This window comes from Kitasatospora sp. NPDC048407 (genome assembly GCF_043200475.1).
GTDB lineage: Bacteria > Actinomycetota > Actinomycetes > Streptomycetales > Streptomycetaceae > Kitasatospora.
Genome location: NZ_JBICXW010000010.1, coordinates 111,429 through 219,720, shown reverse-complemented (window position 1 = coordinate 219,720; position 108,292 = coordinate 111,429). Strand labels below are relative to the sequence as shown.

Sequence of the window (108,292 nt, the reverse complement as noted above, 5' to 3'; positions counted from 1 at the left end):
GCAGCTGGACCTGGCAGGAGCGCTCCATGGTGATGAACCACCAGGCGGCGGCGTCCACGGTGCTGCCGACGGTGAGCAGGCCGTGGTTGCGCAGGATGACGGCCTTGTGCGGGCCGAGCGCGGTGGCGATCCGCTCGCCCTCCTCCAGGTCGGTGACCAGGCCGGTGTAGTCGTCGAACAGGGCGTGGTCCTGGTAGAAGGCGCACACGTCCTGGGTGATCGGCTCCAGTCGGCGGCCGAGCGCGGACAGCGCCCGCCCGTGGGTGGAGTGGCTGTGCGCGGCGGCGACCACGTCCGGCCGGGCCCGGTGGATGGTCGAGTGGATGACGAACGCGGCCTGGTTGACCGGGTAGCGGCCCTCCACCACGGTGCCGTGGTGGTCGACCAGCACCAGGTCGCTGACCTTGACGTGCTTGAAGGACATGCCGAACGGGTTGACCCAGAAGTGGTCGGTGAGTTCCGGGTCGCGGGCGGTGATGTGCCCGGCGACGCCCTCCTCGAACCCGAGCTTGCCGAAGATCCGCAGGGCGGCGGCGAGGCGTTCCTTGCGGTGGCGGCGCTCCTCCTCGACGGTGTCGAAGGTCGGCGGCAGCCGGAAGATCAGGTCGCCGGGCAGGCGGTCGAGCAGGGATTCGGTGTCGGACATGGCGGGTGACCTCTCCGTGGGGTGCGGGGCGGGCACAGCTCACCAGGGCCGGGCGGTCCGGGCATAGGCTTGCGGCGCCCAACGTGGACGGCACCGGTTGTCCGCCGGGGCCAACCACAGACGGGGGGACGGGCAAGCGCAGGAGGGGGGACGGCCGGTGGAGGCGTTCGTGCGGCTGGTGGCCGGGCGCACCGAGGACCCGGAGGTGCTCGCGGCGGCGGTGCGCGCCGCGCGCGCCGCGTCCGAACTGGTCGCCGCGCTGCCGGAGCGCGAGGTGCGCCGGCACACCCGGGCCCTGCTGGACGGGGTGCGCTCGGCGTTGCAGGGAGACGGCGAGCCGGGGGTGCAGGCGCTCGCGGCGGCTGCCCTGCTGGGTTCGGACCGGGCGCGGCAGGGGGTGCCGGTGGCGGCGCTGCTGGACGGTTTCCAGGCGGGGCGCTCGCACCTGGTGGAGGCGGTGATCGCGGAGGGCCGCCGGTGCGCCGTCCCGGCGGACGAGCTGTTGGACGGCGTGACCCGGATCGATCACATCACCATCACGCTGGCTCGCCGGATGGTGCAGGAACACCGGGTGGCGGAGCTGGCGGCGGCCCGCACCGCCCGCGAGGCGCACGCCCTGACGCTGCGTCAACTCCTGCACGGGGAACCGGTGGAGGCGCTCGGTGCGCCGCTTTCGCCGACCAGCCGGTACCGGTGCGTGGTGACGGCGGTGAGCGATCCGGCGCTGGCGGGGCCGCTCGAGCAGGCCCTCGTCGCGGCCGGTCCCGGCCTGTGCGGTTTTGTGGACGGCCGGCTGGCGGCGCTGACCGGACCCATGCCTGTCCTGCCGTTCGACGGCCCGACCACCGTCGTCACGCCGCCTGCCGAACCGTCCGGTCTGGCCCCCCTGTACGCGATGGCCCGGCGCGCCCTGCGGGCCGCCGAGTCGGCCGGCCTGACCGGCCTTCACCGGCTGACCGACCTCGCCCTGCTCACCGCCACGCCCGCCGACGGCGAGCTCGGCGCCCTGCTGGCGGGCGACCTGCTGGGAGCCCTTGACCGGGCCGATCCCTTCCACCGGGAACTCGCCGTCACCGCTCTGGCCCAGCTGACCCACGGTGGCCGCACCGACCGGACGGCCGCAGAGCTGCACGTGCACCCCAACACGGTGAAGTACCGGCTGCGGCGGCTGCGCGAGCTGACCGGCGCCGACCCGCTGACCGGCGGCGTCGAGCACACCGCGCACTGGTGGTGGGCGCTGCGGAGCTGGCTGGCCTGACTGCGGGGTGCCGTCCAGGGCCCGCCCGCAGGACGCGGCGGGCCCGGAGCGGTCTGGTCACTTACCGGTTGATGCAGACGTTCCCGAACGCGGCGTTGCCGAGGCCGATGACGTCGATCGAGTTGCCGCAGACGTTGAGGTCGAGGTCGATCGGCACCTGGATCAGGTTGCCGGAGAGGACGCCCGGCGAGCCGATGGCGGCGCCTTCTGCCTCGGCATCGGCGGCGGCGGAACCGGCCCCGCCGAGCAGACAGGCCGCGGCCAGGCCGGAGGCGACGAGGGACGCACGAATACGCATGATTTCTCCAGGTGTGATGATCCGATAATCGGGCCTCGATCACACCTGTTCGGACCGCCCCAACGCCCACATTGCACAGATCGTGGGCGTGTCCATGGCCACCCGTACGGCCCCCGTCAGGCAGCCTGCGAGGGACAGTTGTACGGGGAGCCGGCCGGACTTCGCCGGTCCGGCCAGCCGGTCCCCGTCAGCTCCGCAGGAACTCGCGGTTGAGCCGGGCGATTCCGGTCAGCGGGATGCCCTTGGGGCAGGCGGTGGCGCACTCGCCGGTGTTGGTGCAGCCGCCGAAGCCCTCGTCGTCCATCGCGCCCACCATGTTCCGTACCCGCGAGGCGCGTTCGGGCGCGCCCTGCGGGAGGACGTTGAGGTGGACCACCTTGGCGGCGGTGAACAGCATCGCCGAGCCGTTGGGGCAGGCGGCGACGCAGGCCCCGCAGCCGATGCACTCGGCGTGCTCGAAGGCGAGGTCGGCGGCTTCCTTGGGGACGGCGGTGGCGTGCGCCTCGGGGGCGGCGCCGGTGGGTGCGGTGATGTAGCCGCCGGAGCCGATGATCCGGTCGAGGGCGGAGCGGTCCACCACCAGGTCGCGCACCACGGGGAAGGCGCCGGCCCGCCAGGGTTCGACGTCGATGGTGTCGCCGTCGTTGAAGTGCCGCATGTGCAGCTGGCAGGTGGTGGTGCGTTCGGGTCCGTGGGCCTGGCCGTTGATGACCATGCCGCAGGCGCCGCAGATGCCTTCGCGGCAGTCGTGGTCGAAGGCCACGGGGCGCTCGCCGCGCAGGATGAGTTCCTCGTTGAGGGTGTCCAGCATCTCCAGGAAGGACATGTCCTCGCTGATGCCGGAGACCTGGTAGATCGTCATCTCGCCCGGGGTGTCCGGGCCCTGCTGGCGCCAGATGCGCAGGGTGAGGTTCACGCGTAGCTCCGCTGGGTGGGGTGGACGTGCTCGAAGGCGAGCTCTTCCTTGTGCAGGACGGGCGCTCCGCCGGTGCCGGCGAACTCCCAGGCGGCGGCGTAGCTGAACTCCTCGTCCCGGCGGGCGGCTTCGCCCTCGGGGGTGGCGGATTCGGTGCGGAAGTGGCCGCCGCAGGACTCGCTGCGGTGCAGCGCGTCGAGGCACATCAGTTCGGCGAGTTCGAAGTAGTCGACCAGCCGATTGGCCTTCTCCAGCGCCTGGTTGAGCTCGGCGCCGGTGCCCGGGACCTTGATCCGCCGCCAGAACTCCTCGCGCAGTTCGGGGATCCGGGCCAGCGCGTGCCGCAGGCCGGCCTCGTCGCGGGCCATTCCGCAGTTGTCCCAGAGCAGTTCGCCGAGTTCGCGGTGGAAGGAGTCGGGGGTGCGGTCGCCGTCCACGGACAGGATCAGGTTGAGCCGGTCCGCCACCTCGGCCTCCACCTCGGCGAGTTCGGGGTGGTCTCCGGGGACGGGGTCGAGCGGGGTGCGGCCCAGGTAGTCGTTGAGGGTGGGCGGCAGCACGAAGTAGCCGTCGGCGAGGCCCTGCATCAGGGCGCTCGCGCCGAGCCGGTTGGCGCCGTGGTCGGAGAAGTTGGCCTCGCCGATCGCGAACAGGCCGGGGACGGTGGTCTGCAGGTCGTAGTCCACCCACAGGCCGCCCATCGTGTAGTGGATCGCCGGGTAGATCCGCATCGGCACGGTGTACGGGTCCTCGGCGGTGATCCGCTGGTACATCTCGAACAGGTTGCCGTACTTGGCCTCGACGGCGGCCCGGCCCAGCCGGGCGATGGCGTCGGCGAAGTCCAGGTACACCCCCTGCCCGCCGGGGCCGACGCCGCGGCCCTCGTCGCAGACCACCTTGGCGGCCCGGGAGGCGATGTCGCGGGGCACCAGGTTGCCGAACGCCGGGTAGATCCGCTCCAGGTAGTAGTCCCGCTCGTCCTCGGGAATCTGCCCGGGCGGCCGGGTGTCGCCCTTCGCCTTCGGCACCCAGATCCGGCCGTCGTTGCGCAGCGACTCGCTCATCAGCGTCAGCTTGGACTGGTGGTCGCCGGAGCGCGGGATGCAGGTCGGGTGGATCTGCGTGAAGCACGGGTTGGCGAAGTACGCGCCGCGCCGGTGCGCGCGCCAAATGGCCGTCGCGTTCGAGTTCTTGGCGTTCGTCGACAGGTAGAACACGTTGCCGTAGCCGCCGGTGGCGAGCACCACGGCATCCGCCAGGTAGGAACGGATCTCGCCGGTCACCAGGTCCCGTGCGACGATGCCGCGGGCCCGGCCGTCGATCACGATCAGGTCGAGCATCTCGGTGCGCGCGTGCAACTCGACGTTCCCGGCCGCGATTTGCCGTGACAGCGCCTGGTAGGCGCCGAGCAGCAGCTGCTGGCCGGTCTGGCCGCGGGCGTAGAAGGTGCGGGAGACCTGGACGCCGCCGAACGAGCGGGTGTCGAGCAGGCCGCCGTACTCGCGGGCGAACGGCACGCCCTGTGCCACGCACTGGTCGATGATCTCCACCGAGACCTGGGCGAGGCGGTGCACGTTGGACTCGCGGGCGCGGAAGTCGCCGCCCTTGACGGTGTCGTAGAACAGCCGGCGGATCGAGTCGCCGTCGTTGCGGTAGTTCTTCGCGGCGTTGATGCCGCCCTGCGCGGCGATCGAGTGAGCGCGCCGCGGGGAGTCCTGGAAGCAGAACTGCACGACGTGGTAGCCCTGTTCGGCCAGTGTCGCACCGGCCGCGCCGCCGGCCAGGCCGGTGCCGACCACGATCACGGTGTGCTTGCGGCGGTTCGCCGGGTTGACCAACTTGGCCTCGAACCGCCGCTGGTCCCAGCGCTGTTCGATCGGCCCGGCCGGGGCCCGGGTGTCTGCGACGGGCGCGCCGACGGTGTAGTCGAGGTAGCTCATCGGGGCCTTCCCGGAAGACGTGTCGTGGGCGGTCTGCCCGTTGTCGTGGGCGCTCGCCGGACCGGTCCCGCCGGCGTCGTGGGCGGTCTGCCCGTTGTCGCGGGCGCTCGCCGGGCCGGTCCCGCCGGCGTCGTGGGCGGTCTGCCCGTTGTCGCGGGCGTTCATCGGACCAGTCCGGTCATCACGGCGACCGGCACCGACGCGAAGCCGACGGTCAGCAGCAGCGCCAGCGCGTTCGCGGCGAACTTCAGCACCCGGTCGCGGCGCGGGTTGTTGACGCCGAGGGTCTGCGCGGCGCTCCAGAACCCGTGCCGGACGTGCAGCCCGAGCGCGAGCACCGCCAGCAGGTAGATCCCGCCGCCGTACCAGGTCGAGAACGAGGCCACGATGTTCTGGTACGGGCGGCCCTCCTCGGCGGCCGGGTTCACCGTCAGCGTGGTCAGGTCGAGGATGTGCCAGACGATGAACAGGCCGAGGATCACCCCGCCCCAGCGCATCGTCCGGGTCGCGTAGCTGGCCCGCCGCCGCCGGTGCACGTACTGCTGCGGGCGGGCCCGCAGGTCGCGGCGGGAGAGCTGGTAGGCGGCCACCCCGTGCGCGACCACGGCCGCCAGCAGGACGGCGCGGGCCAGCCAGAGGAACCAGCCGAAGTGCAGCAGCGGCTGGCCGATGGTGCGCAGCCAGTGCGCGTAGCCGTTGAGGTCGTCCGGGCCGAAGAACACCTTGAGGTTGCCCAGCATGTGGGCCACCAGGTAGGCGAGCATCAGCAGCCCGCTGACGGCCATCACCGCCTTCTTGCCGACGGAGCTGCGCCACAGTGCCGCCGCGGCGGACGGATGCCGACCGGGAGTGGGGGTCCGGTTCACCCGGTTTGTCCGGGTAGCAGAAGCCATGGGCATGACGGTAGGCCCGGTGCGCAGGTGCTGTCCAAGACATGAAAGCGCTGCCCACGATAGGAGATGCCTATGATGGCTGCTGTGCAGTTGCAACAGCTCGCCTACTTCGTCGCCGTCGCCGACGCCCGGCACTTCACCCGGGCCGCCGAACTGACGCACGTCTCACAGCCGTCACTCTCGCAACAAATCCGTTCACTGGAACGCGAGTTGGGAGCGGAGCTGTTCCACCGCTCGCGCTCCGGCACCTCGCTGACCGATGCCGGGCAGGCACTGTTGCCGCTCGCCCGGCGCATCCTGGCCGACGCGGAGAGTGCCCGGCGGGCCGTCGCCGAGACGGTGCAGCTGCGCCGGGGCCGGGTCCGGTTCGGGGCGCCGCCCTCGCTCTGCGCCAGCCTGGTGCCCGAGGTGCTGCGCGCCTACCGGGCGCTGCACCCCGGGGTGGACCTGCGGCTGACCGAGGGCGGCTCGCGCGACCTGGTCCGCGACCTGGAGGCCGGCGAACTCGACCTCGCCCTGATCATCGCCGCGCCGTCCGCCGCGCCCCCCGGCCTCTCCGTCACGCCGCTGCTGCACGAGGACCTGGTGCTGGTCTCCGCCGAGCCGCTCCCCCGCCGCCGGGCCCGGATCACCGACCTGCGCGGCCAGGGCCTGGTGATGTTCCGGGAGGGCTACGACGTCCGCGAGACCACCCTCGCCGCGTGCCGGGCCGCCGGCTTCGAACCTTCCTACGCCGTCGAGGGCGGCGAGATGGACGCCGTGCTGGCCGCCGTCCGGGCCGGTCTCGGGCCCGCCGTCGTCCCCGGCATGGTCGCCGCCCGCTCCGGCCTGTGCTCCGCCCCCTTCGCCCCGCCCGGCCTGGGCCGCACCATCGCCCTCGCGCACGGCCGCGACCTCCCCCTGACCCGCGCCGCCACCGCCTTCCGCGGCACCCTGCTCGCCTACCTGGTCGACGCCGACCGCGCCGGCTCCCTCCCCCCGGGCACCCGCCTGCTACCGCCGGACTGACCGCGGCCTACCCTTGTGCTCCGCGTGTTCGTTCGACGAGAGGCGGTCCGGGTGTCCGGCAGCGTGGTGGCGGTCAGCAGCAACGGCGAATACTCCTTCAGCAAGCCCAACCGGGCGGGCATCCGCCTGCTCGAGGGCCTCGGCGTCGAGGGCGACGTGCACTCCGGCGTCACCGTCAAGCACCGCTCCCGGGTCGCCCAGGACCCGACGGTGCCGAACCTCCGCCAGGTCCATCTGATCCACGCCGAGCTGTTCGACGAGCTGGCCGAGGCCGGATTCACCGTCGCCCCGGGCGAGTTGGGCGAGAACGTCACCACTCGCGGCATCGACCTGCTCGGCCTCCCGGTCGGCACCCTGCTGCACCTCGGCCCGGAGGCGGTGGTCGAGGTCACCGGCCTGCGCAACCCGTGCGCGCAGATCGACAACTTCCAGCACGGCCTGCTCAAGCAGGTGGTGTTCCGCGACGAGAACGGCGGCACCGTCCGCAAGGCGGGCATCATGGGCATCGTCCGCACCGGCGGCCCGATCCACCCCGGCGACACCATCACCGTCACCCTCCCGGACGGCCCGCACCGCCCGCTCGAACGGGTCTGACGGCCCGGCATGAACGTTCCCGAACTGCTGGAATCCGCCGGCCTGTTGGTCCCCGAGGGGATCGCCACCGAGAACGACCTCACGATCAACGACGTCTGGGAGTACCTCGCCCACGACGAGTGGGAGATCGCCCTCGACCTGCTCGAGGACCTCGGCGACGCCCACCCGCTGCCGCTCGCCTTCTGGGAGACCCTCGGCACGGCCGCCGAGCAGATGCAACTGAAGACCAGCGCGGCCTGGTGCCACTGGCGCCACTACGAAACCCGCCACGGCATCATCCGGGTCGACCTCACCCTCCTCCCCGCCACCGAGAGCCGACGCCAGACCCCCTTCTCCGGAGCCGGCGCCCTCCGCCCCATGTGGAACATCGGAAACCGCACCCCCACCGGCGACCCGACCCTCGACATCGCCCGCCTCTGGGTCGAACACACCCCCACCCTCGGCCCCGGCGAACGCTCCTCCGCACGCCTCGCCCCGCTCACCCCCACACAGTGGCGACACCTTCAGCCCGGCGCGACGATCACCATGCACGAAGACCGCGCCATCGCCGGAACGGCCGCCGTCCTGGAAGTGCTGCCGCCGACCGCATAGCTCCCGTCAGAACCGGCTGGTGTCGAGCTCCAGATCGAACGGCGCGGGCAGCCGAACGGCGCTACCGAAGGGGTGCGGGCCGTCGATTTCCTGGTAGCCCAGACGTCCGGGGGCGGAGAAGACGGTGCACTCGCGCTGTTGACGGTCCACCAGCAGGTAGATCGGGGCGCCGTACTGGCCGCAGCGGCGGCGTTTGGTGGTGCGGTCGGTCTCGCCGTTCGACGGCGAGGTGACCTCGACCACCAGCAGGGTCTGATCGGGCAGCAGGGCACCCTCGGTCTTCGCGGCGAGCTCGGCCGGGACCACCGCCAGGTCGGGGATGAACCAGTTCTCGCTGCCCGGCAGGTCGAGGTTGCCCGACCCGGAGACCAGGCCGAGCTCCTCCAGACGCGGGGTGAGCTGCCGACGAACCACCTCGGCGGCGTTCTCGTGCGCCCAGGACGGCGACATGGGCGTGATGACTCCCTCGATGATCTCGGCGCGATCACCCGCGACGTGCTGAACGGCGTACTTCAGAGCCCTCTCGGGGTCACTGACGCGGTAGTCCCGGGGGACATGGGCTGCCGTGCTCATGGCGCACCTCCTCTGTTCCCGCCCGATTCTCCTCCGAAAGCCACGCCCGCGCGTCGAACCAGCAGGCCGTTCACCGTTTCGGGTTCGCGGCCTCGGGCGGTCTCTTGTCAGTCGTCGATCCGGACCAGCGCGAGGGTGATGTTGTCCGGGCCGCCGGCCCGGATCGCGGCGCGCCAGAGTTCGACGACGGCGTGCTGGTCGTCCTCGTCCGCGTCGCCGTCGGTGATCAGGGCCATCCACTCCTCCGGCGGGACGGGGTCGCTGAGGCCGTCGGTGCAGAGCAGGTAGCGGGCGCCGGGGCGGACGGGCAGGCGGGTGACGTGCGGGGCGAGGGCGTCGCGCGGGGTGGCGCCGCCGAGGACGCTGGTGACCAGGTGGGTGGTGCGCTGGCCTTCGGCGAGCGGCGGGCTGTCGTCGGTGGTGAGCAACTCCGGTTCGGTGTCGGTGAGTTCGTAGACCCGGCTGTCGCCGACGTTGAACACGAACACGGACTCGGCGGTCAGTGCCAGCCCGGCCACGGTGGTGCTCATCCCGGTCAGCGCGGGGTCGGCGTCGGCCGCGTCGTGGAGGGTCTCGTGGCCGGCCTGCAGCGCGTCCCGGACGGCCTGCTCGTCGGTCAATCCCCCGCCGGTGGAGGCGAGTTGCCCGGCGATCAGCGAGGAGGCCAGGTCACCGCCCGGGTGGCCGCCCAGTCCGTCGGCGACCGCGACCGTCAGAGCGGTGGCGCCGAGCGGGAAGTAGAAGGTCTGCGGGCTGTCGGTGGCCGTCGCGCAGAGCGTCCACGGCCCGACCGCCACACTGTCCTCGTTGTGCTGACGCACCACTCCCGTGTGGCTGAGCACGCTCACCGCGATGATCGGCACGACCATCCACCTCTCTCCGAACTCTCCCGCTCGCGCGATCCGTTGCGCGGCCGTGACGTCAAGCCAAGCACACCCGGACGGGCGCCTTCCGCCGAGGGGCCCGGGCGCAACTCCGGCCGGCCCGCGCGGACTCCGTTCCCCGGGCATTCCCTTCGTCAAGAGAATCCGGTGGAATGCCCCCGCTCTCGCCTGGTGCGGGAATTGCGGGCGTCAAGACTCCTTGCCCCTTGACCGGTTCCCGGGGTAGCTTGGCGCGACCGTCAACTTCCTTTTCCGGAAGCTTTACTGGCCGCACTCCCGGTGGGTTCCCCTACGAAGTGACGGCCCTCTCCTTGCCATTCCCTTGCCTTTTGTCGGTGCCATTTCGCAAGGGTGAGCAGCGGCCTTACTGAACTTGAATTCGTGATGCCGGTCAGCCGTCCGTGATCAGTCCTGTGCCGGCCAGACAGCCGTCGACCAAATCCGAGCGGTACTGGATCTGCTTGAGCCCCCGCTTGACGGCCCGGGTGATCTGGCCAAGGTCGGCTGCGGCGAGATTGCCGATTCCGCGCTTGACCAGCGACCAGATACCCTCCTGCGGATTCAAGTCCGTTGAGTAGCTCGGCAGTTGGAAGACGGTGAGCCACTCTGAGCTTTACTCTGTCGGGGATCTTGGTCGCTACGTCGTCAGCCGACGGCTCGCCATGAACGCGGACGCTGGATTTCCTGCTGGTCGAGGTGGCCCTGAAAGGCGGTCGGTGGGCGAGGGGGCGCGCTCTGGCCTGGAGGCTGCCGGCTGAGGCGCGATGTTGACGGCAATTGCGGTGAGTATGTGCTGCAAGTGCGTCTTGGCCTGCCTGCGTAGCGGCAGCGGCGCATGCCGTGGCCGTAGGCGAACTCGCAGATGGTGCCCTCGATGCCGGACCGCACCGCGTAACGCCTGTGCCAGGCCGGGTTCTGCTGGTCGGGCGGTTGCGCATCTGGAGCTCGTTGCCCAGGCGCACCGGCCAGCCGTAGCGGCGGCCCCAGTCCTCCTCGACCACGCCGTTCAGTGCATGGCCGGCGGTGCGGGCGAGTTCCTCCGGGGCCGCGCGCACCGCTTCGGTGACCAACTCCAGGCGTGTCAGGTCGCGTGCGGCGGCCAAGACGTGGGTGGATTCGGTGCGCTGGATCGTGCGCTCGCGGACCAAGCCCGCGTCCTTCAGGCGGGCCAGGGCGAGGTCGAGAAGGCGGTCAGCCCGGTTGTCCTCCGGCAACCGGTCACAGAAGTCGGTAAGCACGCTGCGGTGGAAGCCGGAGTCGTCGAGGTCGAAGCCGAGCGCGTACTTGAAATGGATCCGGCAGCGCACGGCCTCGGCGGCATCGCGGTCGGAAAACCCGAGCAGGAACTGCAGCACGCTCGCCGTGGCCAGCTGGGCGGGCGAGAGCCCGGGACGCCCGTCACGCGGGTATCAGTCCGCGAAGTCCTCGTCGCTCCACGTCCGATGCCCAGGTCGCGCGGTTGGAGCGGGAGTTGGAGCGTGGGCCGCTGGCTCACGGCTGGGCGGACCAGCGGTGGACTCTGGCACGGGTGAAGACGTTGATCGTCCGGCTGTTCCACGTTTCCTACACCGTGGAGGGCACCTGGGTCTTCCTGAAGCGGCACGGCTGGTCCTGGCAGCAGCCGGCCCGCCGGGCGAGCGAGGGCGACGACGCGGCGGTGGAGTTGTGGAAGAAGGAGACGTGGCCGCTGGTAGGAGCACCGCGGCGGCCCGCGACGCCTGGATCGTCTTCAAGGACGAAGCCGGGCAGTCGATGACGCCGCCGCGCGCCAGGACCTGGGGGCAGACTCGGCTGCACCCCCGTCGTGCGGGTGCGTGGCCGGGGCTCGGGCCGGGTGTCCATGGCCGGGCTGAGCTGCTACAAGCCCGGGAAAAGGTCCCGGATGTTCTACTCCGTCCGCGGGTACCGGGGCTGCAGGGGAGAGCCGAAGGGCATCGGCTGGCGCGACCTGCGCGACCTGCTGGTCGGGGCGCACATCCAGCTCGGCAGCCCGATCGTGCCCGTGTGGGACAACCTCCGTGCCCACCTGATGCCGCCGATGCAGGAGTTCGTCCGGGCGAGCAAGGACTGGCTGACCGTCTTCCAACTCCCGTCGTACGCACCGGACCTCAACCCGCAGGAGGGCATCTGGTCGCTGGCCAAGCGCACCATCGCCAACCTCGCCGCCGCCGACCTCGACCAACTCGCCCGCACCGTCAAGCGCAGCATGAAGCAGATCCAGTACCGCCCGTACCTTATCGACGGATGCCTCGCCGCCACCGGCCTGATCATGGACGGCTGACCACCCTCCAGACCGACATCACAAATTCAAGTTCAGTAGCTCACATGGAACAAGCGACCAATCAGGGTCTTGATCCGCGCCAACGTCCACCGCTGGTCCGCCCAGCCATGGACAGCGGGCCGCGTTCCAACTCCCGCTCAAGCCTGGCGATCTGCGCGCCACCGAGCCCCGGGCGACCCGGCGACCCCTTCGGCTGGACGCCGGCTTCTCCGCGCTCGCGCCAGGCCCTGCGCCACCGCTCGACCGACCGCTCGCTCACCCGCAACGCTACAGCGATCTCCCCGTTCTTCTCCCCGCCCTCGAAGCGTTCCACAGCCTGCAGCCGGATCCGCTCCCGCGCGACCCTCTCTGCGTCGGTCAGCCCGCCGCCCTGCGCGTACCTCACGAACCCAGGACTACTGGAGCCCACCGACCGCTGTCAGCCGAACGACTCCGACATCACTCAATCAAGTTCGGTAGCCCCGCCCGCAGTCGCCCTCGGAATCCCCCGGGTTCTTGATCCACAGCTAGGCGTCCACCCCGGGCCGGCCGGAATGGAGTGGTTGGCCGCTCGCCGAGCGCGCACCCGGGCGGGTTGCACCAGGCGTCGCCGCCCAGCGCCCTGTTGCCGCTGCAACTGGTGTCGATCGCGAAGTGCTTCCCGTCCAGGGCCGCGGAGAGCCTGGCACCGTACGCCGCGTTCCGCTCGGTGTCGTAGAAGTTGGCGACGTTCAGGGCGAAGCCGCCCATCGCCACTATGCCCGACCTGCACAGGGCGGCGGCCAGCTCCTGCGGGTCCTGCACCCAGCCCGGGTTGCCCGTGTCCAGGTAGACCCGGGCGTTCGGGTTCTTCCTCAACTCCTGGACGGCGAAGGCCAGCAGACCATACCGCTCGGCGGCCAGGTCGCCCTTGATCCCGCAGTCGTCCAGGGTGTGGACGACTGCGTCCGGCTCCAGCACCACCCAGGCCTTGCGGTCGCCGAGGGCCTGCGCAACGCCGGTGATCCAAGATCGGTAGGCGGCGGCGTCGGGGCGCCACCGCCCGAGAACTGACCGCACGAGCGGTGCGGGATGTCGTAGGCGACGAACGTGGCCCTCCAGCCCTCCTTGGCGGCCCGCCGACTCACCTGCTCGGCGATCTCCCGGGCGCGCTGCTCGCCGAGCCACTGCGAGGAGAGCTGAGCGGCGATCCGCAGCGGCGTCTCGGCCTCCACCGTCGGCCCTGGCCGCGCAGCGCGGTCACCTGCCGGGCGGCGTTGGTCTGGTCGGAGACGTGGAAGTCCTATCCGGGGAACTGGGCAAACCCCCGGCCTGGCCCGCACACGCGCTGTCACCCGTACCGGCCCCGACCACGCCCGCCTCGACCGTGTCCGTCACGACATACCATGTCTGAAATACGAAGAGTCATACACCGCATACGGATTGCTGACTGTTTGTCAGGTCGAGCATCAACGAACCGCGAGTTGAAGGCCTCAGGGGTGTGGGATTCCTCTCATCTGACGCTCGTTTAACTGTATTCACATAAGGCTAGTTTGATCGTGCTGGCCACCAGCACGCGTGGCAATTGAGAGGAAAGGGGGAGCCATGAAGTCCATGAGCAAGGCCACCAAGGTGTTGATCACGGGCGCTGTGACGGTGGCATCCGTCATCGGTCTTTCCGGAACCGCTTCGGCGAGTTCCTTGTCTCGCGGCGATTCCCTCGACATCGGGGGCTGGATCGCGGGCACCACCGGCACCAGTACCTGGTACGAGCTGATCCTGCAGTCGGATGGCAACCTCGTCGAGTACCGCTGGGAAGGCGATCCGACTGGCGGTTCCCAGAGCCGCACGGCGTGTTGGGCGACAAACACAATGGGGTCCGGCGCCCACCATGCGACGTATCAGCAGGACGGCAACTTCGTCCTCTACACCCAAGGCGGCTATGCGGTGTGGTCGTCCGACACTGCGGGCAAGCCGGGGTCGAGCGTCTCCATCAATTCGCACGGTGGCTTGTACGTCGGCTACACGATGAAGTTCATAGGGTGCTGATCAAGCTCCCGGGCTGAACAAGAAATCGGTGCCGTCCCGCAGCTTGCGGGACGGCACCGGCTTTTCAGGAGCGAGCAGCCGGGGCGGTGCAACGGTGCCCACCAGGTCGGCAGCCCCCTACGAGCAGGACTCCGGGACGACTACTGAACTTGACTTCGTGATGTCGGTCAGCCGTCCATGATCAGCCCTGTGCCGGCCAGGCAGCCGTCGATCAACTCCGAGCGGTACTGGATCTGCTTGAGCCCCCGCCTGACGGCCCGGGTGATCTGGCAGAGGCCGGCTGCGGCAAGATTGCCGATCCCGCGCTTGACCAGCGACCAGATACCCTCCTGCGGGTTCAGGTCCGGTGAATAGCCCGGAAGTTGGAAGACCGTGAGCCAGTCGGCGTGGTCGTGGTCGGCGATGAACTGGCGCATCGGTTCGACCAGATGCATGCGCAGGTTGTCCCACACGGGCACGATCGGGCCGCCGAGCTGGATGTGTGCCCCGACCAGCAGGTCGCGCAGGTCGCGCAGGTCGCGCAGGTCGCGCCAGCCGATGCCCTTCGGCTCTCCCCTGCAGCCCCGGTACCCGCGGACGGAGTAGAACATCCGGGACCTCTTCCCGGGCTTGTAGCAGCTCAGCCCGGCCATGGACACCCGGCCCGAGCCCCGGCCACGCACCGGACCACCGGCGTGCTGCCTTTGCAGCCCCAGCTTCTCGCGCGCGGCGGCGTCATCGACTGGCCGGCTTCGTCCTCGAAGACGATCCAGCCGTTGCACGCCGCCGCGGTGCTCCTACCAGCGGCCACGTCTCCTTCTTCCATACCTCGACCGCCGCGTCGTCGCGCTCGATCGCCCGTCTGGCGGGCTGCTGACACGACCAGCCGTACCGCTTCAACAGCCGCCACGCGCCCTCCACCGTGTAGCTCACATGGAACAAGCGACCAATCAGGGTCTTGATCCGCGCCAGCGTCCACCGCTGGTCCGCCCAGCCATGGACAGCGGGCCGCGTTCCAACTCCCGCTCAAGCCTGGCGATCTGCGCGCCACCGAGCCCCGGGCGACCCGGCGACCCCTTCGGCTGGACGCCGGCTTCTCCGCGCTCGCGCCAGGCCCTGCGCCACCGCTCGACCGACCGCTCGCTCACCCGCAACGCTACAGCGATCTCCCCGTTCTTCTCCCCGCCCTCGAAGCGTTCCACAGCCTGCAGCCCGATCCGCTCCCGCGCGACCCTCTCTGCGTCGGTCAGCCCGCCGCCCTGCGCGTACCTCACGAACCCAGGACTACTGGAGCCCACCGACCGCTGTCAGCCGAACGACTCCGACATCACTCAATCAAGTTCGGTAGCGTCCTGCCGCCGAGCCGAATCCGGCCGCGACACCACACCCCTACGGTGTCGCCGGTCGTCCCCAACCGACCCCGGCCCGGCGGGAGGAATTGCGATGAACCGCAAGACCGCTCTGGCGGCAGCTGTTGCAGCAGCCCTCACCCTGGGCGCCGCCGCGATGCCACTTCGCAGAGCGTCGCGCAGGCCAGCCCCACCACACAGCCCGGTGCCGGCTTCCAGGCGATGAGCACGGCGGGCCGGCTCGCGGCCATGGACCAGGCCGGCAAGGAGGCCCCGGCCGTGGCGAAGGCGCTGGGCCTCGGACCGAACGAGCGCCTGCTGTCAAGGACGTGCTGATCGACAACGACGGTGCCCGGCACGTGCGTTACGACCGCACCTACCGCGGCCTGCCCGTGGTCGGCGGCGACCTCATGGTGCACCGCGCCGCGAACGGCAAGATCACGTCCACCACCTGGGCGCACGAGGGTGCGCTGAAGGTCGCGGGTGTGACGCCAAAGCTCTCCACGCAGGACGCGTCGAAGGCCGCCGAGCGCAGCGCCAAGCACGTCAAGCAGGCCCGCACCAGCAACCTGGACAGCAGCCAGCTGGTGGTCTGGGCGGTGGGCAAGGTCCCGGTGCTCGCCTACCGCAGCACCGTCACCGGCGCGGGCGCAGCCGGCGCGAACACCCGCGAGGCGGTCCTCGTCGACGCGGCCAGTGGCGCCGTCCTCGACCAGTAGGAGCGATACATCGTTTCGAATGCGTGGGCCGCCGTCTCGCTCGGCACCGCCCTGCCCGACCCGGGCGGCAGCGCCTCCAGCCCGAGCCCGTCCCCGACCGGCACCCCCGGCGGGGGCAACGCCCTGGTCAACGGCGGATTCGAGCAGGGCACCACGGGCTGGACGCAGAGCGCCAACGACATCACCAACTCCAACCAGCAGACCCCGCACGGCGGTTCCTGGTACGCCTGGATGATGGGCTACGGCTCCGCCGCCACCGAGACCCTCTCGCAGAGCAACATCGCGGTGCCCGCCGGAACACCCAAGCTGACCTTCTGGCTGAAGGTGACCACCCAGGAGACCGGCACCACGCCGTACGACACCCTGAAGGTCAACGTCAACGGCACCACCGTCGCCACCTACTCCAACGCCAACGCCAGCGCCGGCTACGTCCAGAAGACCGTCAACCTGAGCGCCTACGCCGGGCAGACCGTCAGCCTGCAGTTCGCCGGCCAGGAGGACGCCTCGCTGGCGACCACCTTCCTGGTCGACGACGTGAAGATCGGCTGACCGGCCGCCGGTGATCGGGAGGGTGCCGTGCGGGACGGCACCCTCCCGGTTGTTCCCCCCCTCAGCCCTGCTCGCCTCCGCTGCCGCTCCTTGACCAGCCGCGCCGCTCGCCCTCGTCGATCAGCCGCCGCCCCGCCGCCCACAGCGCCGACGACGCGTCACCGATCACCGCCTTGCGGGCACGTACATCGTCCGCCGTCACCCCAGGGGTGCGCCAAGTACCGCCGTGCGCCATCCAGTTGAGCAGCAACGGCTGCAACCGGTCCATCGCCTTCGCGAACCGGGCCTCCGGGGTACGGCGTTCCTCGAACTCGTCCCACAACTCCCGCATCCACCGGGCCTGATCCTTCGGCAACAGCCCGAACAACTCGTCCGCAGCCGCGGACTCTCGCTCCGCCTGATCAACGCCCGCCTCCGTGTCGTACAGCGGCGTGTCCCCGGCGTGGATCTCCACCAGGTCGTGCAGCAGGACGAGTTGGACGGTGCGGCCCACGTGGATCGGCTCGTCCGCGTACTCGGCGAGGAGGGTCACCATCATCGCCAGGTGCCAGGAGTGCTCGGCGTCGTTCTCGCGGCGCTCGGCCGCCACCAACGGCGACTGCCGCAGAATGGTCTTGAGCCGGTCGATCTCGACCAGGAAGGTCAGTTGGGCACGCAGACGCGCGTCGATGCCGTCGGGGAAGGGCGTGCGGTCCACCAGCAGGGGGTGCGGAGCGTCACTCATGAGGCCCATCGTGCCACGGCGTGCCATTTGACGCTCAATCAGTTTGCTGGATTCCCGATGGGATCCGGTCGCCTTGCGCCGACACGCGGCGGTGCCCGGCGGGAACCCCGACCGCCGGGCACCGCTCCGCAGTTCTGGCCGTTCTAATAGGAGGCACCCGCTCCGTTGAACCCGCCGGAGACGCCGCTGTCGTCGGCCCAGATCATGAAGTCGGTGTGCTGAACGCCGTAGGGGGACACGACGGAAGTCGTGGCGGCCTCGCCGGCACCGCTCTGGTTCGCGGCGAACTGGCCCTGGTCGAAGTTTGCGCTCAGGTCTTCCTGGGCGGACGCGAGGCCGGCGCAGCCGACGACGAGCGGGGCGGCGAGGGCACTGACGGCCAGAACACGCTTGAGAGCACGCATGAAGATCTCCTCCGAGAAGACGGTCGATGGCGGGGCTCGGTGGTGGCCCCGCCGACTCCAGAACGCCACGGGATCCGGAGGCCCGCAAAAGGGTGCTGCCTCCGTGTGGTCCCGACGATCCGTCAGCCGCCCTTGCGCCAGCACGGGAGGGGCCCCTCGCAGGTTCACCCCTGAGTGGTCGCCGGGGCGGCACAGGCGCCCGGGGCCGGGTCGCCTGTCGAACAAGTGGTCGACCCGCCCGGCGGCGATGCCCGCTGCCCCGACACACGAAGGTGCCCGGCGGGTGGGATTCCCGCCGGGCACCTGAATGTGATTCTTCCGGTCAGCCCTTAGAAGTGGGCACCGGACTCGGTGTGCGAGCCTTCGACGCCCTCGTCGCCGGCGAAGACACAAGCCTCACCGTGCTCGACGCTGCCCGGCTCGACCTCGGAGAACACCTTGGACTCGCCGGCGACCTCCTCGTTGGCGACGAACTGGCTCTTCGAGAAGTGGGCTTCGGGGCCCTCGTGGCCTTCGTGGGCGGAGGCCAGTCCGGCGCAGCCGATCACCAGGGGGGCGGCGAGGGCACCGATGGCCAGAACACGCTTGATAGCACGCATGAGAATCTCCTCCGAGTAGTTGTTTCGGCGGCGGGGCGCGGTGGTGGCCCTGCCGAGATCCAGACAGCCACGGGATCCGGAGGCCCGCAAAGGGAACATGCGTCCGTCTGGTCCTGACGCAGCGTCAGCAACCCTTGCGCGGTCGAGGGAGTAGCGGTCCGAAGGTTCACCCCTGGGTGGTCGCCCGGGAAGCGCACGCAGCTCCGGATCGACCGTTTCCAGCTTCTGTGACGATCCGTCAGAGCGCGCCCCGCGCAGCGACGGGCGGGGCGACGCTCCCCGGCAAGCGCCCGCGTCGAACATGCGGTCGGTCGTGGGCATTGGGCTGTCCCGATCCCGATGTCCGGACTGAAGGCCGAACCCGAGCCGTTCTGCCCAGCCTCGGCGAGCTCTGGCTGCCCGACTTCCGGACGGGAGAGATCTCGACCACGTTGCCCTCACCGACCGGCTGCACGGCGCCCGGTTCTACGCGGGACGCCCTCGCCACCATCGTCCGGCTCGGCGGCATCATCGTCGACGGCTGGCCAACACCCCGCCTACTCCTGGCACTTCGCCAACTCCGCCCGCCCCCGCACCCCGTACTGCCGGAACAGCCGGGTCAGGTTCGCCTCGACCGCCTTCACCGACAGGTGCAGCGTCGCCGCGATCTCCCGGTTGGTCGCCCCGGTGCGGATCAGCCCAAGGATCTGCTGCTGGGTCGGCGTCGGGTCGGCCTCCAGCGCGTCGAGCGAAGCCAGCACCGTCTCGACGTGCCGCAGCCACGGCAGGCACCCGGCGGCGGTGTACAGCGCCTGGGCGTCCTGGAGGGCGGTGCGGGCGGCGGCGCGGCGGCGGGCGCGGCGTTCCAGAACTCCCAAAGCCAAGTGGGCGCGGGCGAGTTCGAGGGGGTAGGGGTGGGCGGCGGGGAGGAGGGCGCGGAGGGTGTCGGCGGCGTGGCGGGGGTCGGTGAGGGCGGTGAGGTGGGCTTCGGCGCGGTGCAGGCCGAGGAGGACGACGTCGCGGCCGAGGCGGGTGGCGCGGTCGCGGGCGTCGGCGAGGGTGTCGGCGGCGTCGGCGGGGCGGCCGGAGAGAGCAAGTGATTCGGCGAGGTCGGCGTCCACCAGGAACAGGCTGGGGTCGGTGAACTGCATACGGCGGAGCAGGAGTTGGCAGCGGGTGAGGTGGTGGACGGCCATCGGGAGGTGGCCGAGCAGGAAGGATGCCCGGCCGCGCAGTCCGTGGGCGTAGGCGAGCCATTCGTGGTCGTGGTCGTCCTCGGCGGCGCGGATGGCGGAGTCGAGGAGGTGGGCGGCGCGTTCGGCGGTGCCGCCGTTGAGTTCGGCGGCGCCGCCGAGGACGCGGGCGGGGCCGGGGGTGGGTTCGATGCGTTCGCGCAGGTCGTGGGCGGCGCGGCCGGCGGCGTAGGCCTCGGTGCAGCGTCCGGCGCGCTCGAGGACGGAGGCGGCGATGTAGAGGACGTTGGCGAGGTCCTCGGTGCGCCCGGCGGCTTCGGTCTCGGTGCGCAGGGTCTCGACCTCGGCGAGGGCGCGGTGGGTGTCGCCGCTGCGCAGGGCGGCGACGGCGAGGCCTTCGCGGCAGACGACGGCGGCGGCGGTGGGGGGTCGGCCGGCGGCGAGGCGGCAGCCGCGTTCGAGCAGGGCGAGGCCGTGGACGGGGTCGGTGAGCAGGGTGATGGGGCCGCGCAAGGCGAGGAGTTCGACGAGCAGGTCGGGGTTGTCGGCGTGGTCGGCGTGCTTCTCGGCGGTCTCGAGTTCGGCGAATCCTTCTGCCCGGTCGCCGCGGTGCAGGGCGCGGACGGCGCGTTCCTGGTGGACGGCGGCGGTGAGGGCGGGGTGGCCGCCGGTGTCGTCGGCGGCGGCGGTGAGCAGGGCTTCGGCGCCGGGGTGGTCGGGTCCGAGCAGGCGGGCGAGCAGGAGTCGGGCGTGCACGCGCAGGTCGGCGGCGGGGGCGGTGAGCAGGGCTTCGGCGCTGGCGCGGGCGAGGTCGGGCAGTCCGGCGGCGGCGGCGTTGCGGGCGGCGGCGAGCAGGCGGCGTCCGGCGGTGTCGGGGTCGGGGGTGTGGTGGGCGGCGTGGCGGAGGAGTTCGGCGGCGGTGCCGGGGGCGCCGCGGGTGAGGGCGGTATCGGCGGCGCGGGTGAGCCGGGAGGCGAGCTGCGGGTCGGGGTGTTCGGCGGCGAGGGCCTGGTGGCGGACCTGTTCGACGGGGTCGGCGGTGAGGGCGGCGAGCAGGCGGTGAGCGTCGCGCAGGGCGGCGGGGGTGGCGTCGGCGAGGACCACTTCGGCGATCAGGGGGTGGCTGAACTGGGGTGTGCCGGACGGGATTTGGCGGACGATGCCGTGGCGGTGGGCGGCGGCGAGGGGTTCGGTGACGGTGGCGGGCAGGCCGGTGCCGGTGCGGGCGGCGGCGAGCACGGTGAGGGCGGCGCGGGCGGTGTCGGGGAGTTCGGTGAGGCGGGCGGAGACCAGGGCGCGCAGCCGGTGCGGGACGTCGAGCGGGCGGGCGGGGTCGGCGGCGAGTGCGGCGTCGCTGCCGCCGGCGGCCAGTGAGCGGCCCAACTCCAGGGCGTAGTAGGGGTTTCCGCCGCTGACGGCGTGCACCCGGCCGAGCGTGAGGCCGCTGAGGCGCAGGCCGAGCCGTTCGCGCAGCAGGGCGCCGGTGCCGCGTTCGCCGAGCGGGCCGACGGGGAGGTCGAGGGCGGTGGGCGGGCAGAGGGCGCCCATGGTGGGGGCGGCGTCGGCGTGTTCGGTGCGTTCGGTGACGGCGAACCGGACCCGGCGGTCGGTGAGGCGGCGGGCAACGAAGGCGATGACCTGGCGGCTGGCTTCGTCGAGCCACTGGGTGTCGTCGAGCAGGACGAGCACGGGGCCGCGTTCGGCGAGCCGTCGCAGGGTCTCCAGGACGGCGACGCGGACGGCCAACGGGTCGGTGGCGGCGCCGGGTTGGGGGGCGCGGTGCAGCAGCGCGCATTCGAGGGCCTGGCGCAGGTGGCTGGGGAGGAGTTCCTCTGCGAGCGCGGGGAGGGTCTCGCCGAGCAGGTCGATCAGGGCGAGGTGCGGCAGTTCGGCCTCGGCGGCGGTGGGGCTGCTGCGCAGGACCGACTCCCCTGCCGCGTCGGCCTGTTGGGCGAGTGCGTCGAGCAGTGCGGTCTTGCCGATGCCCGCCGGGCCGTGGAGCAGGACGCCGCCGGTGGCGGCGAGGGTGGCACGGATGTCGGCGAGCAGTTGCGCACGGTCGACGAGTGCGGGCCTGGCCGGACCTGCCGTGGTGTTGGCTGGTCCGGCCGGGCCGGGGAGAAAGCCGGTCATGGCGGTCAGTGTGCCGCCTTCGCCGGGCTTGCGCGAGGGTGTCACATGAACACGACACTGTCGCGACTCAGCGTTAAGTCCCCTTTAAGACTGCCCGATCGGGGGCGGATCGGGGGCCGACCGGGCAGTGGGCAGGTGGCCTGGTCAGCCGATGCTGACGTCGTCGAGCAGGAAGGTGGTCGCCAGGTAGGCGTCCTCCTGGCCGGCGAACTGAAGGTTGACGGTCTGGCCGCGGTAGGCGCTCAGGTCAATGGTCTTCTGCACGTATCCAGCGCTGGCGTTGGCGTTGGAGTAGGTGGCCAGGGTGGCGCCGTTGACGTTGACCTTCAGGGTGTCGTACGGCGTGGTGCCGGTCTCCGCGGTGGTGACCTTCAGCCAGAAGGTGAGCCTGGGGCTGCCGGTGGCGGGCACCGCGATGTTGCTCTGCGAGAGGGTCTCGCTGTTGGCGGAGCCGTAGCCCATCATCCAGGCGTACCAGGAACCGCCGTGCGGGGTCTGCTGGTTGGAGTTGGTGATGTCGTTGGCGCTCTGCGTCCAGCCGGTGGCCCCCTGTTCGAAGTCGCCGTTGGTGAGGGCGTTTCCGGGGTTCGGGTTGCCGGTGGGCGAGCCGGACGGGGACGGGCTCGGGCTGCCGGTGGAGCCGCCCGGGTCGGGCAGGGCGGTGCCGAGCGAGACGGCGGCCCAGGCCTTCGAAACGATGTACCGCTCCTGCGAGTTGGCGCCGTACAGGTCGGCGGCGGCCTGCAGGGTGGCGGTGCGGGCCGAGGAGTAGTTGGTGGTGGAGGTCATGTAGGTGGTCAGGGCGCGGTACCAGATGGCCGCCGCCTTGTCCTTGCCGATGCCGCTGAAGTTGTCGCCGTTGCACGGGGTGCCGTTGTGCGACAGGCCGCCGATGGTCTTGGCGCCGGTGCCCTCGGCGGTCAGGTAGAAGAAGTGGTTGGCGATGCCGGAGGAGTAAGGCCTGCCAGTCCGCGTGCATCGGCTACGGCGGCATCACCAATACCAAGTGGGTGTCCAAGACCGAGGTCTATGTCAACTGGAACGACAGCCGCTACACGTCCGTCCACGTCACCCCGACGCCCGCCGCGTTCAAGAAGGTCCTGGGTGGCGACGACGCCGCGAGCGACGTGAACGCGGACTGGCGGCAGGTGTGGTCCAACACCCGGATGGTCCCGGGCGCCACCCAGACCGCGCAGAACTCGACGTACCAACAGCTGCTGTGCCACGCGGAGTTCTCGTACCCCGACACCAGTGGCGGCCACCTCGGCGGTCCGACCTGGGACTTGGAGACCTGGCGCCCCGTCCTCACCGGGAACAGCGACGCCGTCCTCAAGAAGATGCTCGCCTCCAAGTGCAACTGGGACACCGACGGCTGACTATGCGGGCGGCTCGGCGGCCGGGGGCTGCTGGGCCGTCAGGAACTCCTCGCGGATCTCCTTCTCCCCGAACGGCCACGCCCGTTCGAGCTTCGCCCAGACCAGGTACGCGGCGCCGCCGAGCGCGACCCAGGCGATCGACCATTCGATCGGGTGGATACCGGGGTTGGCCCGGTCCGCCCAGCCGTAGATGACCAGCCAGCCGATCGCGGCAACGACCGAGGGCACCGGGTAGAGCCACATCCGGTAGGGGCGGGCGAGGGTCGGCTGGCGGCGGCGCAGCACGGTGACGGCGGCGATCTGGGCGAGTGCCTGGACGATCACCATGACGGTGGTGAGCAGGGTGATCAGGACCGTCAGCGGCGGGTGGGCGGCGGAGTTGCCGAGGTGCCGGGCGATCAGGAAGCCGGCGGCGGTGACGGCGCCCATGGTGAGCAGGCCGAGCACGGGGAAGCCGTGCCGGGGGTGGAGCCGGCCGAAGGCGCGGAAGAACATGCCGTCGCGGGCGGCGTCGTAGGGCACCCGGGAGCCGCCGAGTAGTCCGGCGTACACGGAGGCGAAGGCGGTGATCAGGATCAGTCCGGTGACGGTGTCGGCGGCGGCCTTGCCCCAGGTGTGCTCAAGTACGGCTGCGGCGACGGACTTTGAGGCGACGTTGTCCGGGTCGAGCATGTCCTGCCAGTGGACGACGCCGAGCACGCCGATCTGCATCAGCAGGTAGATGGTCATGATGGCGAGGATCGAGAGGATGATCGCCCGGGGCATGGTGCGGCCGGGGTTCTTGATCTCGGCGCCGAGGTAGGAGGCGGTGTTGTAGCCGAGGTAGTCATAGACGCCGATGGTCAGGCCGGCGGCGAAGCCGATCCAGAACTGTCCGTGGGTCAACTCGACGGCGTGGGCGGGCCATTCGAAGGCCATCGAGGGGTGGAAGTCGGTGAACGAGGCGAGGATCACCGCGCCCACCGAGACGATCATCACGCCCCACAGCGCGACGGTCAGCCGCCCGATGTTCTCGACCTTGCGCCACAGCAGCAGCACCACCAGCGCCAGCACGGCGACGCCGACCACGTCGCCCTGCATGGTCGTCATGCTCGGCCACAGGTAGGTGAGGTACTGCACCAGGCCCTGCACGCCGGTCGACATGATGAGCGGGATGAACAGCATCGCCGTCCACACGAACAGGAACGGCATCAGCCGTCCGGTGCGGTACTGGAACGCCTCCCGCAGGTAGACGTAGGTACCGCCGGCGCCGGGCAGCGAGGCCCCGAGTTCGGCCCAGACCAGGCCGTCGACCAGGGCGAGCAGCGCGCCGGCGATCCACCCGATGACTGCCTGCGGGCCGCCGAACGCGGCGACCATCAGCGGGATGGTGACGAACGGGCCGATCCCGCACATCTGGCTCATGTTGATCGCGGTGGCCTGGAACAGGCCGATTCTCCGGCTGAAACCTGCGGACACTGGACGCTCCGGGGGTGCGGGCGAGTGAAGTGTCCGCCTCAAGTTAAGGACGTTGACCATACCCGTCAATAGTCCGCACAGGAACGCGGAACCGATTCGCCCATGGCACCGCTCCGCCCGCGGCGCCTACGACCGCTCGCGTCGCTTGAGCTTCGCCCAGATCCGCTCCAGCGCCTCGATGTCCCGGTCGTCGAGCCGGTCGTCGAAGGACTCGGCGAGCGCGGCGCGGCGGGTGGCGTCGGCCTCGGCGAAGGTGTCGCGGCCGGCCGCGGTGAGCGCGATCCGGACGGAGCGGGCGTCGGTCGGCGACGGGAGGCGCTCGACCAGGCCGCGTGCCACCAGAGCGTCGGTGACGCGGGAGACCTGGCTGCGGCTCAGCAGGGTCTTCTCCCCCAGGTCGGAGGCGGCGACCGGCCCGTCCTGGCCGTCCAGCCAGAGCATCACCTCGAACCAGGACAGCGGCAGGTCGTGCGCGCGCCGCAGGGCCCGGTCGGCCTGCGCGGTGAGGGTCACGCCGGCCCAGACGAGGCCGTAGAAGGCGTGGTCGCGGGCGGTGAGTTCCCCCAGGCTGAGGTCGGAGCGCTTCATTCCCCCACCGTACCAATTTGCGTGTGCGCGCACACACTCCTATGGTGTGTGCACACACACGCACTATGGAGGCCCCTCGTGAACGAGACCCGCACTGTTCTGATCACCGGCACCTCGTCCGGCATCGGCCTGGCCGCCGCCGTCGCCACCGCCTCGGCGGGCTTCCAGGTGGTCGCCACCATGCGCGACCCCGCGAAGGCCGGTCCGCTGCGCGAGGCGGCCGAGGCGGCGGGGGTGGCCGGGCGGGTGCAGGTGAAGACGCTGGACGTCACCGACCCGGCCTCGGTCGCCGACTGCGTGGCGGAGGTGGTGGCCGAGCACGGGCGGCTGGACGCGCTGGTCAACAACGCGGGTGCCGGGGTGGTCGGCACCGTCGAGCAGAGCGGCACCGAGCCGTTCCGCCGGGCGATGGAGGTGAACTTCTTCGGCGTGGTGGAGACGACCCGGGCGGCCATGCCGCACCTGCGGGCCTCCGGCGGCCGGGTGGTCACCGTGACCAGTGTCGGCGGTGTGGTCGGGCAGCCGTTCAACGAGGCGTACTGCGCGGCGAAGTTCGCCGCCGAAGGCTTCCTGGAGTCGCTCGCCCCGGTCGCGGCGAGTGCGGGCGTCAGCGTGACCGTCGTCGAACCGGGCGCGGTGGCCAGCGAGTTCGTCGCGAGCCAGCAGCTCGACATTCCCGCCATGCTGGCCGAGGCCGGCCCGTACGCCCCTGCCCTGGAGGCATACATCGAGCGCACCCTGGCCTCGTTCGGCAACGCACAGAGCCCCGCCGACGCGGCCGCCCCGATCGTCGCGGCGCTCACCGCCGAGCGGCCGCCGTTCCGGATCCAGACCTCCGATTCGGCCCGCGGCTTCGTCGGCACCAAGCTGTCCGACCTGGACGGCGCGGCCGTTCAGGAGTTGACCGAAGGCTGGGTCGGGAAGACGTCGTTCCGTTTCTGAGATAACGTCAGGGCCCGTCCGGATCCGGACGTCCCGAGCCGGTGGGTGGAACCTTCGGACGTGCGACGGCTGTTGGTCCGGCCGACCGTCGCCCCGCTCCCCCGGGCGGGGCGGTAGCCGACAGGAAACGGAGCCCGACCCATGCAGAGCGGCGCGAACCGCACCAGATCCGGTAGAGGGCCGCGGCCCGTCCAGGTGGCGCTGGCCGTGGGGGTGGCCGCGGCAGTGACCGCGGGCATCGCCGTGGTCGGCCCCGAGGGCGAAGCCGCCACCGGCCGGCGTCACGGCGCGGCCTCGGCCCCGCCGTCGACCGCCGGATCCATATCGAACTCCCCTTCCCCGGCGGCGAGTTCGTCGACCTCCCGGTCCGCGACCGCGCTCCCGTCCGCACCCGGCTCTTCCCCGTCCACCGCCCTCCCGAGCGCGACCGGCACCGCCACCGCCACCTCCCAGGCGGCGCCGAAGCCGTCGCCGACCGCGGCAGCGACCACCGCGCCCGCCACCACCCGGCCGGACCTCACCGACCCGAAGTGGAAGGAGTACGCGCAGGAGTTGGTCTCCAGCGCCGAGAACTCCACCCTCGACTGGCGCTCCCAGTACCCGTACATCGAGGACATCGGCGACGGCAACGGCTACACCGCCGGAATCATCGGCTTCTGCTCCGGCACCGGCGACCTGGCGGACGTGATCACCCGCTACACCGCCCTCAAGCCGGGCAACATCCTCGCCAAGTACCTGCCGGCGCTGGCGCTGCTCGACGGCAGCCCCTCGCACCAGGGCCTCGACCCGACCTTCGTCGGTGACTGGCAGCGCGCCGCGCAGGACCCGGCGCTCCAGCAGGCCCAGAACGAGGAACGCGACCGGCAGTACTTCACTCCCGCGGTGAGTCAGGCCAAGACGGACGGGCTGCACGCGCTCGGCCAATTCGCCTACTACGACGCGCTGGTGGTGCACGGCCCGCAGGGCTTCGCCGCGATCCGCGCCACCGCCCAGACCAAGGCCAAGGCGCCCGCAAAGGGCGGCGACGAGACCGCCTACCTGGACGCCTTCCTGGACGCCCGCAAGGCCTACATGCTGGCCGGCAACCCGAACCGCAACACGTCCAGGATCGACACCGAGCAGCGGGTCTTCCTGCGCGCCGGCAACCTCGACCTCCAGCCCCCGCTGAACTGGCAGGTGTACGGCGACAGTTACACCATCCCGGCCTGACAGCTCCACCATCCCGGCCTGACAGCCCCACCGCTCCGCCGGCACCCCGGGACGTCACCCCGGGGTGCCTGGCACCACCAGCCGGTCCAGGTCGGGCGCGGCGCCGGACGGGTTGGCGAAGGTGACGCTGTTGCTGCCCGCCGCCAGCGCGAGCGCCACCGTGACGGTGCCGGGCGCGGTGAAGGCCCCGGTCGGTGCGAAGCTCACGCTCTGCACCGGGCCGCCGTTGACGGAGAGTTCGGCGGTCCGGGCGCCGGCCGACCCGTTGGTGTAGGCGATCTGCACCCGGTACGTCCCGGCGGTGGCGACGGTGATGCCGTTGACGGTCAGCGCGCCCGTCCCGGCGGTGACGGTGCCCAGGTAGCCGACCCGGTTCGCGCCGGAGCAGTCCGCGCAGGCGATCACGGCGGCCCGTCCGGTGCGGGTGTTGGCGGTGGCCTCGGCCTCGTAACTGCCGGAGCTGCCAGGGGTGGTGGGCGCGTTCACGGCCTGCTGGAGGGCGGCGCCGATGATCGCGGAACCGGTCATGTCGATGGCGGGCTCGGAGGTCTGCCAGGAGCGCACGTCGTCCACGTACCGGCTGCTGTGGCCGGTGAACGCGTTGAACGAGTCGGCGCCGCCGGGCGGGCAGGCCTTCATGCCGTCCTGGTAGCTGCCGAGTCCGCCGCTGAAGATGCTGGACGCGTTGGGCCCGTTGACCACCGCGCCGATCGGGATGGCGCCCGTCCCGTCGGTGGAGCCGTTGAGGTTGGCGACCTGGTGCTGGATGCAGTGCGGGAAGGTGGTGCCTTCGCCGACCATGAAGCTGGCGCCCCACGGGTTCGCGCCGAACAGCCAATTGCGTTGCTGAGTGGCGTAGTTGTCGAAGGAGGTGTCGCCGCTGGCCTGCTTGTAGAGCGCCTCGGTGGCGAGCAGGCCGAAGCTGTGCGAGTCGGCGTCGAAGTCGGTGTAGACCCCGCCCGCGTGGAAGATGTCGGCGGCGGCGCGGTCGGCGCCGGTCTTGGTCTGCCGCTTCAGGTCGGCGACCAGATCGGCGGAACTTACGGCCAGCCCGCCGGGGTTGCCCGCGCCTGCGATGGCCCGGATCAGGTCGGCGTGGGCGAGCGCGCTGGTGTCGTACAGGTTGAAGGTGTCACCCTTGTCATTGGCCAGGTAGCCCTTGGCCCAGTTGGCGGCGGCGGTCAGATAAGGCGTGTCGCTCTGACCCAACTGCTGGGCGGCGAGGGCGAGTTCGGCGCCACCGAACTCCATGTCGTCGCGCCAGGTGGACTCCGGGTAGTAGTCGTTCGGCGCGGCGGTGGTGAGCGGGTTCGGCGGGGCGGAGGTGTTCGCCAGCGCGTACAGCGAGGTCGCGGCCTGGTAGTACGCCTGCGCCTGGGTCGGGTTGGTGGCCGCGTTCACCTGGGCGGCCAGCGCGAACGCGGCGGAGACCCGCCCGGCCAGGTTCGGACTGACCTGCCCGCCGGGCGTGTTGGCCCGGAACACCGGCCGGTGCGCGGCGGCGTAACGGTCGGCGGACGCACTGTCGGAGTCGTCCCTCTCGGGCAGCCGCCACAGGTCGTGGTCGCCGACGAAGCTGCCGCTCGCATTGCCGGACCCGATACCGACCTGCAGGTACAGCGTCTTGCTCGACTGGTCCCACATCCGGTTCAGCCACGCCGCACCGAACTGCGCCTCCGCACCGAGTGAGGCAGGCGCGCCGCTGCCGAGTGCGCGCTGGGCGGCGAGCAGGACGGCGTCCGCGTAGGCCGTGGTGTGGGTGAACTTCAGATAGTCACCGGCGTCGAACCACCCACCGCTGACGTTCACCGGCCCCGCGATCTTCGACAGGTCGCTGTTGGTGATGACGTCGGAACCACCGCTCTGGAACGACGGGACGGCGTAGACGTTCGCGCTCGCGTCGTTCAGGTGAGCCGGCTTCCGGCCGAGCGGGCCAGCGACGGTGTCGGCGCCGTCGCGCTGGGTCTGGAAGAAGGTGACACCGTCCGCGACGAACTTGCCGTACAGCGCGGCCGGGTCGGCGACCTTGAAGTTCGGCGAGGTGGCGCTGACACCGCCGGCGACCACCACGCGGTAAGTACCGGGCGCGGTGAGGCCGGTGAGGGTGATCGGGTAGACGGCCGGATACGCGGTGTTCCACGAACCGAGACTGGTCGTGCCGACAGTGCCGGTCCTGACGGTGGCGCCGGACGCATCGACCACGCTGTAACTCGCGGACGAGACCGCGGCGCTGGTCATCAGATACGCCTGCTTCGCCTCGCCGGGCAGGAACCCCGCCTGGTCGATCCGCACCAATCCGGTGGTGGCGGCCTGCGCGGGGCCGGCGGCGAGGGCGAGCGGGGTGGCAGTGAGCGCGGCGGCGAGAAGGCCGCCGAGGGCGGCGCGTCGGGCTGGTCTCCTGGGCGTGACCATCAGCAGCTCCCAACAGTTAGGAAGTATTCCTTACCGTCCCAGGAAGCTAGAGCGCTGGCCGGACGCGGTCAAGACTCGACGCCGAGCCGACGCCCCGTCAATCCGTCGTCGGAGCGGTCAGGTCGAACGTGAAACTGAACCGATCGCCGCGACACAGCGCACGAACCAGCTCCAGCGGCCGGCCGGCGTCGTCGCGGCTGCGGCGGTGGAGCAGCAGCATCGGGAGAGCCGGCGGGGTGCCGAGACGGCGCTCCTCTGCGGTCTCGACCACCCCGAGCGCGACTTGATCGGCCGAACGTGGTGTTCGACAACGGCGCCCCGCAGCTGGTCAGGTCCTACCGGGCCGACCTGAACACCGTCGAGCACCTGGCCGTCACCGTTCCGGCGGGCGCGTCCACGGCGCGCTTCCAGTTCCGCTGCACCGGCTCCAACTCGGCGTTCTGGATGGTCGACCAGGTCGTCTTCAACTGACCGGGCCTATCGCGTCTTGACCACCACGCCGACCGCGAACGCGATCTGATCGTCGGTCAGGTCGGCGCGGGCGGTCAGGCGCAGCCGGGGCACGCCGTCGGGGACGGACGGGGGGCGGAAGCAGCCGACCGCGAGTCCTTCGTCGCGGCAGGCTGCGGCCCAGCGCACGGCGTGCTCCGGGTCGTCGGCCCGCACCGACACCACCGCGCCGTCGGGTGCGGTGGCGTCGAGGCCGAACTCGGCCAGGCGGGTGGAGAGTTCGCGGGCCACCCGGAGGGCGTCGTCGGCCCGGCCAGGTTCGGCGCGCAACAGGCGCAGCGCGCCGAGGGCGGCGCCGACCGCGGCCGGGTTGAGGCCGGTGTCGAAGATGAAGGTGCGGGCGGCGGAGATCAGGTGCCGGATCACCCGTTCGGGGCCGAGCACCACGCCGCCCTGGGAGGCGAGCGACTTGGAGAGCGTCGCGGTGGCGACCACATCGGGCTGGCCGGCGATGCCGAAGGCCGCTCCCGCGCCCGCGCCGCCGGGGCCGAGCACGCCGAGGCCGTGGGCGTCGTCGAGGACGAGTGCGGCGCCGAACTCGCGGGCGGCTTCCAGGTGTTGGTCGAGCGGGGCGGCGTTGCCGTCGACCGAGAACACCGAGTCGGTGACCACCAGGGCGCGCCGCTGGGTGCGGACGGCGAGCGCTTCGCGGACGGACTGCGGGTCGCAGTGCCGGGCCCGGGCGACCTGGCCCTTGGCGAGGCGGCAGCCGTCGATCAGCGAGGCGTGGTTGTGGGCGTCGGAGACGATCAGGGTGTCCGGGCCGGCGAGTGCGGTGAGCACGGCCAGGTTGGCGGTGTAGCCGGAGGAGAACACCAGGGCCGCCTCGTAGCCGCAGAACTCGGCGAGTTCCCGCTCGAGTTCGGTGTGCGCCGCGGTGGTGCCGGTGACCAGGCGGGATCCGGTCGACCCGCCGCCCCAGCGCAACGCGGCCTCGACGGCCGCGCCCGTGACCGCCGGGTGCCTGGTCAGCCCGAGGTAGTCGTTGGACGCGAGGTCGAGCACCTCGTCCTCGGCGGGACGGCTGCGCAGCCGCCTGGTCAGCCCGGCGGCCTCCCGTTCGGCGGCCGCCGCGTCCACCCAGTCGAACACCGTCTCCGGGCGCACGCCCCGCGTCCCCGTCCTGACCTGCGACTCTTCCATGCCCGGCACTCTGTCACCCTCCCCCGCCCGGGGGCAACGGCCGCCACCCCGATGTGCGCCTTCGCACACGCCGGGGTGGCGGCCACTGCCCGACGGCGAGTCAGTTGCGGTAGCGGAACAGGATCCGCCCTCGGGTCAGGTCGTACGGGCTGACCTCGACCAGCACGCGGTCGAACGGGAGGATCTTGATGTAGTTCTTGCGGATCTTTCCGCTGATGTGGGCGAGCACCTGGTGGCCGTTCTGGAGTTCCACCTTGAAGGTGGCGTTGCGCAGGCACTCCAGTACGGTGCCCTCGATTTCCAGGCCTTTGGCGATACGCGGCAAGACAGCTCGTTTCTCGAGTCGGTGAAGCGAAATGTGGTGGGTGGTGCCGGTGTCAGTGCGGGCGGCGCACCAGTTCGGCGAGGTGGCCCGTGCGCCGGGCACCGAAGTGCTCGAACAGGGTGGTGGCGGCGGTGTTGGCCTGGTCGATCTCCGTCCACGCGGATTCGATGCCGGCCTCGTCGAGCGCGGCCAGCGCGTGCCCGAGCAGGGCCCGCCCCGCCCCGCGCCGCCGGTACTCGGCACGCACGGCGAGCAGCCCGATCCGGGCCCGCCTGCCCCGCGACACCACCCGGATCAGCCCCGCGTACTGCCCGCTCACCAGGGCGACGGCGTACAGCGAAGGATCCACCAACGTGTCCCCCGCCGGGCCGGACCTGAGCTCGACGGGCATCGTGTGCCAGCCGACTTCAGCCTCGACCTGTGCCCGCACCTCACGGTCGAGCTCACGCAGCAGCCCTTCGTCGGCCGTACCGGCAGGAAGAATCGTCACGCCCTCCGGGACCTGACCGCCACCGTCCGTGCGGGTGGGCAACAGGTACTCCCACTCACGCCGCCCGACGGCGAACCCGGCCCGCTCCCAACGGGACGCCAGTTCGGCGTCCTCGCCGCCGACCAGCGTGTGCAGCACAGCGCCCGACAGCTCGCCCAGCATCGCCTCGGCGAGCGGGTCGAACGCCTCGTCCTGCCACACGTCGATACTGACGAAGAGTCGGCCGTCGGGCCGCTCGGAGACATCACCGTGGCCGACGATCCGCTCGTCCGCCACCGCCTGCCACTGGGCCTCGTCGACCCGGGAAATCATCACAGTGTTCATGGCTGTCGCCCTTCGAAAGTGCCTGCATACCAAGGCGCTCCCGACAGCAGCTCAATCAGCCGCACACCGTGAGGAAAAGGGGGAGCACCCACCTTGGTCCAGCTCTCATGGGTGTTCACCTCCTCGCGTCCTGTCACGGTGATCCGTACGTTAGCAACCGCCCTTCGCCCCCGCCAAGCGATTTAATTTCCCCCGCGCTGTCCTGTCTCACGTGAGGTTGCCGCTGCCTCACCGGACCTTGGTGGCTCCGGACTTGGTCCCGGTCGTTGTTGCCGGTGAGGGGCCAGCCGGCGATGCTGAACCGGCCCGGCTGAGCGATCGGTCGCCTTCGAACGTCCGCACGGTGATCGATAGGGTGCGCAGTGACGTACCGCCGCCACCGGCGCGGAGCGGGACCAGGGGCCGCGCCGATCGGGGACGCGATCAACAGCGACACCAACATTGACGCGGTGACCCACCAGTTCGACGGCGAAAAGCCGGCGCCCGCCTACCGGGTGCCGAAGACCCGGATCGAGGAGGCGTTCGGCTGATGGCACGGCGGGGTCCCAAGGCGGAGCAGGCGTACCGCGAACACCTGGTGGGCTGGATGCGGCTGCCGGAGGCGCACCTGGAGCCGGGAGAGCGGCTGTTCGGGGTCTGCGACCTCGGGCTCGACCCGTACGTCCGGCGGGAGCTTCCCCGGCGGTACCGGGTCGAGAAGCCGCCGGTGCCCGGCCGCGAGCCGGCCCGGCCCGGCAAGGGGCGGGGCTGTCTGACCGTCCTCCTGCTGCCGTTCCAGCTGCTCAACGTGGCGGGTTGGGTCGAGGAGCTCGGCGAGGCGCTGTTCGAGAAGAGCTTCAAGGGGCTCCGCCGGGCGCTTCACGGCAGGCCGCTCGTGGGCGGATGGGGTTCGCTGGCCGGTCGGTTCGTGATCGCGGTCCGCACCGGGCCGCTGCGCCACCGTGCCTTTCGGCACAACCGGGCGCTGCTGGCGGTCACCGAGCGGCGGGTGCTGCTGGTGGACCACGACAACGGTGAGCTGATGGGTGCCTTCGGCCGCGCGGAGCTGCACCGCACCGGCGTCCGCCGCTCCCGCCAGCCCGAGCGGGTGGACCTGGTCTTCGCGGACGGTTCGCTGCTCGCCGTGGTCGCCGACTCCCCGGCCGACGCGGATTCCCTGTCCGCACTGGTCCGGGGGTAGGGAAGTGAGATGCGGAATCAGCCGCCCGCGAGTACCGACAGGATCTTGCGGGCGGTTCGGACGGTGGGAAGCGGGTGACGGGTCGGCAGCCCCAGGAGCGTCCGCTCGGCGAGGACGCGCCGCTCCGTCCCGGTCAGTACCCACAGCCCGTCCTGCTGGGCGTCCACAGCGGCGTCGGTCCGGTCCTCGGCCGCAGCCGGCCGCGCAGCGAAGCATGGTCCGCCGGGCGGTGACGGCCGCGCAGCGGATTGACGTCCGGATCGAACCGCCACTAGCGTGGTTGCAGTTGGATCGGTGAGGCGACCGTCGCGAGGGGATCATCACGGTGAGCATCAGCAGCAGGAGCGCGGTGGCGATCCACGCACTCACCATGCTGGGGCGCTGGGACCACTCGCTGACATCCGCGGAGATCGCGGAGAGCCTGGCCAGCAATCCGGTTCTGGTGCGGCGGATCCTCGGCAGCCTGCGGGACGCCGGCCTGGTCTCGTCCACCGAGGGGCGCAACGGCGGCTGGTCGCTCGCCCGGCCCGCCCGCGAGATCACGCTCTACGACGCCTACACGGCGGTGGAGGCGGGGCCGATCCTGTCGCGGCACCCGCACCCGCCGAGCGCCGAGTGCGAGGTGGGGCGGAACATGCAGAAGCTGCTCGAGGCGGAGTTCCAGGACGCGGAGCGGGCCATGAAGGAACGGCTCGGGCGGACGACGATCGCCCACCTCGTCCGGCAAGTGCTGGCCAGTGAGCGCGAGCTCGCGCAACGCGTCACCAGCTGATCGATGGCGGAGGCAGTGCCTCCGCCGCTTTTTTGCCCAAACTGTAACTATCATGGTGGCGGTAAGTCGCCCGAAGGGCCTCGAATGACTTCCACGTCGACAACGACCGGCCGGACCGGCTCGGGGATGGGCTTACTCGCCGTCCTGATGCCGGCGATCCTCGTCACGGTCACGGCCAGCGACATGGTCAACCTGATGCTTCCGACGATCGGGGCCGAGTTCGGCGCCTCCGAGGCGGAACTCGCCTGGGTCGTCACCGGCTTCCTGCTGATGTTCTCCGTCGGGATCCCCCTGTACGGCCGCATCTCGGACCGGGTGAGCCTGCGCCGGCTCTTCGCGTTCGCACTCCTCAGCTACGCCCTCGGGAGCCTGATCTGCGCGCTCTCCCCGAACCTGGCCGTGCTCGTGGCCGGGCGGATCGTGACGGGCGTCGGCGCGGCCGCGATCCCCGTGCTGTCGGTCATCGCCGTCACGACGCTGCTGCCGCCGGAGCGGCGCGGTGCCGGGATCGGCGTCGTCTCGGCCGGTGCGGGCGTCGGCACCGCCGCCGGGCCGGCGCTGGGCGGCGGCATCGGGGAGGCGCTCGGCTGGCCCGCACTGTTCTGGATCACGCTCGTGGTCTCGCTGCTGCTGGTCCCGGCCCTGCGGGTACTCCCGGACGAGGCTCCGCAGGGCTCGGGCCGACTCGACCTCCCGGACGGCGCCCTGCTCGGCCTCGGGGCCGGTCTCGTCCTGTTCGGCATGACCCGGGCGCAGGTCTCCGGCTTCACCGACCCGCTGTCCTGGGGCAGCCTGCTGGTCGCCGTCGCGGCGCTCGTGGTCTTCGGGGTGCGCACCGTCCGGGTCGATCAGCCGTTCGTTCCGCCGTCGCTGTTCACCGACCGCGTCTACCGGACCGGCATCCTCGTCGCGTTCCTGGCGATGGCCGTCAACCTCGGCGGTCTGGTGTTCGTCCCGCTGCTGCTCGTGGAGGTCAACGAACTCACCCCGGGCAAGGGCGCGTTGGTCATGATCCCGGCCGGCGTCGTGACCGCGCTCCTCTCGCCGTGGATCGGACGCCTCGCCGGCCGCGTCGATGCGCGGGTCCTGGTGCTCCTCGGGCTCGGCCTCATCGGCCTGTTCTCGCTGTTCCTCTCGTCCTTCGCCGGCGGCTCCTCGGTGGTCTTCGCCGGTGCCGGGATCCTCGGGCTGAGCATCGGCTTCATGTTCGTGATGACCAGCATCATCGGCGCCGCGGCGAGCGAACTGCCCCCCGAGCAGGTCGGTGCCGGCCTCGGGATCCTCCAGGGGGCCCAGTTCCTCGGGGCCGGTACCGGCCCGGCCGTGTTCGGTGTGCTGGTGTCCGCGAGGCAGCAGAGCGGCAGCGACGCCATCAACCCCCTCTTCTCCGGCCACCACGGCTCGGCCTACTCCGACGCCTTCCTGGCCATGGCCGTGGTCGTCGTCCTCACGCTCGTCCTCGCGTCCCGGATGCGTCCCGCACCGGCGGTGGAGGGCGAGGCGGCTCCGGCGGCCTCGTCGGCGCAGGAACTGAACAACGTCCAGTAGGAACGCGACTCGTCCCGTCCAGGGCGGGATCTCTTCTGCTGCGCAGAATCTCACGACCCAGTGTTCCGAGGAGGATCACGTGAAGACCGTTGTTGTCACGGGGGGCACTTCCGGTATCGGGCAGGCGCTCGCCAACACCTGTCTCGGCCGGGGCGACCAGGTGGTCGTCATCGCTCCGGACCCGGTGAAGGGGAAGAAGTACCTCGACGCGGCGCAGAAGTCGGGCGCGGCCGACCGCGCCTTCTTCATCGAGGCCGACCTCAGCCTCGTCAGCGCGAACCGGCGCGTGATCGCGGAGATCGAGGACCGGTTCGAGGCGGTGGACGTACTCGTGCTGTGCGCGCGGTACTTCCGCAGCCGTCGGCTGGTCACCTCCGAGGGCATCGAGCACAACTTCGCGCTCTACTACCTCAGCCGGTACCTGCTCGGGTACGGCCTCGCCGACCTGATGAACAAGGCCGAGACGCCGGTCGTGATGAACATCGCCGGTCCCGGCGTGGGGGCGCCGGGCATCCACTGGAACGACCTCGGGCTCGAACGGGGCTACGACGGCTGGTCGGCCATGTTCCAGGGCGGCCGGCTCAACGACCTCCTCGGTGTCTCGTTCGCCGAGGACGGGAGCGCGCGTCGCGCCCGGTACGTGCTGCTGTTCCCCGGTGGGACGCGCACCGGTTTCGCGGGCGAGTTCGACGCCGTCACCGCGGCGCACATCGACCGGATGAAGCGGGCCGCGCAGCCGGTCGAGTTCACCGTCCCGCCGATCCTCGAGATCGTCGACTCCCCGCCTCGGGAGCCGCTGAGCGCCTTCGCGGAGGGCACGCCCCTCAGCCTGCTGCGCCCTGCGTTCGACAAGGGCGCCGCGGCGCGGCTCGACAGCATCACCAGGGAACTCCTGCGCGAGAAGGCGGGCGCCTCATGACGAACGGCCCGCAGCCGGTGCCCGCTCCGCGCTGAATCGCCGCCCGCCCCCGCGACGGCTGGAACGAACTCCCGAAATCCTCCACAACATCCGCCACCGGCCGGCCGCAGGTGCTGTCGGGGGCGCGTGGCAGGCTTGGCGGGTCCGCGAAGCGGGGAAGGTCCGGGGCGAACGGGAGGGGGCCGGAGATGCAGCGTCAGATCAGGTCGGCAGCGGTGTGGTGGCTGTGGATGCCAGTGACCGCCGGGCTGGTGTGGGTGGTGAAGCATGCGGTGTTCGGCGGGTTCGGGCAGCAGGACCAGAGCTATGCGCTGTGGCTGAAGCGGCAGTTCTTCCCGCACGGCGGGCTGGTCGATGCCGCGCCGCTGTTCTGGTTCTGGATCGCGGTGGGGTTGTGCGGCACGGTCTGGGCGGTGGTCTACATCGTGGACGAGTCCGGGGTGCCCTTCGGCGGTTGGCGGTCGGTGCTCTCCGTCTCGGTGGTGCTGCTGGCGCTGGTCGGTTCGCTGGTGCGGGCCGGCACGGGCGTGTGGGACAACGACAAGGACGCGGGCCGGTTCTACGCGGCGGCGACGATTCTCGACGTGCCGGCCGGCGGCTCCACGCCGCCCCGTTCGGTGCTGCCGGTGACGGAGCACTCCCGGCCCGGTGACGGCAGCCGGTGCGATCTGGTGGGTACGGCGGACGTGCCGGCCTGTGTGAAGACCGCGTCGATGCCGGCCTTCGACTTCGAGGCGCGCACCGCCTCGTACGCGGCGGCGACCAAGGCGCTCACGGACAGCGCCGGTCTCTCCTCGGGCGTCCACCTGATGAACCACAGCCTGCACTACCTGCCCGGCGCAGCCAGTGGCGGCGCGTGGACGGCGGTGCTGGACGGTTCGGGCGAACAGCCGATGGAGGGCGTCGCGGTCTGGGACGGCAAGTCCAACTCGGTGGTCAGCTGCGCGTTCCGCGGCGACCACGCGTTCAACCGGGCATTCGGCGGGACGGGCGCGGTCAGCCTGCGCAACCTGCTCGCCGAGAGGTTCCCGGGCCTGGTCTACAGCGACCAGGACATCTGGGGCTACTGCGACGGCCCCGACCCGCGTACCGCCCAGCCGGTGGTGGTCATCTCGGTGGCCCGGGAGACCGGTTGGAAGCAGCGCACCGTCCTGGCCCCGGCCGGGGTGCTGGTGCTGCGCGGGTCGTCGAACGGGAAGCCCGACGTGACGTACCGGGCGCAGGTCGAACCGGGCGAGCTGCCGGGGGCGGTGTACCCGGCGTCGGTGGTGCGCTCGCAGATCCACGAGGTGCAGTGGCTGGGCGGCCGCGGCGCGAAGGACGACCAGGGCTTCGGTTTCGCGCACACCTCGGCGGGCACCAACGCCACCAACCCCGGTGAGTTCCTGCTCCGTTCGAAGGCGGACGGCCACCTGTACTACGTGACGCCACTGGTCCCCCGCGAGAGCTCCTCCCAGCTGGTGGTGGCGTTCGCCGTCCTCCAGGCGGACCGGGCCGGCGGCGGCCTCAACGACCTGCACGTGTACGTCCGCAGCGACGACGCCCCCGCCGTGAACCTGGACGTGCTGGCCAGCCGGATGGTCTCCTACATGGCGCAGCAGACCTCGATCACCATCAGCGCCGGCCAGGGCGGCGCACTCCAGGAGATCATCCCGTTCGGCCGGGACATGTGGCGCGGCTTCGTGGACTTCAGCGGCCAGACCCAGGACTACATCGACCTCTCCGGCGACGCCACCGTCACCCCCAACCTGGTCTCCCTCACCGGCCAGATCCCGGCCCCGGGCGGCCAACCCCAACCCCAGCCTCAACCCCAGCCCCAACCCTCGGGCCAACCCAACGCCAACTGCGCCGGCGACCCGAGCCAGCTGACCAACACCCAACTCGCCGCCTGTATCGCCGAGTTGTCGAAGGCCCTGCAGGGCCGGGTGAAGGACTGACGGAACTCCCGCCGCGGGCCGGTCATCGTCCCGGCCCGCGGTCGGTGGAGAGGCGAGTGCAGTGAACCCGCTACTCCGGGAGTCCGGCGGCGCCGTCGCCGAGCGCATCGTGCCCACGGCGCTGAGGGTCCCTGCCACCCTCGCCAGGTTCGGGCGTCGGTGCGAGCTCTGGCAGTTCGACACCGACGCCACCGTCGAGGACGTCCGGCTGATCATCTGCATGGGCGCGGTCCGGCTCGCCCTCGGCTCCTCAGCGGCCACCGACTCCGACGACGCGGCCGAATCCCGGCCGCCGACATCGCCCGGTCCGTCAGCACCCGACCCGCCCACGAACTCCTCACCGCTCGCCCCCGCCATCTCCCGCCCCGTGACCGGCAGTCGGCCGATCGCCTCATCGCCCTCAGACTCCACGAGCGGCCCGGCGGCCATCCGCTGGGAGCGCCTCTCCGTACTGGTCAGGGACTTCACCGCCACCTACGACCAGACCCACCGGCCGTAAAACCGCCGGTCGGGCGGATACGGTGAGCGCGATCGAGGAGAGAGGGCGCACGATGACGGTGCCGAGCATCGAGACGGCCAGGATCTGGCAACGCCCGCTGCGGAACGTCGAGCCGGGGCTGACGGACCGCGAACTGGACGCCGTGGAGGCCCGGTTCGGGTTCCGGTTCGCGCCCGACCACCGGGTGTTCCTGGCGGCGGGCCTGCCGACCGGACCGCACTGGCCGGACTGGCGGCACGGCGATCCGGAGGAACTGCGCGAGCAACTCGCCTGGCCGGTCGAGGGCACGCTGTTCGACGTCCGTAGCAACGGGTTCTGGTATCCGCGCTGGGGTCCGCGGCCGGAGGACGCGTCGGAGCGGGAGCGGGTCGCCCGGGCCGCGCTGGCGTCCGTGCCGCAACTGGTGCCGCTGCATGGCCACCGCTACCTGCCTCCGGCGCCGTTCGGGCCGGGGCACCCGGTGCTGTCGGTGTACCAGACCGACATCATCGAGTACGGCCACGACCTGGCCGACTGGCTGCGCGTCGAGTTCACGAACATGCCCGGCAACCGCAAGACGCGCCCCGTCTTCACCGTCCCGTTCTGGTCGTACTTCGTGGTGGGCGATCCGGAGAGCACCGTCACCACCCCGCACGATCCGACGGCCACCACCGCGGCCGAGGCGGTGGAGTACCTGCGGATGCTGGCGCTGGAACGGCTGGTGGGCCGCCAGGTGTACGACGATCAGCTGATCACAGCGGGCCTGGTGGCGGACGCACTCGGCGTCGACGCGCCCTCACCGCCGCGCCTCGCCCGGCTCCCGGAGAGGGAACACGACCAGGCGGTACCTCTCTTCGAACAGGTGCTGGCCGAACTGCGGTTCTCCGACTCCCTCCCCGCCGACGACACCGACCTGCCGTACGAGCGCGCCCGCTGGGAACTGGTCCGCTGGTGGCTGCGCCTGATCGTGGACGGCGGCCTGCGCGCCTCGACCGGCATCAGCGTGATCACCCACGGCGGCTGGGCACCACTCGCCTACCCGGAATCGCTCCGCCCACTGATCGACCTCGGCCCGGAACGCCTCTCCCCGGACACCCTCAGCCGCACCGACCTGGCCCGCGCGGCCGTCACCGAGGCCCGCCGCCTACTGGCCGGCCCCTGGCCGCCACCGCCCTACTCGCCGTCCGAGCCCGCCGAGCCGTCCGAGCCCGCCGCGCCCTGCTCGTAGGCGGTCATGGTGCGGACGAACAGCGCGCGTTCGGCGGGCGTGAGCGGGGCGAACGCGGCCTGCCAGGCGGCGGCGCCGTTGGCGAGCCAGCGCTCGATCGCGGTGCGCGTCGCGGGGTCGCAGCTGAGCGAGACGATGGTGCGGCGGCGGTCCGAGGGGTCGGGGCAGCGCTCCAGGACGCCCTGACGGGTGAGGTCGCCGACCATCAAACTCACCGTGGTGGGCGCGACTTCGAGCCGCGCGGCCAGCGTCCCGACCGGCATCGGGCCGTCGTACACCAGGTACGAGAGCAGCGACAGGTGCCGGGGCGCGAGCTGGAAGCCGGCCAGCGCGTCGGGAACGGCGATCCGCTTGACCCGCGCCGCCACCCGGGGCATCAGCAGCAGCATGGCCCGCACGGCATCCGGCGCGGTCAGGCCGGCGTCGGCCAGACCGTCATCCGGCGCGGCCAGGCCGTCATCCGGCGCGGTGAGGCCGCCGTCCCGCTCCTGCTCGGACTCCGCGCGGGCCATCCAACCTCCAAGCGCTGTCCGATTCCTGGCCGCCGGCCCTCACCGTACCGGACGGGCCGGTCAGCGCGGCGGGTGCGGGGCGGACGGCGGCCGCAGGTGGGTCTCCTCGTACGCGAAGTGGGCTTCCAGGCCGTCGGTGAGCCGGTCGAGTTCGGCGCGCAGCTCGGCGACCTCGACGCCGGGGGCCGCCAGCCGCTCCTCGAAGCGGGTGAGCGCTTCGGCGACGGTGCGGTGTTCGACGCGCAGCCGGGCGAGGGCCGGGATCAGCTGGGGGTACTGCTGCTCGAAGGCGGTGAAGGCGCCCTCCTCGCGGGTGTGGTGCATGCCGAGGCCGTAGCAGAACTTCAGGCAGTGCTCGCGCAGTTGGGCGGCGAGGTCGGGTCCGGGCACGGGGCCGGCGCCGTCCAGGCGGGTGCGCAGCTCGGCGAGCTGGCGGCGCAGGTCCTCGTGGTGGAGCCGGAGTTGCTCGATCACCCGGCCGGCGAGTGCGGGGTCGGCGGAGAGGTCGAGCGGGTGCAGCGCGAGGACCGGGATGGTGCGGTCGGTGCGCTCCTCGAAGGTGGCGAACGACGGTACGCGGCGGGCCTGTTCGGCGTACTGGTGGTCGCGTTCGGCGGGGCCGAGTTCGACGGGGCGGACCGAGAGGGTGGTCACCCCGCCCTCGCCGTCGGGGAGTTCGACGATGCCGCCGCCCGCGGCGATCAGGTTGCGGTACCACTGGGGGTGCGCGGCGTCGCCCCCGTTGGAGCCGAACACCAGGTAGCGGCCGCCGTCCTGGTGGTAGACGAGCGGTGTGGTGCGGGGCTGGCCGGTGCGTCGTCCGGCGGTGGTGAGGAGCAGGATCGCGGGGAAGTCCTCGACGTGTCCGCCCTGCGCCCGGAATTTCCTGATGACCCGCTGGTTGAAGCTCTCGTCCATGGCTGTCCCCCACTCCCGGATTATGTTTGCAAGCAAAGATAACCTAGGCAGACCGCCGCCACCCGGTCAACACCCCACACCGGCCCCGCACTTGAGGTCACGTCAGAAGTCGTAGACCGTCACGGCCGTCCCGCGCGCGGTGAGCCGCGCGGTCACCAGCGGCTCGACGCGCTCCCAGCGCCCGCCCGCCAGCCCGCACCCGATCCGCGGCATGTGGACGGAGGCGCCGAGGCGGCGGGCATGGGCGCCGAGCGTGTCGAGGGCGGTGTCGATGGCCTCGTAGCGGACGGGGACGCCGGTGGAGCGGCCGGTCCTGATGCCGCGCTGGCCGACCATGTTCGCCACCCACAGGTACGACTCGACCTGCACCAACTGCACCGCACCGAGCCCGAAGTCGTTCCCCGCTCGCTCCCGGTGCCACCGCCGGTACGCGGCCTCCGGTTCGGGCCACCGCCGCGACAGCGCGAGCACGAATCCCTTGCCCCACCCACCGAGGTCGTTGCAGACGTGCGCGATGATCCGCACGCCCTTGCCCTGCGGCGCGGTGGCGTCGCCGCGCAGATAACTGATCGTCTGTTCCATCCGGGCAGCATCCCAGCCCGCACCGACACCGCCCGCAGGTCAGTGCGCGTGCGCGGGGCCCGCCTCCGTCAGTGCGCGTGCTCGACGCCCGTGTAGCTGCGCGGCACGGTGCTCTCGGTGCCGGGGGCGACGGTGACGAACTGGCCCATTATTCCGGCGTCCTCGTGGCGCAGGACGTGGCAGTGGTACATGTACGGCTCGACGGGGTCGCTGAACGGGCCGAACTGGACGGCCAGGCGGACGGTGGTGTGGGCGGGGGTGAAGACGGTGTCCTTGTGGCCGCCGGTGGGGGTGCCTTGGGCGTTCAGGACCTGGAAGGCGACTTCGTGGATGTGGAAGTTGTGGGAGGTGCCGGTGCTGTTCTCGACCTCCCAGATCTCGACGGCTCCGGAGGGGACGACCTCGTCGATCCGTTGCATGTCCATGGGGCGGCCGTTGATGCTGTCGCGTCCGCTGAGGGTGAAGTGACGGACTCTCGTGCCGGCGGGCGGGACGATGGGGGCGGGCGCGGGGAGGGTGGCGGGGAGGTCGGGTGCGGGGCGCAGTTGCTCGGCGGCGACGAAGCGGATCAGGTCGAGGTCGCCCATGGCGATGTCGAGGCCGGTGTCGAGGGTGCGCAGCACGACGTTGTCGCCGGGGCTGAACCGGACCACGATCTCGGCGCGTTCGCCGGGGGTGAGGGCGAGCGTGCCGGTCTCGAGGGGTGCGGGCAGCAGGCCGCCGTCGGTGGCGATCTGGTGGAACCGGCGGCGGTCGGCGAACGCCAGTTGGTACATGCGGGCGTTGGAGGCGTTGAGCAGCCGCAGCCGGACGCGGGCGGTGGTGACGTCGAAGCGCGGGTTGTAGGTGCCGTTGACCAGGATGCGGTCGCCCAGGATGCCGAACGGGCCTTTGAGCGGGTCGCCGTCGATGCCGCCGTGGTCGTCGAGGTTCTTGTCCTGGAGGATCAGCGGGATGTCGTCGGTGCCGTAGGCGGTGGGCAGTTCGGCGTCGTGGTCGTCGTCGATCAGGAACATTCCGGCCAGGCCGCGGTAGACGTGCTTGGCGGTGGCTCCGTGCGGGTGGGGGTGGTACCAGGTGGTGGCGGCGGGCTGGTCGATGGTCCAGGTGGGGGTCCAGCGGTGGCCGGCGGCGATCAGTTGGTGCGGTCCGCCATCCATCCGGGCGGGCAGCCGCATGCCGTGCCAGTGGACGGTGCTGGCTTCGGGGAGAGCGTTGCGGACGGTCATCGCGATCCGGTCGCCGCGGCCGGCCCGCAGGGTGGGGCCGAGGTAGGCGCCGTTGAAGCCCCAGGTGGTGGTGGGTTTGCCGGGCAGCAGTTCGAACTGCCCGGCAGCCATGATCAGTTCGAAGCGGCGGACGCCGTCGAGATCCGCCGGGGGGTGCAGCAGCGGCGGGATCCGCAGCGGGGTGGACAGGTCGAGCGGCGGGGGCGCGAGGTGGTGCTCGGCGTCCGGTCCGCAGCCGGCGGCCAGGCCGGCCGTGCCGGTGGCGCCGGAGAGTGCGGCGAGGGCGAGGAAGGTGCGTCGGTTCAACGGGTCAGCGCCGGGATGACGTGCTCGCCGTAGGCGTCGATGGTGGCTTCGCGGGCGTCGTGCATCGCGTAGATCGCGAACTGGTCGGCGCCCGCCTCGCGCAGGACGCGCAGTTTCTCGATGTGCGCCTCGACTGGGCCGAGCAGGCAGAACCGGTCGACGATGCCGTCGGGGACGAAGTCGGTGGAGGGGTTTCCGGCGCGGCCGTGGTGGCTGTAGTCGTAGCCGTGCCGGTCCTTGATGTAGGCGGTGAGTTCCTCGGGGACGAGGTCGGAGTGTTCGCCGTAGCGGGCGACCAGGTCGGCGACGTGGTTGCCGACCATGCCGCCGAACCAGCGGCACTGTTCGCGGGCGTGGTCGAGGTCGTCGCCGACGTAGGCGGGCGCGGCAACGCAGACGGTGATCGAGGCGGGGTCGCGGCCGGCCTGTTCGGCGGCGTGGCGGACGGCTTTGACCATCCATTCGGTGAGGTAGGGGTCGGCGAGTTGGAGGATGAAGCCGTCCGCCTTCTGTCCGGTCAGGGCGAGCGCTTTGGGTCCGTAGGCGGCCATCCACACGGGCAGGCGGCCGTCCTTGATCCAGGGGATCCGGATCGGGGTGCCGTCGACGACCGCCTCGCGGCCCTCGGCGAGGTCGCGGATGGCGTCGATGGCCTGGCCGAGCCGGGCCAGCGTGTTGGGGCGGCGGCCGGCCACCCGCATCGCGGAGTCGCCGCGGCCGATGCCGCAGACGGTGCGGTTGCCGTACATGTCGTTGAGGGTGGCGAAGGTGGAGGCGGTGACCTCCCAGCTGCGGGTGCCGGGGTTGGTGACCATCGGGCCGACGTGCAGCCGTTCGGTGTGTTCGAGGATCCGGCTGTGGATCACGAACGGCTCCTGCCACAGCACGGCGGAGTCGAACGTCCAGCCGTAGCGGAAGCCGCGCTGTTCGGCGCGGCGCATCAGTTCGACGACCTTGGAGGCCGGCGGGTCGGTCTGCAGGACGAGTCCGAAATCCACTGCGGGAGTCTCCGCTCTCAGAGGTACTGGCAGGTGGAACGGGGCAGGAAGGCGCCGTGTCCGGGGCGGCCGAGGTAGTGGCCGCGGTCGAGGACGACCTCGCCGCGGGACAGCACGGTCTCCACCCGGCCGGTGACGGTGCGGCCCTCGTACGCCGAGTAGTCGACGTTCATGTGGTGGGTGGCGGCGGACAGGGTGTGAGTGGCATGCGGGTCGTAGATCACCACGTCGGCGTCGGCGCCGGGGGCGATGGTGCCCTTGCGCGGGTACAGGCCGAACATCCGGGCGGGCGCGGCGCAGGCGATGTCGATCCACCGGCGGCGCGTCAGGTGGCCGTCCACCACGGCCTGGTGCAGCAGGTCCATCCGGTTCTCCACGCCGGGCAGGCCGTTGGGGATCTTCGAGAAGTCGCCGCGGCCGAGTTCCTTCTGCCCCTTGAAGCAGAACGGGCAGTGGTCGGTGGAGACCACCTGGAGGTCGTCGGTGCGCAGCCCGCGCCAGAGCGCCGCCTGGTGGTCCTTGGGCCGCAGCGGCGTGGAGCACACGTACTTGGCGCCCTCGAAGTCCGGTTCGGCGAGGTTGTCGGTGGACAGGAACAGGTACTGCGGGCAGGTCTCGCCGAACACCGGCAGGCCGAGGTCGCGGGCGGCGGCGAGTTCGGCGAGCGCCTCGCGGGCGGAGACGTGCACCACGTACAGCGGCGAGCCGGCGACGCGGGCGAGTTGGATGGCGCGGTGGGTGGCCTCGGCCTCCAGCAGCGCCTTGCGGACCTCGCCGTGGTAGCGGGGGTCCCTCTCGCCGCGGGCGAGCGCCTGCTCGACCAGCACGTCGATGGCGGGGCCGTTCTCGGCGTGCATCATGATCAGCGCGCCGGTCTCGGACGCCTGCTGCATGGCGCGCAGGATCTGGCCGTCGTCGGAGTAGAAGACGCCCGGGTAGGCCATGAACAGCTTGAACGAGGTGACGCCCTCGCCGATCAGTCCGGGCATCTCGCGCAGCGTCGACTCGTTGACGTCCGACATGATCATGTGCAGGCCGTAGTCGATGGCGCAGCGCCCGTCGGCCTTGGCGTGCCAGGCGTCGAGTCCGGCGCGCAGCGAGGCGCCCTTGGACTGCACGGCGAAGTCGACGATGGTGGTGGTGCCGCCCCAGGCGGCTGCCCGGGTGCCGGTCTCGAAGGTGTCGGAGGCGTTCGTCCCGCCGAACGGCAGCTCCATGTGCGTGTGGACGTCCACGCCGCCCGGGATCACGTACTTGCCGCCGGCGTCGAACACCCGGTCCGCGGCCCACTGGTGGCGGCCGGGCAGGCCCAGTGCGACGACGGTGCCGTTCTCGATCAGCACGTCGGCGGGCATCTCCTCGGCGGCCGTGACGACCAGTCCGCCGGTGATCAGGGTCCGGGTCACGGCGCTCACGCCCCGGTCAGCGGGCCGTAGGCGTCCGGCCGGCGGTCCCGGTAGAACGCCCACTGTTGGCGCACCTGGTCGATCTGGTCGAGGTCGAGGTCCCGGACGACGAGTTCCTCGCGCTTGTCGGAGGCGACCTCGCCGACGAACTGGCCGCGCGGGTCGACGAAGTAGCTGCTGCCGTAGAAGTCGTTGTCGCCGTACTCCTCGACGCCGACCCGGTTGATCGCCGCCACGAAGTACTCGTTCGCGACGGCGGCGGCGGGCTGTTCCAGCTGCCACAGGTAGGCGGACAGGCCGCGGCTGGTCGCCGACGGGTTGTAGACGATCTCCGCGCCCGCGAGCCCGAGTGCCCGCCAGCCCTCCGGGAAGTGCCGGTCGTAACAGATGTTCACGCCGACCTTTCCGACCGCCGTGTCGAACACCGGCCAGCCGAGATTTCCGGGCTTGAAGTAGTACTTCTCCCAGAATCCGTGCACCTGCGGAATGTGGTGCTTGCGGTACTTGCCGAGATAGCTGCCGTCGGCGTCGATCACGGCGGCGGTGTTGTAGTAGAACCCGGCCTGCTCGATCTCGTAGACGGGGACCACCATCACCATCCCCAGCTCCCGCGCGAGCGCGCACATCCGCTGCACGGTCGGCCCGTCCGGGACGGCCTCGGCCCACCCGTAGTGCTCGGGTTCCTGCACCTGGCAGAAGTACGGCGCGTTGAACACCTCCTGGAACCCGATGATCCCCGCCCCCTGCGCGGCGGCCTCCCGGGCGGCGGCCTCGTGCGCCGCGATCATCGATTCCTTGTCGCCCGTCCACGCGGTCTGGAACAGGGCAGCCCTGACGACACGACTCATAGTCGTACTCCTCGCTCGAAGGCCCGGCGGAAGAGGCACCGTAGATCGTCGAGACTAGGAGGTGCACGGGAAATGCCGGTGTGCCACGCGGAAGACGACGGAAAGTCAACATAGGGACGATTTACGGATAGTCCGTTTTGCGGTGCCGAAATCATCCCGCCGTCCACCGCCAACTCGCCGCCCCGGCACCGCTTCACCCGTCCCACGCGCTCTCCCCCAGCCGCGAATGCCACCAGCCCAGACCCGCCCCCAACCGCTCCCCCGCGAACGGATCAGGGAGCGTCCGACGGCGGAACTCCGCATCCAACGGGCGTACCAGTCGGCCGAGTTCAGCGCGGGAGCGACCCGGCAGGAAGAGCAGGACCTCGCCCAGCACGTCCCGCGAGTGCCGGACGTCGTCGCCGACCCCGCCGGACACCACCTCGCGTTCGACGTGGACCCGGCCACCTTCGACGGCGTCCTCGCCCGCCTGCGCGCCGCCGGCACCCCGTACGGCAGCGACCCGTCGGCGCCCGGCAACGGCCGCATCGACCACCCGCTGTGCGCCCGGGGCCTCTACTTCACGGACGCCGCGGGCAACCTGTTCGAGGTGATGTCCCCCGCGTGAACCCGTCTCAGGCACCCAGGGCAGCCACGGCCCGGGCGGTGGCGGTGCCGATGGCGCGGTTGATCGCGGCGTCGTCCGAGCCGGGCAGCGAGCGGGTGAAGACGGCGGCGGCGTACTGGCGGCCGTCGGGGAAGGAGACCACGCCGATCTCGTTGCGGGGAATGCCCAGCAGGCTGCCGCTCTTCGCCGCGACCCGCACCGGCGGCCGGAACCCACCGGCGATCCGGTGCCGGGTCAACTGCTGCCCCATCACCTCCCGCACCCGCGCGCACGCGGCGGCCGGGCCCGCCCGGTCCGTCCAGATCAGGCGCAGCAGGGCCGCCATGTCGCGCGGGGTGGTCCGGGTCCCCCGCGACGGGTCCATCGCACGGACGCCCGGCAGCTCCGCGTCGGCCCGGGCCACTTCCTCCGCCGGGGCGCCGGCCGCCCAGGTCTGGAGGTCCGCCCAGTCGGCGCGGCCGAGATCCTCGCCGATGGTGTCGAGCATGGTCCGCAGGTCGGCCGTGACGAACGTGCCCGTCAGCCCGAGGCGCGCCGCCGTCGCGTTCACCGCGTCGACGCCGACGCGGCGCAGCAGCGCGTCGGTTGCCGGGTTGTCGCTGATGGTGAGCATCAGGACAACCATGTCCCGCAAGGAGAGCACCGCGTCGTCCGCGAACAGCGAGCTCCCGACCGGCCCCGGTGTCCGCTCGGCGGCAGTCAGCGTCACCCGCTCACGCGGGTCCAACCGGCCGTCGGCGAACGCGGTCTCCGCCTCCAGCGCGATCTGCACCTTGAACACCGAGGCCGGGACCACCGGTTGATCCGCGTTCAGCGCGATCTCGCCGTCGCCCACCACCGGCCGGACGCACAACGCGCCCTCGCAGCCTGCCTGTTCGAATATCTCGCGGATGTCGTGTGTCATGCCCCCGATACTGCCAGTGCCGCGGCGCGCAGCGAACGCGTGGCGACCCCCGGCTCCTCACACCATCGGATTTCCGCCGCCGGCCCGGACGGTGTGGACGGCGAGCACCGGGTTGAGGGGCTCGACGAGTTCCGCCGTCGCGACGGCCACCAGGTGCGCCGGGGCGTCGCCGTCCCGCAGGGCGCGCACGTACTGGAGGGCCTCGGTGGGCGTCAGGACCGGGAGTCTCCGGCGCAGCGCCCGCACGGCAGGCAAATTCCCTTGCCCGGTGTCGAGTTCGCGGATCTCGTCGTGCAGATCGTCCACCGCGGTGCGCACCGGGAGCCCGCGGATCCGGGCGCGGTAGTCGGCCTCCCAGTCGCCGGTCATGGCGGAGACGGCGCCGACCGAGTGCAGTCCTCCGTCGAGCCGGTCGACGAGGTACAGACCGCAACCGACCGGCATGTGCGCCAGGTCCCCGGTGCGGGCGAACTCCTCGGAGGTGTACCCGACGATCCAGACCAGCTCGTGCTCGGCCGCGCCCGTCACCACCATCCGCTGCCGCCACGCGACCGGTTGGCGCCGGTACTCGCTCTCCAGCTGCTCCTCGACGACCCGTATCGCGGTCTCTGGTTCGATCATGCCCCCAGCATCCCGCCCGGCCCGGCCGTCAGGCCACGGCGGGCAGCAGGCGGTTCAGGGCGTGACGGGTGCGGGTGGCGGCGAGCGGGTCGCGGAGGAGCTGGAGGGACTGGTTGAGCGCCAGGTAGATCCCCGTCAGCTCGTGGACGATCTGCTCGGGGTCGGTGTCGGCGGGCAGCTCCCCGGCCTCGATCGCCAGCCGGACCTCGCCAGCCAGGCGCCGGCGCCACACCAGCAGCAGCCGGGCGACGTTCTTGCGGACGGGCCCGTCATGCGCGTCGAACTCGACGGCGGCGGTGGTGAACAGGCACCCGCCGGGGAAGACCTCGCGGGCATGCTCCAGGTACGAGATCCAGCTCTCGCACACAGCGCGCAGCCGCCGCAGCCCGGGTTCGGCGTCCACGGCCGGCTCCCAGACCAGCGTGGTGAAGAGCGCGGAGGCCCGTTCCAGGGTGGCGAGCTGGAGGGTCTCCTTGGTGCCGAAGTGCCCCAGCACGCCGGCCTTGCTGAGCCCGAGATCGGTGGCCAGCCGCCCGATGGTGAGCCCTTCGAGGCCGTCCACCGACGCCAGCGCCACACTCCGGTCGACAATCCGGTCCCGGGTCCGACGCGCCTCGGCCACGGTACTGCGCGGGCTCATCGTTCCCCTCTCGGTCGCGCGGTGCGGTCCCGAAATCCTACGTGGTGCCGGCCTGGTGCGGTGAACCCGGCTGCCGGGTGGAGCGGCAGGTCAGGGGGCGGGCGGTGGCGAGTGACCCGGGTGGCTGCTTCTGAGTGAACGGCCACCGCGTCCGTACGCGCCCGGGACGGGGCGGGGGGAGGATTCGGGCGTCGTGCGCCGGTCCGACGGCGCGGCCGAACGTACGGAGAGGCACCCATGTCCATCGAAGAGAACAAAAGTCTGGTCCGCCGGTTCTACCGGGAGATCGATGCGGGCAACCTGGAGGCCATGGACGAGCTGGTCTCCGCGGACTACGTGGACCACTCACCGCCGCCGTTCCCCGGGCTCGCGCCCGGACGCGAGGGCCTGAAGCAGGCGTTCCGCCTGTTCTGGGAGGCCACCCCCGGGGTGCACGAGATCGAGGACCAGATCGCGGAGGGCGACAAGGTCGTGACCCGGCTGACGGGCCGCGGCACCTGCGTGGGCGACCTGCCGGGCATCCCGGCGACCGGGCGGCCGATCACCATGACGGCGACGGTGGTTCACCGCATCGAGAACGGGAAGCTCACCGAGAAGTGGTCGGACAAGGACATCCTCGGCTTCCTCCAGCAGCTCGACGTGATCCCGCCACTCGACGGGCCACCTGAGTAGGCCGGGCGGGCACTCAGTCCCGATCGGCGTCGAACAGCGGGTCGAACGGATCGCCGTCCGGACCGACGACGAGGCTCGCCGCGGCCACCGGCCCCCGGGAGAGTTCGGCGAGCCGGGCGAGGGCCGTCGCCTCGGAGGGCAGCGCGGCCGGGTCGAGGCCGAGGGCCCGGGCAGCGCGGTCCCGGCGGGCGCCGAGGTCGGGGATGTCCGCCCGGTAGTCGTCGGCAGCGCCCCCGAGCCCGTCGAGCGAACCTCCGCGCACCTCTCCCCACCACGGCACGGCGAGGCACAGGCGCACCAGTTCGGGCAGCCCGACGGCGAGCAACCCGGCCTGGCCGTCGAGGCTCACGTACACCACCGGACGCTCCTCGCCGCCCTCACCGACGAAGCAGTACGCGTCCCCGCTGGCCGCCCGCGCGAACTGCTCCAGCCGGGCCCCGGACGCGAGCCGTACCCCGTCCTCCAGCTCGTGGTCGTCAGGGCTCGTCGCGTCGAGGTCCGCGACGGCGGCGAAGAACGCGACGGCGTCCTCGTCGCCTGCCAGCAGCGGCAGCAGCAACTCCGACGAGAGCGGTGCGCGCAGCTCGGCGTGGAGGCGCGTCGAGGTGTCGACGGGCAGGCCCAGGCCGGCGTGGCGGAGCTCGTTCGAGAAGCCTGCGATCAGGTCGAGGTCGCGCAGCTGCCGCCGCAGTTCGGCGGACATCGCCTCGTCCGGGTCGGCATCGAAGAGTTCGACCGTCTCGGACAGCTGCTCCAGGTGCTGTTCGACGGCCTCCAGCGCCCGGCCGCTGTTCCAGCTCGCGTACTTCCGGCAGCCGAACAGGTAGGCGTGCGCGGCGTACAGCGCGGCCGCCGCGGCAGACTCGTCGGCGTCGTCCGGGCCGTGCTGGCCCTCGTTGTGGCAGTACTCGCTGAGCATGTACTCGGCGACGCCGCGGTTGACCGCCGCGAAAGCCGTCGAGTCGCCGAGCACGCCCTCCCACACGGCGTCCAGTAGCGGCCGCAGGCTCAGCGTGAACGGCGCCCGCTCACCCTCGGGCAGAGCCTCGTGCCGACGCATCAGCCGCTCCGCGACGCCCGCCGCGAAGACCTGCCGCTCCTCGGACGACACCGACCTCAGCCGCTCCGCCACCACCGCGTCGAGTTCCTGCCATGTGTCCATTCGAGCCGCCCACGAGTCCGCCACACCGACGCACCCCGCGCCGACCGCGACGATCATGCCCTCCCCCACCGACAACTCGCGGCTACGGAGGCGTCGAGCACGTGCCGAAGGATCGCCACGACGCCGAAGCAGAGCCGGAGCGCACCGGACGGCGCCTCGCCGAGGGCGGAGCAGAAACCCGGGGAGGCCAGCGGCCACGCCCGGTGGTGCGGCGTTCCGCCCCGCCGGAGCAGGGTCCGGCTTCCTCCGCCGTCCGGGACCGTTTCCGGGCCTGTGGTCGGCTACTGGATGTCGCCGTTGAGGTAGCCGATCAGGAGCCCCCAGCAGCATCAGGACGACAGGTGAGGCGCCGCGCAGCGCGTCCGCCCCGCCACGTCCCACCGGCCGTCCGGATCTCGCGGTGGATCCCTGGGCAGCGAAGGGGGCTGTGACCACCAGCGGGGACCACCATCAGCGCCGGCGGGACGCCACGTAGCGGGCCTCCCGCCGGTCGGCTGTCCGGCGGATCCGTGACGCGCGGCGTTTAGCTTCCGATCGGTCGGTTGCTATATTCCAGGCCGTTGCCTCCGGCGCGCGGCCGGTGGCCGTTGTTGCGGAAGGGAACTGCCATGCCCGGAGTCCGTATCGCCGGTCTCGGCCACCACCAGCCCAGCAGGGTGCTGACCAATGACGAGTTGGCGGCCATGGTGGACACCAATGACGAGTGGATCCGGCGCCGGACGGGTATCGCCACCCGCCGGATCGCGGGGCCGGACGAGTCGGTGACGGACCTCGCCGCGACCGCCGCCGCGAAGGCGCTGGCGGCGTCGGGGCTGGAGCCGGCGGAGATCGGGCAGATCACGGTGGCGACGTGCAGCGCGATGGACCGCTGCCCGTCGATCGCGGCGCAGGTCGCGGCCCGGCTGGGCATCCCGTCCGCCGTCGCGTTCGACGTGAACAACGGCTGCGCGGGCTTCTGCACCTCGCTCTCGCTGGCCGACCACTCGCTGCGCGCGGGCGCCGCCCGCCACGCGCTGGTGATCGGCGCGGAGAAGATGTCGGACGTCACCGACTGGACGGACCGCCGCAGTTGCATCCTGCTCGGCGACGGCGCGGGCGCGGCGGTGCTGTCGGCGACCGACGGCCCGGGGACCGGTGTCGGGCCGGTGGTGTGGGGGTCGGATCCGTCGCGGGCGAGCGCGGTGCGGCTGCTGGACGCCTGGCAGCCGCGGTTCGAGCAGGACGGGCAGGCGGTGTTCCGCTGGGCGACCACCGAGCTGCCCGCGCTGGCCGAGCAGGCGTGCCGGGCAGCCGGGTTGAGCCCGGCGGAGCTGGACGGGGTGGTGACGCACCAGGCGAACCTGCGGATCATCGAGTCGCTGGTGCAGAAGCTGGGCCTGTCCGAGAACGCGGTGATCGCCCGGGACGTGGTGGACTCCGGCAACACCTCGGCGGCGTCCGTCCCACTGGCGCTGGCGAAGCTGGTGGAGCGCGGCGAACTGCGCTCCGGCGCCCGGGTGTTGCTGTTCGCGTTCGGCGGCGGGCTGTCCTGGGCCGGTCAGGTCGTCACCTGCCCCTGACTCGTTGACCGGAGTCGGTGCAGGTGATGGTCAGGCGGATCGAAGCCGGCGGCGGCGGGGAGTCCTGGTAGGGGGCGATCCACGCGCCGACGCCGGTGGCTCCGACGGCCGTGGTGTGCACGCGTTGGTCGGGCCCGAGCGGGGTGCCGTCGCCGTTCGTCACGTGCACGTCCGAGGGGTTGACGCCCTCGGGGCAGATCGCGACGACTCCGCTCGGGGCGCCGGTCGCGGCCACCGTCTCGGTGAACGCCGCGGCCGGTCCTGCCGCCATCGCCAGGGCCGCAACAGCCAAGGCGGCACCGGCCAGGCCGGCAACTCGCTTGCGCATGGGGGTCCTTTCGTCGGGTCGCCCCCGACGGTTCCGGGGGCGGGCCGCCCGATCATCCCGTAACGCACGGCGACAAGCCAGGCACGGACCGGAATCGCCGGGGCGCGTCGGCGGCAGCACGGGCGGACCGTGCGGGCCCGAGCTTTGCTCATGGTCATGTCGGACGGGCAAGATAGCGGAGTGACCCTCCTGGACCTGATGCCGAAACCCGCCACGCCCGACTCGCTGTTCGAGACCTTCGCCGAGTGGGCGTCGGAGCGCGGCATCACCCTCTACCCCGCCCAGGAGGAGGCGCTGATCGAGCTGGTCTCCGGGAACAACGTGATCCTGGCGACGCCGACCGGCTCCGGAAAGTCCCTGGTCGCGGCGGGCGCGCACTTCGCCGCGCTGGCCGAGGGGAAGCGGACGTTCTACACCGCGCCGATCAAGGCGCTGGTGTCGGAGAAGTTCTTCGACCTGTGCAAGATCTTCGGTACCGAGCAGGTCGGCATGATGACCGGCGACGCCTCGGTCAACCCCACCGCGCCGATCATCTGCTGCACCGCCGAGGTGCTGGCGCAGATCGCGCTGCACGACGGCCCGCGCGCCGACATCGGCCAGGTCGTGATGGACGAGTTCCACTTCTACGCCGAGCCGGACCGCGGCTGGGCCTGGCAGATCCCGCTGCTCGAACTCCCGCAGGCGCAGTTCCTGCTGATGTCGGCGACGCTCGGCGACGTCCGCCGCTTCGAGGAGGACCTGACCCGCCGCACCGGCCGCCCGACGGTCGCGGTGCGTTCGGCGGAGCGCCCGGTGCCGCTGTTCTACGAGTACCGGCGGACGTCTCTCCACGACACGCTGGAGGAGCTGCTGAACACCGGTCAGGCGCCGGTGTACGTCGTCCACTTCACGCAGAAGGAGGCGGTGGAGCGGGCGCAGTCGCTGATGAGCATCAACATGTGCTCGAAGCAGGAGAAGGACGCGATCGCCGAGCTGATCGGAAACTTCCGTTTCACCACCAAGTTCGGTCGGAACCTGTCGCGTTATGTCCGGCACGGGATCGGTGTGCATCACGCCGGCATGCTGCCGAAGTACCGGCGCCTGGTGGAGCGGCTCGCGCAGGCCGGTCTGCTGAAGGTGATCTGCGGCACCGACACGCTCGGCGTCGGCGTCAACGTGCCGATCCGCACGGTGCTGTTCACCGCGCTGTCCAAGTACGACGGGCAGCGGGTGCGGATCCTGCGGGCCCGCGAGTTCCACCAGATCGCCGGACGCGCGGGCCGGGCCGGCTTCGACACCGTCGGCCAGGTGGTCGCGCAGGCGCCCGAGCACGTGGTGGAGAACGACCGGGCGCTGGCGAAGGCCGGCGACGACCCGAAGAAGCGCAAGAAGGTCGTTCGCAAGAAGGCCCCGGACGGGTTCGTCTCGTGGACCGAGGAGACCTTCGAGCGCCTGATCGGCGCCGACCCGGAGCCGCTGGTCTCCCGGTTCAAGGTCAGCCACGCGATGCTGCTGTCCGTCATCGGCCGCCCGGGCAACGCGTTCGAGGCGATGCGCAAGCTGCTCACCGACAACCACGAGGACCGCCCGGCGCAGCGCCGCCACATCCGCACCGCGATCGCCATCTACCGTTCGCTGCTGCAGGGCGGCGTGGTGGAGCAGCTCGACCAGCCGGACTCCGAGGGCCGCAGGGTGCGCCTGACCCTGGACCTGCAGGAGAACTTCGCGCTGAACCAGCCGCTGTCCACCTTCGCGCTGGCCGCGTTCGAACTGCTCGACCCGGAGTCGCCGTCCTACGCGCTCGACGTGGTCTCGGTCGTCGAAGCCACCCTGGACGACCCGCGGCAGATCCTCGCCTCGCAGCAGAACAAGGCGCGTGGGGAGGCCGTGGCGGAGATGAAGCGCGACGGCATCGAGTACGAGGAGCGGATGAACCGGCTCGAGGAGATCACGTACCCGAAGCCGCTGGAGGAGCAGCTCGGCCACGCCTACGACGTGTACCGCCGGGCGCACCCGTGGATCGGCGACCACCCGTTGCAGCCGAAGTCCGTGGTCCGCGACCTGTACGAGCGCGCCATGACGTTCACCGACTACGTGGGCTTCTACGAGCTGGCGCGCACCGAGGGCATCGTGCTGCGCTACCTGGCGGGCGCGTTCAAGGCGCTGGAGCAGACCGTCCCGGACGACATCAAGACGGACGACCTGAAGGACGTCATCGCCTGGCTGGGCGAGCTGGTCCGCCAGGTCGACTCCTCGCTGCTGGACGAGTGGGAGGCGCTGGCCAACCCGACCGAGCCGGAGGCGGGCGAGGTCCGCCTCGACGACAAGCCGGCGCCGGTCACCGCGAACTCCCGCGCCTTCCGGGTGCTGGTCCGCAACGAGCTGTTCCGCCGGGTCGAGCTGTGCGCGCTGGAGCACTACGACTCCCTCGCCGAACTCGACGGCGAGGACGGCTGGGACGCCGACCGCTGGGCGGACGCGATGGACGGGTACTGGGAGGAGTACGACGACCTCTTCACCGGCCCGAACGCGCGCGGCCCGAAGATGCTGCTGATCGAGGAGGTCGAGGACGAGGGCCTGTGGCGGGTCCGCCAGATCTTCGACGACCCCAACGGCGACCACGACTGGGGCATCTCCGCCGAGGTCGACCTGTACGGCTCCGACGAGGAAGGCCGCGCAGTCGTCAAGATCACGGCGGTGGGCGCGCACTGACGCCCCGGCGGCCCCCCGCACACTCAGCCCGCGGGGGGCCGCTGCCAGTTCGGCTCGATGGTGAAGTTGCCCTCGGTGGCGACGTTCACTGTTCCTGCACGCTAGCGACGACCACCGACAATCCTCGGGCCCGGCTGGGCCAGCCGCTCCGTGATCGCTCGGGCGCACTCGGTGGGCCGGGTGCGGGTGGTGTCCACCTCCAGGTCGTAGTGGACGCCTTGGTGCACCCTTTCCGCCTGGTCCTCGGCCATGCCTGTCGTCCGATCGGGCCGGGCCCGCTCGCGCAAGGCCGCCTCGGCCGGGTCGCAGCGAACTCCGACCCAGAGTACGTCCAGGCCCAACAGGGCCTCGCGCCAGCGCTGTTGGGACTCCGATCCGGAGAGGAACACGTCGTCGACGATCACGCCCGCCCCCGCCCGCACGGTGGCGGCCACACCGGCCATCCAGGCGGCCTCCAGCCGCCGGAAGGTGTCCCCGACGGTGACGGTGCCGTCCCCGCCGAGCTCGATCCCGGCGTCCCCGGCCAGCAGTTCCGGGGGCATCGCCTCGATCAGCCCGTCGATCCCGAACGTCAGCCAGGGCTCCGGCAGTTGGGCCTGCAACGCGCGCGCGAGGCTGCTCTTTCCGCTGCTGGAACCGCCGTTGAGCACGATCACCCGAATGGTCATCGGACCACGGTACCCGCCTCGGGTGCCCACTCCTGACCGGAGAGCGGGGTCCGCAGCTCCGCCAGGTACTGGAGGTGGTGGTCAACGGCTTCCACCGCCCGGCCGCCGGCCCGAACGGCGAAGTCGTGGCAGCCGAACAGGTAGGCGTGCGCGGCGAACAGTATCGCCGCCGCGGCGGGCTCCGTTCCTCCACCAACGCCGACAGCTTCTGCCACGGGTCCATTCGAGCCACCTCCGGGTCGTGATGCCCGCGTGCCCACGCCGGCAACGACCATGATCCCAAGCGCCGGTGACAGCCGCCCTCACCACTGATGGGCGTCGAAATCCACTGGCACGGGCGCCAGTTGGCCGACGTGGGCGACCAGGGCGCGCAGTTGCTCGGCCATCTGTTCGGCGGGCAGGTGGTTGCGGTCTCCGTGGCCCGGGAGGATCCACTCGAACCGGAGGTGGGGTGCGACGCGGGCCAGTGAGGCGGCCTGTTCCTCGATGGAGTACCAGGTGACGTGTTCGGCGACGGCCAACGCCCCGGCGGCGCGCGACCAGTAGAGGCTGTCGCCGCTGAAGCAGTACCGGTCGTCGGCGAGGAACAGCACGCTGCCCTCGGTGTGGCCCGGCAGGGGGTGAGCGACGACGCCCTCGGCGATCTCGACCGGATCGGTGCCGCGCAGCACCCGGTCGGCGTCCGGCGAGGAGTCCAAGTCGCCCTCGTGGATCCAGAGTCGAGCACCGAAGCGGTCCGCGTAGACGCGGCCGTGCGCGGCGTGGTCGCGGTGGGTCAGGAGGACGTCGGTCACCCGCCCGTGCTTCTCGTAGCGGGTGGCGAGCGACTCCGACCAGCGCGGCGTGTCGATCATCATCACGGTGCCGTCCGGCCGCCGCAGCAGGTAGGAGTTGGCGGCGGCCGTGCGCCGCGAATTGTGGCCGCAGAGCAGGACGTTGGCGTCGATGGCGAGCGGGAACGGGTCCGCCGCCGGGTCCGGCGGGCCCGAGTGCCGGCGGATCGAACGGGTGTGGCAGGCGAACGCGGCGGCATTCACGGCCGCCAACTCCGTTGCGTCGCGTGGCTGTCGCACCAGTTCGGAGCCCCGGCCCACCTGCACGATCAGGCCCGGCGCGAGCTGCCGCGCCACGTCGCACCCGGTGCATCGGTCGTCCACGTACCAGTCTTCGCCCATGGCTGTCCTCCGGAGAGTCGATTTCCGTCAACGGGCCGGTGCGGCCCGGCACTTCAAGAGGTATCCCGAGCGGGGCGAAAAGTGGAAGAGGCGTAGATCTTGTGATTCGGCGAGAGTGACGCTCTGACTACGGACGGCTCGCAATCCGGCCGGACGCCTCAGTAGAGGAACGGCGGCGCGGGGAGCGCGAGAGCGTTGCGCACCAGCAGGTCCGCGCCCAGGGATCGACCCATCAGCCAGGCCGGCAGGGCATGTTGCGGCCCGCCGACCACCGGCTGACGCGGCCCGGAGGTGCCGTACGTGGCGCCGGTGTCGGTGGCGTGCAGTCGCATCGCGGGTGCGTGCTCGCGTGCGGCGAAGGAGGCCACCACCCGGCCGAGCATCGCCTCGACGAACTCGGCCGGCCAGTGGGCCGGCGTGTAGCCCGCGTCCAAGTCGGCGGGTAGCCCGCGTCCAAGTCGGCGTGGTGGACCAGCACTTCGCGCAGCCGGGCATCGGCGGCGCGCAACGCGGGGCGCGCCTGGCCGCGAGTCCAGCGGACGGTCCGGTGCCACACCTCGGGCGGCATCCACCGGCACTCGGCCTCGAATGCGACGGCGCTGCCCCGGAGGTCGGCCGGCAGCTCGGCCGCGCCGCGACCCGCGCCCGCCTCGATCTGCTCGTCCCGGGCGGCCAGGCTCGGGTACTCCGCCGCTTCCATCCCCGTCCGTGCCCAGCCGAGCAACCGCCGGCCACCGTCGGCGTTGCGCGCCAGTTGGGTCAGCACGTGCCCGCGCGACCAGCCCGGCAGCAGCGGCGGCGCGCGGACGTCGGCGTCGGTGAACCCGGACGCCGTCCGAAGCGGTTGGCCGGTCGCGGCGGCGAGCTGCTCCAGCACCGCCGCCGGGTCGAAGTCGGTGGAGTCGGTCGTCCCCCGGACATGCCCGGCACACCCCTCCCCCGCATCGGACCCGGACCAGCACCGTCGCCGGTCAGCGCACCGCAGTCGGCCTCAGCGCGGGGCCAGGCCGTCCACCACCAGGTCCACCAGGGAGGACAGGAACTCGGCGGTGACGGGCTCCCCGAGCAGCAGGTGGCGCGCGAACAGCGGGCTCATCAGCGCCTCGACCGCCGCCCGGGCATCGACGTCCGGCCGGATCTCGCCGCGTTCGGCGGCCCGGCGCAGCAGGATCTCGGCGCGTTGCAGCCGCTCGGCCCAGTAGGCGTCGCGGCCGCTGCGGGTCTCGGCGGTGGCCGGGGCGATGCTCAGGTGGAGCAGCGCGGGGCCTTCGGGGGTGTCGAGGAAAGCGCCGAGGGCGGTGAGGAGTTGGCGCAGGTCCTCGCGGAGGCTGCCGGTGTCGGGCAGTGGCAGGGCGTGGTCGGTGTAGTCGGCGAGTGCCTCGCGGAGCAGGTGTTCGCGGGTGCCCCAGTTGCGGTAGACGGACGTCTCGTGCACGCCGGCGGCCGCCGCGACGGCCGAGACGCTGGCGGCGTCGAGTCCGCCCTCGGCGAGCAGGCGCACGGTGGCGTCGAGCACGGCCCGTCGCATGGCGGCGCCGCGCCGGCGCAGTGGGGTGGCGGACCTCCCCTCGGGCAGTGCGTCGCCGGTCGAGTCCGGCCCCGCAGGCCCGCCCGGCTTCTTCGTGGATCCCGTCCGCTTCTCCTTCGACACGCTCGAAGCCTAACGCAGGCCTCCTTGCATTGCGGTGTGTCGCGTCGTAGCCTCAGCAATGCAAGTCGCCTTGCGATACACCCCGGCAGGGCGCTGCGGCAACGAGGCCGCCGACGAGTTCGCCGTCGGCCGGAGAGGATCGACCATGGCCCGGATGCGTGCCGTCCGTCTGCACCTGCCCACCCGCAAGCTGAGCGTCGAGGAGGTGGAGCGTCCCGTCCCCGGCGCCGGCCAGGTGCTGATCAAGGTCGAGGCGGCCGGCGTCTGCCTGTCCGACGTGCACCTGATCGAGGGCTCGCTCACCCCGCTGTACCTGCCGGGCGAGAGCGTCACCCTCGGGCACGAAGTCGCGGGCACCGTCGCCGAGTTGGGCCCGGACGCGGGCGCCTGGCAGGTCGGCGACCGGGTCGTGCTGCAGGCCGGCGAGAAGCGCGACGGCATCACCTGGACGCGCGGTGTGGACTACGACGGCGGCTGGGCCGAGTACGCGCTCGCCCGCAAGGACACGCTGATCCGGCTGCCCGAGTCGATCCCGTTCGAACAGGGATCGATCATTCCGGACGCGGTCTCCACCCCGTGGGGCGCCATCACCACGACCGGCCAGATCCGCCCGGCCGAGCCGGTCGGCGTGTGGGGTGTCGGCGGTCTCGGCGCGCACGGCGTGCAGCTGCTGCGGGCGATCGGCGCGAACCCGGTCATCGCGGTGGACCCGTCCCCCGCCGCCCGCGAGCGGGCCCTCGCCTTCGGCGCGGACCTGGTCCTCGACTCGGCCGACCCGGAGCTCGCCGCAAAGATCGGCGCCGCGACCGGCGGGGCCGGCCTGGCCGCCGCGTTCGACTTCGCCGGCGTCCCCGCCGTGCGCGAGCAGGCGCTGACGGTACTCGGCGCGCACGGGCGCCTGGTGCTCGTCGGCCTCACCGACCAGCCGCTGACGGTCGCCAACAGCGTCCGGTTCTCCTACCTCCAGCAGCAGATCCGCGGCCACTACGGCTCGGAGGAGGACGCCGTCCCGCAGCTGATCGCGCTCGCCGCCGGCGGCCGGCTGGACTTCTCCCGCTCGGTCAGCGAGGTGCTCCCGCTGGAGCAGGCCGCGGAGGCCGTCGAGCGCCTGCACACCAAGCAGGGCAACCCGATCCGCCTGATCCTCAAGCCCTGACGTCCAGCCAGTTGGCCCGGCCCGTCCCCTCATCTCCCGGGGCGGGCCGGGCTGTTTGCGTTCGAGCGCACTCCAACTCCTACGGTGTCCGTCGTTCCCCCGACACCGACCGACCGCTGGAGACCGCTCATGACCCCCACCGCCGCGCACCCCGAAGCCACCACCCGCCAGCAGCGTTTCGAGCACGGCCTCGACGTCCTCGGCCGGATCGACGGCGAGGCGGGCGAGAACGTGCTCGCCGCCCTGTCCGACGTCTCGCCCGAGCTCGCCCACCAGGTCGCCGCCTGGGGCTTCGGCGAGATCTACTCCCGCCCCGAACTCGCCCCGCGCGATCGCCAGTTGGTCACCCTCGGCATGCTCACCGCGCTCGGCGGCTGCGAGCCGCAGCTCCGGGTGCACGTCAACGCGGCGCTCAACGTCGGCCTGACGCCGCAGGAAATCGTCGAGGCGCTGCTGCACTCCGCCGTGTACTGCGGCTTCCCGCGCGCCCTGAACGCCACTTTCGCCGCCAAGCAGGTCTTCGCCGAACGCGGCCTGCTGCCCGTCGTCCCCGCGTGACCGTCCATGCGTACGCGTACGCCCGCTCGGCGCACGGGAATTGCGGCGGCTCCGTCGGGAAGCGAGGTTGGGCCCGGGGCACTTCGGCCCCGCTCACCCCAATCCCAAGGAGTCACCCGTGCGACGTCTCGCAACCGTGCTCGGCACCCTCGCCACCGCGGGCACCATCGCCCTCACTCTGCCCGGCGCGGCCCTGGCGGCCAATGGAACGCTCGTCATCGCTCCCAACCAGACCATCAGTAATCCGAGCGGCTGCTACAACGCGCAGATCTTCCCGCTCATCCTGCGCAACGACACCGACGAGTACGCCCTCGTCTACGACGGCCCGAACTGCACCGGCCAGGTGATCGCGGTCGTTCCTCCGGGCGGCAGCACGACCCAGGAGTTCGGCGCCAGCGTGTTCATCAAGTAGCGACGGCCCGGCCCACTCCCGGCAAGCGGGGTGCCCAGCTGCCCTCCAGGCAGAAACGCAGCTGACAACCGCCGCTGCCTTCGAGACCATCGGGCCGTGACCACAGAACCGCACCTGCTGTCCCTCCGCCTCGTCGTGCCGCCGCTCGGAGACCGGGTGGCCACAGCGGTGGAGTGCCGGCCGATCGTCGACGGACGGGACGTCCTGGCCGAGGTGTTCGACGAGGGACCGGCCGTCGATCCCCGCGATCTGCTGGGCCCGGAAACGCCGCTGCTCGCAACCGACACCCCTCGCGAGGTGCGGCTCGCCGAGGCCGGCTGCACCGAGGCCTGCTGCGGCGCGATCTACGTCACTGTCCGGCGCGACGGGCCGCACGTGGTCTGGGACGGCTGGCGCAACCCGGTCGATGCCGAGGGCGTCGACCTCCCGGAATTCCGGTTCGACGCCGCCCAGTACGCGGCCGAGCTCCGCCGGGCCGGGGCGGATCACTCCTGGGAATGGCCGGCCCGAACAGTCGCCAGGCTGCTGGCGGAACGACTCCGGGAGCGCACCGAGTGGCTGACCGCCTGGGAGTGCGAGCTGCAGGACGTCTCCGCCTGGCCTTGGGAACCCGACCGGATCAACGTGCTGTTCTTTCACCCCGGCCGCGCCGCGATCAGCGAGGACCGCCCCTGGCTTCAGTTCAAGCTCACCGTCCTGATCTCGGCCGACCGCCCCGCCGACCAGGCGGAAGCCCTTGAGGCGCACCTCACGGCCGAGGATCCTCGCGAGGTCGCCGGGGTCTGCGGAGGTTCGAAGAAGTTCGCCGATCAACTCGGCTACCCCTGGCCCGGACCTCGACGGCGCCCTCGCGGGTCCGTGTGACGGTAGCCCCTCGAGGTCCGCCGCCCCATGAACACCTCTCGCGGACAGCATCGGAAGGCTGCCATGAATCTCAGGATCACGCTCAACCGCGTCAAGTGCGTCAACACCGAGAACCAGAGCGGAGCCGACGATTTCTACGTGGTGGGAGCCACCGTCGCCGGAGGAAAGACCCAGCCGGCTCTGGTCTCCCCCATGCAGATCAAGGACGGGCAGGAGCTTCCGTTCCCCGCCGACCAGCGCGTGGTCTTCAACGGCCCTGTCACGGACACCGATACGCTGCACCTCGGGCTTGCCGCATACAACCAGGACTCGAAACGCGACTGGCAGCGGCGCGGGGACGCGGCCGCCAGAATCACCGCCGCGGCGGGGGCGCTACCCGTCCCGACCGGCGAGCTGCTCGTGTCGACCGCGGGCACGGCGGCGAATGCGGTCCTCGGCGGACTCGACCCGGACGACAAGCTGGGGCAACTCGCCCTGGACGTGCCGATCAAGGACCTGAAGCCGGGTACCGACAAGAAGTGGACGTGCAGCTCGAAGCCGGGCGCGGCCAACTCCTGGCAGTACGAGGTGTATTACACGGTCGAGAAGGCGTGAGGGTCCGCCCGCCGGGTCCGCGGACGGCACCCGGCGGCTTCCCCTTCCCTGCTTGCGCGGGCCGGAATTCCGTTCGCAGCGGAACGGGCCCGTGTTGAATACTCGCGGCATGACACTGCACGAGGACGAGATCCCGACCGACGAATCCGTGGTCCGCAGCCTGCTGGCCGAGCAGCGGCCAGAGTGGGCCGAGCTGCCGATCCTCGCGGCGGGGTCGGGCACCGACAACCGGATGTTCCGGCTCGGGGACGAGTTGCTGGTGCGGCTGCCCCGGACGCCTGGGACGGCCGGCGCGGTGCGCAAGGAGCAGGTGTGGTTGCCGCGGCTGGCAGCGGAGTTGGCGTGCGGGGTACCGGAGCCGGTGCACGAGGGGGTGCCGGGGGGCGGGTTCCCGTTGCCGTGGTCGGTGTACCGGTGGATCGAGGGCACCGAACCCGGTCCGGATTCGGTGCCCAACTGGGCCGCGTTCGGGGCGGAGTTGGCGGCGGCGGTCCGCAGTCTGCACGCCGTCCCGCTGCCGGACGAGAGCGAGTGGGGCGGCCTGCACTGGTACCGGGGTGGGGAGTTGACGGCCATCGCCGACGCGATCGACGAGTACTTCGCCCAGGCCCGCGCCCTCTCCGGCCTCGACCTGGACCTCGACCGGCTCCAGGCGATCTGGCACCAGGCGCTCACCCTGCCCGCCCCGTCCGGCCCCCGGGTGTGGCTGCACGGCGACCTGAAGCCGTCCAACCTGCTGGCCCGGGACGGCCGGCTGCACGCGATCATCGACTTCGGCTGCCTGTCGATCGGGTTCCCGGACGCCGAACACGCCCCGCTGTGGGACTTCCCGGCGGCCGCCCGCCACGCCTACCGGGCGGCGCTGGACCTCAACGAGCAGACCTGGCAACGGGCTTGTGGCTGGGCAGTGGCCGCGGCAATCAGCGGGGTGCCGTACTACTGGACGAGCAACCCGGCCTTCGTCGCCGAGTGCGTCGCCCGCCTGCGCGCCGTCCTGGACGACCCGGCCGGGCTCTGACCGCCCCGCCGCCGGTCAGCGCTCCGGCACCACCGCATGGGCCAGCACGGAGAGTTCGAACGGGCGCAGCGCGTCGGTCCGCGATTCCCACACCTGGGCGTCCACGGTGTCGCACTGCCGCAGGTGGGCGAGCGGAAGCAGGCCGTGGGCGCCCAGCAGGGCGTCCATCTCCTCGACGGTGAGGAACGTTCGCCACGGCTCGCCGCCCTCGGCGGCCGCGGCCTGCACCTGCTCGGCGTAGGTCTGCCCGGCCGGGTCGCGGTGTTCGGCGGGCAGCAGGTATTCGGCGATCAGTTCGGTGCCCGGCGCGAACTCACCGATAGTGGAGAGCACTTGGCCGATCGCCTCGACGCTGAGATACATGGTGACACCCAGCCAGCTCACCACGGCCGGCCGCTGCGGGTCGAAGCCGGCGGCCGTCAGCGCGGCGGTCAGGGCGCAGGCGCCGCCCTGTTCGAGGTCGAGCGGGACGAAGGACACCGCCGGCGGGACGGTGATCCCGGCGGCGGTCAGGCGGTTCCGCTTCCAGCTCTGGGTGCGAAAGTGGTCCACCTCGAACACCCGGATGCCGCAGGCGAGTTCACTGCGGCAGGCGAAGGAGTCCAGGCCGGCGCCGAGCAGGACGTACTGGTCGATGCCGCGCCGGGCCACGGCCTCGGCAAGGCGGCCCTCGGCGCAGCGGCTGCGGGTGACGGCGATGGTGCGGGCGCCGGCCAGGATCGGGTGGGTGCCGAACTGGCGGTGGTAGCCGATCAGTTGCTCGGCGCTGTCGCCGAGGAGGGTGACCGCGAGGGTGTCGGCGAAGATCGGCGGCTGCTGGTCGACGAGCAGGTGGGCGGCTCGGGCGGCGGCCGACATCAGGGCGGTCCGGCTGGGCTGGTGGGTGTTCGACTGTGCATGGCTTTCCATGCCCAGAAACACTAATACCACTTTCTGACAGCATATCATATTCAACAATTTTTCGATAGTGCCATTCAGTGTGCTTTCCGCAACAATTCCCGTGCGGGGCGCCAGTCTTGCGTGATAGGCAGGTGCAATGGATTTCACTCCCGCCTTTCCGGCGCTGCTGAACCAGATCGACGAACACTCCGCGATGCTCCGCCACACCATCGCCACCGCGCCCGACCCGCACGCCACCGTCCCCAGCTGCCCGGACTGGCAGCTACCCGACCTGCTCGCGCACCTCACCGTCGTCCAACGCTTCTGGACGGCCGCCGTCACCACCGGCCCCGGCTTCGTCCCGATCAGGATCAAGCCGGACACCGACCTCTCCCCCGAACAGGCGCTGGCCGGCTCGGCAGAGGCAACTTCCGCCCTCCTCAAGGCACTTCGCGAAGCAGGGCCGCAACGGCCCTGCTGGACGTGGTGGCAGGAAGCCGACGCCCCGCAGGACACCGGGGCGGCCGCCCGGCACCAGGTGCAGGAGGCCGCCGTGCACGCCTACGACGCCCAACTCGCCGTCGGCACACCGCAACCGGTCGCACCGGCCGTGGCCGTCGACGGCATCGACGAGTTCCTCGCCCTCTCCTGGGGCACCGCCACCGGCTGGCAACACGGCCCGGCCCGCATCCGCCTGCGCACCGACGAGGGCCCGAGCTGGCTGGCGGAAATCACCGCGTCCGGCCCGAAGCGCCTCGCCCCGGACGAGGACCCCGTCGCCCTCGAACTCATCGCACCCGCCAGCGAATTGCTACTCACTCTGCACCGCCGCCACCCACCCACGGCGGTCCGCGTCACCGGCGACGACCCGACCCTCCTCCCCCACCTGCTCATCTGGCCCCGCCTGGGCTGAGTCCGCAACGAGGCCCCAACGAGGCCGCGACGAAGCCGCGCCGGACGGAGCGACACCGTTCGCTCCCTCCGATCAAGGAATCGTCCTTAGTGCTCTGGCTGAAAACGTTTACCGGGTTCGGCCGTAGGCTGGCACGATCGGTTCGTGAATCTTTCTGAGGGCCTGGCGGGCTGGACCGATTGGGATGGTGCTGCCTTCGTGGCGGGCCGCTCGTTGGGCATCTTTGACGAGTCCGTGACGTTCGCACAGGTCAAGTCGGTGTTCTGGACTGACAACCCATTGGGTGATGCGTTGCACGAGGTGCTTCTTCAACTGGTTGCAGCGGGGGTGCTGAGGCGACGGGAGGAACCGGACGAGCAGTTCCGATGGTCAGGCCGCAGTTTGTAGGGGTCTGCCGCCCCAGTGGATGCCTTTCTCGCTGCGGATGCGGGCGCGCTCCTTGCGTTGTGCGGCCAGGACATCGGGGTGCCGGGCGTTGGCGTTGTGCCAGCGCAGGTAGGCATGCAGCGCGCGGGTCTGGACCGTGTGGTTCGGATGGTTCGAGTTCGCCAGGGTGAACTGCCGCAGCGGTCCGAAGTGCGCCTCGATCGGATTGGCCCAGGACGCGTTGGTCGGAGTGAAGCACAGGTGGACGTTGTTGTTCTTCGCCCAGCGCAGGATCCTCTTGCCGTTGTGGGCGGAGAGGTTGTCCAGGATCACGTAGACCGGTGCGCCGTCCGGGCGGGCGGCTCGGATCGACCTGAGCGCGGCCAGGGTGTTCGCCGTGCCCTTGCGGCGATGGTTGATGCCCCACAGGGTGTCGTCGCCGACCGAGTAGCAACCGTGGAAGTAGGTGACGCCTTGGGTGCGCGTGTAGGTGGCAGGCAACCGGTCGGGGCGGCCTTGCTCGGCCCAGCCGCTGCCGGCGGTGGGGCGGATGCCGAGCGGCCCGAACTCGTCGAACGCGAACGTGCGGTCGGGAAAACGTTCCAGGACGTGCTCGATCCGGTCGAGTTTCGCGTCGTGGTCGGGGTCGGTGGACTCCTTCCAGGTCTTGGTGCGCTGGAAGGTGACGTCCCGTCGGGCCAGCAGGCATCGCAGGGCCTCGCGGCCGATCCTGATGACCCGGCTGTGGACCTTGCGCTGGTAGGCGAGCAGTTTGCGAATCGACCAGCGGGTGAAGGGCTGCCCGAGTTTCGTCGGGCGGGTGATGGCCGTCTGGACGACGAAGTCCTCGTCGTCAGTACTGAGAAGGCGGGGACGGCCTCCCGCCCACCGAGGGTCCAGGCAGGCCAGGCCGATCTCGTTGAACCGGTGGATCACGTCCCGCACCGTGTCCTCGTCGGCCTGGACCAGCTGGGCGATGACCGGCACTCGGTTGCCGCCGGCGGAGGCCAGCAGCATCATCGCCCGCCGGTAGCGCACCGTGTTCGTGCTGCCTCGGCGCACGATTCGCTGCAGCTGCTGCCCCTCCTGATCTGTCAGCCTGCGAACCCTGACCGGCTCCGCCACCATGCCTCCCCATACCGAATCGGACGTCGGTCCACATCCAACCGGTTCAGGCGTCGCCACCACCAACCCGGCGAACCTATGCGGTCACAGCACTAGTGGAGCAGGCAGCGTCGCACCGGCCCGGGCCGGTGCGACGCCGTTGTCGTCGTCCCCGCGCCGGAAAGAGTTACGGGCCGACCGGGATGGGCTTGGCCCCGATGCGGGCGCACGCCTGCTCCGGGCTCAGGCCATCAGCGGGGTAGATGACCGGCCCGCCGGGGGCATGCGGGTCACGGTGGTAGCCGCCGTCGGGGTCCGTGACGTCGGCACCTGGGTGGAAGCATGCGGTGAAGGACGTCGGCACGGGCTCGGAGGGACCCCACATCTGCGTCCACTGCCGGGCGCAGGATGCACCCGGATTCCGGGAATCGAAGCCCTTCGTGGTTGACACCTCGGCGAGGTCCGCGTCCGGGGAGAGCGTCCGCGCGCACATCGCGGTTCGCCCCGGCTCACTCCACGGCAGCCCGCCTGCGGCAGCCATGGCGCCACCGCCTGCCACCATGGCCAGTAGCGCGCCGCCGACCACCACCGTCCGCGACGGCCGCCTCCGCTCGGCCGGGGCCTGTGCCTGGCTCAGCACCGAATCGAGGACCTGCTGCCCCTGAGGTGATTGCGCCCAGCCCTCGGCGTCCTGCGGGCGTAGCTGCTGGATGGTGTTCAGCACCGGGTCGTTCCTCACGCGGGTACCTCCGAGTTGATGGTGGTGAGAGACGCTTGCTGTTCCAGAGCCGTGCGGAACCGCTTTCTGGCGCGGTGGAGGCGGAGCGTGTAGGCCGCCCTGCTGCAGCCCAGCGCCGTGGCGGCCTGCTGCGCGGTCAGGTCGTACCAGCCGGCGAGTAGCAGGACTTCTCGGTCGGTCTCGGTCAGGAGCATCAGCACCCGGAACACGTGTTCGCGGTCCGCGACGCGGTCCTCGAAGGCCGTCGAAGGAGCGTCGTTCAGCACCGCTTGTATGCGTTCCGCGAGCGCCTGGCGCCGCAGGTCCGAGCGCACCCGGTTGGCCAGCAGCCGGCGTGCCGCCGCAAGCAGCCACGGCAGCGCATCGTCCGGCACCGACTTCTGCTTGCGCCAGGCCAGCAGGAACGTCTCCGACACGATCTCCTGCGCGGTATCACGATCCGTGCGGTGCACCAGGTAGCCCATCACCCGGTCGGCATGGGCCCCGTACAGTGCCTCCAGCCACCGATGCCGCTCCCGCGGATCCTCTTGACCTGGCATGTGCGCCCTTCCTCTGAAACAGCTGTCACCAGGAAATGTCCGGCACAGCGCCAACCATTACAGCGGCGGTGTCGGTGACGATCGTCTCCGGGCGCCGCCCGCCGTCGCGGTCGTAGAGGACGTCCAGCACGTACAGCGAGTCGCGCGGGTGCTGGCCACCACCTTCCCACCCAGCCCGGCGGCCTGGTCGTTGATCATGTTGAGCCAGGTCGCGCCGCCCCGGCGGGTCGTCAGGTGCACCCGCACCGGCCCGCGCCGCAGCCGGTCCGGCTCCGAGACCCGCGCTCCGGCCGGCACCGCCGACAGCTCGTCCAGCATTGGCCGCCGGCCCGGTGTCAGCATGCCGCGCAGGGTCTCCCACAGTCGCTGGTTCTCCTGTAGAGGGTGTCCTGTTCGGCTACCAGTCGCCCCGAGCGCACTACCGCCGTCGTCGCGGTCGGCCGCTCTCCCGGGGGTCGTCCGCGGCGTCGGCAGCTCCGTGCGCGGTCTGCGCGGCGGTCAGGACGAGGAAGCTGCCGATCACGGCGAACGCCGCCGGGACGCCGGTGAAGATCCGGATCTCGGCTCCGCGTCGCCGCGCGTACTCGTTCGCGTCGATCCGGACCGGCACCAACTTCTGTCCGTGCGAGCCGGGTTCACGCTTCGTCCAGTAGTGGCCGGACTCGTCGTTGCGGACCTCCGCCGCGTCACCGGCGGTGGCCAGCCCGATGGCGATCAGGCAGACCGCGATGGCGTAGCAGAGCCGCACGCCGCGCGGCAGCAGCCACAGGTACCTGAGGAGGCCGAAGCCGCTGCCCCGGCGCAGGAACCGCACCGACCAGGAACGCACCAGCGCCGTGCCGAAGACCAGCACGATCGCGCCGAGCGTCGGGGCCCACAGCCACGCCGGGGCCGCCCAGCGCAGCGGGGGCGCGGTGGCGGCCAGGCAGAGGAGTTCGACGGCGCAGAGGACCCACGCCGCGACGAAGTGCACCCGGTGACTGCCCCGCAGAACGTCCACGCCCCACCCCCGTTCACCCGAACCGCCCGCGCAGCCTATCCCCGGCGCCCACCCGCCCGGCACCCCTTCCGGGGCCGGACAGGCCCTAGACTGCCCCACATGTCATGCCGCATCAGCGAGTTGATCCTGGACTGCGCCGACCCCGAACTGCTCGCCGCGTTCTGGTGCGAGGTGCTCGGCTACGTCGAACTGGGCCGCGAGCCCGACGGCGGCATCGAGATCGGGCCGCCCGGCACCGGCTTCGGCGGCCCGCAGCCCACCCTGATCCTCAGCCCCACCACCGACCCGCGCCCGGCCAGGCTGCCCCTGCACCTCGACGTCAGCCCCACCGACCGTGACCAGGACGCCGAACTCGCCCGCCTGCTCGCCCTCGGCGCCAAACCCGCCGACGTCGGCCAGACCGGCGAGGAGAGCTGGCACGTCCTCGCCGACCCCGAGGGCAACGTCTTCTGCCTCCTGCGCGCCCGCGTCCCTGCGGTCTGAACGCGCTACGCCAGGCTGCTGTGCGGGGCCCAACCCGTGGCAGCGGCCCAGGAGTTGGCGACGGCTATGACGAGGTCGACGACCGGGTCCTTGACGTCGGAGTAGGTGTCGATGTCACCGACCGCGCCCGCCAGCACGGTCTTGAACTGTGCATAGGCGGGCACCGCCTCGGGGTGCGCGCGGAACCAGTCGCGGAAGAGCAGCGCCAGGCGCTCGTTGGGAGAGCCGAACAGCCGGACGTGCAGGTTGCAGTCGGCGCCGGCCTGTCCACGGCGCAGCCACAGCCGCTTGGCCCACCGGCCGGGGTCGTCGTCCAGCCCGGCCGGGACGTGGTCGCGCTGGTACGGGGAGCACCGGAATCCCATCGCGGCCAAGGGCCCGTCAAAGGCGCGTTCGGCTTCGGCGAGATCGGTGACGCTGATCTGGAGGTCGAAGACCGGCTTCGCGGCCATGCCGGGGATCGCGGTGCTGCCGATGTGCTCGACGTGCAGGGGCAGCGGCGCGAGTTCCGCGCGCAACTCGGCGGCGAGGGCAAGTCCTTGCGCCTGCCAGGCTGGGTCGTAGGGGGAAACCACGATGGGCTGAAGGTCGGCCATTCGCCCCACTCTAGTTCGTGCGGCCCGGATCGCCCGTGGGCCCGGGGATGTAAGGGATGCCCCTACCCCGGAGGCACCCGGGTACGTCTCGCGGGCGAGGGCCGCCTCGTCCCGTGGAGCGATGACCGGCCCACGCCGTGACGGCAGCGTGGGGCCATGACGGAGAACACGAAACTGACGGATCGTCAGTCTCGCGCGAAAATGCGCCGGTTGGCCTCGGGGGCGCTCGCCCTCGGGCTGGCGGCCGGGCTGTTGACCGCGCTCACGCCCGCCTCGGCACAAGCCGCCGCCGACACCGAACTGACGGCAGGCCAGGGGGCCGGCTGGACCGCCAAGATCCGGCGGACCGAGTACGGCGTCCCGCACGTGCTCGCGCAGGACTTCGGCGGCCTCGGGTACGGCTACGGCTACGCCTTCGCGCAGGACAACCTCTGCGAACTCGCCGACCAGGTGGTCACGTTGCGCGGCGAGCGCTCGCGCTGGTTCGGGGCCGACGGCCGGTCCTCGGACCGGACCGGCAACCTGGACAGCGACACCTACCAGCGGGGCCTGCTACAGGCCGGGACGGTGCGGCGGCTGATGGCCGAACCCGCGCCGCTCGGCCCGACCGGTGAGGCGCGGCAGCTGGTCGACGGGTACGTCGCGGGGTACAACCGCTACCTGCACGACACCGGCGTCGACCACCTTCCGGACCCGTCCTGCCGGGGGAAGGGCTGGGTCGGGCCGATCACCGCCGAGGACATCTGGAGCGTCCTCTACAACGTCAACACCATGTCGGGCGTGGCCAAGACCCAGTTCGCCGAGGCCGTCCCGGGCGCCGGAGCCACCGCCGCCCAAGCCGCCACCACCACCGCACCCGCCGCACCCGCCGCACCCGCCGGAGCCACCGCCGCCCAAGCCCCCACCGTTGCGCCCTGGTCGCACAGCGCGGACGACACCCCCGACACCGGCAGCAACGCCTGGGCGATCGGACGGGACGCCGACCGCGACGGCCACGGTCTGCTGCTGGCCAACCCGCACCTCCAGTGGACCGGCCCGGAGCGGTTCTACCAGGCGCAGTTGACCATCCCCGGCGTCGTGGACGTCGCCGGCGCCGGCCTGTACGGCCTCCCGTTCATCCAGATCGGCCACACCAAGGGCCTCGCCTGGACGCACACCACCAGCTACGCCGACCACGCGACCCTGTACCGCCTGTCGCTGGTGCCGGGCGACCCGACCGCGTACCTGGTGGACGGCAAGGCCGAGCGGATGACCACGGAGACCGTAAAGGTCACCGTCCGGGCCTCCGACGGGACGCTCTCCACCGTCGACCGCAGCCTCTACCGGTCCCGGCAGGGCTACGTGCTGGCCGACGGCTGGACCGGCGAGCAGGCCTACACCCTGCGCGACTCCAACGCCGGCAACCTCCGCTCGCTCAACGAGTGGCTGGCGGTGAGCCGTTCGCAGAACCTCGACCAGCTTAGGCAGGCCCAGCGCACCTACCAGGGCAACCCGTGGGCGTACACCACGGCCGTGGACTCCACCGGCACCGCCTACTTCACCGACTCCTCCGCCGTCCCGCACCTGCCCGACGCGCAGCTGACGCGCTGCCTGGTGCCCGGCCCCTGGTCCACCGGTGTGCTGGACGGTTCGACCACCGCCTGCGACCCGGGCAGCGACCCGGACGCACTGGTGCCCGGCATCTTCGGCCCGGCCAACCACCCCGCGCTGACCCGCACCGACTACGTGGCCAACTCCAACAACGGGCCCTACCTGACCAACGCGGACGCGCCGATGGCCGGCCTGCCCACCGTCTACAACGCCGCTCAACGGATCGCCACGCGGCCGCAGTTGGGCCTGCGGATGATCGCCGAGCGGCGGGCCGGCACCGACGGCCTCGGCGCGCCCGGCTTCACCCTCGACACGCTCCGGGCCACCATGTTCGGCAACCGCGTGCAGAGCGCCGAGCTGGACCGCGACGACGCCGTCGCCCTGTGCCGCGCCCACCCGGCGCTCACGGCGTCCGACGGCACCCCGGTCGACGTGCGCGCCGCGTGCGACGTGCTCGCCGCCTGGGACACCCGGGCCGACGCCGACAGCCGCGGCACCGTCCTGTGGCAGGCGTACCGCGACGCGCTGGCGGGCACCCGCACCATGGCCTGGCAGACCGTCCCGTACGACCCGGCCCGGCCGCTGACCACCCCGCGCGGGATCGCCGCCGACAACGCCGACGCGCAGCGCGCGTTCGCCGACGCCGTCCGCCGCCTGGCGGCGGCCGGGCTGCCGGTGGACGCCCCGATCGGCGCCGTCCAGCGCTGGGCCGGCATCCCGCTGCACGGCTGCGCCGGTCAGCTCGGCTGCTTCAACGTGCTGACCGCCCAGCCGAGTTCGGGCGCGGGCGGCGGCACCTACCCGGCGGCCGGTGCGGGCGTTCCGCACGGCTCCAGCTTCCTGATGGCCACCGAGCTGACCCAGCAGGGCCCGCGCACCCGGACGCTGCTCGCCTACGGGCAGTCGGCCGACCCGACCTCCCCGCACTTCACCGACCAGACCCGCCGCTACGCCGCCAAGCAGTGGGTGACCGAGCGCTTCACCGAGGCCGAGATCCGTTCCGCCCCCGGCCTCACCGTCACCACCTTGCACCGCTGACCGCACCGGCCCCGGGCCGTCGCCGTTCCCCGAACGGCGGCGGCCCGTGCGTGTTCGGCGGCCGGTCCGGCCTATGATCTGCGGCCACTGGACGTCTCCTCAGGGCGTCCTGCGTCGCCGAATTGGGGTGTGCCGTGGCCGGGTTGGTGCTGTCGCGTCGGGATCTGGACTTCCTGCTGTTCGAGTGGCTGGGTGCGGAGGCGTTGACCGGGCGGGAGCGGTTCGCCGAGCACGACCGGGAGACGTTCGAGGCGGTGCTGGACCTCGCGGAGGATCTCGCGGCACGGCACTTCGCCCCGCACAACCGCCGCAACGATCTGGAGGAGCCCCGGTTCGACGGGGAGCGGGTGGTGCTGCATCCGGAGGTGAAGCCGGCGCTGGAGGCGTTCGTCGCCTCGGGGTTGATGTCGGCGGCGATGGACCACGACCTGGGCGGTCAGCAGTTGCCGACGCTGGTGACGAACGCCTGCATGGCGTGGTTCCAGGCGGCGAACGTGGGGACGGCGGCGTACCCGTTCCTCACCGTTGCGAACGCCAATCTGCTGGCGGTGTACGGGACTTCGGAGCAGCGCGAGCGGCTGGTGCGGCCGCTCGCGGCGGGGCGGTTCTTCGGGACGATGTGCCTCTCGGAGCCGCAGGCGGGCTCCTCGCTGGCGGATGTCCGGACCAGGGCCGAGCCCCAACCGGACGGCAGCTACCGGCTGTTCGGCACCAAGATGTGGATCTCCGGCGGCGACCACGAGTTGAGCGAGAACATCGTGCACCTGGTGCTGGCCCGGACCCCGGGCGCGCCGGCGGGCGTGAAGGGTCTGTCGCTGTTCGCGGTGCCCAAGTACCTGGTGGAGGCGGACGGTTCGCTCGGCGAGCGGAACGACGTGGTGCTCGCGGGGCTGAACCACAAGATGGGGTACCGGGGCACCGTCAACACGGTGCTGAACTTCGGCGAGGGCCGCCACCTTCCGGGCCAAGCGCCGGGTGCGGTGGGCGAGTTGGTGGGTGAGCCGCACCGCGGGCTGGCGTGCATGTTCCACATGATGAACGAGGCGCGGACGGGCGTCGGACTCGGCGCGGCGGCCCTCGGCTGCACCGGCTACCTGCACGCACTCGAGTACGCCCGTACCCGCCCGCAGGGCCGCCCGCTGACGGCCCGCGACCCGTCCGCACCGCAGCTGCCGATCATCGGGCACCCGGACGTCCGGCGCCTGCTGCTCACCCAGAAGGCTTATGTGGAAGGGGCGTTGGCGCTAAGCCTGTACTGCAGCCGGTTGATCGACGAGCAGCGCACGGCGCCGGACCCGGCCGCGCGGGCGGCGGCGGGGCGCCTGCTGGAGGTGCTGACGCCGGTGGCGAAGAGCTGGCCCGCGCAGTGGTGCCTGGCGGCGAACGACCTGGCGATCCAGGTGCACGGCGGGTACGGCTACACCCGGGACTACCCCGTGGAGCAGTTCTACCGGGACAACCGCCTGAACGCGATCCACGAGGGCACGCACGGCATCCAGGCCCTCGACCTGCTGGGCCGAAAGGTCGTCCTGGACGGCGGCGCGGGCCTGACCGCGCTGCTCGGCGCGTTCGCCGCCACCACGGCACGGGCTGCTGAACTCGGCGGCGAGGCAGCCGAGTTCGCGTCCGCGCTGGACGCCGCCGCCGCACGGATCCGGCACACCACCGGCGCGTTGTGGTCGGCGGGAGACCCGGACGTCGCGCTGCCGAACGCCTCGGTGTACCTGGAGGCGGTCGGACACGTGGTGCTGGCCTGGATCTGGCTGGAGCAGTACCTCGCCCTGGGCACCGCCGACACCCCCTTCCACCACGGCAAGCGACAGGCCGCCCGCTACTACCTCCGCGTCGAACTCCCGCGCACCGGACCGCAGTTCGACCTGCTGGACGCGCTGGACCGGACGGCCGCCGACACGCCGCCGGAGTGGTTCTGAGCGATCTCCCGGCGGCCTCCGGAAATGCGGGCTAGCATGCTAGCAATCTAGCGAGCTAGCATGGGCTCGTGAGCGATGCGGACGTCAAGCAGTTCAACGTGTACCTCCCGCTGGGGCTGATCAGGCAGGTCAAGATCCACGCGATCGAAACGGGCATGTCACTGTCCGCTCTGGTCGCGGCGGCCTTGCGCGCCTACCTCGAAGACGCCGGCAAGCACGCCGGCAAGCAGCCCTCTTCCGAAAAGGAGTCCTGACATGGCAACCGAAGGCTTCGAGGCGGTCTTCGTGGAGACCCACAACTGGGGCAGGAGCGCCAAGTTCTTCCAGGAACTGGGCTACCGACTGGAGCCCACCAGCGGCGACGGCTCCGGCGTGTTCCGCAACGGCGACGGCCCCTACCTGGTCGTGGTCGAGATCCCCGAGGACCGGCAGCCCGGCGTGCAGCTCGCACTGAAGGTGCCCGACCCGGACGGGTTCCGTCCCGACCCGGTCGTCGAGGTCGTCACCCCGTTCCAGGACACCCACTACGGCACCCGCGAGATGACCGTCCGGGACCCTGACGGCCGGGTGTGGAGCCTCCAGGCCCCCGCCAAGAACTGACGCACCGCCCGCCCCCTCCTCCGAGTCGGAACGCTCCGAGTCGGAACGAGGGGGCGCTTTCCGTGGGGGACACGCGAGGAGGGAAAGCGAAATGAGTCGTTGGCGCGGCAATCCCTGGGCAGTGCTGGTCACGCTCAGCCTGGGGTTCTTCATGACCCTGCTGGACCTGACGGCCGTCAACGTGGCCATCCCCAGCATGATCGGCGACCTGCACGCCTCGCTGGACGAGATGCTGTGGGTCATCAACGTCTACATCCTGGTGCTCGCCGCACTGCTGATCACGTTCGGCCGGCTCGGCGACGTACGCGGGCCGCGCGCGATGTTCGTCGGCGGTGTCGCCCTGTTCACCGCGGCGTCCGTACTGTGCGCGCTGGCCCGGGACCCGGGCCAACTGATCGCCACCCGGGCCCTGCAGGGCCTCGGCGCGGCGGCGCTGATGCCGCAGACCATGACCATCATCATCGGCACCTTCCCCGCCGAACGCCGGGGCACCGCGCTGGGCGTGTGGGGCGGCGTCGCGGGCGTGGCCACCATCGCCGGGCCGACCCTCGGCGGGTTGCTGGTCAGCGCGGCCGGCTGGCGGTGGATCTTCCTGGTCAACGTCCCGATCGGGGCGCTGGTGCTGGCGATGGCCGTGGCGCTGGTGCCCGACCTCCGGCCCGGCAGCCGCCGACGAGTCGACGTGGTGGGGGTGGTCCTCGCCGCAGCGACGCTGGTGTGCCTGACCTTCGCACTCACCGAGGGCCAGCGGTATGCCTGGAACGCCGGAATCCGGTCGCTGTTGGGCGCGTCGGCCGTGCTGCTGGTGCTGTTCCTGCTCCACCAGCGCGCCCGGCAGAACGGTGAACCGCTGCTCCCGTTCGCGCTCTTCCGGGACCGCGACTTCGCGGTGATGAGCTTCGTCGCCGCGACCGTCCAGGTCGGCATGCTCGGCCTGTTCCTCCCGGTGATGATCTACCTCCAGTCGGTGCTGGGCTTCAGCGCCCTCGCCGCCGGGCTGGTGATGGCGCCGGCCATGCTGGTGTCGGCAGTGCTGTCGCCGGTCGCGGGGCGTCTGGCGGACCGGGTCGGCGGCACGTACGTCCTGATGGCCGGGCTGACGCTGTTCGCGGCCGGAATGGCCTGGCTCGCCGCAGTCACCGATGTCGGCCGCGCCTGGTGGGAGTTCCAGCCCGCGCTGGTCACGACGGGAGTCGGGATCGGCTGCGTGTTCGGTCCGATGGTCACCGTCGCCATGTACCGCGTGCAGCCGTCGATGGCCGGGGCGGCGTCCGGCGTGCTGAACACGATCCGCCAGATCGGCACCGTCCTCGGCAGCGCGGCCGTCGGGGCCGTCCTGCAGAACCGCCTGGCCATCGCCTTGCACGACGAGGCGGTCCGGCGCGCGCCCGACCTCCCGGCCGAGGTCCGCGAACCGTTCCTCGCCGCCTTCCGCAACGCCGCCGGCGCCGGCCAGGAGACCGGCCTCGGCATCACACCCGCCTTGCCCCCGGGCACCCCGGCGGACCTCGCCCGGCAGGTCGACCGGGCCGCGACGGCCGCGTTCGACCACGGGATCGTCCACGCCATGGGGCCGACCCTGGCCCTCCCCATCACGGTCGTCGCACTGGGCGCCGTGGCCTGCCTCCTCGTCCGCCGACACCGGTCCGCCACCACCGTGGTGGCCGCGGCCGCGCGACCCGAGCCGCGACCGACCCCGAAGTAGCCCGGGCCGGGACCGCCGGTGACGGCTCGTAGCACCGTTCGCTGCTCGTCTAGGGTGATGGCGATTCGCAGCGTGAACAGGGGGCGTCGTGGAGCGGTCACGGCTGGTGGGGGTTGGTGGGCCGGGCGGTCCGGGTTCGGGGTGGGCGGTCGGTGGGCGGCTGGTGTTGACGTCCGCTCATGTGGTGTGCGGGGACGGGCCGTTGGAGGTGTTCCGGCCGGCGGGTGCGGGGCCGGTCGGCGCCGAGGTGCTGTGGTGCGGCACGCCGGGCGGGCGGGACGATGCGGCGCTGCTGCTGCTCGACGAGTCGTTGTGGGCGGAGCCGCCCGGGCCGGTGCGGTGGGGGCGGTTGGTGACGGACCGTCCGGGGACGGCCTGCGAGACCTGGGGACTGCCGGACGTCGGCCAGCGCCCGGGGCGTCCGGCCGAAGCGGTGCAGTTGGTCGGGGAGTTGAACCCGGGCACCGGCTACGTCGACAACCGGCACGTGCTGGACCTGCGGCAGCACCCGCCGCAGTGGTCCACCGGCTCCCCGTGGGGCGGTCTGTCGGGGGCGGCGGTGCACTGCGAGGACCTGCTGGTGGGGGTGGTCGCCTCCGAACGGGCGCACTCGGGCGGCGCGCAGCTGAACCTGGTGCCCGCCTATGTTCTGCACCACGATCCGTCGTTCCGTGCCGTGTTGGCGACGCACGGGGTTCCGGCGGCGGCGCTGGAACCGGTCGAGTTGCAGCACCTGGCCGATCCGGCGGTCGCCCCGGAGCGGGCGGCGGGTCCGGTCCGCTCCCCTGCGGCGCTGCTGCGGGCGGCCCGGCAGGTGGTGCCGTTCCACGGGCGGACGGAGCTGCTGGACGAACTGGTCGAGTGGTGCGAACGCGGCGGCTTCGGCGCCTGGTTGCTGCACGGCCCGGGCGGTCAGGGCAAGACCCGGCTGGCGCACGAGTTGGCGGCCCGGCTGTCGGAGCGGCAGTGGGCGGTGCTGTGGCCGCGTCCGGACGCCGGGGCCGAGGAGTTGGCGGACTGTCGGCGGGCGGCGCGTCCGCTGCTGATCGTCCTGGACTACGCCGAGCACCGCACCGAGCAGTTGGCGGCCCTCGTCAAGGCGGCGGCCGCGCACCGCGGTCCGACGGCGTTCAAGCTCCTGTTGCTGGCCCGCACCGACGGCGACTGGTGGCAGCAGGCCGTCACCGCCGACGACGTCGCCCAGGACCACCTGGAGTTCGCCCCGACCCGGCGGCTGGACCCGCTGCTGGACGAGCCGGCCGCCCGCCCGGCCGCGTACCGGGCGGCGCTGGACGCGCTGGCCACCGCGCTGCCGTTCGTGGACGGCCAGTCGGGGCCGGACTGGACGGGCGTCGCGGCTGCGCTGCCGGTGCCCGCCGAACTCGGCCGGGCCGGGTACGACAATGCGCTGACCCTCCAAATGGCCGCACTCGCCGACCTGCTCGACACCACCGGCTCGGCCGACTTCGCCGGTCGGCCGGGGGCCGCCGTGGTCGAGGACCGGCTGCTGGGCCACGAACGCCGCTACTGGCAACGAACGGCGGCCGCACTCGGCCTCTCCCCCGCACTGTCGCTGCGCGCACTCGACACGGTGGTCGCCGCCGCGAACCTGGCCGGCGCCGCCGACCGCGAGCAGGCCGACCGACTGTGGCGCCAACTCCCGGCACTGGCCGACCAACCCCGCGACCGCCGCGACACGGTGACGGCCTGGCTCGGCGCGCTCTACCTCGCCCCCGCACCCCAGCCGTTCGGCCCGCTGCCGCCCGACCGGCTCGCCGAACGCCACATCGCCCGCGTCCTCGAATCCGACCCGGCCCTGCCCGAGCAGCTGCTGCCCGCCCTCGACGCCCACGGTACCGGGCAGCTCCTCACGGTCTACACCCGCGCGGCCGCCCAACCCGCCACCGCCGGGCGCCTCGACGCCGCGCTGACCGCGCTGTGCGTGCGTCACCACACCACGCTGGCACCGTACTTCGTCCCGCTGGCGACCCGCAGCCCGCACCCGGGGCCGCTGCTGGCCGCGCTGGACGCGATCACCGCCGACCCCGGAACGCCGCTGGACGACCTGGTCGCACTCGACCCGGTGCTCGCGAGCGTCCGCCCGTCCCTCGTGCGCCAACACGGCGAGCTGTCCGAGGTCCTGGCGGTCCGCCTGCGGCAGCCGGCCGCCGCCGACCCCGCCCGGTACGGGCTGGCACTCGCCTCCGCTCTCAACGGACTCGCCCTCTGGACGAGCCGGCTCGGCCGCGCCGAGCAGAGCCTGGCACTGACCGAGGAGGCGGTCGGGCTGTGGCGCACGTTCTTCGAGGCCGACCCGGAACCGCACGCCCGCGGCCTGGCCGGCATGCTCGACAACCTCGCCGCACGGCTCGCCGAACTCGACCGGCCCGCCGAAGCCCTGGCCGCCGCGCAGGAGGCCATCGCACTGCACCGCACCCGCGCGGATGTGGACCCGTCCGGGCTGGCCGACGCGCTCGTCCAACTGTCCACCATCCTCGGCACTCTCGGACGGCACCCCGAGGGGCTGGCCGCCGCACGGGAGGCGTACGACCTGAGCCGACGGCTCGCCGGGGCCGATTCGCAGACGCACGGCCGCCGGTGGGCGATCGCGACCACCCAACTGACCATCCGACTGGGTGATCTCGGCCACCTGACGGAGTGCGCGGAGGTCGCCCGCCAGGCCGTGCGGGTGTACCGGGTGCTCGCCGCGGACGACCCGGACCTCAACACGTCCGCTCTCGCCACGGCGCTCTCCAACGAGTCCCACGCCTGGCGGCTGCTCGGGCGGCCCGACCAGGGGCTGGCCCCCGCGGAGGAGGCGACCGCGCTGCTCCGCCGGCTCGCGGAGAGCAACCCGGACGCCCGCCTTCCCCGGCTCGTCACCGCCCTCACCATCCTCGCCGACCACCTGCACGGACTCGGCCGCCATCCCGAGGCCCTGGCCCGGGCGCGCGAAGCGCTGACCATTGCCCGCGGGCTGCGCGCCGACCCACTGCACACCGACCGCTCCGCCGTCGCAGCGGCCCTGCTCTGCCTCTCCGGCCTCCTGGATGGCGAGCATCAGGCCGGGGAGGGGCTGACGGCGGCCCAGGAGGCGGTCGAGCTGTACCGCGCTCTGAGTGCCGACCGCCCCACCGCATGGACCGCCCGCCTGACCACCGCGCTCGGTCAACTCTCCAACCACCTCCTCCTGCTGGACCGGGTTCCGGAAGCGCTGGCCGCACGCGTCGAGGCGGCGGACCTCCTCGACGCACTGGCCTCACCGGCCTTCCTCCCCCGGCAGGCCGAGGCGCTGGAGGCCCTCGGCCTCCTGCTCACCGTCCTGGGACGGCACGCCGACGCGGTACCCGTCCACGCGAAGGCCGTCGTGGTCTGCACCGCCCTGGCCGAGTCCGCCCCGAGCGCCCACATGCCGCAGCTGGTCCGCGCCCTGATCCGGCTCAGCGAGGAGTTCCGGCTCGCCGGCGACCTCGCCTCGGCCGTCCGACCGGCCCGCCACGCCCTCGATCTCTGCCGCAGCCTGGACGAAGCCGTGTCGAACCGCCATCTCCCGCTGCTGGCCGACGCGTTGATCACCCTCGCGGACTCCCTGGTCGAACCCGGCGAGCTGGCCGAGAGCATCGCCCTGGCCGAGGAGGCGACGGCCCTCCGCCGCACCCTCGCCGCGACCGACCCCGACACCCACCTTCCGCCGCTGGCCCACGCGTTGATCGTGCTGGCCACCCAGTCGGGCATGGCCGGCCGGGTACCGGACGCACTCGCCCCCGCCCTCGAGGCGACGGCCATCTGCCGGAACCTCCTCCGCGCCGATCCCGACCTCCACCGGTCCCCGCTGGCCGCCGCCCTGCGCATCCTCGCCCTGGTCCGACTCAACCTCGGCCACCACGGCCTGGCCCGGGACGCCGCACTCGAAGCACTCGACCTCTACCGGGACCTGGCCGACCAACAACCCGCCGAATTCGACCGCGTGGTGGCCCAGTTCCGCGAGATCCTGGCCTGGATCGACTAACTGCCCTCCCGACCCGGTGACGGGGCCTATTCCGGACAGCTAGTATCCCGAATATGCGGACGAGCGAAGGCGTCGAGTGGGGCCTGCACTGCTGCCTCACCCTGGTATGGCTGGACGAACCCGGCCCGGTGCCGTCGGCCCGGCTGGCGGCGATGTTCGAACTGTCGCCGACGTACCTCAACAAGGTGCTCCAACGACTCACCCGCGCAGGCCTGTTGACCTCCACCCCCGGCCCGCGCGGCGGCGTCCGCCTGGCCCGCGACCCGGGCCGGATCACCATGATGGACGTGGTGACGGCCGTCGAGGGCGCCGACTCCCTGTTCACCTGCGCCGAGATCCGCCAACGCGGCGCCTCCGCAAAGGGCGCCACCACCCGCGAGTTCGGCCGCCCCTGCGGCATCGCCGCCGCCATGCGCCGGGCCGAACTCGCCTGGCGCCGCGAACTCGCCGCCCGCACTATCGCCGACCTCGCGGGGGACGCCCCCGCAGCATCCATCGCCCGCGTCCGCCGCAACTACGCGCGCCTCGCCTCCGCCGCGTAAGCACTCAGGGGGGGGGGGGGGGGGGGGGGGGGGGGGGGGGGGGGGGGGGGGGGGGGGGGGGGGGGGGGGCGCCCCCCCGCCCCCCCCCCCCCCCCGCCCGCCCCCCCCCCCCCCCCCCCCGCCGCGCGGGGGGGGGGCGCGCCCCCCCCCCCCCCCCCCCCGCCCCCCCCCCCCCCCCCCCCCCCCCCCCCCTGACTTCGCACCCATCAGCAAATTCCGGATACCAAACATCCCGAATTCCACCAGGAGCCCCGCCATGCCCAGCACCACCCCCAAGCCCGCCGCCGTACTCGCCCTCGGCACCTTCGCCGTCGGCACCGACGCTTTCATCACCGCCGGCTTCCTCCCCGCCATGGCCGGCACACTCCACACGTCGACCGCCACCGCCGGTCAGTCCGTCAGCCTGTTCGCCGCCGTGTACGCGCTGGCCTCGCCACTCCTGGCCGTCGCCACGGCCCGGTTACCCCGCCGCGCCCTGCTGGTCGGCGCGCTGGTGCTGCTCGCCGCCGCGAACGCGCTGTCCGCACTGGCGCCCACGTACGCCGTTCTGCTCGCGGGCCGCGTCCTCGCGGCTCTGGGGGCGGCCGCGTTCACGCCGACCGCGGGCGCGACGGCCGCGGCGCTGGCGCGAGCCGAATCGCGGGGGCGGGCGCTCGCGGTGGTGATCGGCGGGCTGACGGTGGCCACGGCGCTCGGCGTGCCACTCGGACGGGTGGCCGCCGCCGGCCTGGGGTGGCGGGCGGCACTGGGCGCGGTCGCGGCCCTGTCCGCGCTGGGCGCTCTCACGGTCGCCCTGACGCTCCCTCAGCTCCCGGGCGCGGAGCCCGTTTCCATACGGTCGCGGCTCGCCGCGCTGCGCCACCCCGGGGTGCTCTCGGTGCTGCCGCTGACGGTTCTCGGCATGGCGGCCTGCTACGTGCCGTACTCGTACAGCGTGCCGGTGCTGGCTGCGGTCGGCGTCTCGGGGCGGATCGCCGTACCGGTCACGCTGGCGCTGTACGGCGCGGGCGCGGTGGCGGGCAACCTGCTGGCGGGTCGCTGGACGGACCGGGTCGGTCCGGTGCGGGTGCTGACGGCGGGTTACGCGGCGATGACGGTGTCGTTCGCGGTGCTGGCCGCGCTCGCGGCTGGGCACCTGGGCGGCGGCGGCATCCCGGCCGGAGCGCTGGCGTTCCTGTGGGGCGCGAGCAGTTGGTGCCAGACCCCGGCGCAGCAGCACCGCTTGCTGGCGGCAGCCGCCGAACAGGCCCCGCTGGTGGTGTCGTTGAACTCGTCGGCGATCTACCTGGGCATCGGCGCGGGCACCGTGCTGGGCGGCTTGGCCCTGCCGTCGGGCGCAGCAGCGGTCTTCGCGCTGGCGGCGGTGCTGGCGTGCGGCGCGGCGGGGTTCCTCGGGGTGACCACACTCGGGGCGACCACACTCGGGGCGACCACAAAAGAACGATCCGGTGCTACATCCACATGAACGGCTGGCCGGCTATGGCGGCGGCGGTCCTGGCGCTGGCGGTCAGGATGTCGTCCGGGCCGTCGCCGGGCCGCTGGTCCGCATACCGCGAGACCGCGATGGTGATGTAGTGGCCGACCAGCTCCACCCGCGTCGCGGCCATCGGCTTGACGCCTGCGGCGGGGGCCACCAGCCCGTCGGGGAAGGTGAATTCGAACTCCGCCGCGTGCTCGCGCACGGCCTGCACGGCCCGTGAGGCGGCGTCCGGGTCGTTGAAGCGCAGGACGGTGAGGCTGCTGATCACGGGCTGGTCGTTGCGGGTGAGCGCGACGCCGAGCCAGCTCTGGCAGTCGAGCTTCTCCAGCAGATTGTGCGTTTTGTCGATCTGGACGTTCTGGCAGTCGGCGCCGTCCCGGGCGGCGGTCCGGCGGGCCTTGAACGCGTCGTAGTCGTACGTGCGCTGGGCGGGGAAGTACCGTTCCGCGCCGAATGCCTGAGACTCCGTCAGCGGCTTGGGCACCTGCCCGGGCGTGGCAGCGGCGGCCGCGGGCAGGGTGCTGGTCGGGCCGAGGCCGGGCAGGATGTCGCCGGGGTGCGGGGTGGACACCACCCAGACGCCGCCGGCGGCCAGTACCGCGACGACGCTCCACAGGACGGCCAGTCGTCTCCGCTCGCCGACGGCCCGATGTCCGGCCACCGGCAGGTCCTCGTCGGTGCTTGCTGGCGCGTCCCCCTGGATGGTCATGGCGCAGATTCTAAGCAGGTCATCCCACAATCCCACCTTCGGGTCGGGCGTACCGAAAGCACCCTTGCCATTGCAGGCCCGGAGCCACCAATCGACTTATCGGCAGATATGACGTTATGTCCAACTTGCGCGCGCCGACCGGACACTGGGCGACTGTCAGAAGATCACTCGCACCGCATCCGGCTTGGCGAACGGCATCATGTCCCAGCCCGCGGGCCAGCCCCGCTCGTCGCACCGCTCCCCCGGTTCGGCATGGATCAGGCGCGGAATCCGCCACATCCACCACCGGCCGTCGCCGTCGCCGCGCCCGGGCCAGGGGATCGTGGCGGCGCGGAATCGCTCGTCCAGCCCGCGGAGCTCCGGCTCCCAGGCCTCGCGGACCGCCGCGGGCAGCTGCGGCCACTCCTCCGCCGGCGTGGTGCGGCACCCGAGGTCGTTCATCAACTCGGGCGCGCACCACGAGTACCCCTCTGCGACCCCCTCCACCTCCTGCCGCCACTGCCTCACCAACACACTGACGGCGCCGGGCGACCCACCGGCTCGCCGATCGGCGCCGGCCACCACCACCTCGGCGCCCATCGAGTCACTCACCGAGCCCCGGCACCCACACCAGGCGCAGGACGTCGATGGTGCGCTCCTCGGGGTTGACGAACAGTTCGGCGGTGACCGACGGGGCGAGCACCGCGCTGCGCAGGTCGCCCCACTCGTCGAGGGCGGAGCCGGCCCGGCCGTCGAGTGTCACCAGGGCGGCGGTGACCAGGGCGAACAGCAGGTCGTCCGCCTTGGAGATCTCGATCATCGTCTGGGCGGGCTGGTCCTGGAGCCAGAACCGCCAACCCTTCACGCGACGGCCCCGATCTGTCGCGACCGGGCGGCGGCGAGTACGGGGCCCACGGCGGCCCGGAAGCCGGACCGGTCGCTGCCGTACGCCGCGGACATGGCGCGCAGCCACCAGGACGTGATCACGGCCTCCCGGTCAAGCGGATCCTCGACCGGCCCCAACTCGCCGTAAAACCGGGCCCGTTCGTCATAGGTGAGCGCATGCCCGATGCCATTGATGCTCCGCGGCACCCGCAGCGTGCCGGACTCCGCCATTGCCGTCATGCCTTGCCCTCCCGTCCCAATGCCTCCGACCGTACCCGGGCAGGCCCGATCCGTCTGCCACCTTTCCCCAACGAACTGTTCACCGCCCCGCCGTGGCCACGGCCGCCACCAGGTGCGCGGCCACGGCGATTCGCCGTCCCGGGCGGGCGGGTGCTCTCCTACAGTTGGGGCGCCGACAGTCCGAGCGACAGGAGTTGGTCCCGATGCCCAACGACACCGCGGGGATCGATCCGTCCAGGCCGAGCATCGCTCGCATCTACGACTATCTGCTCGGCGGCACGGAGAATTACGCCGTCGACCGCGAAATCGGCGACTTCTTCCTCGAGGAACTGCCGGGTTCGGTGGCGGTCCCGATCGAAAACCGCCGCGCCCTGATCCGCGCCGTGGCGGCGATGACCCACGACGGCATCCGTCAATTCATCGACATGGGCAGCGGCCTGCCCACCGCCGACAACGTGCACCAGGTCGCCCAACGGCACCGCCCCGACGCACGCGTCGTCTACGTCGACAACGACCCGACCGTACTCGCCCACGGCCGTGCCCTGTTGGCCGCCGACGAACGCACCGCGGTGATCCGGGCGGACGTGCGCGAGCCGGAGAGCATCCACCAACACCCCGACGTGGCCCGCCTGATCGACTTCGACCAGCCGGTCGGCATCATCTTCAGCGCCGTCCTGCACCACCTCAACGACGCCGAGCAGCCCGGCGAGCTGGTGCACTGGTGGACGGACCGGGTGCCGCCGGACAGCCGGATCTACATCTCGCACTTCCGCACCGGCGACGGCGACGGCGACGGCGACGGCGACGGCGACGGCGACGGCGACAACGAACAGACCCGGATCGCGGAACAGAAACTGCAGGACGCGTTCGGCCGCGGCCGCTGGCGCACCGACGAAGAGATCACCGCCCTGTTCGGCGACCTCGAACTCCTCGAACCCGGCCTCGTCAACTGCTCACTCTGGCGCCCGGAATCCGCCCCGGCCCCCAACACCGGCACGCCCCCGCACGAACCGACGGTGTGGGAACGGATGATCTCCTGCGCCCTCGCGCGCAAGCCGTAGGAGCCTCGACCAAGCCGTGTTCGCATCGGCGCAAAGCCGACTGTGGGCGGCAGTTGAGACGATGACGGCATGGAATTCCACGACACTGCCGAGATGCGCCGAGTCTGCGTCGAACGGCTCGGAGAGCGAGCCGGCCCGCAGTTCGCCGCGATGGCCCGCCGCGGCGTCCGGTTGGAGCCTGCGAGCGGTGGCGCCCCGGCCACCGGCCGATGCCGGCTCGGCGGCCCGGCCCTCCTCGAACCGGAAACCCGGTGGCCCGAGCTCGACGGCGTTCCGCTGTCCCTGCTCGCCGTCCTCGACACCGATGCCCTCGCCGCCCCGCTCGGCAGTGAACTGCCCACCCGGCCGGGCCTGCTCAACTTCTTCTCCCTCGCTCCGGATCTGCCGTACGAGACGTACCGACAGCTGGACACCTCCGGCCCGCAGGCCCACCGGGTGATTCCGGCGGACCCCGCACGAGCAGTCGAACGGACCGCGCACGAACCGGCGAGGAACTATCCGGCCCGCCCCGTCCGCGCCGTCGGGTCGACCATGCTCCCGGACGCCTGGGACGTCGAGGACCACGACGTCGAGTTCGACTCCGACAGGCACTGGGGCGCGGCGTCGCTCATCCTCGCCGCGTTCGACGACCTCGACGGGAACACGGCCGGACAGCACTGCGCCTTCGGCTGGCCTGACGCCTCCTACGCCTATGCGGTGACCGGCCGCGACGCCGGCGGGCCCGCCGTCCATCTGCTCCAACTCGCCGAGGACACCGGTCTCGGCTGGGGCTGGGGTGACGCGGGGACGATGTATTTCACCATCCCGGCGAAGGCTTTCGCGGTGGGGGACTTCGGCAAGGTCGAGGCCGCGGTGCGTAGTTGTTGAGCCGGGGCAACTCGCTTTGAGAGTTCGAACGAAGCCCCTATTCTTCACGCCATCACTGCGAGTGATCCACACCGCAGGCACCACTTCGGCGGGGGATCTCCGTGCATTCCGAGAACGTTCACCACATGCCGGGCCCGCAGGCCCTGCCCGACGACAGATCGGCCACCGGCGTCCGGCGATTGGCGCTGGCCGCGCAGGTGCTAATCGGCCTTGAGGCCGCCTCGCAGGCGGCGGTCGCCGCGGCCGGCGGCACCCGGTCGGCGGTGTTCCCAATGCTCGTGCCGCTCCTGGTCGTGCTGGCCGTCGGCAGCTGCGTCGCATTCGTTCTCTGGTTCCGGCGCTGTCGGCTCAACGTCGACCGCTTCGGTCCGGATATTCAGAAGTACTCGGCCGGATGGGCCGTCGGCGCCTGGTTCGTCCCCCTGGCGATGTGGTGGATTCCGCGCCGGATCGCGCTGGACATCTGGCGCGCGACCGAGCCCGCCGGCAAGACCTGGTTGATCAACGCCTGGTGGGCCGCCTGGCTCGCCCAGACGGTCGGTGCCACGGTCCTCGACCAGCTCGGCGCGGGCGACAACGGCTACTCGGCCTTCGACGTGGTGGCCGGCCTGGCTGCGGCGGTGCTCGCGATTCTGGTGGTCCGGCAGATCACGTCCGCTCAGGAAGCGAAGTTGAGCGGCAGGGTGCAAACCACCGTGACCGTGTGAGGAATGTCTCGCAGCGTCCGCCGGCTATCGGAATACCGTCAGATCGTGCGTAAAGCGGCAGGTCAAGGCCTGTTGTGACTACTCGCACACGCTCCGGGCGATCTTCTGGTGTGTTCCCTCTGGCGGACGGCGGGGCGGCCCGGGCAGGATCGGGCCATGGATCTCCTCGACACGCTGACCGACAAGGGCCTTCGCCGGGAACTGCCCACCCGCGAGGAGGCGCTGGCCGTACTGGCCACCACGGATGACGAGCTGCTGGATGTGGTTGCGGCCGCCGGGCGGGTGCGCCGGCAGTGGTTCGGGCGCCGGGTGAAGCTCAACTACCTGGTGAACCTGAAGAGCGGGCTGTGCCCGGAGGACTGCTCGTACTGTTCGCAGCGCCTGGGGTCGAAGGCGGAAATCCTCAAGTACACCTGGCTGAAGCCGGAGCAGGCCGCCGAGGCGGCGGCCGCGGGTGTCGCGGGCGGCGCGAAGCGCGTCTGCCTGGTGGCGAGCGGCCGCGGGCCGACGGACCGGGACATCGACCGGGTCGCGGACACCATCGCGGCGATCAAGGACGCGGACGAGCAGGTCGAGGTCTGCGCCTGCCTGGGGCTGCTGTCGGACAATCAGGCCGAGCGCCTGAAGGCGGCCGGCGCGGACGCGTACAACCACAACCTGAACACCTCCGAGAGCACGTACGGCGAGATCACCACCACCCACACCTACGCGGACCGGGTGGACACCGTGACGAAGGCCCACGGCGCGGGCCTGTCGGCCTGTTCGGGGCTGATCGCGGGCATGGGCGAGAGCGACGAGGACCTGGTGGTCGTGGTCTACGCGCTGCGCGAGCTGGACCCGGACTCGGTGCCGGTGAACTTCCTGATCCCGTTCGAGGGCACCCCGCTCGCCGAGGAGTGGAACCTGACGCCGCAGCGCTGCCTGCGGATCCTGGCGATGGTCCGGTTCGTCTGCCCGGACATCGAGGTGCGGATCGCGGGCGGCCGCGAGGTGCACCTGCGGTCGATGCAGCCGCTGGGCCTGCACATCGCCAACTCGATCTTCCTGGGCGACTACCTGACCAGCGAGGGCCAGGCCGGACAGGCCGATCTCGACATGATCAAGGACGCCGGTTTCGAGGTGGAGGGCGCCGAGCAGACCACCCTGCCCCGCCACCGCGCGTCGGCCGGCGGCTGCGGCGGCGGCGCCTCGGCCTGCGGCGGCCACGAGGAGCAGACCGCCTGCGGGACGGGCGGCGGCTGCGGCCCGTGCGGCGGCCACCAGGCCGACGAGGCCGAGACGGCCACCACGGAAACCGAGGGCTCCGACGACGAGGCGCGCACCGACCTGGTGCGGGTGCGCCGTCGTGGCGCGGGCACCGAACTGGCGCCGAACGCGTGACGGACAACGCGCAGTTGCTCGACCTGGACCGGGCGCACGTCTGGCACCCGTACGGTCCGATGCCGGGGACGGTCCGGCCGTTCGTGGTGGAGTCGGCCGCGGGCGTGCGCCTGCGGCTGGCCGAGCCGGTGGGCGGGCACGAGGAGCTGATCGACGGGATGTCGTCCTGGTGGGCGGCGATCCACGGCTACCGGCACCCGGAGCTGGACGCGGCCGTCCGCGACCAGCTGGAGCGGATGAGCCACGTCATGTTCGGCGGCCTGACCCACCGCCCTGCGGTCGAACTCGCCGTCAAGCTCGTGGAGTTGACGCCCGAGCCGCTGCAGCACGTGTTCCTCGCCGACTCCGGTTCGGTGGCGGTCGAGGTCGCGCTGAAGATGTGCCTCCAGTACTGGCAGTCGCTCGGACGGCCGGAGAAGCGGCGGGTGCTGACCTGGCGTGGCGGCTACCACGGCGACACCTTCCACCCCATGTCGGTGTGCGACCCCGAGGGCGGGATGCACCACCTGTGGGGCGGGGTGCTGCCCCAGCAGCTGTTCGCCGCCGAGCCGCCCGCCGGGTACGACGCCCCGGCCGACCCGGAGTACCTGGCGCACCTGGCCGACCTGATCGAACGGCACGCCGGCGAGCTGGCCGCCGTGATCGTCGAACCGGTGGTGCAGGGCGCGGGCGGCATGCGCTTCCACTCCCCCGCCTACCTGAAGGCCCTGCGCGAGTTGTGCGACGCGCACGACGTCCTGCTGGTCTTCGACGAGATCGCCACCGGCTTCGGCCGCACCGGCGAACTGTTCGCCGCCGACCACGCGGGCGTCTCCCCGGACGTGATGTGCCTCGGCAAGGCGCTGACCGGCGGCTACCTGACGCTGGCCGCCACCCTGTGCACCAGCAGGGTCGCGGAGGGCATCTCGCGCGGCGAGGTCCCGGTGCTGGCGCACGGCCCGACGTTCATGGGCAACCCGCTGGCCACCGCCGCCGCCAACGCCTCGATCGACCTGCTGCTGCGCCAGGACTGGCGCACCGAGGTCAAGCGCATCGAGACCGCACTGCGCGACGCCCTCGCACCGTGCGCCGGACAGCCCGGGGTACGGGACGTCCGGGTGCTGGGCGCGATCGGCGTGGTGCAGCTCGACGCACCGGTCGACATGGCGGCGGCCACCGCGGCCGCCGCCGAACACGGCGTGTGGCTGCGCCCGTTCCGCGACCTGATCTACACCATGCCGCCGTTCGTCACCGACGACGCGGACGTGGCCGCGATCGGCCGAGCCGTCGCCGCCGCCGCTGCCGCGTCCCACGCGGCGCACAGCAACTGAACCACCCTCCTGAGGAAGCACCATGTCGCCCGTACTGTTCGTCACCGGCACCGGCACCGAGGTCGGCAAGACCGTCACCACCGCGGCCCTCGCGGCGCTCCGCACCGATCCGGTGGCAGTGCTCAAGCCCGGCCAGACCGGGCTGGCACCGGGCGAGCCGGGCGACGTCGACGAGGTGGCCCGGCTGGCCGGGCCGCTGGTGCACGGCGTCGAACTGGCCCGCTACCCCGAGCCGTTGGCGCCCGACACGGCGGCCCGCCGGTCCGGTCTGCCGACCCTCGCGCCGGACGAGGTGGCGAAGACCGTGGCCGACCTGGCCGACCGTTTCGACTGCGTGCTGGTGGAGGGCGCGGGCGGGCTGCTGGTCCGCTACGACGAGCGGGGCCGGACCCTCGCCGACCTCGCCGCCGCCTGCGAACTCGCGGGCGTCCAGGCCGAGTTCCTGCTAGTCGCGGCGGCCGGCCTGGGCACCCTCAACGCGACGGCGCTGACCGCGGAGGCGCTGCGCCACCGGGGCCTGGCGCTGCGCGGCGTGGTGGTCGGCAGCTGGCCCGCCGACCCGGACCTCGCGGCCCGCTGCAACCTGGCCGACCTGCCGTCCGCCGCCGGCGCCCCGCTGCTGGGCGCCCTCCCGGAAGGCGCGGCAGCCGACCGGTCCCCGGCCGCTTTCCGGGAGTTGGCCGCGTCCGCGCTCGCCCCGTCGCTGGGCGGCCACTGGGACGCCGAGGCGTTCGCGGCGGCGCACCACCCCGGCTGAGCGGGCATACAGGAACGGCGCGACGGGATCCCCCGTCGCGCCGTTCCTTCGTCTACCCGTCAGCCGATCGTCCAGCGCTGGAGCGCCGAGCCGGTGTCCGGCTGCTGGGTGACCAGGGCGCCGTCACCGGTGGAGGCGGTGGTGACCAGCAGTCCGCTCTTCTGCGAGGCGACGGTGTAGCCGTTGCCGACGGCGCTGACGATCCAGCGCTGGTTGCTGCCGCCGGTGCAGGTGTACTGGATGATCGCCGCGCCCGCGCGGCCGGAGCCGCCGTTCACGTCCATGCACAGGGTCGATTCGGCGTTGCTGATCTGGTAGCTGCCGTCGGCCTGCGGGGTGAAGATCCAGCGCTGGTTCTGCCCGCTGTTGAGCGCCCAGGTGATCAGCTGGGTGCCGGCGGTGGTGGAGTGGTTGGGGTTGTCGAGGGCCTTTCCGGAGACGGTCAGGGTGTGGGTGCCGGTGAGCGCCGGGTTCACCGCCCAGGTGAAGGTGGTCGAGCCGTTGGCCGTCCCGGAGGAGGCGGTGACCGTGACGGTGGCGGAGCCGGTGGTGGTCGGGGTGCCGGTGATCAGTCCGGCCGGGCTGATGGTCAGTCCGGCGGGCAGTCCGGTGGCGGTCCAGCTGAGTGCCTTGCCGGCCGAGTCGTTGCCGCCGAGCTGGAGCGAGACGGCGGTGTTGACCTTGGTGGCCTGGTTGCCGGGGTTGGTGACGGTGACGGTCTCGGGCGCGCTGCCGGCCACCGTGAGGGTGAGTGTCTGCTCGCCCGCGGTGCGACCCGCGCCGACCGCGCTGCCGCTGGTGTCCGTCCAGGAGCGGGCGGGGACGGTCTCGGCAAGTCGGCCGGTGGCGGAGGAGAGGCCGAGCGCCAGGCCGCTGTAACGGTTCACCAGCTTGACCGTGCCGTCCGCGGCGCCGTTCGCGTCGGTGCCGCGCAGCACCCACCACTGCTGGCCGACGCTCGGCCCGCCGACGGGCGCGGCCGTCACGGTCGGCTGCGCGCCCCAGGCCCGGCCCGCCACCGCACCGGAGTTGACGCCGAGCAGCTGCCCGGTCGAGGAGTTGGCGATCCGGTAGGAGCCGTCGCCGTTGGCCGCGAAGGTCCACGACTCCAGCGCGGACCCGGTGGGCGCGGCCACCGAAGTGGCGGTGCCGGACGCCTGGGCGAGCACCCGGCCGCCGTTGGTCGCGATCCGGTAGGCCTTCGTCAGGTCGACCGGCGCCGCGGCGGGCGCGGTGGAGTCGATGCTGACGTTCACGTACTGCCCTGACGCACCGCCGGAGCAGCCGAACGCGCAGTACGAACGGAACGACTTGCCGACGATCGCCGAGCTGGTCCGGTTGGCGCCGTCCAGGAACCAGCGGTACCAGGACGCCGTGTGGTACCCGCCGGTGTCCCCGATCGGGTACCACTTCTGCGTGGCGAGGTTGTCGGTGGCGTAGAACTGCTGCGGCGCGTTGCCGCTCTGGTCGACGGCCTGCGGCTCGCCGATGTACAGCCCCAGGTAGGCGTTGTACGTGACGTCCATGACGAACAGCGGCGAGGTCGCGGGCATCTGACCGGCCGCGATCTGCTGGGCGGAGGTGCCGGCGTTCGCCGGGTCGTACTCGCCGGAGACGGGCGTGTACCCGGTGCTGCTGGACGCCCCGACGGGCACCATGTTCGACTCCCGGCCACCGACGCCGGCCTCGCTCCAGGCGCCGTTGTACCACTTCTGCCAGGAGCTCGGCGCCATCTTGCCCGCGATCGGGGCGCGCGCGACGTGCTCGTAGAACGCCTTCCAGCCGCCGCTCTTGTCGACCACCCGGGAGCCGTAGAACACGTAGAAGTACCCGGACGCGGCGTCCACCAGCAGGCGCTGGTCGCCGTCGCCGTACGAGTACGTCTGGTTCGGGAACTGCGCGGTGTCGCCGCGGGTGGTGCTGTACGGCGAGGTGATCACGTGGTCGCGGATCGTCCAGGTCCTGCCCTGGTCGGTGGAGACCGCGTAGTCGATGGCGTCGAAGTGCAGCCCGTCACCGAAGGGTTGGGGCGTGAACTCGTTGTGCACCAGCCCGTACCAGTCACCGGTGTCGGGGTCGATCCAGACGCCCGACAGGTCGCAGTAGTTCTTCTGCGCGTAACCGCTGCCGCTCGGGGCGGCGGTGGCGGTCTTCCCGGTCGGGCTGTTGTTGCAGCGCCAGGTGGTGTCGTTGTTCTTGTCCTGCGCGTTGGCCGGGTTGACGGCGTTGGAGACGGCACCGGAACGGGTGGCGGTGTCGAAGTCCGTCCCCGTGAAGAAGTCCCAGTACCGCGGGTCGCTCGCGCCGTACAGCGCCGCGGACTGCTGGAACCAGAACGTGCCGTCCTTGTCCAGGTACGGCACCGCCGGGGTGTCGGTCGGGTGGCTGTACGTCACCGGCGCGCCGACGGTGACGCTGTACGTCGCGGCGTCCGGCTGCGTGGCGGAAGCCGCGGAAGCGGTCGGCGCGACACCGGCTGCGACGGCCAGCAGCACGGCGGCCAGAGCGCCGGCGGCCGGCCTGCGTGGGGGTGAGAACACGGGTACTCCTTCGGTGGCCCGTTCTGCAATGAGATGCAGTATCCGGGCTCCGATCGAGCACTTGTCAACAACTTCGCGCAGAATCCTGCACGCAAAGGCTTCCCGCCCCTGTTCGAAGCTGCTTGACTGACCGCCAATCGATCAGACCTCAACAGACGTTCACCACCCCGAACCCCGATCGGCTGCAGCGACCCCTGCCCGACACGTCGCCATCCCGCCGAAACCCGGACGCTGCCACGGGAGGAGCACCGCGCCGCCGCTCACCCTCCCCCTGGCGAGCCGACCGACTCGCGCCACCCCATCGAACCGGCCGACGCCGACCGCCACTTGACGCCCAGCGAAGCACCGCGCGCACGACAGGTCGGCCGTCGACCACCTGCACACCCGCGCGACGGCCACCCGACACCACCGAGCGCCAGGCGCGCCACCGCCCCTCCCGCCCCGCGCAACGGGTGGCGCTACTCCGCAGGCGCGCCGATCACCCGGGTCACCAACTCGTCCACCAGCTCGGCGCGTTGCTCGGCGGTGAACAGGTCGGGCAGGGCGAGGCGTTCCAGGATCAGCCAGTTCAGCGCCAGGTACAGCAACCGGACCGCGGTGGCGTCGCCGGGCAGGCCCGCCGCCAGGTGGTAGTCGATGTTGAACTGGAGGTCCGCGCCGATCCGCCGGGTGACCGTCTCCCGCAGTTCGGGGCGGCGCAGCGCGGCCAGGCGGAGTTCCAGCAGGGCGAGGAAGCCGGTCGGGAAGTCGGCGATCCGGTCGACGAGTTGGTGCATCAGCTCGGCGACCCGCGCGGTGTCGCGCGGCCCGGTCAGACCCTGGGCGAGGGCCTCGGGGTCGGCGCCGAGGCGTTCGTAGACGCGCTCGGCGCACTGGGTGAGCAGGGCGTCGCGGTTGCTGAAGTAGTTGGAGGCGGTGCCGGTCGGGACGGCGGCACGCTGGTCGACTGCCCGGAAGGTCAGCCCCCGGGCACCTTCCTCGGCAAGGACTTCGATCGCGGCGTCGAGCAGTGCCGCGCGTCGTTCGGGATTGCTTCGGGCCATCGCTTGTAACCACTCCACTCGTAGTGCTACGTTCTTACCACTCCAAGCAGAGTACTACAGACCGAGTGGTCACCCTTCTTCGAAAGGCACCGAGTGCGAAAGCTCGTGTACTACGTCGCCCTCTCCATCGACGGCTTCATCGCCGGCCCGGCCGGTGAGTACGACTTCTACCCCCAGTGCGACGACATGGTGGACTACCTCCGGGCCGAGTTCCCCGAGACCATGCCGACCCATGCCCGTCCCCACATCGGCCTCGACGGGGCGCCCAACAAGCGCTTCGACACCGTACTGATGGGCCTGGGCACCTACCGCCCCGCCCTGGACATCGGCGTCACCAGCCCCTACGCCCACCTGAAGCAGTACGTGGTCTCCTCAACCCTCCCCGAACCGACCGACCCGGCGGTCAACGTGGTCCGCACCGACCCACTGGGCCTGGTACGGGAGTTGAAGCAGCAGCCCGGCGACGGCGACATCTGGCTGTGCGGCGGCGCCAAGCTCGCGGGCGAACTGCTCCCGGAGATCGACGAACTCATCTGGAAGCGCTACCCCGTGGTCGCCGGCACCGGCCTCCCCGCCTTCGCCGGCGACTTCCGGCCGCGCCAGTTCACCCCCGTCGAGACGCTGGAGTTCAGCAACGGCGGCACCGTCACCACCTACCGCCCGGCCTCGTAGCCGCGCGCCGCCCGGACGCCCTCGCGGCGCCGGGGCCCCCGCCCGCCGGACGTGCACGACACCCAACTCCCGCGCGCCTTCGGCCCGGTGAACCGCCCCCGCCCGGGTAGCGTGGCCTCGACCGGCGCCGCGCCGGGCCGGGCCGTACGAGGGGGACACGGACGATGAACTCGCCGAAGCCGAGGACGTATTGGACCCGGCCGGAGACCACCGGCCCGGAGGTGTTCGTCGCCGTGCCGGAGGGCGTCACGCCGCCGGCCACCGTGGTGGTCGGGATGGAGCTGTTCGGGGTGACGGCCTGGGTGCGCGGTGTCTGCGAGCAGCTGGCCGCCGCGGGCTACGCCGCCGTCGCGCCGGACTTCTTCGGCCGCACCGTCCCCCGGGCGGATCTGCCGTACGACGCGGCGGGCCGGGACGAGGGCTTCCGACTGCTGTCCGCCCTGACGGCCGACCAGGTCGCAACCGACACCGCCGCCGCACTCTCCGTCGGAGCGTCCCTCGGCGCCGGCCCGGGCCGGGCGTTCGCGGGCTTCTCCGTAGGCGGCCACCTCGCCTTCGTCGCGGGCACCCGCCTCCCGCTGGACCTGATCGTCGCCTGCTACCCGGGCTGGCTGCTGGACGCCGACACCACCCCGTTCACCGCCGCCCCCCAGCCCCCGCTCACCCCCACCGGCGCCGCCACCCTCGCCGCCCACGGCACCACCGTCCTCGGCCTGGTCGGCACCGATGACCACCTCGTCCCACCCATCGACTGGTCCCGCATCGACGCCCGCCTCACCGAAGCGGAAGTCCCGCACGAGCTGGTCTCCTACCCCGACACCCCGCACGGCTTCCTCTGCCCCGACCGCCCGGCCACCTTCCGCCCCACCGAATCCGCCGACGCCTGGTCCCGCATCCTCGCTGCCCTCGCCACCCTGAAACCCTGACGCCCTGAAGCCCTGACGCCCTGACGCCCCGAACGCCGCCCGTCGGCGCCGGGGGCATCCTGATCGATCACTCCGGCCACCGCGTCTCCGGTCCTGCGAGCACGAACCCGGCCGGACCGGCCGGGCCGAATCGGGGCCGAATCGGGGCCGACCGGCGAGGACTCCGCAGCAGCCCGAATATCAGTCGCCGGGTGCGGTCGATCTGAAGTATGAAGTCGAAGTCGGAAGTGCTCTTTCAAACACCGGAGGGCTCCATGGCCAAGGGCTACTGGGTCAGTTCCTACCGCACGATTTCAGACCCCGAGAAGCTGGCTGCCTACAACGAACTGGCCGGTCGGGCCGTCCGAGCCGGGGGCGGGCGGGTCCTCGCCCGTGACGGTCAGGTCGTCGCACACGACGCCGGAATCGCCGGGCGCACCATACTGATCGAGTTCGACAGCTTCGAACAGGCAGTTGCGGCCCGCGAGAGCGAGGCCTACCAGGAGGCGCTGGTCGTCCTCGGCGACGCCGTCGAGCGTGACTTCCGCATCATCGAAGGCCTTGACTGACAGATGAGTTGGAGCTTGCCCGGTCGATCACGCGTGTTCGAGCCGGTTGACGACTCGTTCGACGGTGTTGCGTGCGGCGCAGCGCTGCTGGTCTGGGCCGGGCGGCCGGACGAGCTCTAGGCTCAGGGTCCATGATTCTGCTGAGCGATCCCCAGGTGGTCGACATCCCCGTGCAGGACTGCGGCGAGCCTCTCGCGGAGATCGCCTCGGTCCCGGCGATTGCGCTGGACTCCCGGGAACGGGACGAGGCAGGGGCCTACGGCCGGGTCAGGACCGGCGTGCTCGAACGTCTGCGCTCGGCGTCCGAACGGCTTCCCGACGGCGTCAGGTTCCTTGTCATAGAGGGGCATCGCAGCAGCACCGAGCAGGCGCGGCGGTTCGCCCGTTACGAGGACCGCCTGCGCCGCTCGGGCATCACCGACCCTGTCGACCTGCGGCGCCGGGCCAGCGCCTTCGTCTCCCCGGTCGAGGTGGCGCCGCACTGTGCCGGGGCGGCGCTCGATCTGACGCTCGTTGATGCCGAGGGCGTCGAGCTGGACATGGGTGGCGCCGTGAACGGCCACCGCACGGGGGACGAGAAGTACTGTCCGCTGGACGCCCCGGGGCTGTCGGACCGGGCGCGCCGCAACCGCGACCTCCTGGCCCGGACCATGGGCGACGCCGGCTTCGTCAACTACCCCACCGAGTGGTGGCACTGGTCCTACGGCGACCGGTACTGGGCACTGGTCACCAAGGCCGACCGCGCCATCTACGGACCGGCCTGACCACCTCGAACCAACGAGACCCCGGTGCGCAAGCATCGACGTCCCTTTGAGTCGATCACCTGGCCACGAGCGGTAAACGACGCACCAGAAACTCCGACAGGACGACCCGGCACCGACCGGGCGATCAGCCGCACTCACGCCCGTCCAGCAGCGCCAGGCCGTCGCGCTGGCCCTGTGGCGGCTGCGGGCGCCGGTGCTCGCGTTCGGGTGGGACGCCGACCGGGGCATCGACCCCACGCTCGCCGATTCCCTCCGGCGGCCGGGGCCGGCCCGGTGACGGCTCGTGGACGGTCAACGGCGACCCGCGGCCCCTGCGACGGGCCGCCGAGGCCTCGGCGACCGCCCGCCCGCCCGGGCGACCGCCCCCGCCTGAACTGGACGCCGCCCGCCGAGGATGCGCTGCGCGTGGTCCTTCCCCGCCGCCACCCGCTGGCCCACCGCACCGACCTGCACCTCGCCGAACTCGCCGACCAGCGCTGGATCCTGGGCTGCGGCAAGTCCGCCGGGCAGCTCGTCCGGTTCGGCGCGCTGGCTGGGGTGGACCTGCGGATCTCCTACACCGCGACGGACTACGATTTCGCCCAGTCACTGGTCCGCGCGGGCATCGGCATCGCCCTGATCCCCCGGATCGGCCTCACCGACCACCCCGACCTGCTCTCCCTCCCCCTCGCCGAACCCGCCCCGCGCCGCCACCTCGGCCTCGCCCTCTCCCGCCGCCGCCGCGGCCCCGCGGCCCGCCTCGCCAAGGAGCTGGCCACCCGCCTCACCGCCGAAGCCGGCACCCTCCCGTCCTGACGCCCCCTCCCGTCCTGACGCACGCACCCTCCTCTGCACCCGAACGGGCGGTCCCGCGTCACCCCCGCCCCTGCCCGCCCGTTGACCAAGCGTCAGCCCCAGCACCCAGAGGAGTCCACCGTGCGCACCGCCCTCACCGCCCTCGCCACCCTCCTCCTCGCCTCCACCCCGGCCGCTGCCGCCGCCACCCTCACCCCGGACCAGACCTACAGCATCCCCGTCGGCGCCATCACCGACCTGGGCGCGCTTCCGACGCTCGGCGGCCTCGGCTACGACTTCGCCCACCTGCTCGGCCAGTAGCGCGCACACATGAGGCCGCGAGCAGTCCGACCGGCAAGCATGCGCGGCCCGGACGAAGTGCCCTCGTCAGCGGCACAGGGACGGGCTTCCACGGGCCGATAGGGTGACGTGATCGTTCCGAGTGAAAGGCCACGGCACCGCAGTGACCGAGTCCCGCCCCCACGCCCTGTTCTGCTTCGGCACGCTAATGGACCCGCAGGTGCAAACCACCCTCTTCGGTCGCACGGTGCCGACGACCACGGCCTCCCTGGCCGGCCACACGACCAGGCCCCTCACGATCACCGACGAATCCGTGATCGCCACCAGCGGCCGGCCCGAACACCTCACCCTGGTACGCGACTTCGGCGGCACGGTCGAGGGCGCCGTCCTGCACCTGACCGACCAGGAACTGGCCGCTGCCGACGCCTACGAGGTGGACGACTACGCCCGCCGACGAGTGGTCCTCACCTCGGGCCGGACGGCCTGGGCCTACCTGGACGCGAGGCCGCTGCGCCCTGCGGCGCGCATCGTGATCGTCGGCGACAGCATCGCCTACGGCCGCTGCGACCCCCAGGGCGGCTGGGCCGGACACCTGGCGGCGACGCACATCGCGTCGAACGAGAACTCCCACCGGGTCTTCAACCTGGCCATCCCCGGCAGCACCTTGGCGGACGTCGCCCAGCAGACACCCCCGCTGCTGGTTCCCCGCCACCCGGACACGCTGGTCGTGGCCGCCGGGATCAACGACTCGGCCGTGCCGGTCGCCGCGCCGGACACCCAAATGCCCCACCTCGCCGACCATCTCGCCTCGCTGGCCGACCATCTCGCCTCGCTGGCCGCAACCGCCCAGCGCCACAACGCCCGCATGGTCGTCGTCGGACCGTCCTGGCTCGACGAAACACGGCTCGACGACTACGAGGGCCTCCGCTTCACCACGGCGCGAGCACTCACCCTGCGTGTCACCCTCCAGGCCTGGTGCGAGGACCACCACATCGACTTCATCGACATGTGGGAACCCCTCCGCGACCAGCCCCACCAGTTCGTCGACGGCGTGCACCCGACCCCGGACGGACACAAGGAGCTCTACCGGCAGCTGAGCAGCCACAGCTGCTGACCCCTGCCGTTCAGGAGAAGGACAGCGACAGGTGGACGACTCAGGAGGCGAACGGCTCGATCTCGCCCGCGAAGACGATGACCTGGTCGATGAGGCTCCGTCGTAGATGGACGACGTCCGTTCCCGCCAGGCGGGGGCCTCCGTCCGGCATGGTGAACACCCACTGGTACCGGGCCCATTCGTCGGGCATGTCCACTGCTGAGCAGCGCGTCATCGTGCCGGTCCCCGCCGGGTGGCGTCGGATGTCCAGCACGAACCGCTCGACCGCCGCGATTCCTTCGCTGCGGCCCAACGGCCCCCAGAAGACCACGTCCGAGGTCAGGGCCTGGGAGAGCAGGGCAGTCACATAGCTGTCGTCCGAGGCGTTGAACGCGGAGATGAACGTGTCGATCGCGGAGCGTGCGGTTTCTTCCTGCATGTCCCAGTAATACCAGCCGGCCCGGTCCATGTCGGCACTCCGGCGGGGGACTTCGGAGCGATCGACGTGCAGGACGCCGACGGGTGGGTGGAACAAGCCGCGGCCGCGGCCCACAAGTTATTGACCCCAAGGTCAAATATGTCGTACCGTCAGGTCATGGGACGACCGAAGCAGTTCGACGAGGGCACCGCGATCGCGCAGGCGATGGAGGTGTTCTGGACGAACGGCTACGCCGGCTCCTCCCCGGCCGAACTCGCCGAGGCGGCGGGCATCGGCAAGGGCAGCCTCTACCACGCCTTCGGCTCCAAGCGGGAACTCTTCGGGCGGGCGCTGGACGCGTACGACCGGGGCGGCGCCGAGCTGGCCGAGGAGTTCCTGGCGGGGCCGGGCACCACGAAGGAGTGCATCCGGGCCTTCCTGGCGATGCTGGTGGACGCGGACTTCGACGGCCCGGTGCGTCGCGGCTGCCTCGCCGTCAACACCGCGCTGGAGCTTGGCGGACGGGACGCGGACGCCGCACTCGCGGTGCGCCGAATGACCGACCGCAGCGCCGGCCTGCTGGCCGCGCGCATCGAGCGGGGCAAGCTGGAGGGCGACGTCCCGAGCTCGGTGGACGCGGGCGCGCAGGCCAGGTTCCTGATGACCGCACTCGCGGGACTGCGGGTGATGGCCCGGGCCTACGACCGCGAGGCGGTCCTCGAGGTCGTCGACACCACCGTCGCCACCGTCTTCGAACACTGAAACCCGGACACTGAAACCCGGACACTGAAAGCCGGACGCCGAAGAAGCATCGACCGCGCCGCCCGCGCGGTTTCGCATGCCCAAATATTTGACCTCAAGTTCAAGAATATCGACCGAAAACGAGGAACCATGGATCTCGGACTCAACGGCCGCACCGCCCTGGTCACCGGCGCGGGACGCGGCATCGGCCTCGCCGTCGCCCGCGCGCTCGCCGCCGAGGGAGTGAAGGTGGTGGGCGCAACCCGCACCGCCACAAAGGAGTTGGCGGAGGTCGCCACCGTCGCGACGGCCGACCTGAGCACCCGCCAGGGCGCGGAGAGCGCGGTCGAGCAGGCGCTGGCGGCGCTCGGCGGCATCGATCTGCTGGTCAACAACGTGGGCGCGGGCGACGCCTCCACGTTCACCCTGGGCGGCGTGCTAGACGTCGCGGACGAGCAGTGGCAGTCGCTGTTCGACCTGAACGTGATGTCGGCGGTGCGCACCACCCGGGCCGCGCTGCCCAGCCTGCTGGAGCGGCGCGGCGCGATCGTCAACGTGTCCTCGATCAACTCCCGCATCCCCACCGGCTCCCCGGTGGGGTACGCGGAGGCCAAGGCGGCACTCACCCAGTTCGGCAAGCGCCTCAGCGAGGAACTCGCGCCGCGCGGGGTGCGCGTCAACACCGTTTCGCCCGGCCCGACTTCCACCGACCAGTGGACCTCCGCCGGCGGCTACGGCGGCCGGATGGCCGATGCCATGGGCGTCCCCCTCGATGCCCTGCTGGACGGACTGCCCACCCAGGCAGGCACCGCGTCCGGCCGGCTCTCCACTCCGCAGGAGGTCGCCGACCTGGTCGTCTTCGCCCTCTCCGACCGGGCCGGAAACATCCACGGCGCCGACCTGGTCGTCGACGGCGGCACCCTCAAGTCCGCCTGAAGCAAGCCAAATTGACGACGGCTCAGCCCAGCGGCCGGGTCCACCGGCGCCACCGCTCCTCGCGCCCGTACCCGGCCGCCTGCCAGGCCGACTGCCCGAGTTCGTTGTGCTCCAGCACCATCGCGTCGGCCCGCCGCCCGCCCAGCGCCTCGAAGCGGGCGTGCGCGGCGTCCAGCAGCGCGCCGCCGATGCCGCGGCGGCGGGCCGACGGGTGGACGGCCAGCCGGTAGAGGTGGCAGCGCCAGCCGTCGAAGCCCGCGATCACCGTACCCAGGATCGCGCCCTCCGCCACCGCCAGGATCAGCGCCTGCGGGTCGCGCTCCAACAGCCTTGCCACGCCCGCCCGGTCGTCGCTGATGCTGGTGCCCTCGGCGGCCTCGACCCAGAAGGCCAGCACCGCGTCGATGTCGGCGGGCAGCGCGGCCCGCAGTTCGTACTCGCTCATGGCGCCTCTTCCTACCAGCGGCGATGCCCGCGCCACCAGCCATTTACGGTCCCGCTCTTGACGGCACCGGCCCCGCGCCAGCAAGGTGTGGGCCACTCCCTCGCACCGCTTCCCGTCCCGATCCTCCCCACCTCGGAGATGGCATGCGTGCGCAAAGAACCTCCCGTCACCACCGCCGCGACGGCCTGCCGATCGCCCTCGCGGCCGCCGCCCTCGCGCTGGCCGGCGCCGGCCTGGGCCTCGGCCTCGACTCGCCCGCGTCGGCGGCGCTGCCGACCGTCGACGTCGTCGACAACGGGCACTTCAACCAGGGCAATCGGATGCTGGCGTGGAGCTGCGAGAGCGGCCTGGTGCTGCCGCCGTCCGACGCGTTCGGCACGCTGGAGGGGCATCCGACCGACAGCAGTTACGCGGGCTGCACCCAGCGCGTCACGGTCGAGCCGAACTCCACGTACCGGCTGAGCGCCCGGGTCACCGGGCCGTTCGTGTTCGCGGGCGTCACCGGTTCCGGCACCACGGACATCGCGCTGTGGTCGAACCAGAACGACTGGAACGAGCTGACGGGGACGGTCACCACCGGGCCGGACACCCGCACGCTGATGGTGTACTTCCACGGCTGGTACCAGCAGGGGCCGTACCGGATCAGCTCGTTGGAGCTGTGGGGTTCGGGGCAGCCGCGGAACACCTGCATCCCGCTCCCGGCCGTCGACACCCCGACCCCGTCGGCCAGTCCGTGCTACCTGACCCCGACCGCGACACCCAGCCGGACTCCCGCGCCGTCCACCAGCTGACGTCCGAACACCCCACGCACACTCCACCCCCACACCGACTCCGACCCGGTCGGGCATGGACTGCTACCCGCCGCCCGTCCCGTCCTCGCCGCACACCACCCGTCCTCTCCGTACACCACCCGTCCCCTCGGGCTCGCCCAACCTTCCGGCGGAGCGGAATTGACGATGCGTCAGCCGCGCAGCGCCCAGACCGTGGTGGTCTTCACGGCCGCGTCCTCCAGGTCCGCGGCGACCGGGACGGCGTACTCGGCGAGCGCGGTGAAGCGTTCGCGCGGCAGGTAGGCGCGGCCCGGGTCGCCGACCACCACGGTCGCGCCCCGGGCGGCGGCACGCTCCAGGAACGGCAGGAAGCGCGCCGCCATCGCCCGCTCGTAGAACACGTCGCCGGCCAGCACCACCTGGCAGCCGTCACCGTCACCGTCCAGCACGTCCGCCAACTCGGCCGTCACCGTGACGCCGTTGTCCGCCGCGTTCACGGCGATCGCGGCCACCGCGTACGCGTCGATCTCCGCCGCCCGCACCTGCGCCGCGCCGCTCAGCGCCGCCGCGACGCCGACCAGGCCGGAGCCCGCCGCCAGGTCCAGCACGGTGCGCCCGGCGACCAGTTCGGGCCGGTCCAGCACGTGCCGGGCCACCGCGACGCCGCCCGCCCACGGGAACGCCCAGAACGGCGGCGGCAGTCCGATCTCGCCGCGCTCCCGCTCGGTGATCTCCCACAGCGCGATCGCGTCCTGCGCCATGTGCAGCCGCACCTCGGGCACGAACGGCACCGGCCCGGGCCTGGTGTGGGCGCGCACGAACTCCGTGTCGGCGGACGAGACATGACGGTCCGCGGCACTCCGCAGCGTGGTGGTGTCGTTCCCCATGGCGCACAGCCTAGGGGCAATGATCGCCACCACCGCGCAACCCGGATCCGCCACCACCGCGCAACCCGAATCCGCCACCACACGATCACCGGGACGCCACCACACAACCACCGGGATGCCGCCGCACGATCACCGACTGATCACAGACCACGTACCGTTTCGATACCGAAGCCATGATGAGCTGCGGAAACGCTCGCTCCGCAGAGGGTGCCCGAGTACGATCCGGGCAGACGCCCCGGCACTCACGGCACACGCGTTGTGCCTGGCCAGGGGCGGCGGCTTGCGCGGGGGCGCGCCCGGCACCACACGCCGGTGCGCCGCGATCCGCGTTCACGGCACCGCGCGCCAGGGCAGTCGCGCGAAGCGGAAGGGCAGCGACTTGACGGATCGGCTCACCGGCGGCGACTCCTCACTGCTGCGGCGGATCAACGCCGCGGTCACCCTGCGGTCGTTGCGCGCCGGACAGGCCGTCACGCTCACCCAACTCGTGGGCGACACCGGCCTGTCCAGACCCACCGTCGAGGGCGTCATCGAAGGACTGCTGGAGTCCGGACTCGTCGCCGAGGTCGACCACGTCCAGGAGTCCGGCCGCCAACGCGGCCGCCCGGCCCGCTGGTTCCGGTTCCGCGCCGAGGCCGGGCACGTCCTCGGCATCGAGATCGGCGTCCACGACCTGCGGGTGGTCCTCGCCGACCTGGCCGGCGAGGTGATCACCAGCTTCGCCAAGCCGGTGGACGAGTCGATGGAGGCCGAGGAGCGGCTCAGCCAGCTCCGCACCACCGTCGCCGAGGTCCTGAAGAAGGCCGGTGTCTCCCGGGACAGCCTGTGGGAGGTCGTCGTCGGCACCCCCGGCATCGTCGACCGCGAAGGCGTCATCCGGCTCGGCACCGCGATGCCCGGCTGGACCGGCCTCGACCTCGGCGCCCGGCTGCGCCGCTCGTTCCGCTGCCCCGTGGTGATCGAGAACGACGCCAACCTCGCCGCCATCGCCGAACACTGGAAGGGCGCCGCCGTCGGCAAGGGCGACGTGGTGTTCGTGATGGCCGGCCTCAGCCCCGGCGCCGGCTCACTGATCGGCGGCCGGCTGCACCGCGGTTTCGGCGGCGCGGCCGGCGAGATCGGCGCGCTACACCTGCTCGGCCGGCAGGCCACCCCCGAACGCCTGCTCTCCACCACCGGCCAGCCCCTCGACCCGCTGGACGAGGCCGCGGTGGCCCGCGTCCTCCGACTGGCCCGGGAGGGCGACCAGGTCGCCCAGGTCGCCATGGACCGCTTCCTCGGCCGCCTGGTGCACGACGTCACCGCACTCGTCCTCGCCCTCGACCCCGAACTCGTGGTGGTCGGCGGCTGGGCGGCCGGCCTGGACGGCGTCCTGGAACCGCTGCGCGAACAGCTCTCCCGCTACACCCTGCGCGCGCCCGAAGTCGCCCTCGCCGCACTCGGCTCCGAGGTGGTGGCGATGGGCGCACTGCGAATCGCCCTCGACCACGTCGAGGAACAGCTGTTCGCGGTCGATCCGCCGTCCCGGTAAGGCCGTCCAGGCAAGGCCGTCCCACGGCAGGCGGCGCAGCTCCCGGTCGCCGCCGAACCGGTCGCGGGCTCAGGTGTGCACCGGTTCTCGATCGGCCCAACTCATGGCTGTGCCACCCCTGTTCACCGGTCCGATTCGGCAAACAGGGGTGGCACCGGTCAAACTTTTGCCTGCGGCTCGTCAGGACGCGGCGGTGGCCGCGACGTTGGCGGCAGCCGGGGTGGCGACCTGGACGGCCGCGCCGAATTCGCCGAAGGTCAGCTTGCAGGTGTCGGCCCGGTAGGTGGAGACACCGACGGCCGCCGGCCGGCCCGCCGCCGCGTACTGGGTGGTGACCACCAGCACCGGGGTGCCCGGGGGGCGCTCCAGCAGCGCGGCCTCTGCGGTCTCCGCCACGCCCAGCTCCACCGAGCGGGACTCGTTGTCGACGCCCAGGCGCTCCAGCTGGCGCAGCACGCCGCGGGCACGGTCGTTCGCGTCCACCACCACGGCCAGCCGCGGCAGCCCGGCGGCCGGCACGTGCAGCGACTCGGCGGCGACCGTCACGCCCTGCACGATCCGCAGCCGGCGCACCGTGTGCACCTGCTCGCCCTCGGCGATGCCGAGCGTGCGGGCCAGCGCGGCGGGGGCGGCGGCGGTGGTGCAGTCGACGACCTTCCACTCCTGGCCGCGCGCGGACCCGGCCCGGCCGGACTCGCGGTCGCCGACCGGGATGCCGATGCGCGGGGCGGCGACGAGCGTGCCGATGCCGCGACGGCGCACCAGCCGGCCCTCCAGCTCCAGCTGGTCGAGCGCCTGCCGCAGGGTGGCGCGGGCCACACCGAAACGGGCCGAGAGCTCACGCTCGTTGGGCATGACCTGGCCGGTGGAGAACTCGGCGTCCATGGTGCGCAGCAGCACCGAGCGCAGGTGCCAGTACTTCGGCTCCGCAACCGCCGGAAGCGTTCCTTGCCCCACCGTGTCCTCCACCCTGAAGGCCGTCGGGGCCCGCCACTGCTCCCCGGTTCTGGCAGGTGGGGAGGGCGGGCTTTATCCGTCCTTCTTTATTAAAGGTCTTTGCAGTAAGTGACAGTAGGGGGTGCCCGTGGACATGGTCAAGACCAATGGGAAGGGTTCCTGCCGGGCACGGCGAACCGGTACGCAACCGCAACCCGGTACCCTCGCCGGGTGAAGAGTGTTTCCACGGTCAACGTCAACGGGATCCGGGCAGCCGCCAAGAAGGGCTTCCTGGAGTGGATCGACGACACCAAGTCCGAGGTGGTCTGCCTGCAGGAGGTCCGCGCCGAGACCGAGCAGTTCGGCGAGGTGCTGGCCCGGCTCGACGGCTGGCACGCGGTCTGGGCGCCGGCCGCGGCGAAGGGCCGCGCCGGAGTCGCCGTCCTGTCCCGCCGCGAACCCGACGCCACCCGCATCGGCTTCGGCTCCGCCGAGTTCGACACCTCCGGCCGCTACGCCGAACTCGACCTCCCCGGCCTGACCGTCGCCTCCCTCTACCTCCCCTCCGGCGAGGTCGGCACCGAGCGGCAGGACGAGAAGGAACGCTTCATGGCCGAGTTCCTCGTCCACCTCGGCACCCTCCGCGAGCGCGCCGCCGCCGAGGGCCGCGAGGTCCTGGTCTGCGGCGACTGGAACATCGCCCACCGCGAGGCCGACCTCCGCAACTGGAAGGCCAACCAGAAGAAGGCCGGCTTCCTCCCCGAGGAACGCGCCTGGTTCTCCCGCGTCCTCGACGACCACGGCTACGTCGACGTCCTGCGCCAGCACCACCCCGACCAGGAGGGCCCCTACTCCTGGTGGTCCTACCGGGGCCGCGCCTTCGACAACGACTCGGGCTGGAGGATCGATTACTTGATGGCCAGTCAGGGACTCGCTGCCACCTGCACCGAGGCGTACGTCGAACGCGCCGCCTCCCACGCCGAGCGCTGGTCCGACCACGCGCCCGTCACAGCGGTCTTCGACATCGGCCAACTCCTGTAGCGCTGACGGCAGATGGCGAGCGCCCGTGAGGCCCCTCGGCCACAGCCAGCTCTTCTCGACGGAGAACCAGGGCGTTCAGCCGC

General features: G+C 71.9%; 115 protein-coding genes and 6 pseudogenes (1 of these 121 running past the window's edge). 60 read left to right on the top strand and 61 right to left on the bottom strand.

Features of this window, described 5'->3' with window-relative positions:
* A protein-coding gene (locus ACGFWJ_RS20590) for a class II aldolase/adducin family protein (protein WP_392951467.1) crosses the window boundary here: on the bottom strand, positions 1-646 show its 5' portion. It extends 149 nt beyond the left edge of the window; only the first 646 of its 795 coding nucleotides appear in the window; it begins with the start codon at positions 644-646; its stop codon lies off the left edge, out of view.
* A gap of 157 nt (positions 647-803) precedes the next feature.
* Between ACGFWJ_RS20590 and ACGFWJ_RS20585 the strand changes: the two genes are divergently transcribed.
* Entirely contained in the window at positions 804-1,904 is a 1,101-nt protein-coding gene (locus ACGFWJ_RS20585) for a helix-turn-helix domain-containing protein (RefSeq protein ID WP_392951465.1), read from the top strand.
* 61 nt (positions 1,905-1,965) lie between these two features.
* On the opposite strand, the gene ACGFWJ_RS20580 is transcribed toward ACGFWJ_RS20585, so the two are convergent.
* From ACGFWJ_RS20580 to ACGFWJ_RS20565, 4 genes are all read right to left on the bottom strand, one after another.
* A complete protein-coding gene (locus tag ACGFWJ_RS20580; RefSeq protein WP_392951463.1) occupies positions 1,966-2,202 on the bottom strand; it encodes a chaplin in 237 nt (78 codons plus the stop codon).
* Positions 2,203-2,389: 187 nt separating this feature from the next.
* A complete protein-coding gene (locus tag ACGFWJ_RS20575) occupies positions 2,390-3,118 on the bottom strand; it encodes a succinate dehydrogenase/fumarate reductase iron-sulfur subunit (protein WP_387641164.1) in 729 nt (242 codons plus the stop codon).
* Positions 3,115-5,058 (bottom strand): fumarate reductase/succinate dehydrogenase flavoprotein subunit, encoded by a 1,944-nt coding sequence (locus tag ACGFWJ_RS20570; protein WP_392951586.1) that lies wholly within the window; start codon positions 5,056-5,058, stop codon positions 3,115-3,117. Before ACGFWJ_RS20570 ends, ACGFWJ_RS20575 begins: the two co-directional genes overlap by 4 nt.
* Before the next feature lie 161 nt (positions 5,059-5,219).
* Complete coding sequence (locus ACGFWJ_RS20565; protein ID WP_387641161.1) at positions 5,220-5,951, bottom strand: succinate dehydrogenase cytochrome b subunit; 732 nt, start codon at positions 5,949-5,951, stop codon at positions 5,220-5,222.
* A gap of 84 nt (positions 5,952-6,035) precedes the next feature.
* Between ACGFWJ_RS20565 and ACGFWJ_RS20560 the strand changes: the two genes are divergently transcribed.
* From ACGFWJ_RS20560 to ACGFWJ_RS20550, 3 genes are all read left to right on the top strand, one after another.
* Complete coding sequence (locus tag ACGFWJ_RS20560) at positions 6,036-6,959, top strand: LysR family transcriptional regulator (protein ID WP_392951459.1); 924 nt, start codon at positions 6,036-6,038, stop codon at positions 6,957-6,959.
* Between the two features lie 63 nt (positions 6,960-7,022).
* Positions 7,023-7,553 carry an MOSC domain-containing protein gene (locus ACGFWJ_RS20555; protein ID WP_392951583.1) on the top strand — a complete coding sequence of 177 codons (531 nt, stop codon included), beginning with the start codon at positions 7,023-7,025 and terminating at the stop codon, positions 7,551-7,553.
* Between the two features lie 9 nt (positions 7,554-7,562).
* Entirely contained in the window at positions 7,563-8,144 is a 582-nt protein-coding gene (locus ACGFWJ_RS20550) for a hypothetical protein (protein WP_392951456.1), read from the top strand.
* A 6-nt stretch (positions 8,145-8,150) separates the two neighbouring features.
* Here ACGFWJ_RS20550 and ACGFWJ_RS20545 read toward each other — a convergent pair whose 3' ends face one another.
* The 4 genes and pseudogenes from ACGFWJ_RS20545 to ACGFWJ_RS20530 all read right to left on the bottom strand — a co-directional run.
* Positions 8,151-8,717: a Uma2 family endonuclease gene (locus ACGFWJ_RS20545; RefSeq protein ID WP_392951453.1), complete on the bottom strand. Its 567-nt coding sequence runs from the start codon at positions 8,715-8,717 to the stop codon at positions 8,151-8,153.
* Between the two features lie 107 nt (positions 8,718-8,824).
* Positions 8,825-9,586 (bottom strand): PP2C family protein-serine/threonine phosphatase, encoded by a 762-nt coding sequence (locus ACGFWJ_RS20540; RefSeq protein ID WP_392951451.1) that lies wholly within the window; start codon positions 9,584-9,586, stop codon positions 8,825-8,827.
* A gap of 406 nt (positions 9,587-9,992) precedes the next feature.
* Complete coding sequence (locus ACGFWJ_RS20535) at positions 9,993-10,166, bottom strand: hypothetical protein (RefSeq protein ID WP_392951592.1); 174 nt, start codon at positions 10,164-10,166, stop codon at positions 9,993-9,995.
* A 673-nt stretch (positions 10,167-10,839) separates the two neighbouring features.
* Positions 10,840-10,956, bottom strand: a pseudogene (locus ACGFWJ_RS20530) (transposase); the annotation flags it as partial.
* A gap of 173 nt (positions 10,957-11,129) precedes the next feature.
* On the opposite strand from ACGFWJ_RS20530, the gene ACGFWJ_RS20525 reads away from it, so the two are divergent.
* The gene (locus ACGFWJ_RS20525) at positions 11,130-11,357 is read left to right on the top strand and encodes a winged helix-turn-helix domain-containing protein (RefSeq protein ID WP_392951448.1); all 228 of its coding nucleotides are present in this window, start codon (positions 11,130-11,132) and stop codon (positions 11,355-11,357) included.
* A gap of 126 nt (positions 11,358-11,483) precedes the next feature.
* Positions 11,484-11,882 (top strand): transposase, encoded by a 399-nt coding sequence (locus tag ACGFWJ_RS20520; RefSeq protein ID WP_392951446.1) that lies wholly within the window; start codon positions 11,484-11,486, stop codon positions 11,880-11,882.
* 35 nt (positions 11,883-11,917) lie between these two features.
* Here ACGFWJ_RS20520 and ACGFWJ_RS20515 read toward each other — a convergent pair.
* Both ACGFWJ_RS20515 and ACGFWJ_RS20510 read right to left on the bottom strand, forming a co-directional pair.
* Positions 11,918-12,267, bottom strand: a pseudogene (locus tag ACGFWJ_RS20515) (helix-turn-helix domain-containing protein); the annotation flags it as partial.
* 53 nt (positions 12,268-12,320) lie between these two features.
* Positions 12,321-12,920: a glycoside hydrolase family 6 protein gene (locus ACGFWJ_RS20510; RefSeq protein ID WP_392951443.1), complete on the bottom strand. Its 600-nt coding sequence runs from the start codon at positions 12,918-12,920 to the stop codon at positions 12,321-12,323.
* Positions 12,921-13,454: 534 nt separating this feature from the next.
* On the opposite strand from ACGFWJ_RS20510, the gene ACGFWJ_RS20505 reads away from it, so the two are divergent.
* Entirely contained in the window at positions 13,455-13,889 is a 435-nt protein-coding gene (locus ACGFWJ_RS20505) for a hypothetical protein (RefSeq protein WP_392951440.1), read from the top strand.
* 167 nt (positions 13,890-14,056) lie between these two features.
* Here the strand turns inward: ACGFWJ_RS20505 and ACGFWJ_RS20500 are convergent, their stop codons facing one another.
* Positions 14,057-14,479: a transposase gene (locus tag ACGFWJ_RS20500; protein WP_392951438.1), complete on the bottom strand. Its 423-nt coding sequence runs from the start codon at positions 14,477-14,479 to the stop codon at positions 14,057-14,059.
* Positions 14,480-14,603: 124 nt separating this feature from the next.
* Positions 14,604-15,142: pseudogene (locus tag ACGFWJ_RS20495) on the bottom strand (winged helix-turn-helix domain-containing protein).
* A gap of 404 nt (positions 15,143-15,546) precedes the next feature.
* Here ACGFWJ_RS20495 and ACGFWJ_RS20490 point away from each other — a divergent pair.
* Positions 15,547-15,936, top strand: a complete 390-nt coding sequence (locus ACGFWJ_RS20490; protein WP_392951435.1) for a hypothetical protein — start codon at positions 15,547-15,549, stop codon at positions 15,934-15,936.
* 9 nt (positions 15,937-15,945) lie between these two features.
* Positions 15,946-16,485 (top strand): choice-of-anchor J domain-containing protein, encoded by a 540-nt coding sequence (locus tag ACGFWJ_RS20485; protein WP_392951580.1) that lies wholly within the window; start codon positions 15,946-15,948, stop codon positions 16,483-16,485.
* A gap of 61 nt (positions 16,486-16,546) precedes the next feature.
* Here ACGFWJ_RS20485 and ACGFWJ_RS20480 read toward each other — a convergent pair whose 3' ends face one another.
* The 5 genes from ACGFWJ_RS20480 to ACGFWJ_RS20460 form a co-directional block, all read right to left on the bottom strand.
* Positions 16,547-17,209: an HD family hydrolase gene (locus ACGFWJ_RS20480; RefSeq protein ID WP_392951433.1), complete on the bottom strand. Its 663-nt coding sequence runs from the start codon at positions 17,207-17,209 to the stop codon at positions 16,547-16,549.
* Positions 17,210-17,352: 143 nt separating this feature from the next.
* Positions 17,353-17,613: a hypothetical protein gene (locus ACGFWJ_RS20475; RefSeq protein ID WP_392951430.1), complete on the bottom strand. Its 261-nt coding sequence runs from the start codon at positions 17,611-17,613 to the stop codon at positions 17,353-17,355.
* Between the two features lie 329 nt (positions 17,614-17,942).
* Positions 17,943-18,212: a hypothetical protein gene (locus tag ACGFWJ_RS20470; protein WP_392951428.1), complete on the bottom strand. Its 270-nt coding sequence runs from the start codon at positions 18,210-18,212 to the stop codon at positions 17,943-17,945.
* A 536-nt stretch (positions 18,213-18,748) separates the two neighbouring features.
* Entirely contained in the window at positions 18,749-21,517 is a 2,769-nt protein-coding gene (locus ACGFWJ_RS20465) for an AAA family ATPase (protein WP_392951426.1), read from the bottom strand.
* A 144-nt stretch (positions 21,518-21,661) separates the two neighbouring features.
* Positions 21,662-22,462 (bottom strand): M4 family metallopeptidase, encoded by an 801-nt coding sequence (locus ACGFWJ_RS20460; RefSeq protein ID WP_392951577.1) that lies wholly within the window; start codon positions 22,460-22,462, stop codon positions 21,662-21,664.
* Positions 22,463-22,527: 65 nt separating this feature from the next.
* On the opposite strand from ACGFWJ_RS20460, the gene ACGFWJ_RS20455 reads away from it, so the two are divergent.
* Complete coding sequence (locus ACGFWJ_RS20455; protein WP_392951423.1) at positions 22,528-22,893, top strand: DUF2599 domain-containing protein; 366 nt, start codon at positions 22,528-22,530, stop codon at positions 22,891-22,893.
* Here ACGFWJ_RS20455 and ACGFWJ_RS20450 read toward each other — a convergent pair whose 3' ends face one another.
* Positions 22,894-24,411, bottom strand: a complete 1,518-nt coding sequence (locus ACGFWJ_RS20450) for an APC family permease (RefSeq protein ID WP_392951421.1) — start codon at positions 24,409-24,411, stop codon at positions 22,894-22,896.
* A gap of 66 nt (positions 24,412-24,477) precedes the next feature.
* A complete protein-coding gene (locus ACGFWJ_RS20445; protein WP_392951418.1) occupies positions 24,478-24,939 on the bottom strand; it encodes a MarR family winged helix-turn-helix transcriptional regulator in 462 nt (153 codons plus the stop codon).
* 78 nt (positions 24,940-25,017) lie between these two features.
* On the opposite strand from ACGFWJ_RS20445, the gene ACGFWJ_RS20440 reads away from it, so the two are divergent.
* Together ACGFWJ_RS20440 and ACGFWJ_RS20435 are read left to right on the top strand one after the other, a co-directional pair.
* Positions 25,018-25,881 (top strand): SDR family NAD(P)-dependent oxidoreductase, encoded by an 864-nt coding sequence (locus ACGFWJ_RS20440; RefSeq protein WP_392951416.1) that lies wholly within the window; start codon positions 25,018-25,020, stop codon positions 25,879-25,881.
* A 321-nt stretch (positions 25,882-26,202) separates the two neighbouring features.
* Complete coding sequence (locus ACGFWJ_RS20435; protein ID WP_392951575.1) at positions 26,203-27,090, top strand: chitosanase; 888 nt, start codon at positions 26,203-26,205, stop codon at positions 27,088-27,090.
* 54 nt (positions 27,091-27,144) lie between these two features.
* Here the strand turns inward: ACGFWJ_RS20435 and ACGFWJ_RS20430 are convergent, their stop codons facing one another.
* Positions 27,145-29,502: a glycoside hydrolase family 9 protein gene (locus tag ACGFWJ_RS20430; RefSeq protein ID WP_392951413.1), complete on the bottom strand. Its 2,358-nt coding sequence runs from the start codon at positions 29,500-29,502 to the stop codon at positions 27,145-27,147.
* 97 nt (positions 29,503-29,599) lie between these two features.
* Positions 29,600-29,749 (bottom strand): annotated as a pseudogene (locus tag ACGFWJ_RS20425) (UTRA domain-containing protein); the annotation flags it as partial.
* Between the two features lie 50 nt (positions 29,750-29,799).
* Between ACGFWJ_RS20425 and ACGFWJ_RS20420 the strand changes: the two are divergent.
* Positions 29,800-29,973: a hypothetical protein gene (locus tag ACGFWJ_RS20420; RefSeq protein WP_392951410.1), complete on the top strand. Its 174-nt coding sequence runs from the start codon at positions 29,800-29,802 to the stop codon at positions 29,971-29,973.
* Positions 29,974-29,979: 6 nt separating this feature from the next.
* On the opposite strand, the gene ACGFWJ_RS20415 is transcribed toward ACGFWJ_RS20420, so the two are convergent.
* The 3 genes from ACGFWJ_RS20415 to ACGFWJ_RS20405 form a co-directional block, all read right to left on the bottom strand.
* The gene (locus ACGFWJ_RS20415) at positions 29,980-31,155 is read right to left on the bottom strand and encodes an 8-amino-7-oxononanoate synthase (protein ID WP_392951407.1); all 1,176 of its coding nucleotides are present in this window, start codon (positions 31,153-31,155) and stop codon (positions 29,980-29,982) included.
* 100 nt (positions 31,156-31,255) lie between these two features.
* Positions 31,256-31,480, bottom strand: coding sequence for a translation initiation factor IF-1 (gene infA / locus ACGFWJ_RS20410; protein ID WP_043911924.1), 225 nt, complete (start codon positions 31,478-31,480; stop codon positions 31,256-31,258).
* A 52-nt stretch (positions 31,481-31,532) separates the two neighbouring features.
* Complete coding sequence (locus tag ACGFWJ_RS20405) at positions 31,533-32,294, bottom strand: GNAT family N-acetyltransferase (RefSeq protein WP_392951403.1); 762 nt, start codon at positions 32,292-32,294, stop codon at positions 31,533-31,535.
* A gap of 362 nt (positions 32,295-32,656) precedes the next feature.
* Between ACGFWJ_RS20405 and ACGFWJ_RS20400 the strand changes: the two genes are divergently transcribed.
* Positions 32,657-32,824, top strand: coding sequence for a hypothetical protein (locus ACGFWJ_RS20400; RefSeq protein WP_387866394.1), 168 nt, complete (start codon positions 32,657-32,659; stop codon positions 32,822-32,824).
* Complete coding sequence (locus ACGFWJ_RS20395) at positions 32,824-33,474, top strand: hypothetical protein (RefSeq protein WP_392951400.1); 651 nt, start codon at positions 32,824-32,826, stop codon at positions 33,472-33,474. The genes ACGFWJ_RS20400 and ACGFWJ_RS20395 overlap by 1 nt, the downstream gene beginning before the upstream one ends.
* A gap of 17 nt (positions 33,475-33,491) precedes the next feature.
* Here ACGFWJ_RS20395 and ACGFWJ_RS20390 read toward each other — a convergent pair whose 3' ends face one another.
* Complete coding sequence (locus ACGFWJ_RS20390) at positions 33,492-33,641, bottom strand: hypothetical protein (RefSeq protein WP_392951397.1); 150 nt, start codon at positions 33,639-33,641, stop codon at positions 33,492-33,494.
* A 158-nt stretch (positions 33,642-33,799) separates the two neighbouring features.
* On the opposite strand from ACGFWJ_RS20390, the gene ACGFWJ_RS20385 reads away from it, so the two are divergent.
* From ACGFWJ_RS20385 to ACGFWJ_RS20360, 6 genes are all read left to right on the top strand, one after another.
* A complete protein-coding gene (locus tag ACGFWJ_RS20385; protein ID WP_387641097.1) occupies positions 33,800-34,246 on the top strand; it encodes an RrF2 family transcriptional regulator in 447 nt (148 codons plus the stop codon).
* 84 nt (positions 34,247-34,330) lie between these two features.
* A complete protein-coding gene (locus ACGFWJ_RS20380) occupies positions 34,331-35,794 on the top strand; it encodes an MFS transporter (RefSeq protein ID WP_392951394.1) in 1,464 nt (487 codons plus the stop codon).
* 79 nt (positions 35,795-35,873) lie between these two features.
* Positions 35,874-36,713 carry an SDR family NAD(P)-dependent oxidoreductase gene (locus ACGFWJ_RS20375; RefSeq protein WP_392951391.1) on the top strand — a complete coding sequence of 280 codons (840 nt, stop codon included), beginning with the start codon at positions 35,874-35,876 and terminating at the stop codon, positions 36,711-36,713.
* A gap of 188 nt (positions 36,714-36,901) precedes the next feature.
* A complete protein-coding gene (locus ACGFWJ_RS20370) occupies positions 36,902-38,650 on the top strand; it encodes a hypothetical protein (protein WP_392951388.1) in 1,749 nt (582 codons plus the stop codon).
* 61 nt (positions 38,651-38,711) lie between these two features.
* Positions 38,712-39,149, top strand: coding sequence for a hypothetical protein (locus tag ACGFWJ_RS20365; protein WP_392951386.1), 438 nt, complete (start codon positions 38,712-38,714; stop codon positions 39,147-39,149).
* Between the two features lie 52 nt (positions 39,150-39,201).
* Positions 39,202-40,356: a hypothetical protein gene (locus ACGFWJ_RS20360; protein ID WP_392951383.1), complete on the top strand. Its 1,155-nt coding sequence runs from the start codon at positions 39,202-39,204 to the stop codon at positions 40,354-40,356.
* On the opposite strand, the gene ACGFWJ_RS20355 is transcribed toward ACGFWJ_RS20360, so the two are convergent.
* The 7 genes from ACGFWJ_RS20355 to ACGFWJ_RS20325 all read right to left on the bottom strand — a co-directional run bounded on the left by ACGFWJ_RS20355 (position 40,302) and on the right by ACGFWJ_RS20325 (position 47,155).
* Positions 40,302-40,745 (bottom strand): MarR family winged helix-turn-helix transcriptional regulator, encoded by a 444-nt coding sequence (locus ACGFWJ_RS20355; protein WP_392951572.1) that lies wholly within the window; start codon positions 40,743-40,745, stop codon positions 40,302-40,304. The two genes, ACGFWJ_RS20360 and ACGFWJ_RS20355, sit on opposite strands and share 55 nt — an antisense overlap.
* Before the next feature lie 183 nt (positions 40,746-40,928).
* Positions 40,929-41,786, bottom strand: a complete 858-nt coding sequence (locus ACGFWJ_RS20350; protein WP_387641082.1) for a nitroreductase/quinone reductase family protein — start codon at positions 41,784-41,786, stop codon at positions 40,929-40,931.
* 102 nt (positions 41,787-41,888) lie between these two features.
* Positions 41,889-42,368, bottom strand: a complete 480-nt coding sequence (locus ACGFWJ_RS20345) for a macro domain-containing protein (RefSeq protein WP_387866412.1) — start codon at positions 42,366-42,368, stop codon at positions 41,889-41,891.
* Between the two features lie 68 nt (positions 42,369-42,436).
* Entirely contained in the window at positions 42,437-43,903 is a 1,467-nt protein-coding gene (locus ACGFWJ_RS20340; protein WP_392951380.1) for a multicopper oxidase family protein, read from the bottom strand.
* The gene (locus tag ACGFWJ_RS20335; RefSeq protein ID WP_392951377.1) at positions 43,900-44,901 is read right to left on the bottom strand and encodes a TIGR03842 family LLM class F420-dependent oxidoreductase; all 1,002 of its coding nucleotides are present in this window, start codon (positions 44,899-44,901) and stop codon (positions 43,900-43,902) included. Before ACGFWJ_RS20335 ends, ACGFWJ_RS20340 begins: the two co-directional genes overlap by 4 nt.
* A gap of 17 nt (positions 44,902-44,918) precedes the next feature.
* Positions 44,919-46,307, bottom strand: a complete 1,389-nt coding sequence (gene hydA, locus ACGFWJ_RS20330; RefSeq protein WP_387866420.1) for a dihydropyrimidinase — start codon at positions 46,305-46,307, stop codon at positions 44,919-44,921.
* 5 nt (positions 46,308-46,312) lie between these two features.
* On the bottom strand, positions 46,313-47,155 hold the full coding sequence (locus tag ACGFWJ_RS20325; RefSeq protein WP_392951373.1) for a nitrilase-related carbon-nitrogen hydrolase: 843 nt from the start codon (positions 47,153-47,155) through the stop codon (positions 46,313-46,315).
* A gap of 226 nt (positions 47,156-47,381) precedes the next feature.
* Here ACGFWJ_RS20325 and ACGFWJ_RS20320 point away from each other — a divergent pair, with 226 nt between their 5' ends.
* Positions 47,382-47,762: a hypothetical protein gene (locus ACGFWJ_RS20320; protein WP_392951370.1), complete on the top strand. Its 381-nt coding sequence runs from the start codon at positions 47,382-47,384 to the stop codon at positions 47,760-47,762.
* A gap of 7 nt (positions 47,763-47,769) precedes the next feature.
* Here the strand turns inward: ACGFWJ_RS20320 and ACGFWJ_RS20315 are convergent, their stop codons facing one another.
* From ACGFWJ_RS20315 to ACGFWJ_RS20305, 3 genes are read right to left on the bottom strand one after another with little or no spacing between them, the layout of a single operon-like run.
* Complete coding sequence (locus tag ACGFWJ_RS20315; RefSeq protein WP_392951367.1) at positions 47,770-48,666, bottom strand: serine hydrolase; 897 nt, start codon at positions 48,664-48,666, stop codon at positions 47,770-47,772.
* Positions 48,667-48,723: 57 nt separating this feature from the next.
* Positions 48,724-49,287: a YrhB domain-containing protein gene (locus ACGFWJ_RS20310; RefSeq protein WP_392951364.1), complete on the bottom strand. Its 564-nt coding sequence runs from the start codon at positions 49,285-49,287 to the stop codon at positions 48,724-48,726.
* A 28-nt stretch (positions 49,288-49,315) separates the two neighbouring features.
* Positions 49,316-49,927 carry a TetR/AcrR family transcriptional regulator gene (locus ACGFWJ_RS20305; protein ID WP_392951362.1) on the bottom strand — a complete coding sequence of 204 codons (612 nt, stop codon included), beginning with the start codon at positions 49,925-49,927 and terminating at the stop codon, positions 49,316-49,318.
* Between the two features lie 237 nt (positions 49,928-50,164).
* On the opposite strand from ACGFWJ_RS20305, the gene ACGFWJ_RS20300 reads away from it, so the two are divergent.
* A complete protein-coding gene (locus tag ACGFWJ_RS20300; protein WP_392951360.1) occupies positions 50,165-50,599 on the top strand; it encodes an ester cyclase in 435 nt (144 codons plus the stop codon).
* A 13-nt stretch (positions 50,600-50,612) separates the two neighbouring features.
* Here ACGFWJ_RS20300 and ACGFWJ_RS20295 read toward each other — a convergent pair whose 3' ends face one another.
* Entirely contained in the window at positions 50,613-51,761 is a 1,149-nt protein-coding gene (locus tag ACGFWJ_RS20295; RefSeq protein WP_392951357.1) for a hypothetical protein, read from the bottom strand.
* Positions 51,762-52,369: 608 nt separating this feature from the next.
* Here ACGFWJ_RS20295 and ACGFWJ_RS20290 point away from each other — a divergent pair.
* Positions 52,370-53,320, top strand: coding sequence for a beta-ketoacyl-ACP synthase III (locus tag ACGFWJ_RS20290; RefSeq protein ID WP_387641041.1), 951 nt, complete (start codon positions 52,370-52,372; stop codon positions 53,318-53,320).
* On the opposite strand, the gene ACGFWJ_RS20285 is transcribed toward ACGFWJ_RS20290, so the two are convergent.
* Positions 53,307-53,648: a hypothetical protein gene (locus tag ACGFWJ_RS20285; protein WP_392951354.1), complete on the bottom strand. Its 342-nt coding sequence runs from the start codon at positions 53,646-53,648 to the stop codon at positions 53,307-53,309. The two genes, ACGFWJ_RS20290 and ACGFWJ_RS20285, sit on opposite strands and share 14 nt — an antisense overlap.
* Positions 53,649-53,804: 156 nt before the next feature.
* Here ACGFWJ_RS20285 and ACGFWJ_RS20280 point away from each other — a divergent pair, with 156 nt between their 5' ends.
* Positions 53,805-56,339: a DEAD/DEAH box helicase gene (locus tag ACGFWJ_RS20280; RefSeq protein WP_387641036.1), complete on the top strand. Its 2,535-nt coding sequence runs from the start codon at positions 53,805-53,807 to the stop codon at positions 56,337-56,339.
* Positions 56,340-56,440: 101 nt separating this feature from the next.
* Here ACGFWJ_RS20280 and cpt read toward each other — a convergent pair whose 3' ends face one another.
* From cpt to ACGFWJ_RS20250, 6 genes and pseudogenes are all read right to left on the bottom strand, one after another.
* Positions 56,441-57,007: a chloramphenicol phosphotransferase CPT gene (cpt, locus tag ACGFWJ_RS20275; protein ID WP_392951352.1), complete on the bottom strand. Its 567-nt coding sequence runs from the start codon at positions 57,005-57,007 to the stop codon at positions 56,441-56,443.
* Entirely contained in the window at positions 57,004-57,222 is a 219-nt protein-coding gene (locus ACGFWJ_RS20270) for a hypothetical protein (protein WP_392951350.1), read from the bottom strand. The genes cpt and ACGFWJ_RS20270 overlap by 4 nt, the downstream gene beginning before the upstream one ends.
* Before the next feature lie 87 nt (positions 57,223-57,309).
* Entirely contained in the window at positions 57,310-58,182 is an 873-nt protein-coding gene (locus ACGFWJ_RS20265) for an MBL fold metallo-hydrolase (protein WP_392951347.1), read from the bottom strand.
* Between the two features lie 158 nt (positions 58,183-58,340).
* Positions 58,341-58,616, bottom strand: coding sequence for a hypothetical protein (locus tag ACGFWJ_RS20260; RefSeq protein WP_392951589.1), 276 nt, complete (start codon positions 58,614-58,616; stop codon positions 58,341-58,343).
* Positions 58,617-58,648: 32 nt separating this feature from the next.
* Positions 58,649-59,059, bottom strand: a pseudogene (locus tag ACGFWJ_RS20255) (maleylpyruvate isomerase N-terminal domain-containing protein); the annotation flags it as partial.
* Between the two features lie 114 nt (positions 59,060-59,173).
* On the bottom strand, positions 59,174-59,710 hold the full coding sequence (locus tag ACGFWJ_RS20250) for a TetR-like C-terminal domain-containing protein (RefSeq protein WP_392951569.1): 537 nt from the start codon (positions 59,708-59,710) through the stop codon (positions 59,174-59,176).
* Positions 59,711-59,978: 268 nt separating this feature from the next.
* Between ACGFWJ_RS20250 and ACGFWJ_RS20245 the strand changes: the two genes are divergently transcribed.
* The 6 genes from ACGFWJ_RS20245 (at position 59,979) to ACGFWJ_RS20220 (ending at position 64,435) form a co-directional block, all read left to right on the top strand.
* Complete coding sequence (locus ACGFWJ_RS20245) at positions 59,979-60,989, top strand: zinc-binding dehydrogenase (RefSeq protein WP_392951566.1); 1,011 nt, start codon at positions 59,979-59,981, stop codon at positions 60,987-60,989.
* 129 nt (positions 60,990-61,118) lie between these two features.
* Positions 61,119-61,547 (top strand): carboxymuconolactone decarboxylase family protein, encoded by a 429-nt coding sequence (locus ACGFWJ_RS20240; protein ID WP_392951344.1) that lies wholly within the window; start codon positions 61,119-61,121, stop codon positions 61,545-61,547.
* A gap of 118 nt (positions 61,548-61,665) precedes the next feature.
* Positions 61,666-61,959: a hypothetical protein gene (locus ACGFWJ_RS20235; protein ID WP_392951341.1), complete on the top strand. Its 294-nt coding sequence runs from the start codon at positions 61,666-61,668 to the stop codon at positions 61,957-61,959.
* Between the two features lie 96 nt (positions 61,960-62,055).
* The gene (locus ACGFWJ_RS20230) at positions 62,056-62,823 is read left to right on the top strand and encodes a hypothetical protein (protein ID WP_392951338.1); all 768 of its coding nucleotides are present in this window, start codon (positions 62,056-62,058) and stop codon (positions 62,821-62,823) included.
* Between the two features lie 27 nt (positions 62,824-62,850).
* Positions 62,851-63,417, top strand: coding sequence for a hypothetical protein (locus tag ACGFWJ_RS20225; RefSeq protein WP_392951335.1), 567 nt, complete (start codon positions 62,851-62,853; stop codon positions 63,415-63,417).
* A gap of 109 nt (positions 63,418-63,526) precedes the next feature.
* The gene (locus tag ACGFWJ_RS20220; protein WP_392951332.1) at positions 63,527-64,435 is read left to right on the top strand and encodes an aminoglycoside phosphotransferase family protein; all 909 of its coding nucleotides are present in this window, start codon (positions 63,527-63,529) and stop codon (positions 64,433-64,435) included.
* Positions 64,436-64,450: 15 nt separating this feature from the next.
* Here the strand turns inward: ACGFWJ_RS20220 and ACGFWJ_RS20215 are convergent, their stop codons facing one another.
* The gene (locus tag ACGFWJ_RS20215; RefSeq protein WP_392951329.1) at positions 64,451-65,344 is read right to left on the bottom strand and encodes a class I SAM-dependent methyltransferase; all 894 of its coding nucleotides are present in this window, start codon (positions 65,342-65,344) and stop codon (positions 64,451-64,453) included.
* Between the two features lie 127 nt (positions 65,345-65,471).
* Here ACGFWJ_RS20215 and ACGFWJ_RS20210 point away from each other — a divergent pair, with 127 nt between their 5' ends.
* Together ACGFWJ_RS20210 and ACGFWJ_RS20205 are read left to right on the top strand one after the other, a co-directional pair.
* Complete coding sequence (locus tag ACGFWJ_RS20210) at positions 65,472-66,227, top strand: maleylpyruvate isomerase N-terminal domain-containing protein (protein WP_392951326.1); 756 nt, start codon at positions 65,472-65,474, stop codon at positions 66,225-66,227.
* Between the two features lie 144 nt (positions 66,228-66,371).
* The gene (locus ACGFWJ_RS20205) at positions 66,372-66,614 is read left to right on the top strand and encodes a hypothetical protein (RefSeq protein WP_387649629.1); all 243 of its coding nucleotides are present in this window, start codon (positions 66,372-66,374) and stop codon (positions 66,612-66,614) included.
* Here ACGFWJ_RS20205 and ACGFWJ_RS20200 read toward each other — a convergent pair.
* The 5 genes and pseudogenes from ACGFWJ_RS20200 to ACGFWJ_RS20180 all read right to left on the bottom strand — a co-directional run bounded on the left by ACGFWJ_RS20200 (position 66,597) and on the right by ACGFWJ_RS20180 (position 69,975).
* Positions 66,597-67,718 (bottom strand): IS630 family transposase, encoded by a 1,122-nt coding sequence (locus tag ACGFWJ_RS20200; RefSeq protein ID WP_392951563.1) that lies wholly within the window; start codon positions 67,716-67,718, stop codon positions 66,597-66,599. The genes ACGFWJ_RS20205 and ACGFWJ_RS20200 overlap by 18 nt on opposite strands.
* Before the next feature lie 166 nt (positions 67,719-67,884).
* Complete coding sequence (locus ACGFWJ_RS20195) at positions 67,885-68,421, bottom strand: hypothetical protein (protein WP_392951323.1); 537 nt, start codon at positions 68,419-68,421, stop codon at positions 67,885-67,887.
* Positions 68,422-68,432: 11 nt separating this feature from the next.
* Positions 68,433-68,975 carry an RNA polymerase sigma factor gene (locus tag ACGFWJ_RS20190; protein WP_392951320.1) on the bottom strand — a complete coding sequence of 181 codons (543 nt, stop codon included), beginning with the start codon at positions 68,973-68,975 and terminating at the stop codon, positions 68,433-68,435.
* 61 nt (positions 68,976-69,036) lie between these two features.
* Positions 69,037-69,200: pseudogene (locus ACGFWJ_RS20185) on the bottom strand (Tn3 family transposase); the annotation flags it as partial.
* A 193-nt stretch (positions 69,201-69,393) separates the two neighbouring features.
* Entirely contained in the window at positions 69,394-69,975 is a 582-nt protein-coding gene (locus ACGFWJ_RS20180; protein WP_392951317.1) for a hypothetical protein, read from the bottom strand.
* Positions 69,976-70,074: 99 nt separating this feature from the next.
* Between ACGFWJ_RS20180 and ACGFWJ_RS20175 the strand changes: the two genes are divergently transcribed.
* Positions 70,075-70,458: a VOC family protein gene (locus ACGFWJ_RS20175; RefSeq protein WP_392951314.1), complete on the top strand. Its 384-nt coding sequence runs from the start codon at positions 70,075-70,077 to the stop codon at positions 70,456-70,458.
* Positions 70,459-70,463: 5 nt separating this feature from the next.
* Here ACGFWJ_RS20175 and ACGFWJ_RS20170 read toward each other — a convergent pair whose 3' ends face one another.
* Positions 70,464-71,054 carry a GrpB family protein gene (locus ACGFWJ_RS20170; RefSeq protein WP_392951311.1) on the bottom strand — a complete coding sequence of 197 codons (591 nt, stop codon included), beginning with the start codon at positions 71,052-71,054 and terminating at the stop codon, positions 70,464-70,466.
* Between the two features lie 156 nt (positions 71,055-71,210).
* On the opposite strand from ACGFWJ_RS20170, the gene ACGFWJ_RS20165 reads away from it, so the two are divergent.
* The 8 genes from ACGFWJ_RS20165 to ACGFWJ_RS20130 all read left to right on the top strand — a co-directional run bounded on the left by ACGFWJ_RS20165 (position 71,211) and on the right by ACGFWJ_RS20130 (position 83,934).
* Complete coding sequence (locus tag ACGFWJ_RS20165; protein WP_392951308.1) at positions 71,211-73,682, top strand: penicillin acylase family protein; 2,472 nt, start codon at positions 71,211-71,213, stop codon at positions 73,680-73,682.
* Between the two features lie 146 nt (positions 73,683-73,828).
* Positions 73,829-75,613: an acyl-CoA dehydrogenase gene (locus tag ACGFWJ_RS20160; RefSeq protein WP_392951560.1), complete on the top strand. Its 1,785-nt coding sequence runs from the start codon at positions 73,829-73,831 to the stop codon at positions 75,611-75,613.
* Positions 75,614-75,681: 68 nt separating this feature from the next.
* Positions 75,682-75,867, top strand: coding sequence for a CopG family transcriptional regulator (locus ACGFWJ_RS20155; RefSeq protein ID WP_392951305.1), 186 nt, complete (start codon positions 75,682-75,684; stop codon positions 75,865-75,867).
* A 1-nt stretch (position 75,868) separates the two neighbouring features.
* Complete coding sequence (locus ACGFWJ_RS20150; protein WP_387640988.1) at positions 75,869-76,213, top strand: VOC family protein; 345 nt, start codon at positions 75,869-75,871, stop codon at positions 76,211-76,213.
* Positions 76,214-76,304: 91 nt separating this feature from the next.
* Positions 76,305-77,918, top strand: coding sequence for a DHA2 family efflux MFS transporter permease subunit (locus ACGFWJ_RS20145; RefSeq protein WP_392951301.1), 1,614 nt, complete (start codon positions 76,305-76,307; stop codon positions 77,916-77,918).
* Between the two features lie 166 nt (positions 77,919-78,084).
* On the top strand, positions 78,085-81,927 hold the full coding sequence (locus tag ACGFWJ_RS20140) for a tetratricopeptide repeat protein (protein ID WP_392951298.1): 3,843 nt from the start codon (positions 78,085-78,087) through the stop codon (positions 81,925-81,927).
* Positions 81,928-81,980: 53 nt separating this feature from the next.
* Complete coding sequence (locus ACGFWJ_RS20135; RefSeq protein WP_392951295.1) at positions 81,981-82,469, top strand: RrF2 family transcriptional regulator; 489 nt, start codon at positions 81,981-81,983, stop codon at positions 82,467-82,469.
* Positions 82,470-82,725: 256 nt separating this feature from the next.
* Positions 82,726-83,934, top strand: a complete 1,209-nt coding sequence (locus ACGFWJ_RS20130; RefSeq protein ID WP_392951292.1) for an MFS transporter — start codon at positions 82,726-82,728, stop codon at positions 83,932-83,934.
* Here the strand turns inward: ACGFWJ_RS20130 and ACGFWJ_RS20125 are convergent.
* From ACGFWJ_RS20125 to ACGFWJ_RS20110, 4 genes are all read right to left on the bottom strand, one after another.
* Positions 83,921-84,658, bottom strand: coding sequence for a hypothetical protein (locus ACGFWJ_RS20125; protein WP_392951289.1), 738 nt, complete (start codon positions 84,656-84,658; stop codon positions 83,921-83,923). The two genes, ACGFWJ_RS20130 and ACGFWJ_RS20125, sit on opposite strands and share 14 nt — an antisense overlap.
* A gap of 156 nt (positions 84,659-84,814) precedes the next feature.
* A complete protein-coding gene (locus tag ACGFWJ_RS20120) occupies positions 84,815-85,249 on the bottom strand; it encodes a hypothetical protein (RefSeq protein WP_392951286.1) in 435 nt (144 codons plus the stop codon).
* Complete coding sequence (locus ACGFWJ_RS20115; protein ID WP_387640970.1) at positions 85,242-85,502, bottom strand: hypothetical protein; 261 nt, start codon at positions 85,500-85,502, stop codon at positions 85,242-85,244. Before ACGFWJ_RS20115 ends, ACGFWJ_RS20120 begins: the two co-directional genes overlap by 8 nt.
* Positions 85,499-85,762, bottom strand: coding sequence for a hypothetical protein (locus ACGFWJ_RS20110; RefSeq protein ID WP_387640969.1), 264 nt, complete (start codon positions 85,760-85,762; stop codon positions 85,499-85,501). The genes ACGFWJ_RS20115 and ACGFWJ_RS20110 overlap by 4 nt, the downstream gene beginning before the upstream one ends.
* 203 nt (positions 85,763-85,965) lie before the next feature.
* Between ACGFWJ_RS20110 and ACGFWJ_RS20105 the strand changes: the two genes are divergently transcribed.
* From ACGFWJ_RS20105 to bioD, 6 genes are all read left to right on the top strand, one after another.
* Entirely contained in the window at positions 85,966-86,823 is an 858-nt protein-coding gene (locus ACGFWJ_RS20105) for an SAM-dependent methyltransferase (protein WP_392951282.1), read from the top strand.
* Positions 86,824-86,892: 69 nt separating this feature from the next.
* A complete protein-coding gene (locus ACGFWJ_RS20100; RefSeq protein WP_392951279.1) occupies positions 86,893-87,690 on the top strand; it encodes a DUF1963 domain-containing protein in 798 nt (265 codons plus the stop codon).
* Positions 87,691-87,791: 101 nt separating this feature from the next.
* Complete coding sequence (locus ACGFWJ_RS20095) at positions 87,792-88,397, top strand: DUF4328 domain-containing protein (RefSeq protein WP_392951276.1); 606 nt, start codon at positions 87,792-87,794, stop codon at positions 88,395-88,397.
* A 156-nt stretch (positions 88,398-88,553) separates the two neighbouring features.
* Entirely contained in the window at positions 88,554-89,777 is a 1,224-nt protein-coding gene (gene bioB, locus ACGFWJ_RS20090; protein WP_392951273.1) for a biotin synthase BioB, read from the top strand.
* A 59-nt stretch (positions 89,778-89,836) separates the two neighbouring features.
* Positions 89,837-91,087 (top strand): adenosylmethionine--8-amino-7-oxononanoate transaminase, encoded by a 1,251-nt coding sequence (locus tag ACGFWJ_RS20085; protein WP_392951557.1) that lies wholly within the window; start codon positions 89,837-89,839, stop codon positions 91,085-91,087.
* Between the two features lie 22 nt (positions 91,088-91,109).
* Positions 91,110-91,844, top strand: coding sequence for a dethiobiotin synthase (gene bioD, locus ACGFWJ_RS20080; RefSeq protein WP_387640956.1), 735 nt, complete (start codon positions 91,110-91,112; stop codon positions 91,842-91,844).
* A gap of 59 nt (positions 91,845-91,903) precedes the next feature.
* On the opposite strand, the gene ACGFWJ_RS20075 is transcribed toward bioD, so the two are convergent.
* Both ACGFWJ_RS20075 and ACGFWJ_RS20070 read right to left on the bottom strand, forming a co-directional pair.
* Positions 91,904-94,384 (bottom strand): RICIN domain-containing protein, encoded by a 2,481-nt coding sequence (locus ACGFWJ_RS20075; protein ID WP_392951268.1) that lies wholly within the window; start codon positions 94,382-94,384, stop codon positions 91,904-91,906.
* Between the two features lie 458 nt (positions 94,385-94,842).
* A complete protein-coding gene (locus tag ACGFWJ_RS20070; RefSeq protein ID WP_387866502.1) occupies positions 94,843-95,427 on the bottom strand; it encodes a TetR/AcrR family transcriptional regulator in 585 nt (194 codons plus the stop codon).
* A gap of 93 nt (positions 95,428-95,520) precedes the next feature.
* Between ACGFWJ_RS20070 and ACGFWJ_RS20065 the strand changes: the two genes are divergently transcribed.
* The 7 genes from ACGFWJ_RS20065 to ACGFWJ_RS20035 all read left to right on the top strand — a co-directional run bounded on the left by ACGFWJ_RS20065 (position 95,521) and on the right by ACGFWJ_RS20035 (position 100,525).
* Positions 95,521-96,099, top strand: coding sequence for a dihydrofolate reductase family protein (locus ACGFWJ_RS20065; RefSeq protein ID WP_392951265.1), 579 nt, complete (start codon positions 95,521-95,523; stop codon positions 96,097-96,099).
* A 164-nt stretch (positions 96,100-96,263) separates the two neighbouring features.
* Positions 96,264-97,025 carry a dienelactone hydrolase family protein gene (locus ACGFWJ_RS20060; protein WP_392951262.1) on the top strand — a complete coding sequence of 254 codons (762 nt, stop codon included), beginning with the start codon at positions 96,264-96,266 and terminating at the stop codon, positions 97,023-97,025.
* 254 nt (positions 97,026-97,279) lie between these two features.
* Positions 97,280-97,573 carry a DUF1330 domain-containing protein gene (locus ACGFWJ_RS20055; protein ID WP_392951259.1) on the top strand — a complete coding sequence of 98 codons (294 nt, stop codon included), beginning with the start codon at positions 97,280-97,282 and terminating at the stop codon, positions 97,571-97,573.
* 131 nt (positions 97,574-97,704) lie between these two features.
* Entirely contained in the window at positions 97,705-98,337 is a 633-nt protein-coding gene (locus ACGFWJ_RS20050; RefSeq protein ID WP_392951256.1) for a M15 family metallopeptidase, read from the top strand.
* Between the two features lie 24 nt (positions 98,338-98,361).
* On the top strand, positions 98,362-99,132 hold the full coding sequence (locus ACGFWJ_RS20045) for a LysR family transcriptional regulator substrate-binding protein (RefSeq protein WP_392951253.1): 771 nt from the start codon (positions 98,362-98,364) through the stop codon (positions 99,130-99,132).
* A 120-nt stretch (positions 99,133-99,252) separates the two neighbouring features.
* Positions 99,253-99,432, top strand: a complete 180-nt coding sequence (locus tag ACGFWJ_RS20040) for a hypothetical protein (RefSeq protein WP_387866518.1) — start codon at positions 99,253-99,255, stop codon at positions 99,430-99,432.
* 121 nt (positions 99,433-99,553) lie between these two features.
* Complete coding sequence (locus ACGFWJ_RS20035) at positions 99,554-100,525, top strand: GDSL-type esterase/lipase family protein (RefSeq protein ID WP_392951250.1); 972 nt, start codon at positions 99,554-99,556, stop codon at positions 100,523-100,525.
* Between the two features lie 40 nt (positions 100,526-100,565).
* On the opposite strand, the gene ACGFWJ_RS20030 is transcribed toward ACGFWJ_RS20035, so the two are convergent.
* Positions 100,566-100,943 (bottom strand): nuclear transport factor 2 family protein, encoded by a 378-nt coding sequence (locus ACGFWJ_RS20030; protein WP_387640928.1) that lies wholly within the window; start codon positions 100,941-100,943, stop codon positions 100,566-100,568.
* A 156-nt stretch (positions 100,944-101,099) separates the two neighbouring features.
* Between ACGFWJ_RS20030 and ACGFWJ_RS20025 the strand changes: the two genes are divergently transcribed.
* Positions 101,100-101,684, top strand: a complete 585-nt coding sequence (locus tag ACGFWJ_RS20025; RefSeq protein WP_392951246.1) for a TetR/AcrR family transcriptional regulator — start codon at positions 101,100-101,102, stop codon at positions 101,682-101,684.
* 129 nt (positions 101,685-101,813) lie between these two features.
* The gene (locus ACGFWJ_RS20020; RefSeq protein WP_392951243.1) at positions 101,814-102,599 is read left to right on the top strand and encodes an SDR family oxidoreductase; all 786 of its coding nucleotides are present in this window, start codon (positions 101,814-101,816) and stop codon (positions 102,597-102,599) included.
* A gap of 22 nt (positions 102,600-102,621) precedes the next feature.
* Here ACGFWJ_RS20020 and ACGFWJ_RS20015 read toward each other — a convergent pair whose 3' ends face one another.
* The gene (locus ACGFWJ_RS20015) at positions 102,622-103,044 is read right to left on the bottom strand and encodes a GNAT family N-acetyltransferase (protein ID WP_392951240.1); all 423 of its coding nucleotides are present in this window, start codon (positions 103,042-103,044) and stop codon (positions 102,622-102,624) included.
* A 143-nt stretch (positions 103,045-103,187) separates the two neighbouring features.
* On the opposite strand from ACGFWJ_RS20015, the gene ACGFWJ_RS20010 reads away from it, so the two are divergent.
* Positions 103,188-103,835 (top strand): hypothetical protein, encoded by a 648-nt coding sequence (locus tag ACGFWJ_RS20010; RefSeq protein WP_392951237.1) that lies wholly within the window; start codon positions 103,188-103,190, stop codon positions 103,833-103,835.
* Positions 103,836-104,005: 170 nt separating this feature from the next.
* Here the strand turns inward: ACGFWJ_RS20010 and ACGFWJ_RS20005 are convergent, their stop codons facing one another.
* Positions 104,006-104,701: a class I SAM-dependent methyltransferase gene (locus tag ACGFWJ_RS20005; RefSeq protein ID WP_392951234.1), complete on the bottom strand. Its 696-nt coding sequence runs from the start codon at positions 104,699-104,701 to the stop codon at positions 104,006-104,008.
* Between the two features lie 379 nt (positions 104,702-105,080).
* Here ACGFWJ_RS20005 and ACGFWJ_RS20000 point away from each other — a divergent pair, with 379 nt between their 5' ends.
* A complete protein-coding gene (locus ACGFWJ_RS20000) occupies positions 105,081-106,232 on the top strand; it encodes an ROK family protein (RefSeq protein WP_392951231.1) in 1,152 nt (383 codons plus the stop codon).
* 180 nt (positions 106,233-106,412) lie between these two features.
* On the opposite strand, the gene ACGFWJ_RS19995 is transcribed toward ACGFWJ_RS20000, so the two are convergent.
* A complete protein-coding gene (locus ACGFWJ_RS19995) occupies positions 106,413-107,189 on the bottom strand; it encodes a GntR family transcriptional regulator (protein WP_392951228.1) in 777 nt (258 codons plus the stop codon).
* A 210-nt stretch (positions 107,190-107,399) separates the two neighbouring features.
* Between ACGFWJ_RS19995 and ACGFWJ_RS19990 the strand changes: the two genes are divergently transcribed.
* Positions 107,400-108,209 carry an exodeoxyribonuclease III gene (locus ACGFWJ_RS19990; RefSeq protein ID WP_392951225.1) on the top strand — a complete coding sequence of 270 codons (810 nt, stop codon included), beginning with the start codon at positions 107,400-107,402 and terminating at the stop codon, positions 108,207-108,209.
* The last annotated feature ends 83 nt before the right edge of the window (positions 108,210-108,292 follow it).

What these genes read in the sequence shown, in the direction of transcription:
- ACGFWJ_RS20285 (WP_392951354.1), bottom strand. Translation starts at nt 53,648, where the DNA reads ATGCGCAAGCGAGTTGCCGGCCTGGCCGGTGCCGCCTTGGCTGTTGCG.
- ACGFWJ_RS20050 (WP_392951256.1), top strand. Translation starts at nt 97,705, where the DNA reads ATGATTCTGCTGAGCGATCCCCAGGTGGTCGACATCCCCGTGCAGGAC.
- ACGFWJ_RS20245 (WP_392951566.1), top strand. Translation starts at nt 59,979, where the DNA reads ATGGCCCGGATGCGTGCCGTCCGTCTGCACCTGCCCACCCGCAAGCTG.
- ACGFWJ_RS20020 (WP_392951243.1), top strand. Translation starts at nt 101,814, where the DNA reads ATGGATCTCGGACTCAACGGCCGCACCGCCCTGGTCACCGGCGCGGGA.
- ACGFWJ_RS20360 (WP_392951383.1), top strand. Translation starts at nt 39,202, where the DNA reads ATGACGGTGCCGAGCATCGAGACGGCCAGGATCTGGCAACGCCCGCTG.
- ACGFWJ_RS20320 (WP_392951370.1), top strand. Translation starts at nt 47,382, where the DNA reads ATGCCACCAGCCCAGACCCGCCCCCAACCGCTCCCCCGCGAACGGATC.
- ACGFWJ_RS20295 (WP_392951357.1), bottom strand. Translation starts at nt 51,761, where the DNA reads ATGGACACATGGCAGGAACTCGACGCGGTGGTGGCGGAGCGGCTGAGG.
- ACGFWJ_RS20310 (WP_392951364.1), bottom strand. Translation starts at nt 49,287, where the DNA reads ATGATCGAACCAGAGACCGCGATACGGGTCGTCGAGGAGCAGCTGGAG.
- ACGFWJ_RS20100 (WP_392951279.1), top strand. Translation starts at nt 86,893, where the DNA reads ATGGAATTCCACGACACTGCCGAGATGCGCCGAGTCTGCGTCGAACGG.
- ACGFWJ_RS20355 (WP_392951572.1), bottom strand. Translation starts at nt 40,745, where the DNA reads ATGCTGCTGCTGATGCCCCGGGTGGCGGCGCGGGTCAAGCGGATCGCC.
- ACGFWJ_RS20250 (WP_392951569.1), bottom strand. Translation starts at nt 59,710, where the DNA reads ATGCGACGGGCCGTGCTCGACGCCACCGTGCGCCTGCTCGCCGAGGGC.
- ACGFWJ_RS20165 (WP_392951308.1), top strand. Translation starts at nt 71,211, where the DNA reads ATGACGGAGAACACGAAACTGACGGATCGTCAGTCTCGCGCGAAAATG.
- ACGFWJ_RS20445 (WP_392951418.1), bottom strand. Translation starts at nt 24,939, where the DNA reads ATGAAGCGCTCCGACCTCAGCCTGGGGGAACTCACCGCCCGCGACCAC.
- ACGFWJ_RS20070 (WP_387866502.1), bottom strand. Translation starts at nt 95,427, where the DNA reads ATGGCCCGAAGCAATCCCGAACGACGCGCGGCACTGCTCGACGCCGCG.
- ACGFWJ_RS20015 (WP_392951240.1), bottom strand. Translation starts at nt 103,044, where the DNA reads ATGAGCGAGTACGAACTGCGGGCCGCGCTGCCCGCCGACATCGACGCG.
- ACGFWJ_RS20190 (WP_392951320.1), bottom strand. Translation starts at nt 68,975, where the DNA reads ATGCCAGGTCAAGAGGATCCGCGGGAGCGGCATCGGTGGCTGGAGGCA.
- ACGFWJ_RS20215 (WP_392951329.1), bottom strand. Translation starts at nt 65,344, where the DNA reads ATGGAAAGCCATGCACAGTCGAACACCCACCAGCCCAGCCGGACCGCC.
- ACGFWJ_RS20175 (WP_392951314.1), top strand. Translation starts at nt 70,075, where the DNA reads ATGTCATGCCGCATCAGCGAGTTGATCCTGGACTGCGCCGACCCCGAA.
- ACGFWJ_RS20225 (WP_392951335.1), top strand. Translation starts at nt 62,851, where the DNA reads ATGAACACCTCTCGCGGACAGCATCGGAAGGCTGCCATGAATCTCAGG.
- ACGFWJ_RS20265 (WP_392951347.1), bottom strand. Translation starts at nt 58,182, where the DNA reads ATGGGCGAAGACTGGTACGTGGACGACCGATGCACCGGGTGCGACGTG.
- ACGFWJ_RS20480 (WP_392951433.1), bottom strand. Translation starts at nt 17,209, where the DNA reads ATGAGTGACGCTCCGCACCCCCTGCTGGTGGACCGCACGCCCTTCCCC.
- ACGFWJ_RS20130 (WP_392951292.1), top strand. Translation starts at nt 82,726, where the DNA reads ATGCCCAGCACCACCCCCAAGCCCGCCGCCGTACTCGCCCTCGGCACC.
- ACGFWJ_RS20280 (WP_387641036.1), top strand. Translation starts at nt 53,805, where the DNA reads ATGTCGGACGGGCAAGATAGCGGAGTGACCCTCCTGGACCTGATGCCG.
- ACGFWJ_RS20010 (WP_392951237.1), top strand. Translation starts at nt 103,188, where the DNA reads ATGCGTGCGCAAAGAACCTCCCGTCACCACCGCCGCGACGGCCTGCCG.
- ACGFWJ_RS20105 (WP_392951282.1), top strand. Translation starts at nt 85,966, where the DNA reads ATGCCCAACGACACCGCGGGGATCGATCCGTCCAGGCCGAGCATCGCT.
- ACGFWJ_RS20125 (WP_392951289.1), bottom strand. Translation starts at nt 84,658, where the DNA reads ATGACCATCCAGGGGGACGCGCCAGCAAGCACCGACGAGGACCTGCCG.
- ACGFWJ_RS20345 (WP_387866412.1), bottom strand. Translation starts at nt 42,368, where the DNA reads ATGGAACAGACGATCAGTTATCTGCGCGGCGACGCCACCGCGCCGCAG.
- ACGFWJ_RS20145 (WP_392951301.1), top strand. Translation starts at nt 76,305, where the DNA reads ATGAGTCGTTGGCGCGGCAATCCCTGGGCAGTGCTGGTCACGCTCAGC.
- ACGFWJ_RS20135 (WP_392951295.1), top strand. Translation starts at nt 81,981, where the DNA reads ATGCGGACGAGCGAAGGCGTCGAGTGGGGCCTGCACTGCTGCCTCACC.
- ACGFWJ_RS20475 (WP_392951430.1), bottom strand. Translation starts at nt 17,613, where the DNA reads ATGCGTGCTCTCAAGCGTGTTCTGGCCGTCAGTGCCCTCGCCGCCCCG.
- ACGFWJ_RS20305 (WP_392951362.1), bottom strand. Translation starts at nt 49,927, where the DNA reads ATGAGCCCGCGCAGTACCGTGGCCGAGGCGCGTCGGACCCGGGACCGG.
- ACGFWJ_RS20220 (WP_392951332.1), top strand. Translation starts at nt 63,527, where the DNA reads ATGACACTGCACGAGGACGAGATCCCGACCGACGAATCCGTGGTCCGC.
- ACGFWJ_RS20055 (WP_392951259.1), top strand. Translation starts at nt 97,280, where the DNA reads ATGGCCAAGGGCTACTGGGTCAGTTCCTACCGCACGATTTCAGACCCC.
- ACGFWJ_RS20545 (WP_392951453.1), bottom strand. Translation starts at nt 8,717, where the DNA reads ATGAGCACGGCAGCCCATGTCCCCCGGGACTACCGCGTCAGTGACCCC.
- ACGFWJ_RS20315 (WP_392951367.1), bottom strand. Translation starts at nt 48,666, where the DNA reads ATGACACACGACATCCGCGAGATATTCGAACAGGCAGGCTGCGAGGGC.
- ACGFWJ_RS20325 (WP_392951373.1), bottom strand. Translation starts at nt 47,155, where the DNA reads ATGAGTCGTGTCGTCAGGGCTGCCCTGTTCCAGACCGCGTGGACGGGC.
- ACGFWJ_RS20005 (WP_392951234.1), bottom strand. Translation starts at nt 104,701, where the DNA reads ATGGGGAACGACACCACCACGCTGCGGAGTGCCGCGGACCGTCATGTC.
- ACGFWJ_RS20370 (WP_392951388.1), top strand. Translation starts at nt 36,902, where the DNA reads ATGCAGCGTCAGATCAGGTCGGCAGCGGTGTGGTGGCTGTGGATGCCA.
- ACGFWJ_RS20030 (WP_387640928.1), bottom strand. Translation starts at nt 100,943, where the DNA reads ATGCAGGAAGAAACCGCACGCTCCGCGATCGACACGTTCATCTCCGCG.
- bioD (WP_387640956.1), top strand. Translation starts at nt 91,110, where the DNA reads ATGTCGCCCGTACTGTTCGTCACCGGCACCGGCACCGAGGTCGGCAAG.
- ACGFWJ_RS20450 (WP_392951421.1), bottom strand. Translation starts at nt 24,411, where the DNA reads ATGGTCAACGTCCTTAACTTGAGGCGGACACTTCACTCGCCCGCACCC.
- ACGFWJ_RS20465 (WP_392951426.1), bottom strand. Translation starts at nt 21,517, where the DNA reads ATGACCGGCTTTCTCCCCGGCCCGGCCGGACCAGCCAACACCACGGCA.
- ACGFWJ_RS20300 (WP_392951360.1), top strand. Translation starts at nt 50,165, where the DNA reads ATGTCCATCGAAGAGAACAAAAGTCTGGTCCGCCGGTTCTACCGGGAG.
- ACGFWJ_RS20470 (WP_392951428.1), bottom strand. Translation starts at nt 18,212, where the DNA reads ATGCGTGCTATCAAGCGTGTTCTGGCCATCGGTGCCCTCGCCGCCCCC.
- ACGFWJ_RS20150 (WP_387640988.1), top strand. Translation starts at nt 75,869, where the DNA reads ATGGCAACCGAAGGCTTCGAGGCGGTCTTCGTGGAGACCCACAACTGG.
- ACGFWJ_RS20405 (WP_392951403.1), bottom strand. Translation starts at nt 32,294, where the DNA reads ATGAACACTGTGATGATTTCCCGGGTCGACGAGGCCCAGTGGCAGGCG.
- ACGFWJ_RS20580 (WP_392951463.1), bottom strand. Translation starts at nt 2,202, where the DNA reads ATGCGTATTCGTGCGTCCCTCGTCGCCTCCGGCCTGGCCGCGGCCTGT.
- ACGFWJ_RS20570 (WP_392951586.1), bottom strand. Translation starts at nt 5,058, where the DNA reads ATGAGCTACCTCGACTACACCGTCGGCGCGCCCGTCGCAGACACCCGG.
- ACGFWJ_RS20350 (WP_387641082.1), bottom strand. Translation starts at nt 41,786, where the DNA reads ATGGACGAGAGCTTCAACCAGCGGGTCATCAGGAAATTCCGGGCGCAG.
- ACGFWJ_RS20565 (WP_387641161.1), bottom strand. Translation starts at nt 5,951, where the DNA reads ATGGCTTCTGCTACCCGGACAAACCGGGTGAACCGGACCCCCACTCCC.
- ACGFWJ_RS20505 (WP_392951440.1), top strand. Translation starts at nt 13,455, where the DNA reads ATGAGCAAGGCCACCAAGGTGTTGATCACGGGCGCTGTGACGGTGGCA.
- ACGFWJ_RS20520 (WP_392951446.1), top strand. Translation starts at nt 11,484, where the DNA reads ATGTTCTACTCCGTCCGCGGGTACCGGGGCTGCAGGGGAGAGCCGAAG.
- ACGFWJ_RS20380 (WP_392951394.1), top strand. Translation starts at nt 34,331, where the DNA reads ATGACTTCCACGTCGACAACGACCGGCCGGACCGGCTCGGGGATGGGC.
- ACGFWJ_RS20240 (WP_392951344.1), top strand. Translation starts at nt 61,119, where the DNA reads ATGACCCCCACCGCCGCGCACCCCGAAGCCACCACCCGCCAGCAGCGT.
- ACGFWJ_RS20540 (WP_392951451.1), bottom strand. Translation starts at nt 9,586, where the DNA reads ATGGTCGTGCCGATCATCGCGGTGAGCGTGCTCAGCCACACGGGAGTG.
- bioB (WP_392951273.1), top strand. Translation starts at nt 88,554, where the DNA reads ATGGATCTCCTCGACACGCTGACCGACAAGGGCCTTCGCCGGGAACTG.
- ACGFWJ_RS20430 (WP_392951413.1), bottom strand. Translation starts at nt 29,502, where the DNA reads ATGGTCACGCCCAGGAGACCAGCCCGACGCGCCGCCCTCGGCGGCCTT.
- ACGFWJ_RS20210 (WP_392951326.1), top strand. Translation starts at nt 65,472, where the DNA reads ATGGATTTCACTCCCGCCTTTCCGGCGCTGCTGAACCAGATCGACGAA.
- ACGFWJ_RS20060 (WP_392951262.1), top strand. Translation starts at nt 96,264, where the DNA reads ATGAACTCGCCGAAGCCGAGGACGTATTGGACCCGGCCGGAGACCACC.
- ACGFWJ_RS20550 (WP_392951456.1), top strand. Translation starts at nt 7,563, where the DNA reads ATGAACGTTCCCGAACTGCTGGAATCCGCCGGCCTGTTGGTCCCCGAG.
- ACGFWJ_RS20110 (WP_387640969.1), bottom strand. Translation starts at nt 85,762, where the DNA reads ATGACGGCAATGGCGGAGTCCGGCACGCTGCGGGTGCCGCGGAGCATC.
- ACGFWJ_RS20415 (WP_392951407.1), bottom strand. Translation starts at nt 31,155, where the DNA reads ATGGAAGAGTCGCAGGTCAGGACGGGGACGCGGGGCGTGCGCCCGGAG.
- ACGFWJ_RS20290 (WP_387641041.1), top strand. Translation starts at nt 52,370, where the DNA reads ATGCCCGGAGTCCGTATCGCCGGTCTCGGCCACCACCAGCCCAGCAGG.
- ACGFWJ_RS20170 (WP_392951311.1), bottom strand. Translation starts at nt 71,054, where the DNA reads ATGGCCGACCTTCAGCCCATCGTGGTTTCCCCCTACGACCCAGCCTGG.
- cpt (WP_392951352.1), bottom strand. Translation starts at nt 57,007, where the DNA reads ATGACCATTCGGGTGATCGTGCTCAACGGCGGTTCCAGCAGCGGAAAG.
- ACGFWJ_RS20395 (WP_392951400.1), top strand. Translation starts at nt 32,824, where the DNA reads ATGGCACGGCGGGGTCCCAAGGCGGAGCAGGCGTACCGCGAACACCTG.
- ACGFWJ_RS20500 (WP_392951438.1), bottom strand. Translation starts at nt 14,479, where the DNA reads ATGTTCTACTCCGTCCGCGGGTACCGGGGCTGCAGGGGAGAGCCGAAG.
- ACGFWJ_RS20025 (WP_392951246.1), top strand. Translation starts at nt 101,100, where the DNA reads ATGGGACGACCGAAGCAGTTCGACGAGGGCACCGCGATCGCGCAGGCG.
- ACGFWJ_RS20085 (WP_392951557.1), top strand. Translation starts at nt 89,837, where the DNA reads ATGCCGGGGACGGTCCGGCCGTTCGTGGTGGAGTCGGCCGCGGGCGTG.